We start from the raw sequence: 106,635 nt of genomic DNA, 5'->3' as shown, positions 1-106,635 counted from the left end.
TGGAGCCACCTTTAATTCGGTATTTACTTTTTTGGCTCTAAACAGAAGATATAATAAAACTGAAAATTACGACATTATTTTTGCAACACTAGTGAGTGAATTTAGATAAATATATTGATGTAATAGGGAATAGCTACGAAATTTGACATAATGGAATACGTTCTCGAATAAAGAAAGAGTATGTATTACAAACAGTACATGAAAATGCTGAATTTTTAATTAATGGGGAGCGAGTTAAGTTAGGAAAATTCCCACTAGATGCATGTAGCGACTTTTTCACATTTTATTGAAAATATTATCTCTTATTCATATTGTAGAAAAATAGCAGATATGAAATATAAAAAATAAACACTTCCCAAAAAAAGAATTGCTTTGTACGAATTGTAATTACAATTAGAGGAATTTAAATATAAATCCACCAGCACCAATGTGTTGCCACATACACTCACACATGTGGAGTGTGTGGCGTTGATGGAGTTGAAATAGGTTGGTGGCAATGGGTTTAGTGATTTTAGATGAATAGTGAAGTGTGTATTATGTTTCCTCGGACGAATGGTTCGGGGGATTTTTTTATTTTCTATACTCTGCATTCCTATTTTTTGGATGCGTATTTCAGTAGTCTCGAACAATGAACCTGTCTCCATGTCCCTCCTAGATTTGTTTTGGCATGAAACCAATTGGCAGTTTTTGTGTAAGTCATGCCATGATAGAAAGACTATGACCGAGGATAGACATCAGGCTATCAAGTACTGACAACAAAATATGTAGAAACCTTTCCAACATAACGGTAAAAGGGCTAAAGTATATTAGCTTATTCCATATCCATCTGTGAAAGCTGGCGTATCTGGTCACGTTTTCCGTAAACAACAGCGGTTACTTGAACTTTTAAATGATCCTCGTCTATCCAAAAAAATACTAGGAAATTTTTAACGGGCATTTTACGAATTCCATAGCTGTGCCACGGTTCTTCTTCAGTAAGGGCAACTCGCTGTGGAAAATCGGAGAGAGAAGAAATCGCATCTTCTAATGCATCCAATAGATTTAGTGCTGCATCCGGGGTTTTCAGTTCAGAAGCAATGTAGCGTGTGATTTTCTGCATCTGTTCTTCTGCCTGAGTGGAAATTTTTACAGCATAGGCTTCAGCCATCGTTTTATAACTCTCGTCTTAAATCGGCAAATACATCGGCTACAGGACGGGAACGGTTCGCTTTAGCATCTTCCAACCCAGCTTGCATCACGGAATCGAATTGCGCTGCATCCATTTCATCGAGAGCAATTGGTGCAGTGGGAACGGACAGAGAGAAAGGGATGCTCTTTGTCATGATGATCTGTTTGTAAAGCATATTGATGACAACAGAAGCTGGTACTCCCAATTGAGCCATGATTGCTTCAGCTTTTTCTTTTATTTCCGGTTCAACACGAGCTAGGATATTTGCGGTTTTAGCTTCCATAATCATTCCACCTTTCTTTTTTATTTATTGTATGCTTTTGTATATCGATTAGCAATACAAAACCAAAACTTCCACAAGAAGGAGTAGGGGCGGTCGTAATCTCTATTAGCCAAAATCCTAAAGAGCGACGCCCCCCATCACGTGAATTTTCGCGGAATTAAACAAGGGGGGTATCACCAGATAGGGTATAAAATCGAGAAACACCAACTGTCGTAAGGGTTTTTGCTGTTTCAGGATTTGCGAAGAGGTTAGATACCGATTTATATAAAAAACGGCTTTTTCATTGTATTCACAAGGTTTGTGCCACTATTGATTGAAAATCAACAAATGTACACTAAACGCCAATAATCACCTAGAAATCAGCTGATTAAGGCGTTTTTTATCGCTGTTTTTAATATAGTTAACGCAGAAAGGGGCGTGGGGGATGAATGAGGTAGAAAAACAGACAATTTATGACCTACGACTAAAAGGGGTTGGATAACTTTACTATATGATTCAATCCCAGAGGTGCTGTCGGAACTTATCCGTACAGCTTTTATATCACGAGAAGGTATGAAGTTTATTGTGGTAGATTTTTCAGCGATTGAGGCTCGCGTCATTGCCTGGCTTGCAGGTGAAAAATGGAGAATAGATGTATTCCAAAACGGCAGAGACATCTACTGTGCCAGTGCCTCTTAGATGTTTAATGTACCTGTTAAAAAGCATGGTGTGAACGGTCACCTTCGTCAGAAAGGAAAAATTGCTGAACTTGCTCTCGGTTACGGCGGATCTGTTGGAGCATTAAAATCAATGGGCGCTTTGGAGATGGGAATTGAAGAAGAGGAACTGCAACCGCTTGTAACGGCCTGGTGACAGTCCAATCCCAACATCACAAAACTATGGTGGGATGTTGACCGTGTAGTAAAAACTTGTGTGAAGCAAAAAACTCCCACAGCGACACATGGCATTCAATTTATCTATCAAAGTGGAATGCTCTTTATTGTTCTTCCTTCTGGTAGACGGCTCGCCTATGTAAAACATCGTATGGGCGAAGAATATGTTCGGTGGTGAGTTGGTTACTTATGAAGGGGTCGGTGGGACGAAGAAATGGGAAAGAATCGAAAGCCGTGGACCCAAATTTGTAGAGAAGAATATTGTTCAGGCAATTAGTCGTGACATTTTGTGTCATACCATGCAGACATTATAGCATTGTTCCATTGTGGCTCATGTACACGATGAAATTATCATCGTGGCAGATATGGGGATGTCACTTTCCACTATCTGTGAGCAGATGGCTAGGACACCAACATGGGTAAATGGCCTGTTACTAAGTGCTGATGGCTATGAGTGTCAGTTTTATCAAAAAGATTAAATAAATTGGGGTATTCAGATTATCGTGTGGAAATAGATTAACAGACCTTCAAATGTTAAATAACGAAAACAGGATAGCACTTATTTTATAACTAGTAAGTGCTATCCTGTTTGTTCCACAATCGCGCCCGATTGTGGAAGATCATAATTATAGTTCACTTTAAACATCTCTCTCTTATACTAACTTACCATTAGTCAAAATATTTTAGAATTTAAAATAAATTTGGATTGAATCTTTTTGCTAGTAACAGATTTGCTTGATTTGGATCAATATCGTATACTAACAAATCCTCAGTACTTGGATTAGCCACAACCAAACGTTCTCCTGAAGGTGAGATTAAAGAAGATGTACTCTGCTGATTTTCTAAAGCATAATTAACACTAGCAAAATATATATTATTCTCTAAGCTTCTACACACCATGGCATTATTGAAAAATTCAGGATTGTTTACGGCACCAGTAAACTGGGGATGAAAAACAATCCTCGCTCCCTGTCGAGCAGCCCATCGAACAGTCTCCGGATATCTCCAACCTTCATGGCAAATTACAATACCAAATTTCACATTGTTTATCTCAAATATTTTACGGCCTTCACCAGGAACGTAGCCGAAAATGTCTTCTTCAGGGTCAATCTGATTTTTTGTCTGATAGCCGAGAATTTCACCATTTTCTGCAATCACAAAGGCAACCAAATGAAATCCGTGCTGATCCTCCCATTCCATAGGTAAAATAACTGCGATTTTTAATTGTTTAGCAAAATCACAGATTTCTTTTAAAGCTTCCCTTTGAAAACTGTGATTGTAATCCTCAACTTTAAAGCCAACCCCTCGTAATCCTGGAATAATGGATTCAGGAAAACAAATTAGTTTACAATCTTTATGACTCGCTTTCCTTATCATTTGCTTAACAAGCATTATTCCATCCTTTGCAGATTTAGGAAACCTTGTTTGTCCCAACCCTATCTTCATAATTTAACCTCTCCTAACAATAGTGCTTTTTGTGTCAATGTAAAAATTATGAAACTTTTAATGCTATGGAGTTATTATACAATACATGAAACGCATTACACCTTATTGAAGTATTGCACCCGATTCTTGAAGATCGTTATAGAAAAGTGGCATTGAACTTAATAAGAATAGAAAAGGATATTAATCTATGTATTCTCCTTTCAATATGGACATTATATGAAATGACCCATATCCATTATTACTTGGACAGGCACCTGTTTTACGCATAATCATAACTAGTCATTGAACAACAACAATGAACTAATAAAAGTTGAGAGTAGACATGGAAATAAAAATGGGGAACAGAGGGATGATAAGATGACAACTGACACATTGGAAAGACGTATTGGAATGGACGAGGAAACAACGCGAGCGGTAACTTCCAAGGTTCAAAAATGGCGTAATAGCCTTGCGATTAGAATCCCAAAAGAGATGGCAAACCACAAAGCATTCAACCAAGGAACAGTAGTGGAAATTATTGAAATAGATGATGGCTTAAAAATTGTGCTAAATAAAAAACAGAATATTCACTCAATTAACTATTAAGTCAATGTAAACCGGAAAATCGTCATGAAACAATAGACTTCGGTGCAGCAGGGAAGGAAATGATTTATTGAACACCAATCCGGATAAAGGGGATTTTGTTTATTTGGACTTCAATCTCCAAGCTGGACACGAACAGGTGGGTAACCGTCCGGGTATTGTCCTTTCTCCAAAAGAGTTCAACGAAGTAACCGGCTTCACTACTATTTGTCCTATTACGAGCACAAACGTGGATGGGGTTATGAGGTAGAGATACCTAAAGGTCAAGTGTTTACGGGCGTGATTCTTACAGACCATCAAAAGAATCTCGATTGGAAAACTTGTAACTTATCTGTCCATAGTCAAGCACCTGAAGAAGTGGTAAAGGATTGTATAGCCAAAATTTCTACATTCCTTTTCCAGTAGCCTGACAAGTACAGGTTTTTTTATGCATAAAACTGCTGAGTTAGCTAATTTTATCGTGTAACAAATGCAGTTTGTCAACTTACGGTTGAAATAAAGCAATACAGTATATTGTGCATGAAAACTTCTATTCTTTCGACATTGTCCATTCGATATTTCCCAGGAAAAGATATGATTTCCTTAAATCAGATAAAATATGACAATTGAAGCATGGTATAAGGAGAAATTTGTTCAGCGGCGTTAATTGTTATCAATTAGCAATATTAGATAGAAGAAACTTCTTTTTATCGGTTATAATTACCAAGTGGGAAATATATGTATTAACACGATGCTTACAGAATTTTCATTTATTAAAATACGAGACCAAGGAGATAAAAAATGAGCATCTTAGAGATTAAAGATCTTGAAAAACATGACGAGCATATGATGGTATTTCCAGCGTTTAGTTTAGAAGTTTCCGAGTATGAAGTGGTTGCTATTCATACTAGTATGAATGCACGGACAATGCTATTAAAACAGTTTATGGGTGAAATTCCAATATCTAATGGAGAAATACTCGTGAATAAGAAAAATATAAAGCTTGCAAAAAGAGAGTTTTTCTCTGAAGTTGGATTTTTCTGTTTAGATGATAAGTTATATGAAAGGCTAAGTGTAAAGGACAACTTATCTTTTTTTCAAAGATTATATGGATCGGAACTTTCTATTGAAGAGGTATTACGCATCGTTCAGCTTGAGACGAAAAGAAATATTAGAATGAGCAAATTATCAAGTTCAGAAATTCGAAGGGCTTTATTTGGTCGTTTGCTAATTCAGAATCCTGCTTTATTTATTTTTGAAGAGCCTGATCAAAATATCGACTTAGAAACAAAACGTGTATTTTTGAAGATGGTATGGGAACTAAAGCAAAAAGGAAAGGCTGTTTTAGTGTTAACAAGTAATATGGAAAGTGCACTTTCTTTTACAAATCAGGTTTATCGCTTAGATGACACAGGCTTTCATGCTCTTGATATTAAAACGGAAGATGATGCTCCTAATGAAGAAATGCCCCGTTCACAAGTAAGTGAGAATGAAGCGGAAGAAATAACCATTCAGCCCGTTCAATTTGAAAAAATTCCAATAAAGGTGAATGACAAAATCGTTTTATTTGATCCGCCAGAAATTGATTATATTGAAAGCAGCGAAGGACAGTCTAATATTTATATAAAAGGTGAAATGTATAAAAGTGTATTTACGATGACTAAGCTAGAAAATCGATTACAGCCCTATGGATTTTTCAGATGTCATCGTTCTTATATTGTGAATTTGCAAAAGGTACGAGAGGTTGTGACATGGACAAGAAATAGTTTTACATTAGTGCTGGGCGATGCGAAGAAAACATCTATTCCGTTATCAAAAACAAAAATGGCAGAATTAAAGGCAATGTTGGGACTTAAATAAGCTCCATTCCACCTGAAATTCACTCCATTCCACCTGAAATTCACTCCATTCAGCTCTAAATTAACTCTTTTCATTGGAAATATAATGTGAGGATATGTTTTGTTCTTTACTATTAAGGCATAGCGAAAAACGAAAAACAAATCAAATCTTCACAGGAGGGTGAACATGGAGAATATTATTGAAGTATCAGGGTTAGTTAAAATGTTTTCAAATCAAGTAGCATTAAAGGATGTTTCATTTACAGTGAAAAAAGGAGAGACATTCGGATTTTTAGGGCCGAGTGGTTCTGGGAAAACAACAACTATTAAAATATTAACAGCGCAATTAGCACAAACGGACGGAGAAGCAATTGTGTTTGGCGTGCCAGCTTCAAAGCTAAGGGGAGCAGGTTACCGTAAGAAAATTGGTGTGCTAACCGATAATAGCGGTCTCTATGTTCGCCTTTCAGTTTATGATAATTTAAAGCTTTACTGTGATCTATTTGATGTTCCATATACACGTATTGATGAAGTGCTTGACATGGTGAATTTGAAGGAGGCGAAAAAGAAGGTTATTTCCAAGCTGTCAAGAGGGATGCTGCAGCGTGTAACATTAGCGAGGTCATTTCTTCATAAGCCTGACCTGCTGTTCTTGGATGAGCCGACATCAGCGCTTGATCCAGTTAATACGAAGCATATATATAAAGGATTAGACAATTTGAAAGAACAGGGAACTACGATATTTTTAACGACACATGATATGAACGAAGCGGAAACACTCTGTGACCGTGTAGCCTTTTTAAATGAAGGAAAGATTCAATTGCTTGATTCACCGAAGGCTCTTAGGAAGAAGTTTTCAGATAATACGATAACAGTAGAGTTGGCAGATGGCAGCAAGGATATTATCAATCGTGGACCTGAAGGAGCACAGGTAATGTATAATTATATGTCGGAAAATAAAGTCGTTTCCATTTATTCTAACGAACCTACTCTTGGGGATATTTTTGTAGAGGTAACAGGGAGGAAATTATCATGACATTTTCAATTAAACGTTCATTGGCAATTTTTCATAAGGATTATAAAGATGTTTGTAAAAATCTATATGTAACCGTATCAGTAATGATGCCACTTGTTTTGGCTGCCATGTGGGGAATGCAGGGAATTAAAGATATTAATATGCATTATATGTTATTTAATGGGACATTATGTATGGTGGCTGCATATGTACAATGTTGTTTAATTGCAGAAGAAAAAGAGAAGAATACGTTGCGAGGCCTTATGCTTTCACCAGCGAGTACGATGGATATTTTGGTAGGTAAGAGTCTTTTAAGTATTGTTGCGACGTTCATTATCCTAGTTGCTTGCGCGTTTTTGCAGAATTATAAACCTGAAAACTTACTTGTCATTTCAATTGCAATGGCTCTAACTACTATTTTCTATATTGGTCTTGGAACCGTGCTCGGTTTAGTTACAAAATCAATTATGGAAGCATCTGTTATTATTTTACCGTTTATTGCATTCTTTTGCTTAGGTTCATTCTTACAATCTTTAGCAAAATCGTTTCCAATTATGAAGTTTGCTGAGTATTTACCAAATGTACAGTTAATTGAAATAGCCAATCAGGTTCATCATTCAGGTGCTGGTTTAGCAGATGTATGGTTCAATCTTGTTGTTATCTTAACTTCAATCATTGTTATTTTTGCCATCGCAGTAGTGATTTTTAGAAAGCGAATGATGGATTAAAGAGAAGGGGCTGATGGTTATTCCATCAGCCCTTCGATATTACTTCTAGCATTTTCTTCTTAATCTTTTTTTATTTCCGAGGACATATGGTGACAAACTATGAAAGTAAGTTCGAATGCTTCGCTTAATCGGAAGGGATATGTCATAATAATGGGATCACGGTGCCTGTCCCCCAGTAAATTAAAGTATTACCGTATCGGGGGACAGGCCGCTTTTTTTCAAAGCCGTTTTACGAATTAAGCGTTACATGAAACTGCGAAAAGTGAATTAGTTTCGGAAAATTGTACGAACATATTGTTTTTCGCCTTTATTTTTTACTACAACCCCTAATTCACTTAAGTCGTTCAGAAGATGTGTGGCTTCTTTTTCCATTTTTTCTCGAAGTGCAAGTCGTCGCTCATATAAAAGTTTATTTACTTCATGACTATAACGTTCATCATTTAACTCCCATAAACGAAAGTCCTGCTCATATGGATCACTTTCTGCCCAGGAAATATGATGATTTAAGAATGATATCTCTACTTTTTTAGCAGAAACTTCTGTCTTAGCTCGAATCCACTCTCGATGATCTTTACTAATAATAACAAGATATTTCCCCTCCATAAAGCATTTTTCAATATTATTAATAGGTAACTTCTTGTTCTGATCGCCTTGTTCGGCATATAAAAAGCAGTTAACCTTATAAATCTTTAGTGCTTCGTAATAGGTAAGAAATGATAAGATGACTCCCGATAATATACCGATGATACTTAATACGATTGGTGTCCAAAATGGATCAATTTCTAGAATAAAAGGAATCCAATTTGATATAATAGGAATTTTAGATAGAAGGGGTAAAATCCTAGGTATCAAAAACCATCCTACTCCACCTAAAATGATAGGGAACAACACGATAAAAATGTATTCTGCAAAACTAACGCGAATGATTGGCTGCTTCATTAATCTTCTCCTCTATCATTACTGATGATTTTTTTAACCATTTTTACAAGTTCTTTAGTATAAACTTCGAGTGTTACAAAGGTATTGGATTGTAGCATTCGTTCTTCTAGTGCGCCTATGATAAAAGCTGTAGTAGCTTCTACATGAAGTGTTTGTGTGAAGACACCATGTTCCTTACCTTGTATTAATAAATTCGTAAGCATAGAACGCACTGGTTCAATCTCATCGTCTTCAAGGCGATAAAGTGGCATCCCAGCATTTGTCTGTGCATTGAATACAATTTCAATTAATGCAATCGTATTGTTAAAATGAGTATCCTGATAAGTCAAATACGCTGTAATATATGCCTCTATCTTTTCTAATGGAGTTGATGCACATTCAACATGTTTAGCAATAAAGTGATATTGCCTTTCTTGAACATATAATAATGTTTGCATCATTAAATCAAATTTATCTTTGAAATGATAAGAAATTAAACCTGCACTAATCTTTGCTCTTTTCGCAACCTTTGTTAAGCTCAAATTGTTATATCCTATTTCCTCTAAAGTATCAATACAAGCTATAATAATTTGTTCTCTTCTTGCATCAGCTATAAATGAATCAGTCAATGTAAACCCCCCTTTTGGTTGTTTGACCAAAATACTGATTGTGTGACCAATTTTAATAAAAAGATATTATGTTTGTCAACCCATTTGATTATGAAAACTGTGGATCATGGTGCCTGTCCCCCGATACGGTAAAGTTTTACCGTATCGGGGGACAGACACCTTTTTTATAGTGCGTTACTTTCATGGATGGAACGGAAATAGAATGTAATGGAGAATAGATTAATTATTAACTGTGGCTGATTTGAAGTAATCTTCAAGTTGGCCTAGTTTTCGTTGAGATTGAACTAATATTGTAAATTCTTATAGTTTCTAATAAGCTAAAGTTAACATTGTTGTAGAAAGGATTTTGTTAGACATGGAGGAAAAGATTAAGGAACTTTCACTTTTACTGCTTTATTTAACATCATGGCAAGAAAATGATCTTCCTAGAGAGATGAGGAGAAGTTGGAAGGGATATCCGTTTGATATCTTAAATGAACTAACAGACGAGGATTTGCTCCGTGGTAGCACCCGGTCAAAGTCAGTTTATTTAACTGAGGATGGAATTAAAAAGGCTGAGAAATTAATGAAAAAGTATCTAGGGGACATAGCAAATGTGTAAGTAATGGTTTGGATTTGTTCGAAAGCACAAAACAATTCTCTAAAGAGGTTTTGAATAAATTAAAATGTTATGTTTATATTTACTTGGCCCGGAAACTGATGAAATATTTTATGTTGGAAAAGGTATAGGGAATAGAGTATTTTCCCATTTAACTGACACTGAAGATACAGAAAAGAGTCGGTTCACCGCTGGATAATAAATTTAAAATAGAAGTTTTTAATGAATTATTGAATTTAATCGAGGTGGAATAGTATATGTCATTTTTATATTTAGCTTTAGCCATTGTCGGCGAACTTATTGGAACATCCTTATTGAAAGCATCTGAAGGATTTACTAGACTCTATCCCACAATTGGAGTAGCTGTCGCTTTTATTGGATCTTTTTTCTTTTTATCAATGGCTATAAAGACAATTCCTCTTAATACCGCCTATGCCCTCTGGTCTGGAATAGGGGTTGTAGCGACTACTACAATTTCTGTTTTAATTTGGAAAGAAAAGATAAACGGTGCGAGTATTGCAGGAATAACACTTATATTAATAGGCGTTGTAATATTAAACCTTTTTGGTCCAGGACATGGAGATTCAGGTCATAAAGCTGAAAATAATACTATAATAACTAGCGAAAATTTATAATGATAAACTTAGGGACAGTGAACCTGTCCCTAGGGTCCTCCCAGAATTCATATATTCAAAGAAGTTTAAATAGAACGACACATCGCAGAGAGTTAAACCTTCTTCAACAAACGGGTGTGTTAGAACTTTAAAGATTTATCGAAATTAAAAGGAGATAAAGAAATTGGCGACAAAATCAATGAAGTCATTAGAAAGATGGCGAATCGGGTAATGAGCCAATCGTCCATGAGCTTGTCATGAGATTAAGAATTGATTTCAAGTTGTGCGCTGAGAATGTTAGGAGATGTTAACGATGAAAAAAGTGATTGCTGTATTCATTTTAGGGTTGGTGGCAGGTGCGGTTTTAGGAGCACAGCAAGTCATGTCTTTAACGCCTGAAAGGGAAAGCCAAATCGTTGCCCAACTAGGGTCAAAGCAAGTCATTATTATCGTGGCTATGTTGCAAACAGCAGTTATGGCGGGTATTGCCACGATAGTAGGATCTTGGGCTTCTCCAAAGGTAGGTTTGAACAAACCGTTTATTTATAACAGAAAAAGCATTGTCGCGGCAGTGGTTATCGGACTCGTATCTGCAAGCTTCATCGTCATTCCGGAAAAGCTCGTCTTTGCCGAAGCGTTGGGAATAGGGGAAAAATTTGAATTCTCCTGGCTTTATTTTCTTGGTAGTGTATTATATGGAGGCATCATTGAAGAAATACTTCTAAGGTTTGGTTTTATGACGCTTATTATATGGATCTTTAGTAAAATGACAAAATCTGCGAATAGCAATGGAATTTATATTGCCGGTATTGTCATCGCCGCACTCCTATTCGCAGCTGGGCATCTTCCTGCGACCGCGCAAATGTTGGGGCTAAGCCCAGTGTCTGTTATCCGTACGTTACTGCTTAATTTTTTGCCGGGGATTGGGTTCGGCTATTTATATTGGAAGCACGGATTAGCATATGCGATGCTGGGACATATCTCTACGCACGTCATCAGTCAATGGATTCTTCTCCCTTTATTGTTTAATTAAATGGAAAATATGAATAGGGATTGGTCCGTCGTTCCAGTTTAGTAAATAAAATGGCCCCTGGCCCAGGAGTACTTTAAACAGGTTGTTCAATTGTATTGAACAATCTGTCTAACTTCTTATACAAATATGTTGAAAAATCAACGGAAAACGGGCGTTTTGCTTTCTCTTTAGAGTTGGAATAATTCTTGCATTAAAATAGGTGAAACTATTTTAAGGAGGAGAAAAAATGAAAGCAGCCGTTGTAGAGGAATTTAATAAACCCTTAGTTGTTCAAAACTTTCCTGACCCTGAGTGTGGTCCTAACGATGTCATTGTTCAAGTGAAGGCAAATGGTGTTTGTAGAAGCGATTGGCATGCATGGGTAGGGGACTGGGAATGGATTGGGTTAAAACCTGAGCTTCCACATATTCTAGGTCATGAGTTTGCGGGAATCATTGAGGAAGTTGGTGCAAATGTAAAGCGGTTTAAAAAAGGGGATCGTGTTGTTATTCCATTTAGTATGGGCTGTGGGAAATGTAGTTGTTGTCAGACAGGACACCAAAATGTTTGTGAAAATTTAACGATTTTTGGTTTTGCTTGTAATGGATCTTATGCACAGTATACGAGGGTACCATTAGCAGATGTCAATTTAGTTCATCTACCAGAATCTATAGATTTTACTGCAGCTGCATCACTAGGGTGTCGGTTTATGACGAGTTTTCATGCAGTTGCTGATATCTCGGGGGTAAAAGCTGGGGATTTCTTTACCATTTATGGTGCAGGTGGTGTTGGATTGGCTGCCACACAAATTGCAAATTCATTGGGTGCTAGAGTAATAGCGGTTGATATTGATGATTCGAAGTTGGATATGGCAAAATCATTAGGGGCTTTTGCAACCGTTAATTCGAAAAATGAAAATCCAATTGAGGCAATTATGGAAATAACCAAAGGTGGTAGTGATATTTCTTATGATGCATTGGGAATTGCGGAAACTTGTCGAAATGCCATTCTAAGTTTGCGTAATCGCGGGACACATGTACAGGTTGGGTTAACAAGTAAAGAAGAAGGGGGGATGATTTCTCTTCCAACGGATTTAATTGTAGCGAAAGAGTTACAAATTAAAGGTTCACTAGGAATGCAAGCTCATCGTTATCAGGCATTGCTCTCAATGGTAGAAAGTGGTCAATTACATCCTGAAAAACTAGTATCAAAAACGATCCCGCTTGAAGAAGCAAGTAGTGTGTTGGAGTCTATGGGTCAATATGGAACGGTTGGATCTATTATTATAGATCGTTTTTAACATTTATAGCTCTTGTGTGTAGCTTTTTTGATAGGAATCAATGGCTAGTTTTCGTTCATATTCGGGTATAAGAATTGATTAACGAGCTGTTTTATAGGGGCGGTCGATCGTGGATATAGTTCAGAGCGAAATGAGTAATATCTCGGGTCACGTTTACAAGCACTGTAAGGGTCTGACTCGAGATAACTCCACGTTTTCTTCATCTGAATCACGAAATTTTGCCCTTCTCAAAAAAATGATCGATTCGTTGATTTTAAAATAAGCACGCTTTTCCTTCTACTAAATTATTCAAAATGTAAGACTTAGAGATATTCCTTCTTATGATAAGGAAATGCTAATATTTTGCAAACATAATTCCATATAAGACGGGAAATCCCCGTTAAAGATGTTACAGCCAAGAACATCTTTAACGGGGATTTACTAAATCTTTTGATCTCTTGTTAACGATATTAGACACTCTCCACTTACATAAAATATGGTAAGACATTTGTTCATAATGCCTGAAATCTTCAGCAATGATAGAGGGGATTTATTTTATGAAATAATCCTGAAAATCATAAGTATTTAGAGAATAAAAACAAGGAATTATTAATGAAGGATAATGATCAAAAGGTTATTTTTTCATGCCTGTTAATTAACAAGCTTTTCATCGTATACTTTTGACAGGAGAAATATATATCAAACTGACGACAAGTTTGAGTTAAAAATGGAGGATTTTGTCTGTTTATTTAATTAATGAAGTGGAATATTAGCAATGAATACGGCAAAAGGTTGATTGAACACCGTATTTTCAGTCGTGACAAATCAAACAGGCACATTTAAGTTTTGCTTGACCTCCAAAAACAGATTTTGATGCCCCAGCGTGCTTTGGACCTATTAGCAATTTTTCTGTCGAAATGTGAAGTAAGCTTAACACTCACAGGCAGCCTCCATCACAAGGTACAAGATCTACGTTTTCACATCCAGTTTCGAGCAGTATCCCGCTAATATTAGTTCATACTTCCATTTTAAAGAGGATGTCCCTCTATGGAAGATTATGCATAATCAATATGCGCAAAAAAAAATAAAAAATGAACCGAAAAATGAACCTTTTATATAAATGGAACCAATATATTATGTAAGCAGCTTACAAAATAAATGTTGAATTAAAATGTTAAGAGAGGTGGGGAAATATTGTCAGACCGGTCAAAAGAAAAAGACTACGAGCTTTATAAGCATATACAGAAGATGAGGGACGGCTCAATTGAATCTTTTGACTTTATCTACAATGAAACTAGTAGTGATGTTTATAGATTAATTTCCATGATCGTTCATAATCACATGGATAGAGAAGATATTATGAATGAAGTTTATGTTCAGTTATGGAGTTCAATTAATAAATATAATTTGGATAAATCCTTTCGAGCATGGCTTCATGGAATAACTATTCATCAGATTAGTAACTTTAAAAGAAAAAATTGGCGTGTTTTTAGGATTTTTAAAAAACAATGTTCAATGTTAAGCAAAGATGATATTAGTTATGAGCCAGACATTGTTCACCCTGAATTAGAAAGTGAGACAATGGAATTAATTAATAGTTTATCAGATAAATTAAAAGCAGTAATTGTTTTAAGATACTATTATGATTATTCATTGCAAGAGATTGCAGATATATTAGAAGTGCCTTTAGGAACTGTAAAGTCAAGACATCACTCAGCTTTGAAACAGTTAAAAAGGCGGATAGATTTAATAAAGAAGATGGATGGAGGGAAAGAATGGATATTGAAAGGAAATTAAAAGAACGATTGTCTAACTATGCTGATCATATAGAAAGTCCTAAGCAGGCATATTTCAAAACACGAAATTTGTATATAAACAATGTTATTAAAAAAGGGGAGCAAAGATTTATGAAAAGCAAAAAGAGATTTGTGTTAAGAACCGCAACTTTATCAATAGCAGTAGCAGCATTACTTCCTATAGGAGCACTTGCAGCACCACATGTTATTGAAGCATTTAAAACCGTAACGATTCAAGAGGAAAATGTTGATATGAAATTGTCAGAATATCATCCAGATCGTTCTAACCTTACTTCTGTTCAACACACAGCATTAAACAAGGTTTATAAAGCTTTTCCAGAATTAAAAGAATTTGAAATTACAGGTATTAATACAGGGGAAGGAAGAGTCGATTATCAAACAATGAATTGGAGCTCCATTCAGTTAGAAAAAGATGGACGTAAATTTGTATTTGATATCGATAATGCAACAGGTGAATTTCATTATCTTGGCAGATATAACTGGGGTGAAAATTATAATGACATGAGCAAAGAAGATATTGTTCTTCAAGCAAAAGCAATGATTGGAAGCCTGTATTCAGATATTGATTCGTATTCTTATAAATTTAAAGATTTTTATGCTAAACTTCCAAATGAAAAAGTACAAGAAGCCGAAAAACAAGGAATTAATATTGACAGAAATAAAGAATATCTTGAATTCTCAAAAGAAGACAAGGATGTTTATTTTAGAGTGGATAATGAACAAGATGGACAATTCACAATTAATGTTTTGTATAAATAAAGGGGACAGGTCCATCGTCCCACCAGTCGGCAAAATATGAATGAAGTGGGATAAGAAATCCAGTGGACATAGGGAAGGGACATCGTTCTATTTAGTAAATAAGTCTTTTAGGGCTAATTGAAATGGGACAGTGAACCTGTCCCTATGCTCATTTTCACATTTATCATTCATATCTCGTCACAATTACTCCATCCATATTGTTACCTGAAATATCATATTCGTGATCTTCCGGTAGATTAATAGTCATGTTTTCGGAAAAGAGGTAATAACAAATAGTATATTTTTCACCTTCAACCTTAGCTGAAATCTTTTTTTTCCCCTTTAAAAAATCTAAATATTCTTCTAAAACAAAACCCTTTTCCTTCATAATCGCACTATGCGGCAAACCAACATAGCGAATATGCCATGGTTCATATTGAATACCGGTTATCTCGGTTTTATTTTTGGGATAGCGTAAAACAAACCCGTATTTCCAAGCGTTTTTTTCAATCCATTTTCCCTCTGGAGCTTTTTCCATCTTCATTTGAGTAGTCCCCACATCTAGCGATAATCCTAAATTGTGTTCGCTATAACCAGCTGGCATGGCTAGGCTAGAACCCATTTCTCGATAAAGCTCATTTTGCTCATCAAAATTACGAAAACCACTCGTGATGAAAAAATTATAATTATTATCCTTTATTGCACCAACAACCATATCTGAAAATTTACGTGCTATATACTCGGATAAATATGTTTTGTGATCAAATAAGCTATATCCTTTTACTAATTCACTGTTCGACGATAAATTAACAACATCTGATTTAATCCCTGTTGGATGAACGGGGTACTCACTGTTGACCAAAAGCAAATTTCCTTGATAGATTTGATCTTTTGAAATAGCTACTTTTTGGCTATTTTCTGAAGATGTTTTTTCGGCTATTTTATCATCCTCGTGATAATACGTTATTTGAATATTTTTTTTGTCTTGTAAAAATGGTACTTCTTTAACAGCTATCAAACCTAGACATATAATAAAAATTAATAAAATGCCCCACTTCTTCATTTCTTAGTTTCCTCCTAATTCTTCTTCGGTTAAAGAATATCTAAAACTATTTAAGAAAAGAGCGGGGTAAATCTTAAATTTTTCTTAAATCATGTATTTGAAATCAATCTAATTTAATTATTTTGTTCACTTTCCATTGGTAATCGGACTTCAAAAGTTGTCTGAATGACATTGCTTCTGGCAGTAATTGACCCATTATGCCGCTCTGCAATATTCTTTGCAATGAACAGGCCCAACCCTGTGCTTTCTTCTCTATGGGTTCGTGCCTTGTCTCCGGTATAGAACATATCAAAAAGATGTGGGAGATCATCTGGAGGAATTCTATCCCCATAATTCATAACTTGTACTACTATTTCATTTCCTACAATGGAACCGTTAATATCTACATACTGACCGTCATATCCATAGCGAATTGCATTTGTGATAAGATTTTCAAACAGTCGAGCTAGCAAATCGCCATCGCCCAAAATGGGTAAATGGGTCGGACAATTCAACCGGGCAATCAAATGATTGTTTTCGTACACAGGATACAATTCTTCATTTAGTTGGTTTAGCAGATCTGTTAAATTAAATCTTTTTTTATCCACTGGTAGCATTCCGTAATTCATTTTCGTTATCTCGAATAATTCATCAATTAGTTTTTCTAAACGTTGGGACTTAGTAAAAGCAATCATTAAAAAATGCCTAACTTGTTCTTTCGTCAAGCTTTCATCTTTAAGAATTATATCCAAGTAACCCAAAACAGAAGTCAAAGGTGTACGCAGATCATGGGCTAAGTTTACGACCAACTGATCCTTACTGCTTTCCGAAAAGTCGCCTCTTACGATAGCTTCTTTTAACTTTTCACTTGCGAGATTGATGTCATTCGCAATATCGCTAAATTCATCATTTGATTGAATTTCAACTTGATGTTGGAAATCTCCTCGAGCAAGGTAGCGAATTCCATTAGAAATCTTATTGAAATAAGTAGAATAACGTTTCGTAAGGAGAAAGAAAAACAATATTGACAGTGGAATAAATATAAGTAAAAAGAAATTAAAATCCCCAATCTTACGCATAAAGGCTCGAAGGTAGGTTAAAGCATCCCCATAATCAACCCAAGTATAATAATAATATTGAAGTATATTAAAGATTAAATAAATTATGGTACCAGACAGAATCATACTCCATCCAAATAACACGACCATTTTTGATCGAAAACTTCGTACGATTTTAACCATTGAATGTATACCCAACTCCCCACACAGTTTTAATTAATTTGTTTTTCTGTTTATCTTCTTTCAGTTTTTTTCGTAATGTACGAATATGAACCATAACAGTATTCCCACTTTCAAAATAGGCTTCACCCCATACTTGCTGAAAAATGCTTTCTACACTATAAACTTTCTTTGGATGACTGGCTAGTAAATACAAAATATCAAACTCTTTAGGGGTTAGCTCAATATATTCACCGTAAAGAGTAACCGCACGTTGTTCAGGAGAAATAACGAGTCCACCAAACTCTAGATTGGATTTATTTTCGGTCTTCGCTTGATTTAATGTCTTAAATCGCCGTAAATGGGCATTTACGCGAGCTACCAATTCAATGGGTGTGAATGGTTTAGTCATATAATCATCTGCTCCAATTACGAGCCCCTGTACTTTGTCGAAATCAGATGTTTTAGCACTTAAAAAGATGATTGGCATATTATGCTGTTCACGAATGCGGCGGGTTACTTCATATCCATTCATTTTCGGCATCATAATATCCAAAATCAGCAAATCAAAGACCTGATTTTCGACAACATGAACAGCCTCTTGACCATTCGATACTTTCATGACATGGTATCCTTCTTTTTCTAAATGAAAGGCAATTAGATCCGCAATTTCCTTCTCATCATCAGCAATTAATATCGAAATATCTTTCATATCTGCACCTCCAAATTCATTTTGGAGCGATTCATTTCCTATTCTCATCATTACGCCACTTCACAATCTGCCCCATTTGCTGCACAATCATAATACGAAGTTTATACGCAAAAGTATTGTAACACATATCAATGAAAAACGTTCTGCAGCTATGATCAAGTGAAAAATGGTTTGATTATAAGGGAATTTGAAAAAGGAATCCATTATCAAATCGTCGATAAAATTTCTAATACTCTAAGAAGACTAGCCTTTGAAGGGATTGTCCATGATGTTAAGAAGGCAGATGTTCCGAAGAAGAAAGCGAAGGAAACGATTTCTAAGAGAATAAGAAAAGGATTGATACGATCAATCGATTCTTGCGTAGAAAGATAAAAATATTTAAGCGAATCGCATTCTTATGAAAATCTTAATCATTTCTCATGGGATAAATCAGAAATATAATGGCGGTATTTAGTAAAGTAATAAAGTATAATGTTTGCCTGAAAGGAGCTGAAATTATGAGGGATAAAATTCTTGTCGTTGATGACGAACAGGAAATAGCAGATTTAATAGAAGTGTATTTGCAAAATGAAGATTACGAGGTATTAAAGTTTTATTCTGCAAAGGAAGCTCTTGACTGCATTGAAGGGACGAAAGTTGACCTTGCAATTTTAGATATTATGTTGCCGGATATTAGCGGTTTAACGATTTGCCAAAAAATAAGGGAACGGTATACCTATCCTATCATTATGCTGACTGCTAAAGATGAGGAAATCGATAAAATTAATGGTCTTACATTGGGGGCTGACGATTATATCACAAAACCCTTTCGCCCACTTGAAGTCGTAGCACGAGTGAAAGCGCAATTACGGCGGTATAAAAAGTATAATCCCAAGCATGGGGAAGATATGGAAAAAGATATCATCCTACATTCCGGTCTTGTCATGAATATCAAAACACATGAGTGTTTCTTAAACGAAAACCCGCTTACACTGACACCTACGGAATTTTCAATTTTGCGTATCCTTTTAGAGAACAAAGGCAATGTGGTAAGTGCAGAGGAGTTATTCCATAAAATTTGGAAGGATGAGTATTACAGCAAAAGCAATAATACGATCACAGTCCACATTCGTCATCTCCGAGAAAAAATGAATGACACTTTCGAAAATCCCCAATATATTAAAACAATATGGGGGGTAGGCTATAAAATTGAAAGATAAATATAAAAGAGAATTTGATTACACCCGTTTGCAAATTAAAATTTTGTTTGCCCTGATTGGAGTCATAGCCTCCTCCTTTTTTGCTCTTGTTTTAATGTACTTCCTTCATTGGAATAGCATCGGCGGGAGATGGATTACTCAGATAACAGGGGATATCCTTCGAATAGGTTTTTTCGGGGCGTTAAATATATACCAGCTATTTTTCGTCTTGTTAGTATTGCTTATTTGTGCTGGGCTTTTATTCGTCATTCGCGCATTTTTGCACTACGTTACAAAGCCACTGTCCGATGTTGAACAGAGCCTTGGTATGCTTCTCATTGACAATTCGGAGGAAATCCGCTTGCCGGAAGAACTCACTGCTATCACCCAAAGGTTAAACGACATGAAACAAACCTTGGAACGCCGAAATCTAGAAGCTCAATCAGCCGAACAACGTAAAAACGAGCTTGTGATGTACCTTGCCCACGACATTCGCACTCCCCTTACTTCTGTAATTGGATATTTAAGTTTGCTGGAAGAAGTGGAAAATATGCCGCCGGAGCAGAGAAAAAAATACACGCATATCGCACTTGACAAATCATACAGGCTGGAGAAAATGATCAATGAATTTTTTGAAATAACCCGGTATAATCTGCAACAAATCCAAATAGAAAAAACGAATATCGACCTCTATTATATGTTGGTACAATTAACCGATGAATTGCTGCCTATTTTGTCAAGCCATGGAAATACGGCCGTTTTACATGCAGATGAAGAACTAATGCTCTATGGCGATGCTGAAAAGTTGGGGAGGGTTTTTACCAATGTTCTGAAAAATGCTGCTGCATATAGCTTCCCGAATACAGAAATTCAGATCATAGCCCAAAAAAGCGGTAGTGATACTGTAACCATTACATTTCAAAATAAGGGGGATACAATACCTCCTGAAAAATGCGCTGCTATATTTGAAAAGTTTTATCGTCTTGACGAAGCCCGTACAAGTGATACCGGGGGAGCGGGACTGGGACTTGCAATTGCCAAAGAGATTATTCATTTACATGGAGGTTCCATTACTGTGGAAAGCCGTGAATATATAACTTCTTTTGTTATTACGCTTCCGTTCAATCACACCGCATCTTAGTATTTTCTTAAGAATTTATCAAGGAAGTATTAAATTTGAGCCGGTACTGATGGGTTACACTGTAGTTAATGAATTTCAAAGGTTTTTACCTATAACTACAATAAAAAACGGAGGATGTTTCATGGATATTATTACAATTTTTCAGGCTTTGCTCCGATGGGGTGTGTTTGCACTCATTGGAGGCCTTTTATTGGGACTAACCATTTTCGCTTGCTACATGATTTATAAAAAGGTGTTTCATGGACAAAGGAGTATGTCGAAAACACAGGGGATTACCCTGTTTCTTTTATGCTGCTGGCTGCTGCTAGTACTGGCACTAACCACCTTAAGCCGCGGTGCAAACTTTACCGGAAGCTTCAATATTGATTTTTTCAGTTCCTACGTCAACGCTTGGAATAAGTGGTCGAGTAGCGAATTGCAGCTTATTATCTTCAATATGCTGATGTTTACGCCGTTGGGATTTTTATTGCCACTTTTTTGGAAAAAAGCAGAAAAGTTCAAGGTGACGTTTTTCGTGTCTATTGGGTTAACTATCTGTATTGAAATCGTACAATTATTGACGGGAAAAGGGATTTTTGAACTTGATGATTTATTCCACAACTGTATTGGGAGTTTGTTTGGATATTTTTGTATAATGGCAATACTTTCCGTTATCAGGGAAAAGCGCGTTCGTTTTGTTCCGATTGGAAAAGTGTTGATATTTCCATGTGTCATTGGAATAATAATGGGCACCGTGTCTTTGGTTTATGTGCAGCAACCTTATGGAAATATGCCTATTCTTCCTGCGACAAAACAGGATATGTCAAGGATTCAAATTAACACTGACCTTTCCTTATCAGATCAACCGGCCTCGGCCTCCATTTACAGAAGTAAATATACAGACGATCAAGATTATCTAGAACGAATTAAAGCTGGACTTTCCGAATCGGAAGATGTTACTTTCTCCGGTGTTCAACGACGTGATGGCGAAAACCGTGTTTACACTGGCAAAAGTTCTAATAGTGAAGACGTTCAACTTAGCTTCTTATCTTGGACAGGACATTGGAGCTACACAACATGGCATGATGCTACTACATTGTCCGAGGAAGAAGCGAAGAACGAAGGAGACTTTTATAAAAACTGGTTGAAGGAAAATGGACTGCTCCCCGCTAACGCTGTTTTCAGTATACAAAACAACGATACGCTTCGATGGGACGCACCGGAAGTGAAGGATCTATCCATTGCCAAAACCGCATTCACATCTGGCATTATCTTAATGCAGTTTGATAACAATTTGGAACTTACTCTTATGGATTACGAAATCAACTGGAATGAATATGTAGCAACAGAAGAAATTATTTCCCCAAAAGCAGCTTTTAAACAGATTGAAGATGGAAACTTTGAACAATATGTCCCCTTCCAGCAGGGAGATACCTTAAGGGTAAAAGAATGTAAGCTTGCTTATGTTTACGATACAAAAGGATTTTATCAGCCTGTTTATCAATTTACCGGATATATCAACAATGAGGATCATTCATGGGATTGTCAGATACCTGCTTTGGGGAAATAGGAAGAGCGGGGACGGTTCTCTTGCTTCCTCTATGTCATTGGAAGCCCAAGAAGCAGGAAATTTTTTTTTAATGTCGAACTCTTAATACGAAAAGCTTAAAAACTATTCTGCTTCTTAGCACTCAAAACTGCGAATACTCAAAATTTTGCGTTAGATACTTCTAACACTTCCTTACCTTATTAATTGCTTCGAATTTTGAGCAAAACTTAAGAACCATCCCGCTGCTTCTCTGCTTTTTCACGAGTATTCAATGAGCAACATGGGATTACACCTTCGGAAGCAAAACTAAACAATTCAAAACTCAATAAGTATCACCCAATGAATGATCTTAAGATGTGATTTATAGGAGGTAAAAGAATTATGGCGGAATTAAAGGAAATTGTTTATAAGGAATTTGACGAACGTCTAATGGTTGGAGTTCATTACCACACTTCATTTTTTAAGGCCGGAAACGCATGGAAATCATATTTTGAAAGTGATAAGGCGAAATATTTAAATGAGTTATCTGAATTCGTTTATTGTGAGGATATTGATGAAAATGATGGGATCGGAATGATGTTTAATTTTCAAGATACAAATACATTTGAATTAATATTAGGAGATTTTATGAAAGTAAATACACCGGTTCCCTATGAACTATACAAAAAATATATTCCAAGTGGAACGGTAGCTTGTATTCAAATAGAGGGAAATGACATCGCAGAAATTATGGACTCGGCTTTCAAATTGATTACAGAAGCCATAAAAAAAACGGGTAGGGAAATCGATTTTGAACATTTTTATTGGTGTGAGATCTATACAAAGGAGCGATATTCTATTCCACAAAATCGTGGTGAAAAGGTAGTGCTTGATTATATTTTGCCAGTAAAATCATCATTAAGCGAATAGACCGCTTATTAATTAAATTCAATAAAAACAAAACGGCTTTTATAATATAAAATGTTGATAGCGTATGATGAAAGAACATATTAAATTAAATACTTTAGCCTGTTTCAATTATATGCGTGAATGAAAGGAACTTAAATTAAATATTTACTAGATGTAAATAGCGATATTTATTTTTCCGTTCATTCGCGCTATTCAACTCATCCTACTTTCGAGAAAATAACATCTGGGCTTCATCCTATTAATCCCCATAAATTTCTTATTGAGAAATATAGATAATTTTGCTAAAATATCTTTTGAAATAATTAACCTTTAAGACGGTCCAGAGAGGCTGAAAAGGGCTACTGATATTTTAAGTTATTATGTTATTAATATCATTGTGTTTTCATGCCCTTTTGTCTAATTTGACGAAAGGGCATTTATTTTGCATTTTAGCTGTGAAGACATAACTAATAACGTACCGCTTTTAAAGGAAGTCCAGTGAGGCTTAAAAGGTGAATGGAAAAGTTTTATTTATAAAGATACATCCATTCATTCGTAAATAAAAGAGATTTATTTCATCTAGAACATACTGGAGGATAGTAGAATGGATTATCGTAAAAAAACCGTGGTCGCATCGGTAGCGGGTTTAACATTAGAAGGCATGGACATCATGTTTATCTCATTTGCGATGTCAATGATTATTGCAGAATTTAACATTGATTTAGCAACTGGGGGACTTATTTCTACTATAACGAATGTAGGGATGTTATTAGGAGGAATTGTTTTCGGGGTTTTAGCAGATAAGTATGGAAGGGTAAAGGTCTTTACATATACTGTCATCTTATTTGCAATTGGTACAGCTTTAACAGGATTAGCCAGTAGTATTGAACAAGTATATCTATTTAGATTGATTGCCGGAATAGGTGCTGGGGGAGAATATGGTATTGGCATGGCACTTGTTGCAGAAGCTTGGCCGAAAAATAAACAAGGGCGTGCGTCTTCATATGTCAGTGTTGGTGCCCAATATGGTGTCATTTTAGCAGCATTACTAAGTGCGATCATTCTTCCTACTTTAGGATGGAGAGCATTGTTCTTTGTTGGTGTAGTACCTGTTATTTTTGCCTTTATCGTAAGGAAGAATTTAGATGAATCACCTGAGTGGCTCGCAGCTCAAAAAAATAAAAAGGCTAGTGAGAAAGAGGAAAAGGGTAAGCTGGTACAATTGTTTGAAACGCCACGAACAGCGATGACAACCATCTCTTTAATCATCATGGCAACTGTTCAAATTGCTGGTTATAACGGATTAATGATTTGGCTACCATCGATGTTGCAGAAGTCACAGGGGTTATCAGTTTCAAGCTCTGCTATTTGGACGATTAGTACAGCTGTTGGCATGATTATAGGTATGTTAACCTTTGGACGATTTTTAGATCGATTTGGAGTAAAGCGTGCCTTTGGTGTCTTCCTAATTGCCTCCGCATGTGCTGTGTTTTTATACTCTTATGCTACTGGTATTATGGGTGTACTAATAGGTGGTGCAATTGTCGGATTTTTTTCAAATGGAATGTTCGCCGGATATGGAGCTTTGATTGGTAGTCTATACCCAGTTCAAATTAGAAGTACAGCAACAAACACAATTTTTAACTTTGGACGAGCTATAGGCGGTTTTTCACCAATACTTGTCGGGTATATTCTACAAAGTTATGATATGAAATTTGCGATGCTCTACTTAGCAGGTTTATATTGTATTTCCTTTACGGTCATGCTAATGCTAAAAAAAGATGGTATAGAGAATGTCAACGAACCTATATAAAAAGTAAGTATATTTCACCGTAACTTGAAATGCATTTTGTTTTCATTGGAAGTCAAAGGCAGCTGAATATACTTTGGTCAAAAATGATCCGAGCTGAATGTAGAGTTAATAGTGAAATAACCGTACTTCTGACAAAAAAGTCATGATGTACGGTTATTTTTATCATTCGGGCTTACTGAAGACCTACTCCATTTCTTCTTGCTTCATATAATATTCCATCGCTTGATTAAGCCAGTTTTGTTCATCTTCTGTGAAAGGAGAAGTGGTTATTTTTTCAAGGTCTTGAATATCCAATTCTTCTAGATTAGTATCAGCCAGCTTTTGCATCAAATCTTCCCCAAGAAATGAAAAAGTTGCTTCTAAATAGTTCTTAACCATCCTTTGTACTTTGGGGTCCTGTACGGGTTTACCGTACAATTGTTTTACTTCTTTAGACAATTGAATAACCGTTTTATCTAAGGAGATTTTATCTTCCTCCGATTTCTTGGAGAGCTCCTCCACGACATCCGTTAACATATGGCGATGCATCCATTCTTCATGTATATGTTCAATACGCATCCCATGAATAAGGCTAAATAATAAGTTGCTATCGACTTCTCCTTCTTCTTCGACTAACTTAATTACTCTTTTAATTGATTGTATGGATTGCTCGATTTGTTCCTTTTCTTTTTCTAAAGCTTGCAAATGAAGGGACAAACTTTCATTTAAATCAACGGTAAAACTTGATTCATGTAATAAATTGGCGATTTCATCTAAACTATATCCTAGAAATTTTAGACTTAGAATTTTTTGTAAGGTGATAATATCTTGATAATAGTAAACTCGGTGCCCTGAAGAAGGTTTCTTTTCTGGTTGTAATAAACCCATTTCATCATAGTAATGCAAAGTAGGAATAGGTATTCCCGTCTTTTCTGAAAATTCTCCAATGGAAAACTTGTCATTCCTATTCATTAAGATTCCTCCCTATAAAAGTATACGTTCATTATAAATCCTCAAGTGACTTGAGGTTCAAGAGGAAATATAAAAAAATTGGATCCGTTCAAATTGCTGATGATACATAAAACCGGTTTGTCAAATCATAATGGTTAGTGAAAGCTAATTGAACGGTTTTAACACTACAGACATAACAATGAGAAGTGGACAAGAAATACTAAACATCCTATTAAATTTTGTAGTGGTTTATAATATTAATTGAATTTCTTATTAAAAGTTGGTGAAAATGAAAAATGCGGGTATTAATCGTAGATGATGAAGAAAAAATTACAAATGTCTTAGCATCTTATTTTGAAAAAAACGGAGATCATACGTATATTGCTCATACTGGTGAATCCGCAATCCAAATAATAGATCAAGGGCTTCTAGATATGATTATTTTAGACTTAATGTTACCAGATATGGCAGGAGAAGATATTTGCCAATATGTAAAAGCAAATTATGATATTCCTGTCATTATGCTTACGGCGAAAATTTCCATTGATGATAAAGTAAGAGGCTTTAAAATGGGTGCGGATGATTATGTAGTTAAACCATTCCACCCTAAGGAAATATTAGTGAGAGCCGAAAGACTATTACCTATGTCACATAAAAAGCAAGTTATCACTATAGGACGATTAGAAATTCATAAAGATGAAAGAACGGTATTAATAAATCAACAAAACATCCAGTTTACACCACATGAATTTAACATATTGCTTTTATTAGCTGAAAACCCTAAAAAGGTATTTAGTAGGGATGATATTATTCAAAAATTATTTGGATTGGATGTGGACATCAATCCCCGCATTGTGGATCAACATATTAAAAATATTCGTAAAAAGGTGGACGGGGATTATATCCAAACTGTCTTTGGATTAGGGTATAAAATAAACGAGAAGGTTAAAGAACAATGAAGTTTAATATAAAAGTGGCGTTGATTATAGCCATCTTTACCTCATGTATGCTCTTATTTATTACAGCGATATTACTTTATAAAGGTCATGAACATTTGATGATGCTTCATATAACCGATTCCGAGGAGCTCATTCACCATTTTGATTTGGCATTGAGGGAAACGGCATTGTGGTCGATAGGTTTATTGATTATTGTCATACTGATCTCCAGTTTGTTAATTGCAAAGGCGTTGACTAGACCGATTCAAGAACTCAATCACTTTGCGTTAAGACTTGTGCGTGGAGACCGTAATTTAAATATAAGCTATACCATTAATGATCCAATTGGTCAATTGGGACATTCGTTGATAAAACTAGATGAAACATTAAGTTCTTATGAATGGCGTCGTAAAGAGATGACACAAGATCTAGCACATGAAATTCGTAATCCGCTAGCTTCGATAAAAAGCTATTTAAGTGCATTTGAGGATGGCGTTTGGGAGGCTACACCAGACCGTTTGCAAGCATGCGTTGAAGAAATTGATCGGCTAATTATCCTTGTTGGAGAATTAGATACTTTAAATGATATTAATAATCCTACATTTAAGATCATCATGAAAGAGCATCCGATTGCTAGTTTAATCGAGAAATCTATCATTGCGTTGGCAAGTGAACTACTGGAAAAAGACATACATGTAAAATTGGATTTAGATAAAACCATTTATGCCAAGGTAGATGCCCTAAGATTGAATCAAATTCTGCATAATATTATCAAAAATTCCATGTATCATGTTCAAAAAGAAGGTACGATCTTCATCAAATTATTAAAAAACAATGGCTCTTATACAATTATTGTACACGATAATGGGATCGGTATGGATGAAGAGACTAGCCAAAAAATCTTTTTGCGAAATTATCGTGCGAAAAATCGATATACTGGCAGTGGTATTGGCATGACCATTACCAAAAAGCTAGTAGAAGCGCATGGCGGTAACATTTCCGTCAAAAGCGAAAAAGATATAGGGACCACATTTTATATACAAATGCCGATTTCTACATAATTTCTACACAACTATTCTGTATGCTTTATGTCGAAAGGAATGGTGAGAGTATGAAGAAAATTGCACTAGCCAGTATGATTATAAGTGTTGGCATATTAGGGGCTTGTAGCCAAGAAAAAAGCGATAATATGAAAGGCATGGATCATTCCAACATGAAGATGGGTGAAATGGACCATTCTTCTATGGATATGAAAGATATGGATCATGACAAGATGAAAGGACATATGAGTCATGATAAGGTAATAAGTTTAAATGACTCAACAGGGGAAAACGAATTGAAAGTCCCTACCTTACTTGCACGAGATCATGAGAAAGGTATCGTATACACTGTAAAAGCCCAAAAAGGGAAAACGGAAATTTTTGATGGTACTGAATCAGAAACATATGGATATAATGGAATGTTTTTAGGACCAGTGCTTCGTTTTGAAAAAGGTGACAAAGTTAAAATTAGAACGATAAATGAACTGGATGAACCAACAACTTTTCACTGGCATGGCCTGGAAGTATCTGCGGACGTGGATGGTGGACCGCATGACGTACTTAAACCAGGAGAAGAAAAGGTACTTGAATTTGAAGTGACACAAGAGGCGTCTACATTATGGTTCCATCCCCATCCTCATGGGAAAACGTCAGAACAAGTTTATAAAGGGCTTGCAGGTTTGATTTATATTGAAGATGATCATTCAAAAGGTCTTGGGTTACCAAATGATTATGGGAAGAACGATTTTCCATTGATTTTTCAAGATAAAACTTTTGATAGCAAGAAACAATTGAATTATAGCGCTGCAAAGAATGAAGATGGAACAATCGGTGATACATTATTGATTAATGGAACACTTAATCCTAAATTGACTGTAAATAAAGAGAAAGTGCGCCTTCGCTTATTAAATGGGTCTAATGCAAGGAATTACACTTTTAAATTGAATTCTGGGGATTCTTTTCTTCAAATCGCAACGGATGGTGGTTTTTTGAATGAACCAGTACCTTTGCAAGAAATTACACTGACACCTTCCGAAAGAGCAGAAATCATTGTTGATTTTTCAAGCATTAAAAAAGTCAATAACTTAGCGTTGATAAATGAAGATGGAGCAGTTCTATTGCCATTTGAGGTCACGGACCAAAATGGAGTGAACCGTAAGATTCCGGAAAAATTAAATGATTTTTCATTGGAGGATAATGTAATGCATTTGCCGGTCACCAAGAAAGTGGAACTCTTTGGAATGATGGACATGGTAACGATAAACGGAAAGAAGTTTGATCCGGAAAGAATTGATTTTACCCAAAAACAGGGAGATACGGAGGTATGGGAAATTTATAATAAACCGGATATGATGGGTGGAATGATTCATCCATTCCATATTCATGGAGCGCAGTTTAAAATAATCTCTCGTGATGGGAAAGACCCATCTAAAAATGAACGAGGATGGAAGGACAGTATTTCTGTAAAACCGGATGAAAAGGTCAAAATAGCTGTGCAATTTAAACATAAGGGTGTCTATATGTTCCATTGTCATATATTAGAACATGAAGATAATGGAATGATGGGGCAAATTAAGGTGGAGTAGATATTTACTATTATGCTCTAGTCGATAATGGAAAGTCAGCTTAAATATAACTTTTGCTAGTTCGACCCCGAGTTGGAGAAAATATCCGATATCGGGGTCTTTTTTTGTCCAAACCTTTAAGTTTACTGAGTTCTCTATTTTAAGATGTTCATCAAGAATACTTAGTTTTATAAAAAATCTATAGGTTGTTGCTAAAAATAATACTTGGATGCATAAATAAATTGCTTGACGATTATCGATTACAAATGTAAACTGTAATTACACAATATGATTACAATTGTAAACATATAGAGGAGAGGAAATTATGAATACTAAAATAGACTCTAAAATTACGGATTCCGAATGGGAAATAATGCGTGTAGTCTGGGCACAGGATAAAGTTACAAGTAGAGAAATTATAGAAGTGTTGCAACAAAAGAAGGATTGGAAACCTGCGACCACTAAAACTTTTATTGGAAGACTTGTAAAAAAAGGAATGCTTCATACAGAAACTGAAGGAAAGAGGTATATTTATACTGCTAATATAAATGAAAGTAAATTCATTAAAGGCATTCTTGATGAAATTTTAAATAATATTTGTGGGAAAGAAGTTGGTAATACAATAGTGTCCTTAATTTCAAAAGCAACGTTAAGTTTTAGTGATATAGACAAAATGGAAAGAGCACTTGAAATAAAGAAAAAAGACGCTGTTGAAGAAGTGGCTTGCACTTGTGTTCCAGGACAGTGTAAATGTAAGCATACCTGTTCATCAGGACACTGATAAATCAATAATATACGAGGAGTGACGAACATGAAAAAACAACCATAAAAATTACAGGAGGCGAGCTATGCTTATTATGTAAATGAAATTGGGACAGCATTTCAAGGTGTAGTAAAAGTAACAGTCAATTTAAAGAATGAGGTTGTCAAAGTTAAGTATGACGTAACAGTTAGACAACTCAACTGTAACTATAAAGGAAATTGTTATGAATCTAAACCGTTTAAATAGAAAAGGAGTTGAAAATGAATGGTGGAAAGAACATTTAATATAAAAGGAATGACTTGTGCATCATGTGTACAGACAGTTGAAAAGGCAATGAAGAAATTGCCTGGAGTTCAGGAAGCTAATGTAAACTTGGCAACAGAAAAGTTGAATATCATTTTTGATGAGAATGCAGTATCTGTACGAGAAATTCAAGCTGCTGTTGATAAGGCCGGGTATAAGGCATTGATAGATAGTGTGCAGAAAACATTTGTTATCACAGGAATGACTTGTGCATCGTGTGTACAATCAATCGAAAAGGCAACAAGGAAATTAGATGGTGTTATGAGCTCTAATGTAAATTTGGCTACAGGAAAAATGGTAATTGAGTATAATCCAACAGTTGTTTCTGTGTCAGACATTATAGAAGCAGTATCAAATGCAGGGTATGAGGCCCGTGAGGATATGGAAACGTCAAGTATAGCCAATGAAGAAAAGGATAAAAAACAAAAGAAAATAAAAGCGATTTGGACACGATTTTGGGGTTCAGCAATTTTCACGATACAATTGTTCTATATTGCGATGGGACATATGGTAGGCTTACCACTCCCAAAAATAATTGATCCAATGGAAAATCCTGAATGGTTTTCACTATTACAATTTATTTTCACGATACCAGTTATAATCTTTGGACGGAATTTTTTCTCGGTTGGATTTAAGACGTTATTTAAAGGACATCCCAACATGGACTCATTGGTTGCATTAGGGACAGGTGCTGCATTTGTCTATAGTTCGGGGGCAACAGTTGCAATTTGGCTAGGGCATTCCAGTTACGCAGAAAATCTATACTATGAGTCCGCAGCGGTAATCCTCACCTTAATTACATTGGGGAAATATTTGGAAGCTCGTTCTATGGGTAAAACATCAGAAGCCATTGAAAAATTAATAGGATTAGCTCCCAAGAAAGCGATTGTTGTAAGAAATGGAAAAGAAGTAGAAGTTACAGTTGATGAAGTAGTTGTTGGTGACACGATCATTGTTAAACCTGGGGAAAAAATACCGGTTGATGGTGTTGTATTAGAAGGAATAACATCTGTTGATGACTCCATGTTAACAGGTGAAAGTATTCCAGTAGAAAAGAATGTAGGCGATAATATTATCGGTGCTAGTATCAATAAGAATGGTACAGTCCAATATCGAGCAACCAAAGTAGGAAAAGATACAGCTTTATCACAAATGATCAAATTGGTAGAAGATGCACAAGGATCTAAAGCACCAATTGCTAAAATGGCTGATATGATTTCAGGTTATTTTGTGCCAATTGTTATTGTGATTGCTATTCTTTCCGGTTTGTCGTGGTATTTCGGAGGACAAACGGGACTCTTTGCTTTAACGATTACCATTTCCGTTTTAGTTATTGCCTGTCCATGTGCTCTTGGCCTGGCTACGCCAACTGCGATTATGGTTGGCACTGGTAAGGGGGCAGAAAATGGTGTATTAATTAAAAGCGGTGGAGCACTGGAAACAACCCATAAAGTTCAGACGATTGTATTTGATAAAACAGGTACAATTACAGAAGGTAAACCTATAGTTACAGATATTATCACGGTAAACGGAATTAAAGAAACAGAATTGCTACAATTAGTAGCCTCTGCAGAAAAGGGCTCTGAGCATCCATTAGCTGAAGCAATTGTTAAGGAGTCAGAAGATAGAGGGCTAGGCTTTTTGAAGTTGGACAATTTCAATGCTATTCCTGGTCATGGGGTCGAAGTGACAGTAGATGACATAACGATTTTAGCTGGAAACAAAAAATTAATGGATGATCGCAACATTTCTTTAGATAAACTAGCAAGAAACTCAGATGATTTGGCAATTCAAGGAAAAACCCCTATGTACATTGCTTTTAATAACGAAGTTGCTGGAATTATTGCAGTTGCTGATACCGTTAAGGAAAATAGCTTACAAGCCATTGAAAAACTTCATAATATGGGAATCGAGGTGGTGATGATCACTGGGGACAATAAAGGTACCGCTGAGGCTATTGCAAAACAAGTTGGTATTCATCGAGTGTTAAGTGAAGTATTGCCAGAAGATAAAGCAAATGAAGTGAAAAAAATCCAAGCAGAAGGTAAGAAAGTAGCCATGGTTGGAGATGGTATTAATGATGCACCTGCTCTTGCACAAGCCGATATTGGGATAGCTATTGGTTCTGGAACGGATGTTGCTATGGAATCCGCAGACATCGTATTAATGAGAAGTGATTTAATGGATGTACCAACAGCTGTGGAATTAAGTAAGTCTACGATTCGAAATATCAAACAAAACTTGTTCTTTGCATTCGCATATAATGTACTAGGCATACCGTTTGCTATGGGAATTATTTACCTTTTGGGTGGACCATTATTAAATCCAATGGTTGCTGGGGCTGCAATGAGCTTAAGTTCTGTTTCAGTATTAGTAAATGCTTTACGTTTAAAAAAATTTAAACCATCAAAAGTTCAGTAAAGGGTGAGAGATTAAAATGGAAGGTAAGCTGGAACTGGAATTATATACAAGACCAACATGTTCAGATTGCCAGGATGCAAAGAAATACCTAATTTCTAATAGAATCCATTATATCGATAAAGACGTAAGTAAAAATCTTAGCTTAGAGGAAGAATTAAAGAAAATATCAGGCACTCAAATCGTTCCGATGTTTGCTTTTTATAAAAAGGGGATATTCGGAAAAAGAAAATTAGTCAAGTATTTTATTGGCTTTGAAAATAATAAAAATGAAATAATTAGTATGTTAATAAAATGAATCAAATAAAACACTTTTCTTTTTATCTTACTCCTAGAAGGGAATTGAGTATACCTGAAGGAGGTGGTGAAATAGGGATTTTATAAAGGCTATATAATAATAGCGTTTTTTTAAAACAAGTTATTATACCCTACCTAGGTAAGGTAAAAATAAAAAGACTTGTGGTTGTAAGTCAATGAAAATGTGAATGTCGAGGAAGCATGTATCTAGTTTTTTGAAGTTAACGTCGATATCTACAAATAATCTCAAGGAAGGGATTTCCTTGGGAACAATATCTAATTTGCAATAAATAGTAACCTAGACAAATTGATTCTATAGCTCGCTATTAATTTGAAGTAGGCCGTTTTTTGAGCCGTTATCCTTGGGCGTATATCTGAGCTACAGCGAAGTTGCTAAAGTGCCCGATTCCCAACAGGTGGCGGAATGAGGCGGAGACTCAGCCGGTGAATGCCTGAAATATATTATGAGGAGGAATTTATATGAAGAAAGTAACACTTAATGTACAAGGGATGTCATGTGGATCTTGTGTGAATAGAATTGAGGGAAATGTAGGTAAGTTAAGTGGAGTTGAATCTGTTAAAGTCCTACTTCCTAAAGGTGAGGTTGATGTAACATTTAATGATGATACAGTTGATTTGAGTGTAATTAAAAGTGCTATTAGGGATTCGGGTTATGAGGTTATGGAAGAACCTAATGAAGAAGATAACCCTGGGTGTTCATGCTGTCATTAATTATAAAAGAGAGACCGGGGACAAAATCCCAGTAAATAAAATATAAATGCGTGGGAGCTTACACTAAAAAAAGTGCAAGTCCCAAAAGTAAATCATCCAGTTCGAATATCCTTACTCCTGTAAGTGTTTGATATGTTTCAATGGATAATGTAGCACTTGCCACCACAGGTAGTAACCACTTGAATAATTTAAATTTAGGGAAAAGCAAAGGTTGGAAAATCCCTAGTGGCACAAACATTAAAATATTAAAAATTCCAAGCAAACTACATGAAACCCTATCCACAACAAATGGATAGGGTTTACGCATTCAATCATATCCAAGTTATTTCTCTTTCATTTGTTTGAAGATATCCAGATTGGCACCTAAGACATTGACTTTATCTTCACCAAACAAACCAAAAACGCGACTTTCAGTATTATTTTTCACAATGGCTTTGATCTCATCTAAAGAAAGACCGCTAGATTGTGCCACTCGCTTCATCTGAATATGGGCAGCATCTACACTGATATGTGGATCAAGGCCAGATCCTGAGGCAGTCATTAAGTCTGCAGGAATTTGTTCGCGTTTCACCCCAGGGTTCGCATTTAAAAATTGTTCAATATCCGTTTCCATTCTTTTTCGGAGCTCAGGGTTGGATGGTGCATAATTGAATGTACCAGAACTAACGCCACTATATGCTGTTTCGCCGTTTGCATCTGGCACAAGATCTTTTTTCGTGTAGGTGTTGTAATTCACAGCTGATACACGTCCCCAAAAATACTCAGGTGCGGTGAAATCCTGACCTACTATTTCAGAGCCGACCCATTCACCATCTACATCAATGAAACTACCATTTGCTTGGTGGTTGAATAACATTTGCGCTACTGCCGTCACTGCAAACGGATAAATTAAACCGCATATAATGAGCAACATGAATGTAACTAAAATCGATTGTTTCGTGTATTGGAAAAATTCCTTCATGTCAATCTTCCTCCTATAGACCTATCATGTGTAAAACGGGCCCGATCATGATATCGATTAGTTTAATGCCAATAAAGGGAGCGATAATCCCGCCAAGTCCATAGACTAATAGGTTTCTATTTAATAGTTTTGAAACACTCATCGGTTTGTATTTAACACCTTTCATTGCAATTGGAATTAGCAATGGAATAATGATCGCGTTAAAAATCAATGCAGAGATAATAGCGCTCATCGGTGAATTTAACTGCATAATGTTTAACGCTCCTATTTCAGGTAAGCCTACCATCAACATCGCAGGAATGATGGCGAAGAATTTTGCTATATCGTTTGCGATACTGAATGTCGTTAAGGCACCACGAGTCATCAGTAATTGTTTCCCAATTTCCACAATTTCGATAACTTTTGTCGGATTCGAGTCTAAATCGACCATATTCGCTGCTTCTTTCGCTGCATTTGTCCCCGAATTCATCGCCAGCCCAACGTTTGCTTGAGCTAGGGCCGGTGCATCATTCGTACCGTCACCCGTCATAGCGACGATTTTACCTTGTCCCTGCTCTTTTTTAATCACATTGATCTTATCTTCAGGTTTGCTTTCGGCTACAAAACCATCTACACCTGCCTCTTTTGCAATTGTTGCAGCTGTTAGTGGGTTGTCTCCTGTACACATAATGGTTTTAATTCCCATTCTGCGAAGCTGTTCGAACCGCTCCTTTAATCCTGGTTTTACGACATCCTTCAGATAAATAACTCCAAGGATTTGTTCGTTTTTTGATACTACTAAAGGAGTTCCGCCTTGTGATGAAACTTCATACACAATGTTTTCCAAATCTTTTGGTAGTGAAAAGCCAGCTACGATGCTCATTTTTTTGATCGAGTCATAAGCACCTTTGCGAAATTTTGTTCCATCTTGACAATCAAGCCCGCTCATACGTGTCTGTGCTGTAAATGAAATGGGATTGCTTGTTTCGATAATCTTTTTTTCATCAGTCACATTAACATTTAATTTGCATGCAAGTGATACAATGGATTTCCCTTCAGGTGTATCGTCTGTGAGTGAGCTTATCCATGCAGCACGAATCAGTTCGTTTTTATCCACTCCTTTAATAGGGATAAATTCTGCTGCTAGGCGGTTCCCATAAGTGATGGTCCCTGTTTTGTCTAAAATCAAAGTATCGACGTCACCACATGCTTCGACAGCTTTCCCAGACATTGCGATAACATTAAACTGTGTGACTCTATCCATTCCTGCAATCCCGATGGCCGACAATAGCCCTCCAATCGTGGTCGGAATTAAACAGACAATCAATGCAATGAAGGTAGCAACCGAAATATTTAGATTCAAGTACGTAGTCATTGGGTAAAGTGTGACGACAACTAGTAAGAAGATAATGGTCAAACTGACTAATAATGTGTTCAAAGCAATTTCATTCGGTGTTTTTTTACGACGTGCCCCTTCTATAAGTGCAATCATTTTATCTAAAAATGATTCACCAGGACGTGAAGTGATTTCAATTTTTAACCAATCACTTGTGACTGTAGTGCCGCCTGTAACTGAAGAAAAATCACCGCCACTTTCCTTTACGACTGGAGCTGATTCACCAGTGATGGCTGATTCATTCACAGTGGCAATCCCTTCAATGACTTCGCCGTCGTTTGGAATGACTTCACCTGCACGAACGATGACAATATCTCCTTTTACAAGTTCATTGGCTTGCTTCGTAATTTCTGATCCATCAGGAAGGATCACGTGCGCCTCTGTCACTGTTTTTGTCTTTTTAAGTGTTAGCACTTGTGCTTTCCCACGACCTTCTGCGACAGATTCGGCAAAGTTCGCAAATAATATGGTGACAAATAGAATACTAGCGACAATGGCATTATAAAGGCGTAAATTTCCTGCATCTCCATCTCCCCATAGATTTGGAAAAATGGCTAGGATAAGTACAAGGATAAACCCGATTTCAACAACAAACATAACCGGATTTTTTACCATATAGACTGGGTTTAGTTTTTTGAAAGCCCCTAAAACTGAACTCTTCATAATTTCTCCAGTTATAAAACTCTTTTTTGATGTAGTTTCCATTATTTTATCTCCTCATCAAGAACGTATTTGTAAATGTTCTGTAATCGGACCGAGTGCTAAAGCGGGTAAAAATGTTAATGCGCCAATCATTAATACAATGGCGACAAGCATGAATGCGAACATAGCATTGTCGGTTTTCAAAGTACCTACTGATTCATTGTGCAAGACTTTTTTGGCCAACAGGGATGCAATAGCAAGTTGAATAATGATCGATAAATAGCGTCCAAAGAACATCGCTAGACCTGTCGTTATGTTCCAAAACGTAGAATTATCGGATAATCCTTCGAATCCAGAGCCATTGTTTGCTGAAGATGAAGCATATTCATAAAGCACCTGTGATAACCCATGAGCACCTGGATTTGTGATTCCATTCATTCCAGCTGTCGTCGAAACGGCAAGTGCTGAGAACCCTAAGATAATAGCGGGGTGGATTAAAATGCAAAGCGCGATTAATTTCATTTCTTTTTCTTCAATTTTCTTCCCTAAAAATTGGGGAGTACGACCGATCATTAAACAGGCAATGAAAATGGTTAACATGACATACATCATCATGTTCATCAAACCGACTCCCTTACCGCCAAATACGACGTTTAACATCATATTAAACAGTGGTACCATACCACCAATTGGTGTTAAGGTATCATGCATATTATTAACTGTTCCGGTCGTGAAGGCAGTTGTTACGGTCGTGAATAAAGCAGATTGAGCGATACCGAAACGCATTTCCTTCCCTTCCATACTCCCTAAATCCTGTGTGATACCAAGCTTGTCGATAATAGGGTTACCAGCAAGTTCAGCCAAATAACAAGTCGTTAGACCGATGAGAAACAGAAACCCCATCGCCGCAAAAATGATCAATCCTTGTTTGCCGAAAATTGTTTTCTTCTTTTTTCGTTTGACGACCATCAGACTGAATGCCACAACACAAGCGCCGGGGAGAAGCATCATGGATAATAATTCTATTATGTTTGATATGACCGTTGGGTTTTCATACGGCGTTGTGGAATTGGCACCGTTGAAACCACCACCGTTTGTACCAACATGCTTAATGGATTCAAGCGAAGCGACAGGTCCAAGTGCGATATCTTGCATTTTTCCCTCAATAGTGTGAACCGTTTCATTTGAATGAAATGTTTGAGGTGAACCTTGGAACACCAATAGTAATGCCACAATAGTAGCGATTGGAATTAAGACACGAGTCGTTACACGTACAAGGTCTACAAAAAAATTGCCAAGAGTATCTGTATTTGCCACTAGACGACGACAGAAAGCCATACAGGCCGCATAGCCCGTTGCAGCCGATGTAAACATCATGAATGTGATGACAAGCATCTGTGCCAAATAACTTAAACCGGATTCACCGCTATAATGTTGTAAATTTGTATTCGTCATAAAGGAAATAATCGTATTAAATGATAGAGTTTCTTCCATGTTACCGATGCCATTCGGGTTCAAAAACAACGACGATTGAATGCGTAATATAATATAGCCTACAAACACCATAACCGCATTTGAAAGAATCAATGCTGACACATATTGTTTTCCAGTCATATTGTTATTCTTAATGCCACTAATTTTATAGATGGCATGATCGATGCGGTTCATCACCGGATCCATCCATGTTTTTTGTTGCATTGTTACATGGTATAAATAATGACCCACTACAATGACAAGCGGTAAATAAATTCCAAGCACCAAAGCGATTTGCCACATATCCTTTACCTCCTACAGGCGTATTAATCGTTTTCTGAGTAGAGTAATGCATGACCCAAGTAACCAAAAACCAATACAATGATGATACCTAGCACAATCCACATACCCAATCCTCCTTAATTGTTTACTAGTTTATAACACCAGAATGTTAATCCATAAAGACTGGCAAAACTGATCATTAGCACGCCAATCATACATACATCCATCATGTGCCCCACCCTTTCTGCATAGTGATTAGACTCATTATAATGAGATTCGAATTAAAGTAGCGTTAGAGAAATGTGATTTGTATTAAGGTGATATTAAGGTGAAAATCTTTATGCCGCCTTAATGCGAATCAGAAGTATAATGAATTTGGGGGGTGTGAAGCAATGGAAGATAAGCGTCCAAGTTCAGAAGAGATTTTGGCGAAAATTAAACAATTAGAAAAAGGGGACGGGACTGGCAAATTAAAAATATTTCTAGGGTATGCGGCAGGAGTTGGCAAAACCTATGCAATGCTTAACACTGCCCATCAAGATCAAAAATTAGGCATAGATGTTGTCGTCGGTTATGTTGAGCCACATGCCCGGCCAGAAACAACCGCCTTACTAAATGGACTTGAAATAATACCGACTAAAAAAATTACTTATAAAGGAAAGACATTTGAAGAATTAGATATTGATGCGGTGCTTGAACGAAACCCTACGCTTGTGTTGATTGATGAATTGGCGCATACCAATGTACCATCAATGCGCCATCTAAAACGATTTGGTGATGTAGAAGAACTGCTTGCAAAAGGGATCGACGTATACACCACTGTTAATATCCAGCATATTGAAAGTCTTCATGATTTGGTGGAAGAGATTACGGGAATTCAAGTCCGTGAGCGTATACCAGATTATTTAATTGATAACGCAGCACAAATTAGACTCGTTGATGTTGAGCCGGAAGATCTCATCCAGCGTTTAAGAGAAGGGAAAATCTATCAATCTGAACAAGCAGAAAAAGCGATGGAGCATTTTTTTCAAAAGTCGAATTTAGTGGCACTTCGTGAAATAGCGTTACGTCGAACAGCAGATACCATTTACTATAAGCAGTCGCTCGAAAATGTTTCACTTTCCAACAATACACAGGTGGAAGAACATTTATTAGTTGGTATTAGTAGTTCACCTACAAATGCAAAAGTGATCCGAACTACTGCACGACTTGCTCAAGCGTTGCATGGAAAATTCACAGCATTATATGTACAAAAGTCAACAAATAAAGAGGATGAGGCGAATTCCGAGAGATTGAAACTGCACATCAAACTAACTGAGCAGCTTGGCGGTCATGTCGTAACCGTTCAGGAGGAAGATGTGGCAGTGGCACTCGCTAATTATGCACGAATAAGTGGAGTGACAAAGCTTGTTATCGGAAAAACTTCGACGAAAGCGCAATGGTGGAGGCCCAATTCCAAAATTAGTGATCGCCTCAGTAGTTATGTGCCCAATTTGCCTATGTATATTGTACCGGATAGAGAAAACGAGTCCCTACGTTTTCAAGGGATTGTACCGCAACTTAAGTTTGCTTGGATGGACTTGTTGAAAATGGTAATTATTTTTGGCATAGCTTCAGCCATTGGAATGATTTTCTTTACTTCAGGTGTAAGCGAAGCGAACATTATTACCATATATATTTTGGGTGTATTGGTGCTTGCCATGTGGTCGACGGGTTGGGTGATCAGCGTTATTAGTTCGTTGGTTGCGGTGCTGATCTTTAATTTTTTATTCACGGAACCGCGTTTTTCATTTGAAGCATACCACTGGGACTATCCCATGACGTTTTTAATTATGTTTATATCAGGGCTAATAACAAGTAGCTTGACTCGAAAAGTAAAAAAGCAAGCAGTCGAAGCTGTCCGCAAGTCCTACCGGATGGAAGTGCTGTTTGAAACCAATCGTAAATTGCAGCATGCAAGATCACTTGAAGAAATCATTTCAGAAGGCATGACGCAAATTGTTAAGCTTGTTGAAAAACCAGCAGTATTTTTCGATATGACGAACCAATTAATAAAAAATAAAATGTTTTTCAAGACCCATGTGATGACCGCTGCGGAAAATAATGCGAATGAAGCACTGTTTGATAATGTGAACGAACGAGGGGTCGTGGCGTGGGTCGCAAATAATAAGCAAGCGGCTGGTGTCACGACGGATACGTTTCCTGAAGCAAACGCGTATTATATACCGATTATTTACGGCATGAACGTGGAAGGTGTCGTCGGAATTATGCTGACAAGGGAATCTCCACTTCCTTCATTCGAACGACATATTCTAGATGCAATCATCAATGAATTTTCGTTTGCACTTGATAAATATTATTTGCAAAAAACGAATGAAGAAGTAGTCCGAGAGGCGGAACTAGAGCAAATGCGTGCCACCTTTTTGCGGTCGATTTCGCATGATTTACGAACACCGTTGACGAGTATTTCTGGAAACTCAGATATTTTACTATTGAGTGGGGAACAGATTGATGACACACAAAAAAATCAGCTATATCACGATATTAATAGTAACTCGAAGTGGCTTTTGCAAATGGTCGAGAATTTACTAGCTGTCTCAAGATTAGATGGCGGGGAACTGTCTATTGAAATGCAACCGGAGCTTGTTGAAGATATTTTGCAGGAAGCACTTTCGCATGTGATGCACAACGAAAATACACATCGCATTCATTGTCATGTCGAATCAGAGTTGTTATTTGCGATGATGGATGCCCGGCTTATTATCCAAGTCATCATTAATATCGTCAATAATGCATTGACCTATACACCTGCAGGAAGTGAGATTTCCGTGATTGCACAAGAAGTGGGGGATCACGTCCAAATACGTATCTTGGATAATGGTCCTGGGATTAGTGATTCTTTAAAAGCGCGGTTATTTGAACCATTTACTACAGGTAAAATCTACCGAAGTGACAGTCGGCGTGGTCTTGGACTCGGTCTATCCCTATGCCAAGCCATCGTAAAAGTACATGAAAGTGAACTCACAGTGGAAGATAATGTGCCAACGGGTGCGATTTTTAGTTTTACACTTAAAAAAGGAGATGTCCAAGTCAATGACTAACCGAATTTTAGTAGTAGAAGATGATTTGGCAATCGGAAACTTAATCAAAATGGCTTTGAGTACGCAACATTATGAATATGCGATTGCATTAGACGGTAAATCCGCATTACAAGAAGTAATATCGATGCAACCGGACGTAGTTATTTTAGACCTTGGTCTCCCAGATATGGATGGTATCGATGTTATCCGAAAAATCCGGAGCTGGTCGCAAATACCAATTATCATCGTGAGTGCGCGTGATGAGGAACGTGATAAAATAAATGCCCTCGATGCTGGAGCTGATGATTATGTAACAAAGCCTTTCAGTGTGGATGAACTATTGGCCCGAGTTCGTGTGGCGTTTAGAAGAATTTCAGGTTACCACCAGATTGGGAAAGAACAGTCTGAATTTATAAACGGTAACTTACGCATCGATTATTTGGCAAACACGGTATTTATGAATGACGTAGAAATACATCTAACGCCAATTGAATATAAGTTGTTAGTGGTGTTATCAAAACATGTTGGCAAAGTTCTGACACATAACTTTCTTTTGAAGGAAGTATGGCAACATGTATCACAATCAGACGTACCGAGTTTACGGGTATTTATGGCAACCTTGCGCAAAAAAATAGAGGATAATCCAGCGAAACCGAGATATATTCAGACACATATACGCGTTGGCTATCGAATGTTACGGTATGATGACGAATAAAAGGCGATCGTAAGGGAATTCTAATGTGATTAAACCAATGTATAATCTACTAACGCTATATAATTATTTCAAAGACTCAAAGTGGTGTCCTATTTCAAATTCTGTCTAAATTTTGTTACATGTTGTTTCTACGACAGCATGATCGTATGAATAATCTATCATGCTAAAATAAGTCGCTAAAAAACAGTCTAGTTTAGTGTGGACATATTTAGAAGGGGAGATGACTACTTGTTTAGATAAGGATAGCCAATTTAAAAAATTGGGAGAAGTCTGTAATATTCCTGTCTATACAAACTTTAGCACGTAATCATACCTTATTGACGTAGAGGCTTCTACAAAAACACTTTAAGGAGAGATATCTATGTCTAACAATAAAGGTTATGGTTGCGGTTACGGTTATGGCTTTGCATTAATCGTCGTGCTATTTATTTTATTAATTATTGTCGGAGTATCTTATTGTTGTTAAATTATTCAAGAGAGGAGAGCTACCCTGTAAGTTGGGTAGCTCTTTTTATTGATCAGCGTATTCATAATCTCCAGGAGGTTGTTTCAACTGGAATGTTATGGGCTGTATATATATAGGCTCAAATGTTATAGTTAGGTGAAGGAAGAGTATGCCGTTTGAAGATTATTTTAATAGGGGGATTTATGATTTATTTAAATGCATTTACATTTCCGAATGAGGATATGGAATTTGACTTTTTCTTAGAAGTAAAGAGGACGTGCTATGATTCGTTTTATCCATTTAAGGTATTATCTAGACGTGGTTTTGATAAAATGGTATGTGAGCCAGTTACGATTTTATATGGAGGAAACGGTTCAGGAAAATCTACAGCATTAAATGTGATAGCAGAAAAAACGGGAGTCAAACGTGATTCCATCTATAACAAATCAAGTTTTTACCCAGATTATGTGAAAATGTGTGGGATGCAGCTAGGGACGGATATTCCCGAGAATAGCAGAATTATTACAAGTGATGATGTATTTGATTATATGTTGAATATCCGAAACCTTAATGAGGGGATTGACCAGAAACGGGAGAAACTTTTTGAGGAATATTTAGATGCGAAATATTCTAAATTTCAACTGAAGTCCATTGAAGACTACGAACAACTGAAAAAAGTAAATACAGCCAGAAGAAAAACACAATCACGTTTTGTGAGAAGTGAACTAATGGATAATGTAAGGGAATATTCAAATGGGGAAAGTGCATTCTCCTATTTCACTGAAAAAATTGGTGAAAATGGGCTTTATATATTGGATGAGCCGGAAAACAGTCTTTCTCCACAACGTCAGATAGAATTAATGAAATTTATTGAGGACTCTGCGCGTTTTTTCGGCTGTCAGTTTATTATATCAACACATTCCCCATTTCTGCTTTCGATGCGTGGAGCCAAAATATATGACCTCGATGAAAAACCTGTTAGGACGAAGCGGTGGACAGAGTTGGAAAATGTGCGTACATATTATGAGTTTTTTAAAAGAAATGAAGAACAGTTTTGATGTGATTTGGACGGAAATAAAGTAAAATACAAAATGTAGTATTTTAATGGGAAAAATAAATGGTAATAAGGACTCTAATCCTTTCTAATGGGCGATAGCAGAAAGTGTCGTAGTTTATTTTTGATGTTAAGCGTTCAAGAAGGGGAATAGTCTTTCTAATTCCAACTAAAGAGGTGTGATGATGTCAAAAAGTAATAACTCACCATTTAAAATGGTAGTAATGATCACTTTAATCGTGGTTGCTTTATTTGTAGCATTGGTAATTCTCAACAATAGAAATTCTGATTCGAATCATGATACAACCTTCGATCAACAGCCACCAATAGAGGGACAACCTATGCAAGGTAATTCCGATGCTCCAGTAACTGTTGTTGAGTTTGGTGATTTTAAATGTCCTTCCTGTAAAATTTGGGGAGAAACTATTTATCCAAAATTAATCAGTGATTATGTAGATACTGGAAAAGTGAAGTTTTCCTATATAAATGTATTATTTCACGGTGAGGAATCCAAATTAGGATCTTTAGCGGCAGAGTCAGTATATAAAGAAAGTCCAAATAGCTATTGGAAATTTCATAAAGAACTATTTAATGCGCAACCGAATGAAAATCACGATGGATTATGGATAACAAATGAGAAAATTTTAGAAATAGCCAAAACGATTCCTGGCATTGATACACAACAGCTACAAAAGGATTTAGAGAATGAGTCTGGTTTAGCGGAAGTCAATAAAGATGCGAAATTGGTGGAAGAGTTTAAAATACAATTTACACCAAGTATTATGGTAAACGGTACGATGCTTGAAGATCCGTTTGATTATGATCAAATGAAAAGTCTTATAGAAAAAGAATTGGAAGGTAATTAAGTATGGTGAATATAAGACAATATTCCCTATATTTTGCTTGGATCGTTTCAGTTGTCGCTACCCTAGGAAGTCTTTATTTTAGTGAAATCCGTGGATTTATACCTTGTGAATTATGTTGGTATCAACGTATTTTGATGTACCCGTTAGCTTTAATACTGGGAATAGGGACATTTCAAAATGACCAAACTGTCAAAAAGTTCGTCTTACCAATGGCGATGATTGGTTGGTGCATATCACTTTTCCACTACCTTGAACAAAAAGTACCAGGATTTGCGGAAATTAAGCCTTGTGTCAATGGTGTCCCTTGTAATACTGAATATATTAACTGGCTTGGATTTATTACAATCCCATTTTTAGCATTGATTGCCTTTTCGATTATTATCGTATTCATGCTTTTTACAAAACCCTCTCAGAAGTGAAAAAGATGAAGGGAACAGTTATTTAAATATCGATCGTAAATCTAGCTTATTCTACTCATCATGCGACACCGCGAATAATCTTGTTTCCCATGTATATTTCAAAAGTAACCCTTTTTTCTAAGATATTAGAAAAGGGTTACTTTTTTTAAGTTTTCTGCTTTATAGACATCTAGGTCCCCTCATTCGAATTCAACGTTTTTAAAGAATAGTAAAAAAGTCTTTTGGAAAATGAAGCTCTCAAGCCCCAATAAATTAATTATTTAATTTTCGACAAAACGGAGGTGTTACAGGAAAGAGGAATTTAAGGTGTTAATCCCCCCCAGTTAACGTTTAATTTAACTGGGGGACTAACACCTTTTTCAAAAGTAAAAAATTAAATATTATAATTTTCAGATTTACGTACGGATATGTAATCGACTTTTTTGATGGGCGAACCCATTTAGCAATGGTCCCGAAAACAGAGACTTTTATATCATCATTCTATTTTATTTATCAACTATAAAATTTTGACTCTTTTTTTATGATTTCCTATGATGTCTTTTTTGTTAGGTTTCCTATATTATAGTGGGGTAGCTGTTAACTGCTTTAAACTAGGTATGCTGTCTTCCACAATAAATGATGCACGTGTACTGATTGGTGCACCAGGTTTGGATACATAAGGAACGACTCTAAAATCTGTTTGCCATGTATCCTGAGTCAGTTTGCAGCGTACATAACCGCGATAATTATTGTAAAATTTAATATGTGGATTTTCTTGTAAATACTGTGCTGTGTCTTTTTTTACATCAGACCCATCTCCATTAGAAGTAATAGAAGTGCCCACAAATTCCACCGCTACATTTTGAGAATTAGCGTCATGGAAGTCCACTTTAATTTCATTAGCCCAGTTGGTATGAACATCTCCAGTGATGACAATGGTATTCTTAATGTCTTTTTCCGCTAAAAAGTCAACAATCCGTTGGCGTGCTGCAGGATAACCATCCCAGGCATCCATACTCACATATTCCCCTTCAGGATCAAAGTCACCATCACGGTGAGCGAAAAAGACTTGTTGCGCTAATACTTTCCATTTAGCCTGTGACGTAGCTAATCCATCTAACAACCAACGCTCTTGTTCCTCACCTAGAAGGGTGCGGGTAGGGTTCTCTGATTCTGGTGTTGGAACTTTCCATCCATCCCCGTTTGCTTGGTCATCCCGATATTGACGTGTGTCCAAAACATTAAAATCTACTAAATTACCAAATGTTAGACGACGATACAGCTGTATATTACTTTTATTTGGTAAGGAAGTACGGCGAAGTGGCATATGTTCATAATAAGCTTGGTAAGCAACGCTTCTTCGTGTTAAGAAGTCTTTTTTGGATTGTTTATCTGGATCCTGTGGGATATCCCCTGCATAGTTATTATCCACTTCATGATCATCAAAAGTCACGATCCATGGGAAATTGGCATGGGCAGCTTGGAGATCACTATCTAGTTTATATAAAGCATAACGGTTTCGATAATCTTCAATCGTATAGATTTCTGGGGTATCCACATTTGTTGATCGAATGGTTGAACTATGCTTTCCTTCATAAATATAGTCTCCAAGGTGAACGACTAAATCCAGATCATCCTTGGCTAAATGCTGATAAGCGGTGTAAAAACCAACTGGCCAGTTTTGACAGGAAACAAAGGCAAAGTTTAAATGGTCGACTGAGCTATTATAGGCAGGGGATGTTCTGGTTCTTCCCACAGGACTGATTTCAGATCTTGCTTTAAATCGGTAATAATACCAAGTTGAAGGTTCTAATCCGTCTACTTCGACATGGACAGAATGGGCAAGCTGTGGTTTAGAAAGTTCGGTCCCTCTTTTTACAACATTTTTAAAATTAGAGTCTAGGGAAACTTCCCATTGGACTGGGAAAGGATGGTTGTCCATTCCACCTCCATTTAATGGATCTGGTGCAAGTCTTGTCCATAAAACAACCCCATCAGGCAATGGATCACCAGAGGCGACTCCCAATGTAAATGGATAAGCAAATTTCTTAGAGTTTTTGTTCTTAGCTGCAGCTACATAGTTTACTGGCAATGAGCCCACAAGCGTAGCACCAAGAGCAATCCCCAACCCTTTTCCTGTATTCTTTAAAAAACTTCTACGATTGTCGTCGAATTCTTTCATATTCAATAACCATTCCTCTCGTTCGCCCAAGCACAAAGCTCAATGAATAAGTGTTACTTGGGTGATATTTTTATTTTTGTAGTGTCATAGGGTACCGCATTTTTAGTTTAGGTGAATACTATTTAGAAAATTTGAATTTATCGTAAAGGGTTAGTAAATGGCACAAAAATGATAGGAAAGTCATGAAGCTATAAGGGACTATTTATTTAGCTGGAAACAGAAGGAATCAAAGGGGGAATATTAGTTGATTTTGACAGATTATATGAAATAGATTCAATTATGAGCCTCTAGGACTAAAATGTTCTAGAGGCTTTGGCATAAATAATGCAAATAAAATATCCCAATATTCTTTAGACTGTTATATAATAGAATTGAAAATTTTGTCGAGTTAAGTAAAGATTAAATTCATAGGTATGGCAATATTCCGAAAAATTTGTGAAATAAATGTGGAATTATTCGTGTCTACTACAATAGCACAGGAGGAGGTACTGACGGTAAACAAGAGCTTATCCTTTAGAGGAGGCAGAATTGAGGCTTTTATTTTTCATGTTTAATAGGATTTTGTGAAGGTTTTTTCGTATTTTACCAACTGACGACTATCATAAGCATATAATAGTAGATATTTAAATCAGGGATTAATTATGATACACTATGATTAGACAATAATTGACACAGAAAAGGTGTGTAATCAGGTCGCGCCTGGCTTGTTTGTGACGCCTAAGAAGGAGCGCCTGCATCCTTTCTGCAGATCTTAAGATAAAAGGAAGGTTAAAATGAGTAGCATACAAACTAAAACAGACGTTATCTTAATTGGTGCCGGTATTATGAGTGCGACTTTAGGTACACTTCTGAAAGAGTTAGCACCGGACTGGGAAATTAAAGTGTTTGAGAAGCTTGACAAAGCAGGAGAGGAAAGCTCTAACGAATGGAACAATGCAGGAACAGGACATTCTGCATTATGCGAATTGAACTACACTCCTGAAAAACCAGATGGCTCCATCAATATTACTAAAGCTATTAATGTCAACGAACAATTTCAAGTTTCAAGACAATTTTGGTCTTATCTTGTAAACCGCAAGCTAATTAATAATCCACAAGAGTTTATTATGCCATTGCCCCATATGAGCTTAGTGCACGGTGAACAAAATGTAAAATTCCTAAAAAAACGTTTTGAAGCGCTTTCAAAAATCCCTTTGTTCAAAGGAATGGAGTTTTCTGATGACCCTGAAAAATTGAAAGAATGGATTCCGCTTATTATGAATGGACGTACTTCGAATGAACCTACGGCGGCAACCAAAATTGAATCTGGAACTGACGTTAACTTTGGAGCATTAACACGTATTTTGTTTGACCATTTGAAGAATAAAAACGTCGAAGTCAATTATGGACATAAAGTGACTGGTGTTAAACGTACTAGTGATGGTTCATGGGAATTAAAAGTGCGTAACGCTAGTGGTAACGTTGAAAGCCATATTGCAAAATTTCTCTTTATCGGTGGTGGTGGAGGAAGTTTACCATTACTACAAAAGACTGGTATTCCTGAAAGTAAACGTATCGGAGGTTTCCCGGTAAGCGGACTATTCTTAGTATGTAATAATCCAGAGGTTGTAGCACAACATCATGCGAAAGTATACGGAAAAGCTGCAGTTGGTGCTCCTCCAATGTCTGTGCCACATCTTGATACAAGATTTATTGACAACAAAAAATCATTACTATTTGGACCATTTGCAGGCTTTTCACCAAAATTCTTAAAATCTGGTTCAAATATGGATTTAATATGTTCTGTAAAGCCTAATAATGTCTTCACTATGTTAGCGGCAGGTGCAAAAAACATGCCTTTAACAAAATATTTGATCCAGCAACTTATGTTATCTAAAGAACAACGTATCGAAGAGTTAAAAGCATTTGTTCCGAACGCTAAAAGCGAAGATTGGGAGATTGTTGTAGCGGGTCAACGTGTTCAGGTTATCAAAGATACTGAAGCTGGAGGAAAAGGAACACTTCAATTTGGTACTGAAGTTGTTAGTTCTGCTGATGGATCGGTTGCTGCATTACTTGGTGCTTCACCAGGTGCTTCTACAGCTGTTCACGTTATGCTTCAAGTAATCAATAAATGTTTCCCAGAACAATTAAAAGAATGGGAACCAAAAATCAAAGAGATGATTCCTTCTTATGGGATGAAATTAGTAGAAAATCCAGAACTGTTCAACGAAATACAAGCTTCGACATCAAAAGCACTTCAACTAAACGACGGTATGCCGTCACAATTAGAAGGCCAAGGTGTATCATAAGTAGGTTGGGAAACACGGGGGAGAATTTTCCTCGTGTTTCTTTTTTACCATTGTGAAAAGAATATAAAAGCCTGGGGATAGTCCTTATTAGTTCGATATTCGAAGTGATGAATTAGAATGGCTTATTAACTTCTGTGTATTAATAATTCGATATTCAATGAAAAATTCCTGCTCCTCGTGTTTGCCAATTTCCAAAAAAAATTTGTGGCAAACGAGGGTGATTCGTGCGTTGCCCTATTTTAAAATTTGCTACGAATAATTGTAGGAATTAGGTTTAGATAGTGGAAATAAATTTTGAACCTCAAACTTGCTTTTTCTCCAATTAAGCGATACTCATTCCCTTTCCTTTTTCAAATGACAGGTATTAGAAAAAAGTTTTAAAAAAAACAAACCCAATCATACATTGATCTGCAAGTGGGTTTGTTTACTCTTAGACGTATTAAATAGATTCGCGAAATTCTTAGGCCTAGATTAATTAAATGCTTTTGAAAATAAGTTTTTAAGGATTCATAATGACTTCTTTTCCTTCTTTACGCATTTTTGCATATTCAGCTGTAGCGGTATAAAGTACGTCTGATGATGAATTAAGTGCAGTTTCACAAGAGTCCTGTAACACACCGATGATGAAGCCGACACCAACGACTTGCATTGCAATATCATCTGGGATTCCAAATAAGCTACTTGCTAAAGGAATGAGTAGGAGAGATCCCCCGGCAACACCTGAAGTACCTGCGGCTGATACAGCTGATACGACACTAAGAATAAGTGCAGTGCCAATATCTACTTGAATGTTAAGTGTGTTAACGGCTGCAAGGGTTAAGACAGAAATCGTAACAGCTGCACCGGCCATATTGATCGTCGCACCTAATGGGATCGATACTGAATACGTATTCTTATCTAATTTTAAATTTTCACATAATCTCATATTTACTGGTATATTGGCAGCTGAGCTTCGAGTAAAGAATGCTGTGATCGCGCTGTCCTTAATACATCTAAAAACAAGTGGATACGGATTTTTACGAATATTTATGAATACGATCAGTGGATTAATCACAAAGGCGATAAAAATCATGCATCCTAGTAGAACCATAAGTAATTTTCCATAGTCAACCAAGGCAGAGAGTCCATTTGAAACAATTGCTTCAAAAACGAGCCCCATGATGCCTATTGGAGCTAAATTTATAACCCATTTCACTAATAAAGATACGGCATTTGAAAAGTTACCCAGCATCGTTTTGGTGGTTTCAGCAGCATTTCTTAATGCAACACCCAGAACTATTGCCCAGGTTAGAATACCGATGTAGTTAGCATTCATTAGAGCATTGATCGGGTTGTCAACAATGTTAAATAGTAATGTCTGAAGTACTTCTAAAATTCCACTCGGAGGAGTCACGTCTTTGGCACCTGGTACAAGTGATATGGTAACAGGAAATAAAAAGCTGGCAATGACTGCGACAAGTCCTGCTAGGAAGGTGCTTATAGCATATAAGGCAATAATAGATTTCATATTTGTTTTATGACCACTCCGATGTTTGGCAACAGCATACATAACTAAGAATAAGACTAAGACTGGTGCGATGGCCTTTAATGCACCTACAAATAGAGAACCGAAAATCGTGACCCAGTTGGTGTATTCAGGAATCGTTACAGCCAAAATAACACCAAGAATAATCCCCACAATTATTCGTTTTACTAGGCTTATTTGGTTCCACCGCAGAATTAAACTTTTCATTTATAAAACCATTCCTTTCTCTTTACTTAAAAAATAGTGTAACCAGAATTCAACGGAAAAGGTATGTGGCAACTAATTTGCTTGAAAGAGACCATTTGTCTCGCTTCCAGAAAAATTCATGTTGATACCTAAAACCGGACAAGGGAATGGGGATTGTTGCCGCTTAGCAACCAACCTCCCCCTGTTACTAGTATAGAGGTCTAACAACTTTATATGGTAGTACTTACACTCATTAGGTTCGATTTAACATCATACACTATAGATTCATTTCAAATAGCAAAGATGCTTAAACTAATGAAATCCATTAGTTAATTTTAGCACGATTTTTATCAATTGCGGAATAAATTATGATGTAAGCATTGGGACGGTTCTGTTATCCACCATATATAGACAGTTATGGAAATGGTAGTGTGTTTGCATATTCTATCTATTTTCCTGACCTGCTATAAAGAAATGAGGGGATTTTTAGAACTAAATAATCGGTATAATACGAAAAGGGCTGTCCAACTTACAGGACAGCCCCTTTCGTATTGATCAATTTATGACCAATAGCTTCCGACAATAACCAATAAAATAAATAGTACGACGATTAATGTGAATCCGTACCCAGAACCAGCTTGATTACCCAAAGTCCTCTCCCTCCTTTAAATGTTTTGTTAGAAGCTTCTAAGTTAATACCATATGATGGCGAGTAAAAGTTGTATAGACAAGTATATTCCGCAATTCCTCTAAATTTGAAGTACATAGTGAGCGAACTATTTCATTAGACCTAGTATAAAATGGATTGCTTTAGCAAATTCAATGAGGGTGTTTACTTCCTAATTATTAAGAAAGGCAACATTCCTCTGACTAGGGATGACGTTCTTTGTAAAAGGATATAGTATATATCGACCCTAAGATATGATTATTGATTCAATCTTTATGAAAGCAATTTATTATTATATAATCTATGTTTATAGGCGATTAGGAAATTTAATTTTTTATTTCTTTTGCTAATAAAGCAAATGAACCCAATCAATACTAATCACAAAAAGCAAAGGAGAATGACTTGATGATTAATAAAATAGGGAAAATTACGGTATATGTAGAGAATCAAGAAGAGGCAAAAGATTTTTGGATCAATAAAATCGGTTTTGTTTTAAAATTTGAGCAACCTATGGGACCCGATATGACTTGGATTGAAGTGGGGCCGAGCGAAGATGAGTTCACTACCTTAGTCCTTTATTCAAAGTCTGCAATGGAACAACATCAACCCTCTAAGGTGGCGCATCCATCTATTCTTTTCAGCACAACTGATATAGATGCTGCTTATGAGAAAATGAAACAGAATGATGTAGAGGTTGGGGAAATGTTAAGAATGCCATATGGAACGATGTATACATTTAAAGATCCAGATGGAAATGAATATTTATTAAGGGAAGATAATTAAGCGATTGGAAAAACGGGGACGTTTTTCCAATGACTTTTCATATTTAAGGAATTTTTAAATGACTAAATGACATTAGTTTTCAACGGATGTTACTTTCAGACACGCTACCTTTGAACAACGGGGGACCGTGTCTTTTTATATATTATTATGACTTAATTCCTGTTTAAAGGAGCGATTAATCAATAATTTGTTGAAATAGCTCGTTTAACTAGTATAATTATAATAGTTCTATTTTCCTATCGCATAAAATCTATAGACTAATATCGGTCTTTAAAAATATACTGTACTTAAAATAGAGGGGTATCTATGTGGATCTTATTTTTTTTCTTAGGTTTAATGACAGGAATATCAATCTGGGCGATTTATGCTAACTTTATAAAAAGCAGATGGAATACAAAGCTAGAGGAAATAATCTATCGGTTGGTTGAAGAATCAAAGGATGTTATTTATCACTATGAAGTTAGACCGGAATGTAAATTTACATATATTAGTCCATCCTTAGAAAAGTTCCTAGGAAAAGGAGTAATAAAAGAATCACTGGAAAATTCAGACACACCCTTAAAAAGGATTCATCCAGATGACTATAGAAACTTGAGTAAAAAAGTAAGAGGGGAACTTGATTTTAGTCATCCTATTATCCAGAGATGGAAAGATAATGAAGGGATCTATAGGTGGTTTGAGGAATATGCTACCCCTATTTATAGAAATGGACAATTTGTTGCTGTTCAAGGAATTATCAGGAATATAGATGAAAAAGTAAAGTTACAAAAAGAACTGGAATATAGAATTTATCATGATGCGTTAACAGGAATTTATAATAGAGAGTATTTTGAATTAATTAGTGCCAAATTTAATGAACAAACGAATTCATCAGTAGCGATCATATTGTGTGATTTAGATGAACTAAAATACACCAATGATCATTTTGGACATAAGAAAGGGGACGAATTGATTATAGCTGCAGCTGGGCTACTTAATAAATTTAACTGTAAAGAGGTTAGTGTCTCAAGAATAGGTGGAGATGAGTTTGTGTTATTAGCAACAGGAAAAGCTGAAAAAGAGATTGATCAATTGGTAAATGGTATTGTAAAAGAGATGGATGAATATAGCAATCAAAATAACAATCTAATGATCAAAATGTCTGTTGGGTTTGCCTATTCCCCAACATCAATTGGACTTTTGCCTAAGTTGTTTGCACAAGCTGATCAGAACATGTATAAGAATAAAGCAAGTAGAAAGGAAATGAATTAAAAAAGCATTGTTTAAGTTTTTCGATTGAAAACAAAACGTAAAAATTGAATTGATATCCTAATTGGAAAGGAAGAAGCAAAGCCACTTCCACCCTTGTTTACCTTTTTATTTTATCCTAATAGGAGGGAGGGGTTATGCCGTCTTCCTGATTTCCGAGTGTTTTCTAAAATGTTGCTAGCTTCCCATAATTAGAAACTAGCAGCATTTGGTTTATTCCTTCACAAACACTTCAATTGGCTCCGCTACTACATTCCATTCCGTATTCAACATAGTAAATGTATGTTTCACAAATACTTGAGCTTTACCCGGCTTTAATGCTTCAATGGTGTTGCCATTTATCTTTACAACACCAGAATTTTGAACGGTGAACAGTTCGGTTTGAATGTTTTCCTTCTTATCTACTCGATAATCTACAAATGCTTTTGCTCGTATTACAGATGTTTTTCCTACTTTTAAGTTGACCTTTTTGATCGGTGTTTCAAGATTAATAGGCGAATGGGTTAACCATTGTGTATAATCTGTAATTGGGCCGATTAGTCCTTGTTGCAATTTATCGCTAAACGCTTCTTCATTTCTAAAGGTCCAATGCATATTCAACATTCCTCGCTGACGCATATAAGTGTTAAATTCTTCATATACACTGCTATAGCTTGCATTCAGTGTGACATTTTGGCTTGTTCCATAATCAAGCATTTTTTTAGCACTTTTTAATTTACCATCAACAGTTGGAGGGGTATCTGCAGAGAATAAGTATCCAACTGGTAGTTCAGGTTTTAATTTGTTTAATTTTGTCATGCTACCTAAATCAAAGCTTTGAAGGACCACTTGTTTTTCCATATTCTCTTCTTCGATTTCTTTAATGACTTGCTCCTCAATTCCTGTATCTTTCAACTCAATAAGTAAAACGACGTCTTTTTCTTTAAACTCTTGTAAAAACTCCTTGAAGGTTGGGACTTTTTCTCCTTTGAATTGTGGACCAAATTTTATTCCTGCATCCAGCGAGCGAATTTCTTCCAGTGTTAAATCACTTACTTGGCCTGTTCCATCTGTCGTACGATTTACTGTATGATCATGCATAATCACGATATGGCCATCCTTTGTGATTTGTAAGTCTGTCTCAATCAAATCTGCACCAAGTTCATATGCTAAGCGATATCCAGCCATTGTATTTTCTGGAGCTAATGAAGGAACTCCACGATGAGCTGCTACAATCGGTCTTTGAATAATTGTATTTTCCGGATATACTTTAAGAGCTTGTGATGAATATTCTGGAGCATCTGAAATGATCCCGTCTACACCGAGATGAATCATTTCATGGGCGGAATTCTCAGAATTTGCACCAATCCCCCATACTGAAATAGTCCGACTATGCAAATAATGAATGATGTCCTGTGTTAAGATTTTTTGTGGAATAATCGCGACTTTCCCACCATGTTTATGAATGTCTTCAGCAAACTTCGCTAAGTCATTTTTATTCAGGGAGTTTTTCGTGTATAATAGCCCACCGCGTGCAGTTGGGTATTTTGTTCTTAATTCTTTTAAAATGGAAGGATTGCTTGATACGAAATGAACATCATTTGTTTGACTTTTATTTAATTGTTTAAGAATATCTTCCGCTATACCCGCTTGTTCGACCTTCAAGATTGGGATTTTTCTATTTTTCATTGACTTTAATACGTCACTTAATAATTCATTATCGGTCATTAGCTGTCCTTTTTCATTTTTTTGAACTGGTAGTAGGATAGATGAGACTTGTTCTGTCGTATTTTTGTCAGAATGACCAGCTATTAATGTTGGTGGATTGATTATATTGGTTTCAGGTTCTGCTGGGATAAACGCACTGCCTTTGTCTATAGGAGGAAGCTCCCCTGTAGTTGTCGTCACTTTTACATTGTCAAATTGGACATTAGTCCCATTTGCTTGGAACCCAACATCGCCTTTCATCCATTGATTGGCAAGATCTGTATCAATTACTAATTTGTCATTGATAAACTGTTGTACACGATTTTTACTCACGACCACTTTCATCTTGTATGTTTTATTATATTCAAATTTTTCATGGTAAAAATTAGTTTCAGGTACAACCCATTTGTTATTTTCATTTCTTATCGCAAATTCAATGCCATTCAGAGCGGTTGTCCCTCTGCGAACTGCGAACTGATAATAAGGGTAGTTGTCAGATTGGACTCGGTACATAAGGGAAGCCCAACGCGTATCTTCAACGGCCGACAAAAATGTCATATCGGCTTCAAATACATAATCTTGAGGATGATCCCCAAGCGGAATCACGACTCTAGCAGGTTTGGAAGATGAAAGAGACGAGAGTACCAATTTCCCATCCTTCGTTTCTGCCGTACCTTCGATTAATTTCCAACCAGCAGGAAGTTGCCCATTTGCCGTCTGATCGAAATTTTCGTTCACCAATGTGCTTCCAGATTGATTGGCATAGGCTATTGAATCTAAACTAAATAGGGAAGGTACCGTACTAAAAGCAATAGTAGATGCGATTAACACTCCCGCCATCGATTTTTTTCCTAACATTTCACGCCCAACTCCTTCTGATTTATATAAATAAGTTCGTTCATCTAGATTTTAGCAATGTAGGATGATTTTGACTGTTAAGATTTGGAGTGCAGGACAAAAGTATTGGAATGTAGGAGAAATAACCTAAAAAAAGTGAGTTTATTGTCAATTTTTTTGAAATGATGTTCAGTTGAGGACTAAGGAAATAGTGCGGTTAACTTAAAAAAGTCAGTTTGAAATGGTATCTTAACAGTAAGTTAATAGAATTCGACAAAAATATTACATTTTCACTGTGATGAATGGTAGATATACAGTAATCAGGAAAAAGGGGGAGTGCAAATGTGATGGGAAGTAGCGCAAAAAAATAGGGGAAATAAACATAAAATCAGGGAAATATGCAAATACCCCCGAAACTAGTGCAAATCATCATGGGAAATACGCAAAATACTTGGGAAATGATCAAATCCGGGAAGCTGCGAAACGCGTCAGGAAAAAACAAGACGATCAGAGATGAAGTGCCAATAAATAGTTATCATAATATTAGTTTTTTACTAAATAAAAAGGAGAGATACGCATGGATCTTCAATTAAAAGGAAAGAACATTTTGATTACCGGTGGTTCTAAAGGAATTGGAAAGGCAATTGCTCGCGCCTTTCTTTCGGAAGGAGCGAATGTTTCAATCGCGGCTCGCAACAATGATTTTTTAATGAAGGCGAAAGAAGAGTTAGGTAGGGATGTTTCGACTTTTCAAGCGGATGTCACAAACGCTAGTGACCGATTAAAGTTGATTGAAACGTTTATTAAAGAAAAAGGAACAATAGATGTTCTAGTTAATAATGCAGGCGGAAGTAATGGGGGAAAAGCGGCAGAAACAGAGATGAAGTTATTTTATGAGGCATTAGAGCTAAATTACGTTTCTGCTGTTCATTTAAGTAAGTTGGCGGTGGAACATATGAAGAAAGCTCAAAGTGGAGCAATTATAAATATTACATCTATTTTTGGTAGAGAGAGCGGTGGCAAAGTGACATATAATAATGCCAAATCTGCTTTGATCAGTTTTACAAAATCTTTAGCAGATGAAGTTATTTCTTATGGAATCCGTGTGAACAGTATTGCTCCAGGAAGCATCCTTCATGACACGGGAAACTGGAAAAGAAGACTCGAGGAAAACCCTGAAAAAATCAAAGCATTTGTTGAAAATGAGATTCCAGCTGGACGATTTGGCACTCCCGAAGAAATTGCAAATGTTGCCGCTTTTCTTGCATCTGATAAAGCGTCATGGATTGTTGGAGCGAGTATAAATGTCGATGGGGGACAGTCAAGAATGAATTTTTAAATAAAAATCTCCATCTTAATTTGGGGATTAAAGGAACACCTATGTTAAAAAGTGAAACACACTTTTGATGATGGCCCAATTGTAATATGAATCGTTTGTACTTATAAAAAATGATTGAATTTATTCCTGTTTTTCTGAAACTTTCTATTTTCTAAATCGTAGTCATAATAAGAAAGTGTGTCGATGCTTCAAATTGTTGATGGATCAACATTTAAAGAGGGGGGAGTAAGTTGAAAAGGGTTTTATGGTTCGTAGGAAGTTTTACTCTTGTCTTTGTCATTGTACAAGTGCTATCCGGAGTGCTGCTCACGATGTTTTATACACCCAATATCCCTTTTGAAGGGGGCTCAACTTCCCATCTCAACTCGAATTTGGAAGCACGAGTATTATTTCTCCTTTGATAATCTCCTTATTTGCATTGGGAACTACTTTTTGTGTGACAAAGCGAATAAGTAAAAAGAGGATGAAATAATAGGAGTTTGGATGAATATAAACGGGCGATTAGAAGATACTGGGGGAATGCAAATGGATCCAACTGAGATTGATAAAATGAGAGAAAAGCAAATTTATATAATGAATGGTTTGGTCATTTCATGTTTAACTATTTTTTTCTTAATCGTTCATTTTTTTAATGTGACGCAAGCCCGTTTCTTCTTCGTTCTTGGCGTTCTTTTATTAATTCAGGTCATTATTGGTTTTATAAAAAAGGATTCAACAAGGTCTCTGATTCCTATTTTGGAAAAGGTAGCGATTTACGAAAAGAAAAAAATGGGAAGTGAGTGGTACAAACAGCGCAAAGTGACGTATGTTTGGAATCTAATATTAAGTAGTTTAATGTTAATGCAATCATTCTGGAACCTCGGTTCGACTCATAATGTTTTTCAAATTAAGTTTATGTTCGTCTTCATCTTCACCATTGGAATGTTAACTTTGGTTAATATTAGTTTAATTATTCATATTCGAAAGGTCGATGGTTCCAATTCTGAATTGGAAATGAAAGGGTATACTTTTAAATCTAATATTGTGGCAGTTACGATAGGGGGGATCTTTGCATTAATAGTGATAGCTATGATGATTTTTAATTGATTTAAACGCAGATGCCTGACTTCTAATCAGCTATTATTAGGAGTCAGGCATCTTTTTTAGTTGTTTATATATTTTTCAAAAACTGAGCCGAAATCCTTTTCATGGTATTGTTCACGAGCGGATTTTAACCAAGAGAACCCGAATTCTGTTAATTGTTTATATTGATCTGCTATTTGTGCTTCTTCAATTTTGGAGTTTTGTAGAACCGCTACAGCTTTATCTAAACTTTGAGTCGCCATATTATACATAATACTATTCTCATGAATTTCTTCTGAGATATAAACCAATGCTTTGTATAGATCATTTAATTTATCCAATTGTCTTTTATCCACATCGATACTGTATGATTGATTTCCTAATGTAAATTTAATTTCTATATCCAAGTCGACGCGACCAGCTGTTTCAAGGAGAACATTTGAAATTTTATATTGTGTATATGGATAGCGCTTTAATATCCGTTTGGAGGAAACAGCATTTTCACCATCTACATGGATAAAGGCGATGTTAGTAAAGCAATATTCATCTGCTTTTGTCTTAATTAAAAAGTAAATTTTTTCATTATCCTCATGTCGAATATAATCATCCGCATCTGTTTTATCATAATCCTCAGGGCCAATGATTTTCCCAATATCCGATAATCCTAAAGCGTCAGAAGCAAATTTTTTTAACATCTGAAAAACGCCCCTTTCTTTTAGCAGCTAGTTTATTCTGAATAATTGTAACATTAAATCGAGTGAAATCTAGTCAGAATATATAATAAATAGAAAAGTAGTATTTTTTTCTATAAATTGATTTTCAAAAATAAAACGTAAGTCTCATTTTTATAGATACATGACTGATACTAATTCATTAGTAATTTTCTCAATTTGCTATTAGTTCCACTCTTTTGTTATCCACTTTTGGACCCTCTCCAGGGAATGAAACTGCTAATATTTACGGAAAAGGATTGAAGGAAACGCATCAAGCCTGATACTCCATAAAAATAGGTATGTAGATACAGGAAGGGATGATTAAGCGCCCTTATATCCTTTTCGAAGTATCTCTTGTACCCCATGGACGGTTACATATGCATCTGGGTCAATATCCTGAATAATCTTCTTTAATTGAACAATTTCCTGTTTGTTAATGACGATATATAATAATTCTTTGTTCGCTTTTGTATATCCGCCTTTTCCATCCAACACAGTAATGCCTCGTGCCATTCGATTGGTTATTTCATTTAATACTTCATTAGGATAGTTAGAGATAATAAAAACGGCTGTTCGTTCATTTGCACCTTCTACCACTACATCAATTACTTTAGCGCCAACATAGACGGAAATTAACGTGTACATCGCTTTTTCCTGGCCAATAATGAAAACAGAGCCTAGTATGACAATAATATCAATCACTAACATTCCTTTTCCGATACTCCATCCTATCAATTGATTCGCTAACCGTGCTAAAATGGCGGATCCACCTGATGTACCACCAGCTCGAAAAATAAGTCCAATCCCAATTCCAATAGTTAAACCTGCAAATAAAGCGGCTAATAATGTGTCACCGTTCAGTTCTTTGTTAAAATCCACTGTATAATGCAAAAAGATTGAGGAAAAAACAATCGAAATAATGGTATACCAAATTACACGTCTATCAAATAGTTTATAACCGATTGCTAATAAAGTGGCATTAATGACAAAGTTGACAATACCAGGTGACCATTCAAATAAATAATAGGTAACGATAGTAACACCTATCACACCACCTTCGGACAAACGGTTAGGAATGGCAAAGTAATTTACACCGATAGCAAAAATAAATGAACCAATAATGATGAGAAGCACATCTTTTGTTGTTCTATTCATCTGTTTTCACCCCCTTAAAAATGTTATTCCCTTCTATTGGTATTTCCCAATTGAATTATACAGAGGATGACAAATCGTAGCAAGCAGAATAATGAATGGGCAGGGAAGGAGGCAGGTCAAGTCACACCAAATATCAGAACCTAGCTTTTTATTCATTTATTCTTTTGTTAAGATAAAAAATAGTACATGTAGAAAGGATAGGGTTAAGAGATGACCAAACATACAGCTAAGGCAAAATTGATAGAATACTTTTATATTGTCTTTGGTTCGACCCTTGTCGGTTTATCCTATAATATCTTCCTTTTACCCGCTAGGCTTGCTGCTGGCGGTGTATCTGGTATTAGTACGATCCTTTATGACCTCTATAAGTTTAATCCGGCTTATGTTCAATGGTTGTTAAATATTCCGATTTTTATAGTTGGCTTCGTACTTCTAGGAAAAGATTTCAGTTTAAAGACATTAGTAGGGGTTATTTTTGTTCCGTTTACGATTTGGATTAGTGAGGATCTTCCTTTTCAGATCGATAATCCTTTATTAGCTGCTATATATGGAGGAATTGTTTTAGGAGTAGGGCTTGGAATTGTTTACCGCGGAAAAGGTTCTACGGGAGGATTAGCAACAGTAGGGCAAATTGTGAAAAAATATACGGGATTATCCAGTGGTTATTCACAGCTAATCGTTGATGGACTTGTGGTCGTATGGTCTGCTTTTGTGTTTAATTTGGAACTGGCATTATATGCTATGATGGCCATTTATGTAACAAGTAAGGTTATTGACTTTGTTCAACTGCAATCATCCTCATCTAAACTTGTGCTCATTATTACCGATCGGGAAGAACGGATACAAGCCATTATTAAAGATGAAATAGACCGAGGTCTTACAAAGGTTCGCTCGATTGGAGGTTTTTCAAATAAAGAAAAAACAATGATCCTATGTGTGGTTGAACAGCAAGAGGCGATTTATTTAAAAAAAGTACTACAAGAGGAGGAACCAACTTCCTTTGTAGTATTCCTCAATGCCTCTGAAATTTTAGGACGTGGATTCTCCATATCCAAATTTTATGATAAGGGAGGAATTCAGTGAAATACGAAATTGTTCTATTTGATGTAGATGATACGTTATTTGATTTTACTATCTCCGAAAAAAAAGCTTTGCATAAAGCTTTTTGTGAGTTTGATTTACCAACAGGACTATCAGATTATCACGGTAGCTATAACGAGATTAGTCAAGTTTTATGGCGTGATTTGGAACAGGGAAATATGACGATATTAGAGTTAGGAGTGGAAAGGTTTAGAAGATTATTTTGCCAATATGGGATGGAAATCGACGCGGAAAAATTTAATCATGTATATCTTGGATACTTAGGAAAGGAAGCGCCTCTTATTGAAGGAGCCGAGAAGTTATGTCAGCAGTTAAATCCTTTACGTCTAGCCGTTATTACAAACGGATTTAAGGAAATCCAGATATCGAGAATTGAGAGTTCACCGTTACGTAATACGTTTGAGTATATTTTTACTTCCGAAGAAGCTGGTTTCCAAAAGCCAGAAAAGGAGATTTTTGATTATGTTTTTTCTAAAATGCAGATTACAGATAAAAATAAAGTCTTGATTGTAGGCGATTCATTAACCTCCGATATTCAAGGAGGGATCCACTACGGTATCGACACATGTTGGTTTAATCGCTATTCTAAAGAAAATCATACAAGTAACCAGCCAACCTATGAAATTAGTGAGCTAGGAGACCTTGTTAAAATGATAGGATCATGAAGTGAATTTGTTGTTTTTTGTTTTTAATTATGGCATTTATTAACTTTGAAATATCGATTCTCGACCATTCACATCATACAACACGTAGTTAAATGGAAATTGTGGTATTACATAAGCCTGAATGACACCATTTCTTTCCTGGTTACATATGGATAAATGGATAGATTTTTCATGAGGAGGATGGTTTATGTACGGGGATTATTATTATAGCCAACCGGTCCCAATGTCTAGACAAAGAATAACGAAGCAGCAGGCTAAAGACATCGCCCTTAAAAATATCCCAGGCAGAGTTCTACATGTTGATATGGATTTGGAAAATGGCGTTCTCGTTTATGAAGTCTTCATATTGACAGCTAAAAATAGAATTTTTGAAGTGGAGATTCATGCAAAAACAGGACGTATTATTAAAATGGAAGAAGAAACAGATTTTGATTAGTTTTCACGTTTCATAAAAAAACCGACACCTGACCCGAGTAGAACAGGTGTCTTTTGCGTGTAGTGAAGAGGGAATTTAGCAGTTTTCAAATGGGTTCAAAACATGATTTCAGATATTTAATAAACCTTTTCGACGCAGGTGCAAGTGTTTTAAAAGAAGGGGCGGCAACACCAACTGTGCGGTAATGTTCCCGTTCTAAATTCAGAATCTTTACGTTAGCTGGTAGACGATATAATGCCATTTCAGGGAGAATGCTCATTCCCATTCCATGTTGAACCATGGAGAAGATCGCTTGGTCATCTTCCAATTCAAATTTGATATTAGGTGTCACGTTGTTTTCTTTTAAAATCCGTCTTAAATCATTATCGCTCCCTTTTTTCGCCATGATGAGTTGCTCCTGTTTAATATTTTCAAAACTAATGTAATCTTGTTGAGCGAGAGGATGATCCTCAGAAAGAAGACATAGCATTCTATCTTTTTTCAAGGGAATAACATCGAAGTGACGAGAAGTCGGTAGGGAAACGAAACCAAAATCAACATGACCATTTGAGATCCAATACTCAATTTCATCATAATCTCCTTCTTGTAATTTAATTTCAATGGAAGGATAATTTTCGCTAAAATGTTTCAAAACTTCAGGTAGCCATTGGACAGATACACTGGAAAAAGTCCCAATCCGAACGGTCCCGATTTCCAGACCATTGATATTCGCTATTTCTTGAAGCATTTCCTCGTTCCATCTTAAAATTTCACGTATATACCCCAATAAATATTCTCCATTACTAGTCAAACTAATCCCTGAACGTCCTCTAGTAAGGATTGAAAAACCCCATTCTGATTCCATACTCGCAATCGCATGACTGACAGCAGATTGTGATAACCCGAGTGTTTCCCCAGCTTTTGTAAGGCTTTCTAATTCGACCACTTTATTAAAAATTTCATACTTAGCAAGTGACACTTTTTTCACTCCTTATACATGAATTTTATTCATATAAATACTTAAAAACATTCACTTTTCTTATTTGAATTTTACAATTATACTATTCAATAATCAATACGTGAGAGTAAGGTGAATAAAATGAAAGGGAATCAAGGATTGAAAAATGTTAAAGAAGGGGTGAGGATAACCACTCAAACAAAAGCTAACCTTATGATGTTGATGGTCACAATGCTCTGGGGATCTTCTTACATTTTTATGAAAATGGGGCTTCATTCTATTGAAGGGTTTAACCTAGTGGCATTGCGTTTTCTTATCGCCTCTTTCTTAGCTGGAGCGATATTTTACAAACGATTTAAACATTTGGATGTTAAAACGATGAAACATGGATTTTTATTAGGGCTGCTTTTATTCTCAGCAATGTCGGTTGTGACGATTGGAATTGAATTTACATCTATTTCAAATGCAGGCTTTTTATTTAGTCTTACCGTCGTTTTTGTGCCCTTATTATTAGCCATCTTTTTTAGAAAAAAGCCGGAACAAAAAGTGATTTGGGGTGTAGGACTTGCCATAGTTGGAATCGCTCTGTTAACGTTAAACACAGAATTAAAGATCAATTCCGGAGATTTCCTAATCATATTAGGAGCCTTGTTTTATGCGATTCATATCATTGTGACGGATAAGGTAGCAAAACATTCTGATGCTATTATTCTTGGAGTTTTACAACTTGGAGTTGCAGGGACATTTGGATTAGTATTTTCATTGCTTTTTGAGCACCCACATTTTCCAAATACTACGGAATCATGGATTGCTATTTTAGCCCTGAGTATATTATGTAGTGCAGTTGGATTTATTGGCCAAACTATGGCGCAAAAACATACAACTCCGACACATACAGGTCTCATCTTTTCATTAGAACCCGTTTTTGCGGCCTTATTTGCATTTATTTTCATGGGTGAAGTACTTTCTGCCAGAGGTTATTTAGGGGCATTATTAGTTTTACTAGGTGTTTTTACTGCTAAATTTGACTTTAAAAAGTACATATCCCGAAAAGAGTTCAGCAACCCCATTGATGGAACCAATGTCTAGTTGTTTCGGGATAGGAAAGAGGATGTATTGAAGGCTCATTCCTTCATATACATCCCCATTAAAATGATACATAGCTTGGTTTATAAAATCTTTTATACTTTCTGATCAGCATCCTACGATTTATCATCGACTTCCTCTGATTTATGCTCTACTTTTCAAGTATATGCTCGACTTCTTCTGATTTACGATCGCTTTTTCGATTATATCAGCGACTTCCCCAGAATTATGGTCACTTTTTCGATTATATCAGCGACTTCCCCAGAATTATGGTCACTTTTTCAATTATATGATCGACTTTCCATTTCCCCTTCATTTCTCTTTCTTATACAATAGTAGTAGTAATTATATGAAGGATGATGATTGTGGACGTTACCATGAAAAAGGTGGTGGAGGCTAGTTATTTAACGGCTGACTCTGCTGCACATTACCGTACGATTTTACGATATTTTTATCATCAACATGAAAGAATGAGAGATTTTATTACACCAGAGGAAATTTTTAATTATATGCGTTCAATCCCGGCTTTTTATGATTATCAGGAGGAGCAGCTTCATATGCAGCTTGCTCAACTTGTCAAATGGAATAATTTAATTGCTCGTCAAGATATGACAAATGCCAAAACAGTTGAAGAGTATAAGAAAAAGCGCTTTCGCTATCAGTCTACCCCTTATACGATTGAAATTGAAAGAATGCTTGTGGTCCTTGAACAAAAGGTTGGGGATACTTTCCAAGGATCATTGGAGCGATCTCAATTTGATCGATTGTTACAAGCATTAACGAATTTACAAAAAGAAATCGATGAGGGTCTTACGAAGGAATCGGAGGAATATATGCGAATATGGGAGGATGTATTTCGCTATTTCCAAACGATTCGAACAAGTACAGCTGATTATATCGCCTATATTAATAGTGAACAAACGGATCAGAGGATGCAAACGGAGGCGTTTCTAGTATACAAAAATCAGTTTACGACTTACTTAAGAGACTTTATTGTTTCCCTTCAAAAGACATCTTTACAAATCGTAGAGCGCTTGCACGAATTAACTTCATTGAAGCTTGAAACATTTTTTCAAAAGTTAGTCGAACATAGGGGGTCTATTCCAAGAATTGAAAATGTCGGTTCCTCCGCGGAGGATTGGCTGCAAGAATACCATGAATATTGGAATTCCCTTAAGCAATGGTTCTTAGGTAGTGATACGCAGAAGAGTGAATTAGATGTCCTGCAATGGCAGACAAATGAAATGATTAGACGGATGACAAGATATGTTCAGCGAATTGGGGAGAGACAACATCATTTTCGCAGTAGAAGGAATGATTATCTTCATTTAGCGAAATGGTTTAGCCATTGTTCATCATTAGATGAGGCTCATCATCTTTCTTCTGTTGTGTTTGGCGCTATGACGATTCAGCATCTTCAACTAGAGGCAGGAACAACGGATAATTTACATGCAGACACATGGGAGGAGGACCCTGTTTTGTTAACGATCAAGCCACGAACGAATCGCTATCGTGAAAAAACAAAACCGGGTGCGATGATCTCCAATACAGAAAAAAAACGAAAACAAAGAGAAGAATATTTACAAGAACGCAAGAAAGAGAAAGCTCTTATCCAACAGTATATGACAGAAGGTGTTATTCAACTATCGACTCTACCAAAAGTGGACCCTTTCATTCGCAAGGTGTTGCTTAGTTGGATCGGAAAATCAATGGCTAGTAAGGATCAAAAGGTGAAAACGGATTATGGATTGGTTGTAAAGGTAACTATCAGTAAGGAGAAAATCATTTCACTCGAATCAGATGATGGAATATTGAAAATGCCTGAAGTACGGTTTGAATTTGAGGGTCTAGAGGTGAAGTAGATGAAAATCGAACAAACGTTAGAGTTTGATGAAAAAGCGATTCAAGGAATGGATTTATTATTTCATCAATATTGGATATTACGAGCGGAACATCCAGAGTGGTATCAGCTTATTCGAGAGCGAGAAAAGGTCTTGCGACGTTACATTAATGATAAGTTTGGATTACGGCTTATTGTGCATCAACATTTTATCAAGCTTGAAAAAATCCCTGTTCAACCGGAAAGATGGATGGGAATCCAACATTTCCAGGAGCCAATGGATTATGCGATTTTTTGTTGTGCTCTATCATTTTTAGAAGGTAAATCGGTGGACGAGCAATTTTTATTATCTGAACTATGTCAAGAGATTCAAGCGGACTTCCCTGGAGAGTTTGAGTTAGACTGGACACTTTATATTCATCGTAAATCTCTTATTCGAGCTGTAAAAATATTAATCGACTTCCAATTGATTCGGACGATTGATGGGGATATTGGACGATTTGATCATAATGAAGAACAAGAAGTCCTTTATGAAGCGACCATTTACAGCCGTTATTTCATGAGGGTCTACCCAGATGATTTTACGAGTTTTAAACATTGGAGTGAGTTGTTAAAAGAGGACTGGAAACTAAATCAAGAAGATGAACGTAGAAAACGGGTCTACCGTAAACTATTCTTCTCTCCAGGATTGCATCGGATTGATAAACAGGACCCCGACTTTGCTTATATTCGAAATTACCGAAACCGTCTATCAGAGGATATAGAAAATCATAGCGATTATAAGCTTCATGTATATAAAAATACGGCATTCTTATCAGTCTCAGAACCGAAACAATACCAACAAGTGTATCCCACATCTAAAGCATCGAGTGATATTATTCTTCAATTCGCAAAATATTTACATGAGCATTTAGATCAGTTTAAACCGAAGGAAAATGGTGAGATTGTAATGACGGAAGGGGAAATGGATGGAGCCGTCGAAACCCTCCGCAAGCAATTCGAGAAGGGTTGGTCGAAATATTTTCGAGAAAAATCTACGAATGCCATTCGGATGGAATTAATAGAAGCTATGAAAGATTGGATGATGGTAGAAGTAGATGAAGAAAGTTCTTTCATTAAATTGAAACCACTGTTAGGGGTGCTAACAGGGACATTTCCAGAAGATTATAAAGGAGAGGAAAATTGATGTCGGATACAAAATGGATGATGAATCGGGCGGGGCTTGTGAACTTCTGGTATTACGATGAAGAAATCTTTCATTTCCGGGATGGCAAGCTATTATTAAGAGGTTCAAATGGTTCAGGAAAATCTGTTACGATGCAAAGTTTTCTACCGGTTTTGTTAGATGGGAAGAAATCACCTGATCGGTTAGACCCTTTTGGTTCTAAAGCGAGAAAAATGGAAGATTACTTGCTAGGTGAGAAAGAAGTAGTGAATCGGGATGAACGAACAGGCTATTTATTTATCGAATATAAAAAACAAGGAACGAACCAGTATATTACAACTGGAATAGGCATGCAGGCAAAGCGAAATAAGGGAATTAAATCTTGGTATTTTCTTTTAACAGATCAGCGTAGAATAGGGCAGGATTTTTACCTTGCTCAAAAGCATGCTGGAGAAAAGATCCCATTATCCGCGAAAGAATTGGAGAATCGAATTGCTCAAGGGGGATATGTTGTCCATACTCAGAGAGAGTATATGGAACTTGTTAATAAATATGTCTTTGGCTTTCATTCTATTGAGGCATATGAAGATTTGATCAAACTATTGATTCAGTTAAGAAGTCCGAAGCTTTCGAAGGATTTTAAGCCTACTGTTATTTACGAAATATTAGAATCTGCCTTGCCGCCATTGACAGATGATGAATTACGTCACCTATCTGATACGATTGAGAATATGGATCAGGCACAACAGCAATTGGAGCAGCTTGAAAGAGAGGCAGATTCCATCCAAAGATTGGAATCTGTCTATAATACGTATAATCAATACATATTAGCGGAACGAGCAAATCAGTGGCAGCGTGCTGAGAATAGAAGTGTAGCAGCGGCCAAGAAAGTGGGAGAGTTAACGAAGCATTATGAAGAATTTGATTTGGAGATTGATCAATTATCTACAAATCAGCAAAGATTTCAACAGCAAAAGGATGTAGCAGAACAAGAAAGAAACTCCTTACAGAAACATGAAGTTTGGTCATTAGAAGAGGAAAAGGCAAAGAAAGAAGAGGAAGCAATATCACTATTTCATGAAATTAAGAAATTGGAAAGCAAGTGGGAAGATCAGAATAAAAAACTTCATGACTACTGGAAAAGGAAAGAAAAGTCAGAGTTAGAGCTTGCTAAACAAGAACAAAAAGCAAATGAGTTACTGGACGAGTTATCCTTGGATGCAGATGAGGCCGCTTTTGATCAACATCACGTCAATTTGGATGATTATGAACGACAAGCTAGAGCGGAGGATTTTGATTTTACCGTATGGTTGAAGGAAGCAAATGAACATCAAACCCTTTTAAACTCGTTAGAAAAGCATGCAGAAGAGATTGAACGATTAGGGGTGGAACATTCTCGACTCCAACGTCAATCATCTGAAAAGAAACAGGAGTTAGATGAACGTCAAAAGGAAGTAGATCATTTGCAAGAATGGTTCGATGATCAACATCAACAGCTTGAGAGCGTCGTTTTTCGTTGGATGGAAGAGCATCCAGAACTTGTCTACTCTCCCCATCTACAACAGGAAATAGCAAGATCCTTACAAGGACTTTACGAAAAAAATCGTTTTGATGAGGTTCGGGATAAGCTGTATGTGGCTATCCATGAATACGAAGCAGAAGTGAAGAAGGATAAGGCTATTATTCAAGAGAAAATAAAAGGGAAGCAAGTAGAAATGAATGAAGTAGAGGAGGAACTGCATCGAATTAAAACACAAAAATTATTAGAACCTGAGAGAGAAAAAGGAACGGAACTCCATCGTGAAACATTAAATGAAAAGGGTCAAGCCTATTTGCCATTCTATGCTGCAGTTGAGTTTCGAGAGCATGTTACGGAAGAGCAAAGGGAACGAATAGAATCTGCTTTGAAAAAGACCGGGATCCTCGACAGTTTGATCACGGATCAGTCCTTATCACCGAAAGAGGATGCGGTCATCATTCCAGAGCCTACCCTTTTAGGACATACACTAGCTGACTACTTAATGCCCGATTTAGATGGAGGGAGTCCAATAACAAAGGAAAGGGTAGATGAAGTACTTAGAAGTATTCCCCTTGAAAAAGAGGGAAGTGGTTTTCATGTGGATATCGATGGAACCTATTCAATTGGTTGTCTAGTCGGTCATGCTCCAAATGAAGGATCGTCCAAATTCATCGGTCGTACTTCGCGAAAACGTCATCAACGAGAGCTCATTCAGCTTTGGACTGAAAAGCTTCTGAAACTTCAAGATCAACTAGATGAATTAAAAAAGAACTTACACACACTGGAGGAAAATCTACAGTTAGTGGAAATGTGGAAAAAAGAGCTTCCTAGCGATCGCGAATTAATCGAGCTACATGAACAAATTTTAAAGAAAAAACAAGAAGTAAGAAACATCCAAGAACAATTGCGTGAAATTGATGACAACTGGAAGCATGTACATGAAAAATGGACGACCGCAAAAAAACTACTTCGAGAACAAGGGATTCATTTGAACATTGAATTAACATTAGAGAAGATTCAGGAGGCATGTTCGGCTGTTAGAAGTTATCTCAATTTTTTACATCAATTTACACGTGTTTCCCTACAGGTTTCCTTTACCAAAAAGGAACTGGCTTCCATCGCTCATCGAATAACAGAAATAGAAGAAGAACTGGATATGATAAAGGGAGAGCAAAATAGTAAAAATGCTCAGTTACATCAAACAAAGGTTCTGATTCAATCGATTGAACAGCAGTTGCAATTAAAAGGCATTGATGAGGTAAGACAGCGTATTCAAGAGGTTCAGCATTTATTGAAAGAAGCAGAGGAACAATTGAACATGATATTATCCACTCTTCCTAAAAAAAGAGCGGAACAAGACAGATGTTTGGAAAAGCTGACAGAGGCCCAGCAGGAATATAGATTTTGGAGAAATATGACACATGAATGGAAACAAGTCGTTGAAGAGGAAATCAATAGAGGCTTTTTGGAAGTGAAGGATGTAGATGCTTCTGCCATTTTACAACAATATGAAAAGGTATTCTCAAAATATGATCGCTCAAAACTATTGGAACAATTAACAAAAGTATTTTTCAATGAACAAGTCCATTTAACAGAATACAGAATGTTTGAATTTACTGAAGAAGTCGATACTCCTGAATGGTTTCAAGAAAAATTCGGGGAATATTATGAGCCATTTATGAATGAATGGCATTCTTTAAAAAGCAGACGTTTGATTAAATTAGATTATAGAGGGCAGCGGGTTAGTCCTTATTATGTTTCATCGATCCTTAAGAAGGAGTTAGCGGACCAACAAGGCTGGCTTGATGAGCAAGACCGAAAGCTTTACGAGGATATTATTGTCAATACTGTTGGGATCATTCTACGTAATCGAATTAAGCGGGCACAAAAATGGGTGAAAGAGATGGATAAAATTATGGCAGACCGTGATAATTCATCAGGCTTAATTTTTTCCATTGCTTGGAAGCCATTAACAGCAGAGTCCGAGCAAGAATTAGATACGAAAGATCTCGTACAACTTTTACAACGGAACAGCAAGTTTTTAAGTGAAGATGATTTAAATCGAATTACAAAGCATTTCCAATCTCGCATCGCTAAAGCGAAAGAGCTTATTCAACTACGGAATGAAGGAACCACTCTTCATCAAGTGTTAAAAGAGGTGTTAGACTATCGGAAATGGTTCACCTTTGTCCTTTCTTTTAGTCGAGTGAATGAGCCAAAACGCGAGTTAACGAATAATGCCTTTTTTAAATTTAGTGGAGGAGAAAAGGCGATGGCCATGTATATTCCATTATTTACAGCTGCCTATTCACGTTATAAGGAAGCTGGTAAAATGGCTCCGTACATTATTTCTTTAGATGAAGCATTTGCAGGGGTGGATGAAAATAATATTCGCGATATGTTTGAGGTCGTAGAACAGCTTGGATTTAATTATATTATGAATTCACAAGCACTTTGGGGTGATTATGATACAGTTTCAAGTTTATCCATTGCTGAATTAGTGCGGCCCAAAAATGCCGATTTTGTGACGGTCATTCGTTATGAGTGGGACGGATTGCAGAAATCATTAGTTGTTGATGAGAATCAATTGGAGAAGGGCTTTGTTAGGAATGAATCATAATGTTCAAGTGTTCAAAGAAGAACCAGGGTTTATCAAGTTGTTTTTATTGTTTAAAGAAAAATATCGTTCTCTCGGTCGAATCGGTGGTAATGTTAGCCTTGAAACCTTTAATCAAGTGGAATTGGAATCGATTGCTGGTTTTCTTGGTCAACCATATGAGAAACTGGTTCGAAAAGGAAATCTTTCCTTACTAGATTTTGAGAAGGAGTTATCTAACACAGGTTTTTCAAACTTTACGCTTTTACACCTATTAGAAACGGTTTTACAGGAACCCATAATTTCTAAGAAAGAAGAGATGGAGCAGGAGAAGAAGTTAGAAGAAAATTTTATAGAATCCCTTCGTAAAGCGATTCCCAATGCTTGGCCGTGGCTTCAGTATATTCAAGGAAAAACACCTGATACAAGGTGGATATGGTCGCTATTTAAAAAAGAAAAAGAAGAATTACGAGAACAAATCATAATGGTATGGGAGGCATTTTCCTCCCTACCGAAAGAGAATCAGTTTGAGCGGCTTCCTTTTTTTTCGCAAAGAATGACAGGGAATCCGCATTATTTTGATTCACATGAAACAGCGGGAAAATTATTGCTTCATTGTATGTATGTTGATCAATTGGTAAAAGGTAATACAGATGCCGTCATGCCAAAGGGAGTAGAGGAATTAAATGATTTACTTGCGGAATATGGCATTATGAGGGATGATCTATGGAATTTTGTTACATGTCAAGGGTTACTTGCATCCAACGAACAAAATGAAATACATCCTGTATGGCAAGCAGCTGTTCAAACCAACACGGTCATGAATATCCCCATGAAGGTGCTGGTCAAAGTGGATCGTGTATGGCCTAACATAGGAAATAATGTGTGGGTTGTTGAAAATTCTAGTGTATGTTCAACGATAATGGATGCTGTTCCAAATGCAGCAGTTATTTGCACACACGGTCAGCTCCGTTCAGCTAGTTGGCGGTTGTTAGATATGCTTGCTGAGTCAGGGTGCACCCTTTATTATTCTGGTGACTTAGATCCAGAAGGAGTTGTGATCGCCCAAAAATTGATGGATCGATATGGGGATCAACTGATCTTATGGAGAATGGACAAAGAAACCTATGAATTCAGTTTATCAGATGAAGATATCACATCGCGTTTAACGAAACTTGATCATATAACAGCACCAGTTTGGAAAGAACTTATTCATTTAATGAAACAAGTCAAAAAGGCTGGATACCAAGAAGCAATCGGTCTAAAGCTGATTAATGACATCCATTCTAATCTCAAGAATTAAGGTTAATTACCGTTGGAATAGAAGCAATTGGTAAATCACCGATTGCTTCTATTCTCACTTGAAACATTACCTTAAAAGTGCAACGATGCTTTAAAAAAAACAACATAATGTTTTAATGGAAATCATCACGAAAAGTCTTTCCCTTTTTACAAACGAGAACAAACACGTGTGATCCAGCTAGCTATATCATGAAACACTTCTTCTCGGTTTGTTTCATTTAATATTTCATGACGTGCTCCCTCATAAAGCTTAAGCGAAACATCTTCCATCCCTGCCTTTTTGTATTGTTGATACACTTGTCTGACCCCTTTTCCGCTTTTACCAACAGGGTCTTGATCTCCAGCTATTAAAAGTAAGGGAAGTTGCTTTGGAATTTTGTTGATCTCCTCTTGACGATGAATGGTCAAGAGCCCAGTAAATAAATCAGCGAAAAAACCCGCTGTGAAAATATTTCCACATGCAGGATCCGCTATATATAAATCTACTTGTTCTTCATCTCGTGTTAACCAATCAAAATCGGTTCGATTTGGTTTAAATTGTTTATTAAAGTGACCAAATGAGAGTTTATCTAACAGGGGACTTGCCGTTCTCCGTCCTTTTTTTCGACCTTCTCTTTCAGCGATAAACAGCCCCATTTTACCAAGAAATCCTGGATCCCCACCGGTGCCACTAAAAATGGCGCCCACAAGCTGATGTCCAAAAAGCTGTACATATCGTCTCGCGATAAATGAACCCATACTATGTCCAAAAAGAACGATGGGAGTCGAAGGGTAGTCATTTTGAATCAAATCCGTCAATTGCTTCACATCACGAACGACTTGTTCAAATCCATCATCATCAGTAAAATAACCAATCTCTTCTTTTTTCTTAGCTGTCTTTCCGTGTCCCCTGTGATCGTGACCAAAAACAATGAAACCTCTGTCTACCAAATAGCGGGCAAAGTCCTCATACCGCAACACATGCTCTGCCATTCCATGAGAAATTTGTACAATCCCATGTATTTCCTGAATAGAAGGATTCGACCATTTACAGCAGAAGATATCCGTGCCATCCATTGTTTGAAGTGAAAAATCTTCTCTTATCATATTGTAAACACCTCATCTAAATCAGATATTATGTATTTATAAATATAGATGGTTAGTATGGGAGGGTTTAGGGGGGATTGCTCTTTGAGAAAATAAAATTCATCCTAAAGAAAATAATAGTATAATTGTTTAACAGTCGCAACAATTCCTTTCTGGAATCAGAAAAAAGGGGGTGTTTTCCACCCCTTTTTCTGAAAAGAGTTTATTGGTTATGGTGTGATAATATTTGGAAATGTTAGGCAGTCTTGAACAATTAAATCCTCGTCTGGAACAAATCCTGCACCTAAAGCAAGGGTAATTAAAGGAGCACCTGCCAAATCTAATAAAGTAATGGCGTAAATATCCAAAAGCCCAGCAGGAGTTTCTACTAAAGTTAGAGTAAAGGTAACATCACGATTGGCTACAGAAGGATCTACGAAATTCACGATTCCTGTTCCTGTAACAGTCATTGTAGTTATTCCTGTCACTGGAATTGTTGTACATGTCGGCATATTAATTTCAGTGGCTGTAAATGTAAAGCCTTGATCTGCTGTACCAGTAGGTCCAATACCGAGATCATTAACAACCCATTCCACACTACTTCCAGTTAAATTACAATTATCACAAATTTCTGCATTTAATCTTGTTGTAAATCCACCGGACAGTAAAGCAAGACCTTCAAACAGACTAGCTGCGAATGTGATACCAATACCTGTTGGAGTAGTTAGTGGGTCTGTATCAACAAATGCTTGACAATCACAGTTTGGACGAGGGAAGACGTCTGGTCCACATTGTACTGGCCATTCAAATGGTGGACAAACTCCTCCACCTGGAATTGGAATATCATTAGGACGAGGGAAACAGAATTTGGCGAGGACTTCTAATTTCACATCTGCTTCAACTTGAATTTCAAAACAAATATCAAGGGCAATTTGAAGTCCTAAGTCCGGCACACCAGTTTCAATAAAGTTTGTTTCACAATCTAGATCGATAATTCGACAAAACACATTTTGACTTGTAAATGGCTCCGGAGCACAAACAACTAATCGACGAGATTCACTGATCGTTGGACGGAATTGGCAAAGGATAGTTCCTTCACTATCAAGGATTGTGACTAATGGTCTAATGGTGAAAATAACTTTCACGATCGCCAAGTCAGTCAGTACACCGTTAACAGGAATTTCTCTTCTTTCAATTCTAGAAGAAACTGTGCATGATACATTTCCGTTTGGATCTGGTAGGGGATCGAGAGGGAAGAATCCTGATACTTCAGGTACTTCGCATGTTACATCAAGTGGTGTTCTACCTTCGGAAACGGCTAATGCGACAGCAGCAGCACAGTCATCTGGTAAAACAATGCCCGTGTCCGTTGTAATTGCATCGAATACCCAATCATAGACTTTTGGAACCCGTATACATTCTTCAGTCAAATTATTAGGAGTCAATTGGGAACCACTAATTTGTTTCAAGATGATCATCCTTCCTAACATAATAGTAACAGTAATATTGTATTGAATAATCACCTATATGGTTCTAAAAAAACAGCCTATTTTACAAGGCTTTGTTTTAAGCTTTTATGAAAAAAAAGAGGGGAACCATGATAGCTTGGGCTTTTTTAACAATGAAAATTGTGAGGGGATTAAGTAATACGTAAATTAACTCGACATATAAATATATTAATTCCATAATTTAGAGGAGGAATGACCATCATGATTGCTGTTTATTTTGATGGAGACGAAATTGCGACAATTCCATATTCATCTATCACTGGTTTTTGTTTATTCTGTGAACAACAAGGGATGAAAACAAAGTGGAATAAAACAGAGGGAAAAATTGAACTTTATTATCTCAAGGAAAACGGTATTGCGCTTTATACAACAAACAATGATCAGATCAGCTATGACATATTCCATGGTTTACAACAATCCCTTGATCAACATGGGATACACTCAACAATTGATCATGAGGAGAGGCCCATAACGAAAACAAAGCTCATCATCAAATTGGATGTATCTAGAAAAGCGAATACCAAGAATCCCTACTTGTATATCAGTCACCACCCAACAATTGATGAACAATTATTAAATATCTTAATTTCAGAATTAAATGAAGCCAAAATATTATTTACATTAAAAAAGCGTATGAATTCGTCCCCATCTTCCAATCACAGTTTAAATCTCCAATACAGACTCTCACATGACCAAGAAATAGATCCATTTAAAGAACAACTTTCTATGTGTTTAGCCAAGGTCATTCTACGTTACGTTAGCCAAAGAAATACATTCTTTTCTTTTCTCCCAAGAAATATGGTCATCAATTGTCTAAAAGGCATAATCAAGTCAGAAGACTTCTTAGAGCAGGAAAAAATGAAAAAGGTGGAACTGGTAGAAGAGGTAAAACAGATTCAGCCTCAAACTAATGAATCATCAAATATAGAAAGAGAAACCAACAGCATTATAAACGCTGAGGTATTTTTTGATTACACAATTTTCCCGCCTCAATCTGATAGTGAAACAAAGGAATATTTAATTAATGGAAATCTTTATATAAAAAATACAGGAAATGAGGTATTAATAGACCCAGTAATTTGTATCAAAATGACCCCTCCCCAGGGAGCTTCTCTTCACGGACAAATTATTCCCCCAAAATTGATTCCTGGACTGGCTGTGAAAAGCAATGAAGGTGAAAAAGGATGGAAATATGTCTACGAGGATTGGAGGAAAAGAGTAAAAACAAAAGGTGAATTTTGGATAACCCCCATCCAAACATACAAAATCCCACCTAAAGAAATAGCAGTATTCAAAGATTTTAAAATAAATATCAATCAGCCAAAGGAAAGAACAACCATTATTGTCCAAGGGTATGTTTATTTTCAAGAAAAAAAGAAACAATTTAGTGCAAACAATCAAATTTCTATTTCATTTTAAAAACGACAACCCAAAATGGCTAGGGAGGAGGTTATGATGAAAGAACGTCCATTATCAAATGACGATCATTATAAATATAGGATGTTGCAACAAAATATCATTTATTTAAAGGCAGAACTTGCTAAATATAAATTAAAAGTAAGGGATTACCAAGAAGATTATCATTATAGTCAATTAGAAACACTAAAAAATGAAAATAAAAGATTACTGGAGGAAAATAATAAGTATAAAAGTGAAGGGAAGAAATATAGAACGAATAATCTCTTATTACAAGAAGACCTTATGAAGAAGAATCATCTTCTCAAGGGGGTTCAAAATGAATATGAAAGACTGAAGAATACTTTAGGTGAGATGGAACGTATTCAACAGGAAAAGTCAGTAGAAAAGGAGGAGTTAAAAAAAGAAGTCGATTTGCTTCAAAATGAGAAGATTGAAGCGGAAAATAATATTCGAACCCAACAAGAAAAATTTTATCAATTACAATCTGATTACGAAGAATTGCATAGTAAGTTAAAAAATAAGGAGGTTGTTGAGCAAAAACTGAAAGTGCAAATTAACCAATTAGAAGAGAAAATATTAGATCTTAAAAACGCTCTTCAGTATTTGGAAAAGGAAAATGCAAAATTGTTAAATAAAAATAAACGGTTAGATCAAGAGTCTGAGAAATACCAACATGATGTTACAAGTTTACAGAGGCAAATTAGTTTTTTTAAAAATCAGCTTGAAGAGAATCAAAAAATACAAACAAAAAGGGATGAAAAAATTCAAGAATTGCAAAAAAAAATAAGTCACCTTAAGGCTGAAAACAAGCAATATGCGGAGGAAGCAGAGAAGTCAAACAAGGAAATCATGCATCAACAAAGTTTAGTCCAACAACTCCAGAGTCAAATTCCTTCATTAAAAAAGGAACTTACTCAATATAGTGATAAATTAGCAACCAATAAGGCGGAGCTTCAAAAATCCTACGATGCTCATAAAAGGATTGTGGCAGAAAATAAACAATTGATTGAAGAGAGAAATATACTTAAAGAATATCAAGCTGAATTGTTCCTCAAAGTAAATGATTTAAAACAGGAACTCCTCTTATTAAACAAGGAAGAAATGGTCAATTTACCATCTAAAGATAATAGAAAATTAGTGGGAGCAGACAAACTTCATCGACAAGTGGTAGCATTACAATTGCAAATTAAAGAATACGGGGCCAAACTTTCCACAAGTATTTCTATTATCACCCAACTAGAGGAACATATAGATGAACTTACGGATGAAATAAAATTCTTAAAAAATAAGTTGTCACTCTCTACGTGATCCTCATTGTCTATTACGTGGAAAGCGACTTTTTTGTTTTTTTCTGAGCTTTTTGTGATGAGAAATGCATGAAGGTATATAGCTCAAAACGACCAAGGTAGTGAAAAAGTGTTCCCCTAAGGTGTGTTCAACATATAGATATAAAATATATAGATAAACTTTAGTCCATTAAACACAAGAATGAACCCAGAAAGGTGGTTTTATTATTTATGAAAGGTGTTATATTGGCGGGTGGTAAGGGGGACCGTTTAAAGCCGTTAACGCAAATTATGAATAAACATCTCTTGCCAGTTGGGCCGTATCCAATGATTTATTGGCCAATTTTAAAATTAAAGGAAGCTGGGATCCATGAAATCCTAATTATCACTAATGGAGATTATCTAAGTTTTTTCGAAAAATTATTAGGATTTGGGGAAGGGTTAAATGTAAAGATTCAATATAGGATTCAGGAAAATATTGGTGGTGGAATTGCTGACGCTCTTATGTGGGCCGCTGATTATATCAATCAAGAAAAGTTTATTGTATTACTTGGAGATAATATTTTTGAAGATTCATTGACTCCCTATATTGAATCATTTAATGCACAGGAAAAGGGCGCAAGAGTATTATTGAAAAAAGTAGAATACCCATCTCGATATGGGGTCCCTCATATAGATAAAGTACAAAATAGAATTATTTCAATAACTGAAAAACCGAATAATCCTCATTCAAATTATTGTGTTACAGGGATATATATGTATGATCAGGAAGTTTTCCAATATATTAGTAAAGTTATCCCTTCGAAACGTAAAGAATTAGAGATCACAGACGTTCATAATTTATATATCAAACATAGTCAGCTTGATTTTGACATACTGAAGGGATGGTGGATTGATGCAGGGACTCATGAATCTCTTTATATAGCCAATCAAATGTATTTTCAAAAAACAAGTAAGGGAGGGGGAAAATGGGAAGACATCTCCTAATTACCGGTGGAGCGGGATTCATTGGTTCTCACTTCATATCCCATATGTTGACCAATTCAAAGGACCATATCACGAATATCGACTCATTAACCTATGCCGGAAATAAACGAAATACGGCAAAGTTTGAAAAATCATATCGTTATCGCTTTATTCAATGTGATATCAGTAAAGAAAATGAATTGTCCCTAGTATTTGATCAAAAATATGATGCAATTATTAATTTTGCTGCAGAATCCCATGTGGATCGCAGTATTCATGATGCTTTTCCATTTATTGATACTAATATAAAAGGAACATTTAACTTGCTGCAAGCAGTTTTAGAAGGAAAAGCAAAGAAAATGATTCAAATTTCAACAGACGAAGTATATGGTTCACTTTCTCCTACAGATCCCCCATTTACTGAAAAAACACCGCTTGCTCCGAATAACCCATACTCAGCAAGTAAGGCAAGTTCTGACTTGTTGATAAGGTCCTATTACAAAACACATCAACTTTCACTTATCATTACACGCTGTAGTAATAATTATGGACCTATGCAACATTCAGAAAAATTTATCCCCAAAATTATTTATAATGCATTGAATAATAAAAATATTCCTTTATTTGGCGATGGCCTTAATATTCGGGATTGGATATATGTTGAAGATCATTGTCGAGCTATCCACATGGTACTTGAGAAAGGGGTTCCTGGGGAAATTTATAATATAGGCGGGGCAGAAGAAAAAACGAATTTGGAAGTTATTCAGATCATTTTGGGCCTGTTAGGAAAGGAAATGAAACTTGTACAAAAGGTAGATGATAGAAAAGGTCATGATCGAAGATATGCAATGGATTCATCCAAAATTTTGAAAGAATTGGGGTGGAGGCAAGAGATCTCATTTCTTGAAGGGATTCAGAAAACAATAGAGTGGTATAAAACAAATGGTGTATAGGTAGGTGGCATCGATGGATATTTTAATTACAGGTGCAAATGGTCAATTAGGGAAAGAATTAAAACGACAATTAAGTCATGCACATAATGTGGTAAGCCTAGATAAAGAGCAATTAGATGTTACGAATCAGGTACAGGTGGATGAAAAAATAACTCAAATCAATCCTCAAATTATTATTCATTCAGCAGCCTTTACAAATGTGGATCAATGTGAAATAGACAGAAAAAAGGCATTTAGTGTGAATAGTCTTGGAGCGAGCCATATTGCACAAGCGGCTAATAAGACTCATTCTCGAATGTTTTACATTAGCACCGATTATGTATTTGATGGACGTAACAAAACACCATATCCAGAAGAATATCCCCCCAATCCCCAATCTGTATACGGCTTAAGTAAGTGGCTAGGTGAACAGTTAGTTTTAGGTTGCAAAAAAGTAACGATTATTCGTACCTCATGGCTATACGGTCATGACGGGGAAAACTTTGTGAAAACAATGCTAGAAATGGGAAAAAAAAATAAAGAAATCAGGGTTGTAAATGATCAAATAGGTTCGCCAACTTATGTTAATGATTTAACAACCACTTTGATTCAATTATTCGGAAAGAAAGATGGTATTTACCATGTTAGTAATTCAGGGGCATGCACATGGTACTTGTTTGCAAAGGCAATTTTTAATGAGGCAGGTTTCAATCCCCATCTAATCTATCCAGTAACGACCGAGGAGTATGGGGCTATTGCTTCAAGACCACATTATTCAGTCTTAGGACATCAGGCGTTGATTAGAGAAAGAGTGAAGATTCCTCGGCATTGGCATCATGCATTAAAGGCTTTTATTAGAAAGGAGATCAATTCATGATTTTAGGAGTAAAGGTTAAGAAACTCATCAAACATTGTGATGATCGTGGTTTTTTTTCAGAACTTATCCGAGATGATGAACCCGCACTTTTATCAAAATTTGGTCAGGCTTCTTGGTCCATGAGCTACCCTGGTGTGATCAAAGCCTTTCATTATCATGAAAAGCAAGACGATTTATGGTTTTTCCCTTCTGGTAACGCTCAAGTAGTATTACATGATCTACGGGAGAATTCATTAACAAAAGGAGACACAGATGTGTATTATATGGGAGAAGAAAATCCAATCATGCTGTTTATTCCAAAGGGGGTCGCACATGGGTATAGGGTTCTTGGACAAAAGCCTGCCACCATTATTTATTTTACAACGGAATCCTATAAACCTGATAACCCAGATGAAAAACGAATCCCTTGGGATGATCCTTCCATTTCATTCGATTGGGAGACTAAGAACCGATAAAAAACATACAAAAACAACATTAAATTAGATGTTACTGACTCTCAATTGTTTGTGAGGATCTTTTAAACCAAGATTTTTACTTAGAAGGTGAATATGTATGTCGACTTTGATTTCAGTTATTTTAACATCCTATAATAAACCTCAACTAATTAGTCAAGCAATAGAAAGTGTAATCAAACAAAGTTATTCAAATTGGGAGCTTTTTATTATGGATGATCATTCAAATCAAGAAACAGTTCGTGTTATTCAAAAGTATTTAGATGATCCGAGAATTTCCTACTTTAATAGTCATATTCAAGACAGTGAAAGGCATAAAACAACTCGATATGCCACTTTAATAAATAAAGCGATTCCAATGACAAGTGGTCAATATATCACCTATCTTACTGATGACAATTTTTTCTTACCGGAACGATTTGCGACGATGATCGATGTATTTAAAAAAAATTCCAAAATAGAAATCGTTTATTCTCAACAATTAGTGAGGATGACGAATCAGTTTGGTGAAATTGAGAATGAAACTCTTCGAAAAACGTATGGAGTATTAAATAATGCTGTCGGATTGGTCGATCATTGCTCCATTATGCATACAAGAAAAATAGCTAATGATATTTTTAGGAAATATGGAACCTATTGGGATGATCATCCTACTTACTGGTTTAATGGTGATGCGGCTTTTTGGAGAAGACTAACGGAATTCCAACCATTTTATCCTATTCAACAACCTTTAGACATTGCAATAAAAGATCCCCAATCATTCCAAAGGCTTTATCATCACTTGCCAAAAGATCTACCGAACGGGGTTCTCGTAAAAAGTCCAAAATCTGAAATTTATTTAATGGATAATGATCAAAGGCGGAAAATTTCTCATAAGGTATTTGAACGACTAAAATATGAACATGATTTAATTGTAACCATTCCGGATCCAATTCTTTTCAAATATAAAGAGGGAATTCCTATCGATATCCATGTATTTGAAAATTTAGCCATGATGCCTACCCAACGACTGGTCAAATCTGATCATTCACCAAATATCTATTTTTTGCAGAATCATCAAAAACACCTCATTCCAAATGAAAGAGCCTTTAGAGATTATAAATTTAAACAGAAAAATATTGTGATCGTGGACGATCAACTTCTCTCTTATGTCCCAGAGGGAAAGGAAATGAAGGAATTATACAAAGATCCATCAATTTTACCAGATGGTATCCTATTCAAGTGTGAATCATTTTTTTTAAGTTCAAATCATTTCCTTCATCCAATTGATAAAGAAGTGGCCATGAAGTTAAATTTACCAATATCCGATCCAGTCATAGTTGATGATAGATTTATAAAAAGGTTTCCCAGAGGAGTTCCATATAAATGGGAGATTCGTGTCTGAAATGTCAAGGTGTGTCATATTCAATTGAGAGTATGGCAATTGGAAAATGAAAACATGAAATGAGGCTGTGATTAAAGTAAATAAAATTGTTCTGGAGGAAGAGATATGGATCATCAATAAAAAAGGCATTTCAAAAGGGAACATAATGACGTTCACGACTGAATGGCCTTTCACGAGCGACCACCTTTCTAATTTCATTTAAATGAGTCATGGACCACTTGGTAAAAAATTTTTTTTCGCTTTGATGGATCATCTTTTTTTGCCATATCCTATCGATTTTAAAACTACTGCTCCCGTAATGATGGATAAATACGTCATTAGCTACTAATAATCTTGTACCATAGATTAATGCTCTAATACAGAAATCAGTGTCTTCATAATACCCTGGGGAAAATCGTTCATCAAGTCCACCAATCTTATCTATCAAATCTCTCTTAAAGATCATACAAACCCCACTTAAATTATCAACTTCATAGCTTTTCATTTCATTCTTTTGTGACCATTCATTTGCAAATTCATGCATTTGGTCCATAGTTTTATAAGATAATTGAGGAATAGATTGATGTGGCAATATAAAATTTGACCGTGGGCCAATAATACCGCATGAATAATGATTATTTAGAGACCATATCAACCTTTTCAACCAGTCTTTTGTCACAACCGTATCATTATTAAGTAGGACGATATTTTCCCCTCTTGCGATTCTAAGCCCTTGATTGCAACCTCCAGGGAATCCTTTATTCTCTTTATTTGATATGATTCTAGCTCTAGGTACCGTTTGAAGAAACTCGAGTGTTCCATCTGTTGAACCGTTATCTATTAAGACTAATTCAAAGTTTTCTTTCGTATGTTGAAATATACTTGTAATGCATTCCTTCGTAAAAGAAAGCCCATTTCTAGTAATTATAATAATAGAGGTAAGTGGAGACTGTTCAGTTAAGTCATGCGCATTCATCGTCATCATGACCACCCTTTCGTAATTTAAACTATGATCTGATCATGGGGGATGGCAATATTCCAGTTTGAAGAACGACCATTCAATCCGATTGATTAAAAATGAATCTTGAACTTTCGAAAATACCAGTCTGCCGTATATTTCCGCTTTTGAAAATAGGATTCTCTTTGTTTTGTTATTCCTGTGTTTAATAACTGTTTTTCAATCTTTTCAGGATCTCCATGAACAACTAGTTTCTTGCATTTTTGGATCTGTGAAGTGGAAAAGTGTAAAAAGGCCGTCCTTAAAAAATTATAATAAAAATCTTCATATATCGCTTCATAGGGGTGTGACTCTCTAAAACGATGCAATATTTTTACATTGGGCTGAACATGGCAAGAGTGCCCAAATAACCACAACTTAATGGAAAGTTCTACATCTTCATAGCCCCATTTATTAAAACCAGTCTCAAACCCGCCGACAGCAAAAAAAGTTGTCTTTTTTATAGCAAAACAACCACCAGGTAATACAGCTGTTTCAAAGCATTCATTTTGTTTACCATTCCATATCGTTCTTAAATTTGATGTTAATGTTTGACCATACCCAATAAAGTTCGCATCATTTATTGATCCAATAGCTGGAGTGATTGCATCTGTTTTACCAGTGATCATTGGTTCCAACAAATGATCTATCCACCAATCTTCAAATTCTAAATGTGCATCACAAAAAAAAAGAAAATCACCTAAAGCGTTCTTCGCTCCTAAATTTCTTGCATTTGCTGGACCAATTCCTGATGTATGAATAAGATTCACCTGAAATTTAGGATCTGTTCGCAGAAAGTCGCAACAGTTATCAGTTGAACCATCATTTATTACGATGGTTTCAAACGAATAGTTACTTTTTGTTGAATATAATGAATGAAGTGTTGTTCGTACGTTATCACCTTCATTTTTAGCTGGAATAATAATTGAAATGAGGGGACTGGTGTTTTCCATTTTACGCTTCTCCTTTCTAAAAATGATGTTTAATGTCAAAAAGGGGCATACACTCGTTTTGTCCATTGAATAGAAGATTTGCGGGAAAGTATTATAAAAATAATATATGAAGTTAAAGAATGGATATGTCATTCACCTTCATAAATAAAGGCCATGAAAATCACTTTTACAATAGGAACAATACTTGACTCAGTCATTTTCACACTAAACCATAACCCATCATATATGTATAAAAAGCGACGTTTAAATTAATCTTTAGAAAAAAACTTTTCTTAAGGAAGTTTCACTATATTTGACTGGTTAGACCGTTGATAAATGAACATTTATAGTGGGAGGAGATAGATATGAGAAATAATAAAATACAATCTGATCATGAAAAAAAGGATGGCAGATTTGTAATTTATATCGAGAATTATGAAAGTAAACTTTTCGCCTCCAAAAATCAAATACAACAATTAAAAAAGAGTTTAAATGATTATAAAATCGAAAAAAAAAAAATAAATAACCAAATTGAAGAAATCTCCAATATGACAGAAATGATTCAAGTAAAGGAGCCTCGATCTCATACCACCTCCATCCATTCGATTGATAATGAAGAAAGATTAGAATTGGAACAGTCATTGACTGAAATTCACAACCAAATAAAAATTTTATTAAAAAATAATGGGAAACTGAAGCAGGATATTAAAAAGAAAGATGAAATGATAAAAAAATTAAGGATACAGAAATATGCATATCAACAAGAGGCTATGGATAATGGCGATTTAGTTCAAATCTTTGTACAAAATACGAATTATCTTTCATTAGCCCTTGAACAAAGTAAAGATGTCATCAAGAATCACTTAATAGAAAATGAAAAGCAAACAAATAAATTAACTGAATTTTACGAAGAAAGACAGTTGCAATTAATGGAGGAGTTGGCGAATTTAGATCAGTTGCTAACTAAGCACAATGAGAAAGAAATAATCTTGAAAGAGAGTGTAAAGGAAAAAGATCAACAGATTAATCGATTGCAACAGAAATTAGAAGAATATGAAAAGAACATAGAAGATCAAAAACAAGAACTTATTTTAAGGGATCAAAAAATTCAACAATTGGATCAAAATTGGGCGGAGTCAAAAGATTTAAAGTCTAAGAAAGAATGTCAAGAGATGTATATGATAAAGAAAGGGAGTTGGCTTCGTATGGTCTGGAGCTTTTGGAGTAAGGAGAATGAAAATCAGTATATAGAAAAAATCGACCAATTGAATCATACCATCAGTGAATTGAAAGAAGGGTTATCATACTATAAGGATTTATTGGAGAACATGAATAGTCATTATAAGCGGTACGAAAAAAACGAAATAAAGAATTCTATTCAGGTAAAGGAACTTAATGAATATTTGCAAAATTTTAAAGGCAAAGAAGAGGATTATTTAAGAAAATTTAAACAATTAGAGAATGAGCTTCTTGAATATAAAGAAAGAAATAATGACTATAAGAATCAATTAGCCGAGATGAACGAAACAATCAATGAACTCGAAAAGAAAGAAAAAGAGTACAAATCTCAACTAGAGAAAATGAAAATAAATGAAATAGAACAAGCGCAACAAATGAATCACACGATCCGAAGTTTTCAGGAGAAAGGAAGGCAGTATTCGGATCGATTTAATCCCACAACAACCAATCAGACGCTAGCTAAACCAAAGGGTAAGAAAAGATTTAATAAACAAAAACAGGGGGAAATGCAACAAACGAAACAGAGATATGAGATATTAAAGCGATATTATCCCCAACTACAATCACAAAAATCTATTTTTAATCCTTTTAAAAATTCATGATCCTTAAGAAGAGTTACCAGACCATAAGAAGAATGAAAACCCCTTCCTGGAAAAATGATTATGTGAAATTAATTAAGGAGTGAATTAAATGACACCACAAGAGATCAATGATATGTATAGAAAAGTAAAAAGTGTTTCTGCCGGAAAAAAAGAGAACGAAAGAACAAAAGCGGAGCTAAAAATGAAGCAGCCCACAGTGAAACAAGTAAGTCAAAAAAAACAAAAGGTGTATGTTTCGGGTTCCCCAAAACCAAGCTATAGAAGCTGTTGTGGCCGAGCGAAATAACAGCATCATAAACGGAGTCGTATATATAAAAAAGTCAGTAATGAACAGTATGATCGAGCATTGCAAACAAGAAATGCCATATGAAGCCTGTGGGTTACTTTCAGGAAGGAACGGGAAAAACGAAACACTTTGGAAGATGAAAAATATAGTGAAAACTCCAACATCATTTGCAATGGATGTAAATCAAATGGCTTTAACCTTCAATATGATGAAGCAGAAAGTAGAACAATTAACAGGAATTTATCATTCTCATCCCACCGCAGCTCCTTATCCATCAAAAAATGATATCGAAAATACCCATTATCCTAAAGCAGCCTATTTTATTGTTTCCTTTGCATTTGGAACATCTAATGTGAAATGTTATCGCATTAAAAATATGAAAGTTACTTCTTTACGAATTTTCCTTCTGGACTAATAAAGTTAGAAGTGAAGGGACTAGTGGATTTTGGAAGTCATTAGACTTATTCGATCATCCCAAAATTCTTGTTCAAGAAAGCCTCCATAATTATCCTTTGTTTAAATCTGGAAAATAATAATTTCTCCTCCATTAAAAAGCTATAAATTTGTTAAGCAAACTTCCTAGGAGTTTATGATGACCCCTAGGAAGTTTGTTTTGCATATGATGCTACTAATACATATACAATATACATAATCTTTAGTATAATCATAGAAATCATTTTGAAGGGAAAAAAGAATATGTGGGCAAACAGGAATGTGTGGATTATTTTGTCTGGGGAGTTAATCGCAGGGCTCGGTTTATGGATGGGGATTATCGGAAATCTTGAATTTATGCAAGAGAAGGTTCCTTCTGATTTTATGAAATCCATCATTCTATCTATTGGGCTTCTTGCTGGGATTTTGGTTGGACCACTAGCAGGGAAGATAGCGGATCAAAGTAGGAAAAAGACCGTGATGATTTACTCTGGTCTTGGAAGAATGCTTAGTGTTGTCTTTATGTTTATAGCTATCTATACTGGCTCTGTTATTTGGCTAGTTGTATTTGTCATTAGTATTCAAATTGCGGCTTCCTTCTATTTTCCAGCACTTCAGTCAGCAATTCCTTTAATCGTAGAGGGAAAAGATTTATTACGAATGAATGGGGTTCATATGAATGTGGCGACCATTACTCGAATTATCGGAACCTCTTTAGCAGGAATTATGCTAGTTGCGATGTCATTATATATGCTTTATTTATTCTCATTTATTGCCTATTTCTTATTATTTATTTTTACGATGTTTTTAAAAATGGATGAAGAACCAGAATTGAAAGATAAGAAACAAGAAAAAGAGGAAGCAAAAGGGAGTTTTAAAGAAGTGTTCCCTGTAATTAAAGGACTTCCGATCGTATTTATGACACTGGTTTTATCATTAGTTCCGATGTTATTTCTTGGTGGCTTTAACTTATTAGTTATAAAAATAAGCGAATTTCATGATGATTCCTTGATCAAAGGGATGATTTATTCAGTTGAAGGAATTTCATTTATGCTTGGAGCTTTTTTGGTCAAAAAAATGAGTAACTACTGGTCACCATATAGTATTATGTTTTTCTTTTCCATCATCGTCGGTTTAGCACAAATATCCTTGTTTTTTGTCGCTTCAAAAATTGTGGTGCTAGCTGCATTTGGTATTGTTGGATTTTCCGTAGGATGTTTCTTTCCGACTGCTGCAACCATTTTTCAGACTAGAATACCAAAAGAGTTTCATGGGCGTTTCTTCTCATTCCGTAATATGTTAGATCGAGTTATGTTTCAAGTCGTTCTTCTTGGAACGGGATTTTTGTTGGATCTAGTGGGGATGCAGTTTATGGTGGTAATATTTGGGTTGATCTCAGTGGGATTAACCACCCTTTTCTATCTACAATATAGACGACAACGTTCCCAGGAAAGTAATGAAAAGACAACTTCGTTTAAGGAGAATTTAATGCAATGATCTTGACGAATGGCGCAATTCTTTGAGAATCTAGGAAAATTCCCCTGAGAAATTAACATCAGCTATCTGATTTCTATGCTAATCTTTCTTTTGTGCATTTTAAATAATTGATTCACACAATGTAAACAGAATCGTTCTCGTGATGATCAAAAGGGATATCCCCAATGCACTTAAGCATTGGGGATATCCCTTATTTAAAACTCACTGAATGAAGTTGAACTTTATAGAAGCTTTTTCACTTCTTCATATTCTTCTTCCGTAAATACACGGGAGCGTGTAATGAAATGTTTGTCTTCTACACTATCAAGTGAGAAGGTTGCACCTCCACCCTCTGCTACATCAATGATTAATTGGGTATGTTTCCAATAATCGTATTGGCTTTTATGCATGTAGAATGGAGTGTCACCGATTGAACCGAGATAAATATCTGAATCTCCTAAAAGAAAATCTCCTTCACTGTAACACATTGGGGCAGATCCATCGCAGCAACCGCCAGACTGATAAAACATAATGGCACCGTGAATGTTTTTAATAGATTGTATTAATTTTAGTGCCTCATCTGTTGCAACAACGCGTTCCACCATTCGGATCAATCCTTTCGATTTAGAAGAATCCTTGAGGCTTTTTATCGTAACTTACTAATAAACATTTTGTTTGTTGATAGTGATCTAACATCATTGCATGATTTTCACGGCCGATACCAGACATTTTATATCCGCCAAATGCTGCGCCTGCTGGATATTGATGGTAAGTATTAGTCCAAACACGACCAGCTTGGATACCACGGCCTGCACGGTAAGCAATATCACCGCTACGTGACCATACACCTGCACCTAAGCCGTAAAGTGTATCATTGGCAATTTTCATCGCTTCATCGAAGTCTTTGAATGTTGTAACCGCAAGAACAGGTCCGAAAATTTCCTCTTGGAAAATACGCATTTTATTATGACCTTTGAATACAGTTGGTTTGATGTAGTTCCCATTTGCAAGTTTCCCTTCAAGATGGTTTTCTTCACCACCAATTAAGCATTCAGCACCTTCTTCTTTCCCAAGTTTGATATAAGAAAGGATTTTTTCTTTTTGTTGATTAGAAGCTTGCGCACCCATCATCACTTCTGTATCTAGTGGATTTCCAATTTTTATCGCTTGTACGCGTTCTAATGCACGTTCCATAAATTTGTCATAGATTGATTCTTGGATTAATGCACGAGAAGGACAAGTACAAATTTCACCGGAATTTAAAGCGAACATGACAAAGCCTTCGATTGCTTTATCTAAGAAATCATCATCTTGGTCCATCACATCTTCAAAGAATACGTTTGGTGATTTACCACCAAGTTCAAGAGTGACAGGGATAATATTTTCAGTTGCATATTGCATAATTTGACGGCCAACTGCAGTTGAACCAGTGAATGCGACTTTTGAAATACGTGGGTTCGTAGCAAGTGGTTTTCCGACTTCAATACCGAAACCATTCACTACATTAAGAACACCTGCAGGAAGCAAGTCTTGAATTAACTCTACTAATACCATGATAGAAGCTGGAGTTTGTTCAGCTGGTTTTAAAACAATACAGTTACCTGCTGCTAGAGCCGGGGCAATTTTCCATACTGCCATTAAAATTGGGAAGTTCCATGGAATAATTTGTCCGACAACACCAAGTGGTTCTTGGAAATGATAAGCTACTGTATCATTGTCTAATTGAGTTGTACGTCCTTCTTGAGCACGAATAGCACTAGCGAAATAACGGAAATGATCGATTGCTAACGGAATATCCGCATTTAATGTTTCACGGACAGCTTTCCCATTATCCCAAGTTTCAGCAACAGCGATTTTTTCTAAATTTTCTTCTAAACGATCTGCAATTTTATTTAAAATACGAGCACGCTCAGCTGGGGAAGTTTTGCCCCAGGCATCTTTAGCTGCATGTGCTGCATCTAATGCTAATTCAATATCCTCTGCTGTGGAACGAGCAGCTTTTGTAAAAACTTCACCGGTAACTGGAGATTTGTTTTCAAAGTATTGGCCTTTTACAGGAGCAACCCATTTGCCACCAATGAAATTGTCGTATTTTTCTTTGAAGTCAATTATAGCCCCTGGGGTATTCGGATTTGCATAAATCATATTAATCTCTCCCTTATAATGATAGTGAAATTTCACCTGATGAATGCGCTTACGCTTCTATTTAATAGGTAGCTGTAATCATCTAGGTTTTGTTTCTATATTCATAATGTTCCTCCTTACGAAAAATTTCAAGAGATATGCATGATTCCGGAAAATACTAAATTATTATATTATTTACTTATTTACCGTTTGAATGTGTTTAAACTCTTATCTATCAAGGGCTCTACGAGTTCCTGAACCATTAATTCATTGATTTATCGGTTATAATTCCCACTGTAGAAAAAATATTGTTGGAGAAGAAAGAGATTTGAATGAACATAAAATATATTTAGAAACTATCCCATTTCTTTCATTTGAAAACGTTACCTGCTACCATTACTTATGAGAGTTATATTCGTTAAAGGAAAATTGAAAAATATTAATAAAGATTTTTATGATCCGACTATGAATAAATGAAGACGACATACAATATAAGAAAGGGAGGAGAATGATGGCACACTGCACAAATTGTCATATTAAATGGAGTGTGAAAGAAATATGGTCTCTCGGATTTTCAAAGAATGGGAAAAATTGTCCGAACTGTGGGCATAAGCAATATATTTCATCTGAAACCCAACGAATTTTCACTTTGGGATATGTAAGTCTCTTGTTCATCATCATTTTTCCTTTCTTCATCAAATTAAGCAATGAAGATGAATTTTTTTGGTAGACATTAAAAAATTTCATAAGACCACAATTAAATTCTAGAGGAGCTATCAATATGTCCAATTCTTGGAAACGTCCTAAATTAATTATTCCAAAGACAAAGGGTGAATGGGTTTGGGACATCGTGGGTTTTTTCTTTTATTTTGGATCGATTATTTTTCTAATATCTGTTTGGAATATTCTCCCTGAAAAAGTTCCCGCTCATTATAATGCTGCTGGAGAGGTGGATCGCTGGGGATCAAAATGGGAACTCATCATATTACCTAGTGTAGGGCTATGTACACTTCTTTTCATGCAAGTGTTTGAGAAATTTCCTGAAGTACATAATTATCCGAAAAGATTCAATGAATCGAATGCTGAACAGTTTTATTTGCACAGTCGGAAAATGCTGAATCAGTTGAAAAATATTTGTTTAATCATTTTTGCGCTTATTTTATTTGAATCGGTTACTATTGCTTTAGGATGGAGTGGTGGCTTTGGAATATGGTTCATACCGATTGTCATTTTAGGTACCGGAATTCCAATCATATTGGGGATTGTCAAGCAGAGAAAAATTAAATAAAAGATTTTCATAATGCAAGAGAATGTGGAAAAATTTCGGGAGGTATCGACTAATCACGAAAAAATGAAAAATAACTCCATGCGACTTTCAATGTGATTTAATACTTCAGAATGAAAAAAAGTAAATAGGTGATGGGCCCATGTTTTTAGCTTGGAATGAAATTAGAAAAAATAAATTTAGGTATATTTTAATTTCCGGTGTGCTGATGCTTATTGCCTACCTAGTCTTTTTCTTGTCGGGGCTTGCCAATGGTCTTGAGAATATGAACCGTGACGCTATAGATAAATGGAAGGCTACGGGAATTATTTTGACTAAGGAATCGGATAAAAGTTTACCACAATCATCTATGTATTTAGATGAAGCAAAAAAATTAAAAGGTGTGGAGAATGCGATAATTGGTCAGCTTAACACCATTGCAAGAAATGAAAAGGTGAAGGCGAATGTTTCGATTTTTGGGATCGAGAGGGATAGTTTCCTTCAACCAAAGATCATCGAGGGGGAAATGTACTCTAAGGTGTATGAGGTAGTGGCTAGCGAATCTTTGAAGAATGATGGCTTCTCATTAGGAGATCAACTTCAACTTTCTGCTACAGATAAAGTTTTAACCATTGTTGGTTTTACGAGTCAATCGCGATTTAATGCTTCTCCGGTTGTCTATACAAGACTTGACACCTTACAACAGGTGAAATATGGGGGAGCTTATTCTGAAAATCAAGACAGAATTAACGGAATCGTGATACGTACATCGGATTTATCCTCTGTTAAGACTTCCCCTGAACTTGAAGTGGTCGAGATTGAATCCTTTATTGAGCATTTACCAGGATATACAGAACAAGGATTAACGTTACAAATTATGATTTATTTTTTATTTGTTATATCTGCCGTCATTGTAGCTATTTTCCTTTATGTTTTAACCGTTCAAAAGAAGAGTATGTTTGGTGTGATGAAGGCTCAAGGGATTTCTAATCGTTTTCTTGCTCAGTCTGTTGTTGTGCAAACCTTTTTAGTAACTGCAATTGGGGTGGTTTTAGGGTTTGTGTTGACGGTCGTAACGGGGATGTTTTTACCTAATGCGGTGCCAGTGTCGTTCGATTATATCACAATGATTTTATATGGTGTTATCCTAATAGCTGTTGCGATATTGGGTGCAATTTTTTCAGTCGTTTCGATTGTGAAAATAGATCCATTGAAAGCGATAGGGGGATAAAAATGGCCGTTTTACAATTAGTGAATGTGAAGAAAGTATATGGAAAAGGTCATAACCAAGTAAATGCCTTAAAGGAAACAAATTTTACTGCAAATAAAGGAGAACTGATTGCGATTATCGGGCCATCAGGGTCAGGAAAAAGTACTTTTTTAACAATTGCAGGTGGATTACAAACTCCCACTGAAGGGGATGTGATCATTAATGGGCAAAGTTTAATTTCATTAAATGAAAAAAAACGCTCAAAAATTCGCTTGCAAGAAGTTGGATTTATTTTGCAGGCATCCAATCTTGTCCCTTTCTTAACTGTAGATATGCAAATGAAGTTATTGGATAAAGTAAAGAAAGGAAATATGTCAAAGAATAAATTAAACAAGCTCTATGAAGACTTAGGAATTACCCGCTTGAGAAATAAATATCCTGCTGATTTATCGGGTGGAGAACGTCAAAGGGTTGCCATTACCAAAGCCTTGTATAGTAATCCATCTGTCATTCTTGCGGATGAACCGACTGCCTCACTAGATTCTGAACGTGCTTTTGAAGTAATGGAACTGTTAAAAAATGAAACAAAAAATAAAGAGACAACGACTATTGTCGTGACACATGATACAAGATTAATTCAATATTTCGATCGTGTTTATAAAATGACAGATGGCGTATTAAAATTAGAGAAAGAATTAGTTGAAATGATGTAATGAAGGGGTCCGTGTATAAGTTCCTCTTTTGACCATTTTTTGCGAATGCATTCTGTCTATTATTGGGCATACTACAAATGGTGATGAAGATGCCGTGTAGGAATCAAATTATTAGAATTGCTCTCAAAGAATTATCATTTAAGTATGTTTTAAAATATCCAGGCACACTGACAGAGGGTGGTGCCTGGATATTTTATTGTTGTTTAGGATATTCAGCACAGCGCCTATCGTCTAGCGAATTTCTCCGTTTTCTCCCTCCGATAAGTCAACATCAGCTCGTAGACTACCTCGCAGTGTTTCCTTTATCTCAGTCGAAAAATACAAAATCCGTACGCCGATGAACTAGGCACTTCCACTTTTACTTATTGTAAATTTTATGTTTATTTTGTAAAAAAATACATCCTTATGAATATTTTAATAGTACAATGAAGTTAGAAACGTTCACTTTGAATAAAAGGGAGTCTGTTATAAATTCTAATAGAGGGGAAATGCGGATGAACGGTTTATCCAAGCAAGAGAAAAGCTGGACTATGTATGATTGGGCCAACTCTGCCTATTCACTTATTATCACAACAGCTGTCTTTCCATTGTATTTTAAAGCGGTTGCTTCTGACGCTGGCTTAACTGGTCCAACATCTACTGCCTATTGGGGTTATGCAAACTCAATTGCGACATTCATCATTTCGATTTTAGCTCCTCTACTTGGGACGATTGCTGATTTTAAAGGTTTTAAGAAGAAGTTTTTTGCTTTTTTCTTTGGACTAGGTGTAGTATTTACAACGATTCTCGCTGTTGTGCCAACAGATCAGTGGTTGTTTTTGCTATTTTGCTATGTGTTCACAGTTATAGGTTTTGCAGGGGCAAATATTTTCTATGATGCCTTTCTTGTTGATGTTACGAATGATGAACGTATGAATAGGGTTTCTTCGAGGGGATTTGCGATTGGCTATATCGGAAGTACTATTCCATTTGTGATCAGTGTTGCGCTTATTCTGTTAGCCCAAAATTCCACGATTCCAATCACAGTCGAAACGGCTAGTAAAGCTGCATTTGCGATCACAGCTCTTTGGTGGGGGTTATTTACAATCCCTCTTCTGAAAAATGTACAACAGAATTATTATGTGGAACGTGTAAATAATCCTGTTGTTTATAGTTTTGAGAAGATTTTTAATACTTTGAAAAGTATTCGATCCTATAAACCGATCTTCTTGTTTCTTCTTGCTTACTTTTTCTATATCGATGGGGTTCATACCGTCATTACGATGTCAACCGCCTACGGGTCAGATCTTGGAATTAGCTCTTCAAACCTTCTAATCATTTTATTTGTTACGCAAATCGTTGCGGCACCTTTTGCAATTTTATACGGAAAACTGGCTGATATTTTTAAGGGGAAAATCATGTTATTTGTGGGAATCGGAATGTATATCATTATTTGTTCTTATGCTTATTTTTTAGAAACGACACTCGATTTTTGGATCCTTGCGATGCTTGTGGCTTCTTCCCAAGGAGGTATACAGGCATTGAGTAGAGCGTATTTTGCCAAACTTGTTCCGAAAGAATCAGTCAATGAATTTTTCGGATTTTACAATATCTTTTATAAGTTTGCGACCATTCTCGGCCCCATGTTAGTCGGTGTAACAGCACAAATAACGGGAAATACAAATAGTGGTGTGTTTAGTTTAATCATTTTATTTTTTATCGGTGGCATCATTCTTTGGAAAGTTCCTGAGAAAAAAAGAGTAGATCCATCCTCGGGCATTTCGATCAATTGAAATTGGATTTGGTTTTATCCAATCTTAACGGGCAGTAAAACCTCCACCTCAAAATGATTTGGAAACAAAGAAGATAGGTGGAGGATCACTGCTTCTTTTAGGCAGCTTTTTTAAGATGATTTTACATAGGCTGGATTTCCCTTACGCTTTTCCTAGTATTCTATGTTTGCCTACAATGTACTTGGGCAAGAATGAAATATGAGGTATAGTAAAAAAGATAGTGAACGCTAGCGCTTATTGAGTTTTCTAGAATAGCTGTTCATATAGAGGACCGGGAGAGGAGAGTTCAGCTTATGAAAAAGATTGGTCGGAACGATTTATGCCCTTGTGGGAGTGGGAAGAAGTACAAAAAATGTTGTGGAAAGAGTAATGTAGTTTCAATGGATCGATTAGTCGAAAATGAATTGAAGGAGATTCAACTAGATATTTTTCAATATTCCCGGAAATACTCCGTGGAAATAGATGAGTACGTTGAGGAACTATGTGATGATTTTGATGTTCCTTATGAAGCGTTAGATATTTTTCACTTTTTCGTTTCAACTTGGTATATTACATATGTCAAACTATCGGGACAAACCATTTTAGAGGAGTTTATAGATGGTCATTTACACACATTTACTAGACAGAGAATAAAAGAAATAGTGAAATCATGGGCAGTTTCTAATATTACTCCTTCGATTTCAATGATCCTTGAGCAAGACAATCAATTGACTTTAACTTTACAGGATATTTTTACAAATGAGGTCAAGAAGGTTAAAGAGCTAGGTGAAAGTCGCGATGTAGAAGTGGGTGGACTTGTACTTGGTACCATTTTACCAGCAGGAGAAAAAAACGTATTTCTCACAAGCTTTATTGATTTACCATCCGGACAAACTGATGGAATGCAGTCATATCTGCTTAAGCTTTATGAAGATAGTGGGAAAGAGAATCCTAAAGATTTTACTTCTGAATTTTTCCCTGAAATCCTTTCGCTATTTATGTTTGGAATTCCTGAACAATCGATGGAAAATTTAACATGGAATTTACCAGAACATAAGAAAGTTGCCGATGAGTTTATGGATTATATGTCTGATGTCAAAAATAGTGAGATAGTGACTGATTTAGGGCTACTTATATGGCATCGATTCTGTGAAAAGCGAAATCCAAAAATTAAAAAAGTTGATTTATATGTAGCTGTGCTTGTTTATTTTGTAAGTCGAATGTCTGAATTCTCCTGGGGGATTACGCAAAAAAGATTGGCAGAGGAATTTAATGTGTCGGCAAGTAGTATTTCAGCAAAATATAATGAAATGGAAGAAATCTTTTATGAAGAAATAAACCGTCTAAAGGATGAAAATTTGTCGTCATTTTATGATGAAGAAGATATTGATTCGAGTGCCCCTTTTAATACAAGAATGACCATGGAACGTGAGCTTCGTAAGTTAGAGCGTAAAATGGAGAATATGAATTTTGAATCATTGGATGAAGTAAATGAATTCATGAATCAACAAATCAACCATCCTAAAACGGCATCGGAACCTTTATCAAATAAAGAAAAAGCACAAGAATTATTATTTGATGCTTATGAAACGACGGGCCCTAAACGATTTCAATTAGCCAAAAAAGCATTGAAACTATATCCAAATAGTCCGGATGCTTATCTTATTTTAGCAGAAGAATATGAATGGGAGCCTTTGAAACAACTTAAACTGTATCGTAAAGGTATTGAAGCTGGAGAAAAAGATTTAGGACACGATTTTTTCAAAAAGAATAAAGGCCATTTTTGGGGAATTGTTAGTACCAGACCTTATATGCGGGTGAAATATGAGTATGGTGTTCTTTTAATGGACTTACAAAAATATGAAGAAGCGATTAAACAACTTGAAGATCTTTTAGCGTTAAACCCATCAGATAATCAGGGAGTTCGCTATGAATTATTCCTTGCTTATGTGGAATGTGGATTACTGAATAAGGCAAAATCATTATTAATGCAATATCCTGAGGTCACAGCAAATGGGGCATATAACGAAGCACTCCTTGGGTATTTGGAGAATGGGTTGTCAAATAAAGTAAAAATACAAATGGGAAAAGCAAAGGAAAAAAATCCGTATGTAATTGATTTTTTAATTGGTAAAAAGAAGCTTCCGCTATCTGCTCCGGCAGCTTATCAGATTGGTGAAACATCTGAAGCGATCATTTATGCCATAGATCATCACCATATTTGGAATAAGCATCCAGAAGCAATAGAATGGCTTAAGCGCATATAATGAATATCCATAATTAATAAGAAAAGGATGAATATATAGAGGAAACACTTGCAGGGGGGATTTTAGTGGATATTTTATTAGAAAAAGTATTTGTAGGGAAACCAAAAACGGTTGGGAAAAAAGAGGCAAAGGAACCGATGGATCGTGAATGGACAAGTGGAATTTTTAAAGAACCCGTCCAAGGGCCAATTTGGGTTGGAAAAACAAATGTAGCGGGGGATGGGCAAGCCGACTTAAAGCATCATGGAGGGCCGGAAAAAGCTGTGTTTGCTTACCCAACTTCCCATTATATCTATTGGCAAAAAGAGTTAGGGTCTGTTGGTATGATGGCAGGTGGAATGGGAGAAAATTTCTCAATGGGAAATATTACAGAAGAGATGATTTCGATTGGTGACACATTTCAAATTGGTGAGGCGATCGTCCAAGTTTCACAGCCAAGACAACCATGTTGGAAGCCTGCACGCCGATTTAAAATAAAAAATTTAGCATTATTACTGCAAAATACCGGAAGAACGGGTTGGTATTTTCGTGTATTAAAAGAAGGATTCGTTGAAGAAGGGCAAAAGTTCATTTTGTTAGACCGCCCATTTGCAGAGTGGACGGTTGCTAAATGTAATGAGATTATGCATGTGGATAAACGGAATTTGGAAAAGGCTCAAGAACTTGCGAATATCGACTTACTTGCAATTAATTGGAGAACGACTTTAAGAAATCGTGTGGAAAAAGGAGAGTCTCAAGATATTCGTAATCGAGTGCTCGGACCAAATGAATAATCTATTAAAAAAGAGACGGCCTAAAATCATTCATAAGAATGGACGAGGCAGTCTCTTTTTTTGAACATCTATTATTCTAACAAAATGTATCGGTTGACTTTGGATTTTTTAAACCGAAAAGTGGACGGATAAATAAAGCAACATAAGTTCCAAGCAAGGCCATGATGGCCCAAACCCAGCCATGAAGACTGAAAGAAGCAATTCCACTAAAATAGGCTCCAATATTACATCCGAAAGCAAGACGGGAACCGTATCCCATCAAAAGCCCGCCAACGATAGAAGCTGCTGCAATTCCTGGTTTTATTTTCTTTGGCTTAAAGGTACCTTGAGCGGCTGCTGAAATAAACGCCCCTAAAATAATGCCGAAATTCATGACACTAGTAGAATCAGCTAGGACAGTTTGAGTAAGAGCATCCCCACTAGCACCGGAGAAAAATCTCCAACTTGCTACATCAACACCCATAGCCATGAGGATCTTTCCACCCCAAAGAGCAAATGCTGAAGTAATCCCCCAAGGAGTTCCTCTCACCGTTAACACGAATGCATTTAAAATAGCTAAAACAATAGCAGCGGTAAATAATGGCCAAGCCCCGCGGATGACTTTTTTCCATCCAGTCGTTGTGGCAAGTGGCTTCATCATTGGTGGATTCTTTCTTTGGGCAATTTGAATCGTTATCCAATAAATGATGGCGAAAAGAATTAATTGTACGATTAATGCCCCTGAATAACCAAGTCCTGTAGATTCAGCTAAAGAAAATGGTTGAAATGAAGGGGTATCCTCCATCCAAAAAGTAAAATGATAAGCCCCAAGGACAGACCCGGCGATAAAGGCTGGAAGGGTTAATAACATGGAAGAAGCTCCACCGCCAACTTGATATAGTGTTCCAGAAGCACATCCATTTCCTAGTTGCATTCCGATTCCAAAAATAAAGGAACCAAATAGTAAACTTACGCCAACAGGTGAGATATATCCTGCAGGTGTTATCCCAGTAAAGCTGATACCTGACCCGAGGATGAGAGCAAATAAAATGGATGCAATTGCAAGCATGAGCATATGTGCTTGTAAACCTTGGACATTGCCAACAGACACAAGCCGACGGAAAGCTGAAGTAAATCCAAACCGTGCATATAAAAGTGTGATACCTAATGCTAGACCGATGATAAATAGTACACCTTGTGTCCAATTTGCAACAGAAACAATGGATAAAAGTAGAATGATAGCAATGATAATTCCTGCTGACACAAGAGTTTTTTGCATGGGATTGAGACGTGATACAAAGGTCGTTGATTTATGATCCCATTTAGATTGTGTAGTAATCGAAGGTTGAGTCATTTTTACACCTCTTATCCTATATAAATAGTTGGAATTTATTTTTTATCATCATACCGCATCTAAATAGCAAAGTAAACAGTCAACAGATTCCATTCTTGCAAATATCTATGACAATAGGTCTTTAAGTTTTTATAAGGTCTGTTCTATAATAGATTTTGTATGAATCTTTTTTCATAGTTATATAATCATATAAAGGGAAACTTCATTCAGTTGGAGTATACTGCCTGTTAAGGTGGGGGAAAACATCATAGAAATGGGGCCGAAAGAGTGAAAATAAAAACAAAACTGATGATGATCATGACGATCTTAATTATTACGATTATAGGTCTTGGGTCATTTTCTATGTCTATTATTAATTCGACAATAGACCAAAATCACCAATTAAAAAATAAAATGGAGATTCAAAAGGGAGTAACATCTATCCAATATCGTTTAGCTGGTCTATCAAATGATGAAAGGGGGCTTATTATAACTGGAAAAAGTGAGTATGCTGATGGAATGAGAACAAAGGCGAAGGATGTTCAAAACAAGTTAGAAAAATTACAAACGCTTGCAGATGAGAAAAAATATAAGAGGGAGATCATCGCCTTAGAGAAAAGTTTTTTTGAATTTTGGGAAATCAATCAACAAGTGATGACGATTGTCGATACGAATCCAAAAAAGGCTGAAGATCTTCATTTTGGAGAAGAAAGAACTTTAAGAAAAGAAGTATTAGATCCTAAAGTCAATAAGATCGTTGGTATGTTAAATACAGATGTGAACAAGTTAAAAACTGAGATCGAAAATAAAGGGACATGGAGTCAAGTGGCACTTCTTGTCGTTGTCATCATTTCTACACTAATAGGGATCATTTTAACTTTCTCGCTTTTACGATCTATTCTTCGACCATTAAGTATCATGAATCAGCAATTAGAGGAGATTGCAAAAGGTGAGGCTGATCTGACCAACCGAGTTCGGGTGAATGGGAAAAATGAGTTTGGACAGTTAGCTCATTCATTTAATTCATTTGTGGAATCACTTAGTGGGATCATAAAACAAATTGGTCATTCGTCTGAATTAGTGACTACCTCTGCAGAAGAACTTTCAGCAAGTACAGAACAATCAAAATCAGCATCCGTACAAATTTCTGAATCCATGCAAACGATCGCAAATCAGAATAATGATCAAAATCATTCCATGGGGAGTAGTTTAAATTCAGTACAGGAATCTTTACAAGGCTTGCTGGCTGTTGCTGCTAGCGCAAATGCGGCCGCAGAAGTAGCCACTACGATGAAAGATCGAGCAGAAAATGGGGCAGAATCTGTAAAAAAAGTGTTAGGGCAAATGGAATCAATTGATAAGTCTGTTCACCTTGCGGGTGAGGGTGTTGAATCATTTGTAACAGCTACGACGGAAATTAAAGAAATTTCAACGCTTATAACTGAAATTTCAGACCAAACCAATCTACTCGCCTTGAATGCTGCGATTGAGGCAGCGAGAGCAGGGGAACATGGAAAAGGATTTGCTGTTGTCGCAGAAGAAGTGAGGAAATTAGCCGATCAAACAAATGTTTCGGCGGGAAAAATTGAAACCCTCGTCCGAACCATTCATAATGAATCAACTGAAACCGTAAGAAATATTGAACTTGTTCGTAAAAATGTTCATACAGGGATGATTTCATCAGAGCGAACCGTGGAAAATTTTTATGATATACTTGATTTCATTGAACAAGTGACATCGCAAATACAAGAGGTGGCTGCAACAACACACCAAATGACAGCAGACTTTGAAAAAGTAGAACACTCCATAAAGGAAATTACCGTGGGAACGAAAAAAACAACGTCGCATTCAGAAATGATTGCAGCCGCAACCGAGGAGCAATTAGCCTCAATCGAGGAAATTTCCTTCGCCATCACTTCATTATCAAAACTAGCAGAAGAACTACAAATGATGGTATCTCGATTCAAAGTTTAAAGCCGAAAAAGAGACTTGATTCATAAAGAATCAAGTCTCTTTTTTACCCAATTTGAGGATTCCTAGTTTCTGGATGGTGCCTGTCACCCCTTTATTTATACTGGGATCTCCATTTTTTCTTTTTTCTTCTTTTTCTTACTTGTTCCTTTCGTTGTGAATAATCGGTATACGGCTGGGATGAGTAGTAATGTGATCAAGGTAGCGAACATGAGACCGGATATGATGACAGTTGCCATTGGTGCTTGGTAATTACTAGCTGTACCGGATGCTAATGCTAATGGGAGCATACCACCAGCCGTTGTTAAAGTAGTCATAAAAATAGGACGAATCCGATTATTTCCTGCTTCAACAAGGGCATCTTCCACTGTGTATCCTTGATTTCGAAGCTGGTTTGTACGGTCAATGAGCAAGATGGCATTATTTAATACAATTCCGATGAGCATGATGATTCCCATTCCAGACATGATGCTTAGTTCCATTTGAGTAATAAATAAGCCAAGAATGACCCCCACAATCGTCATTGGAATGACTGACATGACAATCAGTGGATGACCAAGATGATTAAATTGGACAGCCATGACGAAGTACACTAAAAAGAGTGCAATCGCTAAGATTAGAATCATTTCTTTAATCAATTCTTGTTGCTGCTCTAAATCTCCAGCAATTGAAACGGTATATCCTGTAGGGCTATCGTACTTTTCAATTAATTTTTGAACCTCTCGATTAATCGTACCAAGGTCTTTTCCTTCTATATCAGCTGAAATGGACATAAATCGTTCTCCATCAACGTGGGAAATTTCATTAGGAGTTTCCACTTTTTTCAGTTCTACAAAATCTGAAAGTTTTTTCTCCCCATTTGCCGTTGGAATCTTGATATCTAGTAGATCGGTTTTCGTCTCTGTTGATTCCTTCCATTTCGTAGCAATTGGAACTTCTTCATCCTCAAAAGTCATGTTTCCTATTGGCATTTGTAAAAATGCTTGTTCCAAAAATTGTTTAATTTGTAGTTGAGACAATCCAGCTTTCTTAAGCTCCCCTTGCTTTAATTGAATCACTTGTTCTTCAGAAGTCCGTTCCATCGAATTCTTCACTCCAACGATGCCTTCAATTTCTTGAAGTTTCTTTTCAACATCGCCTGAGATCTCTTGTAATTTCTCGAAACTTTCTCCTTTTATATTGACTTGAACAGGGGAACCGCCACCACCTGACATTATATTCTGGACTCCCTCGACCGGGTAATTTTTGTCCAAGTTGCGTAAAGATTTGAGAATCTCTTCATTTACTTCTTTTTGTTCTCTTTTAATATCTTCGCCTTTTGTCATATTAATGAGGGTAAAAAACATATCGCCATTGTTAATCACATAGTTGGATTCAACGTCTTCGATTGAAGAGAGTTTTTCATCAATGGTTTTGGCGATTTTTCTTTTTTCCTCCATAGATACCCCTGTCTCTAAATCCACCATTAATTCCGAGTAACGGTTATACATATCTGGCATAATCGCCATAGGTATTTTCGTTACGAGTAGTAATGAACCGACAAACATGAGAAAAAAGAGGGTAATGATCGCAAAACTATGGCGTTTCTTCTTAATTGTCCATGATACTAATTGATTATAAGATCGTTGTAAAAATTTTCTTTTCTCTCTCTTCTTTTGTTTTCGCAGTTTTAATATTTTTTCAGAAAGAGAAGGGATTAATGTAAAGGCAATGATCACTGAGCTGATGAGTGTAATCGCTACAACAGCTGATAGCATCATGGTGAATTTTCCTGCATCACCACCCATTAAGCCGATTGGTAAAAAGACGACAATCGTTGTTAACATTGAGGCAATGACCGCAGCAGCAACTTCTTTCGTTCCTTCCAACACAGCACTAAGTGACGCCATTCCTTGTTCTTTCTTTTTATAAATCGATTCAAGTATAACGATGGAGGCATCGACCATCATCCCAATTCCCAATCCAAGACCAATTAACGTTAACATATTAAAGCTATAGCCAAACACCCACATGGTAGCAAATGTAAGGAATACAGATGTTGGAATCGAAAGTCCAATAATAAAAGTCGCCCTAATATTACGTAAGAAAAGGAGGAGTACTACAATCGCAATAAGCCCACCGATTAAAATATTACTTGTTACACCATCAATAGAATCTTGGACATAGTCAGCTTGAGCAACTAATTCATTTAATGTAAAATCTTTCACGAGATTTTCATCCCGGATTTTTTGAATTTCTGTACGGATTGCCTCAGCCATCTGAATTTGTGTAAACTCCGAAGTACGGCCTACTTGAATGAAAATAAAATCCTGTGTCCCATTTTTCCATACATAAGAGGAGTTTTCTTTCGGTTGTAAGGATACATTAGCCACTTCCTTCAACTCAATGGAACCATTTGCAGAAGGAATACGAATATTTTTTATATCCTCAATGTTTTCCAGTTTTGTATCCCAGCGGAGAGTGGGAGATTCTTTCTCTTTATTTAATTCCCCAAGTGTACTTTCACTATTGATCTCGCCAATCGCATGAATTACTTGAGAAATATCTAGTCCGTTTTTGATAATTTTATCACGATCAAACTCAATAATCACTTCGTTTTCGACAACTCCAGATAGGGAAACTTCCCTTACTTCTGGTAATTGTTCTAATCGAGGCTTTAAGATGTTCTTCGCAAATGAAGTCATTTCACTCATGTCTCCATCTGACACATCTAGGAAAAATTCGTAGCTTTGACTTCCACCAAATTGTGCAGCGAAGGCATCTGTTATGGCAGAATTTTCGGATTTGGTAGCGTTGACAATGGCTTCTACTTCTTTGATTAATTCTTCTCCACGCCCGCGTTCAAATGTCATTTGTAAAGAAGTTTGCCCAATATTTGTCGTGGAATGGATCGATTCAACCCCATCTAAAGCTTTTACTTTTTGTTCTATCGGGTTTGTAATCGTTCTTTCTACTTCAATAGCAGACATTTCACCTGCACTAATTTCTACAAATGCTCCGTCTAATCCTACATCTGGTAATAATTCTTTGTCCAGTTTAAGGGTAGCAATACTTCCAAACACCATGATTAATACAACCATTAATCCAATAAGAATTTTTCTCTGAACAATAAATTTTAAAAGATTCACTACCATTCTCCTTTATTAAAATAGTGTGATTTATCAGAAAAACATGCACTCTAAAGTATACATGTTCAAATGAGGGACCTTCAACCATTTTTATGTAATTATTACAAAATCTTTAAGTAATATGATCGTAGATTAATGGGCAAAAAGACCTTTATTTCAAGAAAGTTGGAAAATCATGAGTAGAAATTCAAAATCAAAAAAGGCTAGACCCGGATTGATTGAAGATTAAGAGGAAATATTTCACACATCCCATATTCATTGTATCTTCATGTTAAAAAATATATGACGTGCAAAAGTTGTAGTTTTATCTAGGTCTGTAGACGTAGAATAAAGGGCGTAAGGGAGTAGCATCAAAAGAAAAAAATAGGACCTCCTCTTGAATGAGGAAAGCCTATCGTAGAAATATCTCGACAAATGATTTTCATTTATACAGTATAAAATGGGGAATGGCCACTTCGCCAATAAGAATGGGCAATTTGGAGTCTTATGGGTACTTGCACGACCGTTTTTTGAACCCGTTCGTGGATTCCTAAGCATGAATTTAATAGATTTGTCTATTTCCCAGATAAAGTCCATATAATTGTGTAAAAAGAAAAGGGTCAAATTCTCCCTTCATGGTTACAATGTTTAATGCAAAATAGAAAACATTGGAAATCA

The 106,635-nt window shown here is 36.1% G+C and carries 92 protein-coding genes; 64 read left to right on the top strand and 28 right to left on the bottom strand.

The features are described from left to right. Positions 1 to 811: 811 nt before the first annotated feature. On the bottom strand, positions 812 to 1,147 hold the full coding sequence (locus tag J2S13_RS04510; RefSeq protein WP_307256514.1) for a type II toxin-antitoxin system RelE/ParE family toxin: 336 nt from the start codon (positions 1,145 to 1,147) through the stop codon (positions 812 to 814). Positions 1,148 to 1,151: 4 nt separating this feature from the next. Further along, a complete protein-coding gene (locus J2S13_RS04505) occupies positions 1,152 to 1,451 on the bottom strand; it encodes a type II toxin-antitoxin system RelB/DinJ family antitoxin (protein WP_307256513.1) in 300 nt (99 codons plus the stop codon). Between the two features lie 552 nt (positions 1,452 to 2,003). On the opposite strand from J2S13_RS04505, the gene J2S13_RS04500 reads away from it, so the two are divergent. The 3 genes from J2S13_RS04500 to J2S13_RS04490 all read left to right on the top strand — a co-directional run bounded on the left by J2S13_RS04500 (position 2,004) and on the right by J2S13_RS04490 (position 2,637). Next, complete coding sequence (locus J2S13_RS04500) at positions 2,004 to 2,129, top strand: hypothetical protein (RefSeq protein ID WP_307256512.1); 126 nt, start codon at positions 2,004 to 2,006, stop codon at positions 2,127 to 2,129. Beyond that, positions 2,130 to 2,303, top strand: coding sequence for a hypothetical protein (locus tag J2S13_RS04495; protein WP_307256511.1), 174 nt, complete (start codon positions 2,130 to 2,132; stop codon positions 2,301 to 2,303). It begins immediately after the preceding gene. A 184-nt stretch (positions 2,304 to 2,487) separates the two neighbouring features. After that, complete coding sequence (locus J2S13_RS04490; RefSeq protein ID WP_307256510.1) at positions 2,488 to 2,637, top strand: hypothetical protein; 150 nt, start codon at positions 2,488 to 2,490, stop codon at positions 2,635 to 2,637. A 376-nt stretch (positions 2,638 to 3,013) separates the two neighbouring features. Here J2S13_RS04490 and J2S13_RS04485 read toward each other — a convergent pair whose 3' ends face one another. Then, positions 3,014 to 3,769, bottom strand: coding sequence for a carbon-nitrogen hydrolase family protein (locus tag J2S13_RS04485; RefSeq protein ID WP_307256509.1), 756 nt, complete (start codon positions 3,767 to 3,769; stop codon positions 3,014 to 3,016). 357 nt (positions 3,770 to 4,126) lie between these two features. Here J2S13_RS04485 and J2S13_RS04480 point away from each other — a divergent pair, with 357 nt between their 5' ends. The 5 genes from J2S13_RS04480 (at position 4,127) to J2S13_RS04460 (ending at position 7,911) form a co-directional block, all read left to right on the top strand. Further along, a complete protein-coding gene (locus J2S13_RS04480; protein ID WP_307256508.1) occupies positions 4,127 to 4,354 on the top strand; it encodes an AbrB/MazE/SpoVT family DNA-binding domain-containing protein in 228 nt (75 codons plus the stop codon). Positions 4,355 to 4,490: 136 nt separating this feature from the next. Next, positions 4,491 to 4,601 (top strand): type II toxin-antitoxin system PemK/MazF family toxin, encoded by a 111-nt coding sequence (locus tag J2S13_RS16865; RefSeq protein ID WP_370873951.1) that lies wholly within the window; start codon positions 4,491 to 4,493, stop codon positions 4,599 to 4,601. A 530-nt stretch (positions 4,602 to 5,131) separates the two neighbouring features. Next, positions 5,132 to 6,190, top strand: coding sequence for a LytTR family transcriptional regulator DNA-binding domain-containing protein (locus J2S13_RS04470; RefSeq protein WP_307256507.1), 1,059 nt, complete (start codon positions 5,132 to 5,134; stop codon positions 6,188 to 6,190). 165 nt (positions 6,191 to 6,355) lie between these two features. Continuing rightward, the gene (locus tag J2S13_RS04465) at positions 6,356 to 7,204 is read left to right on the top strand and encodes an ABC transporter ATP-binding protein (protein WP_307256506.1); all 849 of its coding nucleotides are present in this window, start codon (positions 6,356 to 6,358) and stop codon (positions 7,202 to 7,204) included. Beyond that, positions 7,201 to 7,911, top strand: a complete 711-nt coding sequence (locus tag J2S13_RS04460; protein WP_307256505.1) for an ABC transporter permease — start codon at positions 7,201 to 7,203, stop codon at positions 7,909 to 7,911. Before J2S13_RS04465 ends, J2S13_RS04460 begins: the two co-directional genes overlap by 4 nt. 267 nt (positions 7,912 to 8,178) lie before the next feature. Here J2S13_RS04460 and J2S13_RS04455 read toward each other — a convergent pair whose 3' ends face one another. Together J2S13_RS04455 and J2S13_RS04450 are read right to left on the bottom strand one after the other, a co-directional pair. Beyond that, on the bottom strand, positions 8,179 to 8,850 hold the full coding sequence (locus J2S13_RS04455; RefSeq protein ID WP_307256504.1) for a YqeB family protein: 672 nt from the start codon (positions 8,848 to 8,850) through the stop codon (positions 8,179 to 8,181). Next, on the bottom strand, positions 8,850 to 9,458 hold the full coding sequence (locus J2S13_RS04450) for a TetR/AcrR family transcriptional regulator (RefSeq protein ID WP_307256503.1): 609 nt from the start codon (positions 9,456 to 9,458) through the stop codon (positions 8,850 to 8,852). Before J2S13_RS04450 ends, J2S13_RS04455 begins: the two co-directional genes overlap by 1 nt. Before the next feature lie 355 nt (positions 9,459 to 9,813). Between J2S13_RS04450 and J2S13_RS04445 the strand changes: the two genes are divergently transcribed. The 6 genes from J2S13_RS04445 to J2S13_RS04420 all read left to right on the top strand — a co-directional run bounded on the left by J2S13_RS04445 (position 9,814) and on the right by J2S13_RS04420 (position 15,537). Next, positions 9,814 to 10,059, top strand: coding sequence for a DUF6429 family protein (locus tag J2S13_RS04445; RefSeq protein WP_307256502.1), 246 nt, complete (start codon positions 9,814 to 9,816; stop codon positions 10,057 to 10,059). Positions 10,060 to 10,313: 254 nt separating this feature from the next. Next, positions 10,314 to 10,691 (top strand): DMT family transporter, encoded by a 378-nt coding sequence (locus J2S13_RS04440; protein WP_307256501.1) that lies wholly within the window; start codon positions 10,314 to 10,316, stop codon positions 10,689 to 10,691. A 292-nt stretch (positions 10,692 to 10,983) separates the two neighbouring features. Continuing rightward, on the top strand, positions 10,984 to 11,703 hold the full coding sequence (locus J2S13_RS04435) for a CPBP family intramembrane glutamic endopeptidase (protein ID WP_307256499.1): 720 nt from the start codon (positions 10,984 to 10,986) through the stop codon (positions 11,701 to 11,703). A 226-nt stretch (positions 11,704 to 11,929) separates the two neighbouring features. Continuing rightward, positions 11,930 to 12,982: a zinc-dependent alcohol dehydrogenase family protein gene (locus J2S13_RS04430; protein WP_307256498.1), complete on the top strand. Its 1,053-nt coding sequence runs from the start codon at positions 11,930 to 11,932 to the stop codon at positions 12,980 to 12,982. A gap of 1,173 nt (positions 12,983 to 14,155) precedes the next feature. After that, on the top strand, positions 14,156 to 14,758 hold the full coding sequence (locus J2S13_RS04425) for a sigma-70 family RNA polymerase sigma factor (protein ID WP_307256497.1): 603 nt from the start codon (positions 14,156 to 14,158) through the stop codon (positions 14,756 to 14,758). Continuing rightward, positions 14,737 to 15,537 (top strand): hypothetical protein, encoded by an 801-nt coding sequence (locus J2S13_RS04420; RefSeq protein WP_307256496.1) that lies wholly within the window; start codon positions 14,737 to 14,739, stop codon positions 15,535 to 15,537. Before J2S13_RS04425 ends, J2S13_RS04420 begins: the two co-directional genes overlap by 22 nt. A gap of 163 nt (positions 15,538 to 15,700) precedes the next feature. Here the strand turns inward: J2S13_RS04420 and vanY are convergent, their stop codons facing one another. The 3 genes from vanY to vanR (J2S13_RS04405) all read right to left on the bottom strand — a co-directional run bounded on the left by vanY (position 15,701) and on the right by vanR (J2S13_RS04405) (position 18,487). Continuing rightward, a complete protein-coding gene (gene vanY / locus J2S13_RS04415; protein WP_307256495.1) occupies positions 15,701 to 16,579 on the bottom strand; it encodes a VanY-A/VanY-F/VanY-M family D-Ala-D-Ala carboxypeptidase in 879 nt (292 codons plus the stop codon). A 113-nt stretch (positions 16,580 to 16,692) separates the two neighbouring features. Beyond that, the gene (locus J2S13_RS04410) at positions 16,693 to 17,799 is read right to left on the bottom strand and encodes a sensor histidine kinase (RefSeq protein ID WP_307256494.1); all 1,107 of its coding nucleotides are present in this window, start codon (positions 17,797 to 17,799) and stop codon (positions 16,693 to 16,695) included. Beyond that, positions 17,792 to 18,487, bottom strand: a complete 696-nt coding sequence (gene vanR / locus J2S13_RS04405; RefSeq protein WP_307256520.1) for a vancomycin resistance response regulator transcription factor, VanR-F/VanR-M family — start codon at positions 18,485 to 18,487, stop codon at positions 17,792 to 17,794. The genes J2S13_RS04410 and vanR (J2S13_RS04405) overlap by 8 nt, the downstream gene beginning before the upstream one ends. A 171-nt stretch (positions 18,488 to 18,658) precedes the next feature. Between vanR (J2S13_RS04405) and J2S13_RS04400 the strand changes: the two genes are divergently transcribed. The 6 genes from J2S13_RS04400 to J2S13_RS04375 all read left to right on the top strand — a co-directional run bounded on the left by J2S13_RS04400 (position 18,659) and on the right by J2S13_RS04375 (position 25,035). Then, the gene (locus J2S13_RS04400; RefSeq protein WP_307256493.1) at positions 18,659 to 18,859 is read left to right on the top strand and encodes a hypothetical protein; all 201 of its coding nucleotides are present in this window, start codon (positions 18,659 to 18,661) and stop codon (positions 18,857 to 18,859) included. A 125-nt stretch (positions 18,860 to 18,984) separates the two neighbouring features. Continuing rightward, the gene (gene vanR / locus J2S13_RS04395; protein ID WP_307256492.1) at positions 18,985 to 19,686 is read left to right on the top strand and encodes a VanR-ABDEGLN family response regulator transcription factor; all 702 of its coding nucleotides are present in this window, start codon (positions 18,985 to 18,987) and stop codon (positions 19,684 to 19,686) included. Beyond that, a complete protein-coding gene (locus J2S13_RS04390; protein ID WP_307256519.1) occupies positions 19,670 to 20,806 on the top strand; it encodes a sensor histidine kinase in 1,137 nt (378 codons plus the stop codon). Before vanR (J2S13_RS04395) ends, J2S13_RS04390 begins: the two co-directional genes overlap by 17 nt. Positions 20,807 to 20,927: 121 nt before the next feature. After that, positions 20,928 to 22,355 (top strand): VanZ family protein, encoded by a 1,428-nt coding sequence (locus J2S13_RS04385; protein ID WP_307256491.1) that lies wholly within the window; start codon positions 20,928 to 20,930, stop codon positions 22,353 to 22,355. Positions 22,356 to 22,715: 360 nt separating this feature from the next. Continuing rightward, positions 22,716 to 23,243, top strand: coding sequence for a hypothetical protein (locus tag J2S13_RS04380; RefSeq protein WP_307256490.1), 528 nt, complete (start codon positions 22,716 to 22,718; stop codon positions 23,241 to 23,243). A gap of 583 nt (positions 23,244 to 23,826) precedes the next feature. After that, a complete protein-coding gene (locus tag J2S13_RS04375; protein WP_307256489.1) occupies positions 23,827 to 25,035 on the top strand; it encodes an MFS transporter in 1,209 nt (402 codons plus the stop codon). A gap of 183 nt (positions 25,036 to 25,218) precedes the next feature. Here J2S13_RS04375 and J2S13_RS04370 read toward each other — a convergent pair whose 3' ends face one another. Beyond that, complete coding sequence (locus J2S13_RS04370) at positions 25,219 to 25,986, bottom strand: MerR family transcriptional regulator (protein WP_307256488.1); 768 nt, start codon at positions 25,984 to 25,986, stop codon at positions 25,219 to 25,221. 275 nt (positions 25,987 to 26,261) lie between these two features. On the opposite strand from J2S13_RS04370, the gene J2S13_RS04365 reads away from it, so the two are divergent. The 7 genes from J2S13_RS04365 to J2S13_RS04335 all read left to right on the top strand — a co-directional run bounded on the left by J2S13_RS04365 (position 26,262) and on the right by J2S13_RS04335 (position 34,021). Further along, positions 26,262 to 26,924 (top strand): response regulator transcription factor, encoded by a 663-nt coding sequence (locus J2S13_RS04365; RefSeq protein ID WP_307256487.1) that lies wholly within the window; start codon positions 26,262 to 26,264, stop codon positions 26,922 to 26,924. Then, positions 26,921 to 27,964 (top strand): sensor histidine kinase, encoded by a 1,044-nt coding sequence (locus J2S13_RS04360; protein WP_307256486.1) that lies wholly within the window; start codon positions 26,921 to 26,923, stop codon positions 27,962 to 27,964. Before J2S13_RS04365 ends, J2S13_RS04360 begins: the two co-directional genes overlap by 4 nt. 50 nt (positions 27,965 to 28,014) lie before the next feature. Then, a complete protein-coding gene (locus J2S13_RS04355; RefSeq protein WP_307256485.1) occupies positions 28,015 to 29,529 on the top strand; it encodes a multicopper oxidase family protein in 1,515 nt (504 codons plus the stop codon). A 304-nt stretch (positions 29,530 to 29,833) separates the two neighbouring features. Further along, entirely contained in the window at positions 29,834 to 30,289 is a 456-nt protein-coding gene (locus J2S13_RS04350; RefSeq protein WP_307256484.1) for a CopY/TcrY family copper transport repressor, read from the top strand. A gap of 246 nt (positions 30,290 to 30,535) precedes the next feature. Further along, positions 30,536 to 32,995 (top strand): heavy metal translocating P-type ATPase, encoded by a 2,460-nt coding sequence (locus J2S13_RS04345; protein ID WP_307256483.1) that lies wholly within the window; start codon positions 30,536 to 30,538, stop codon positions 32,993 to 32,995. A 16-nt stretch (positions 32,996 to 33,011) separates the two neighbouring features. Beyond that, a complete protein-coding gene (locus tag J2S13_RS04340) occupies positions 33,012 to 33,290 on the top strand; it encodes a glutaredoxin family protein (RefSeq protein ID WP_307256482.1) in 279 nt (92 codons plus the stop codon). Positions 33,291 to 33,769: 479 nt separating this feature from the next. Beyond that, positions 33,770 to 34,021: a copper ion binding protein gene (locus J2S13_RS04335; protein ID WP_307256481.1), complete on the top strand. Its 252-nt coding sequence runs from the start codon at positions 33,770 to 33,772 to the stop codon at positions 34,019 to 34,021. A gap of 58 nt (positions 34,022 to 34,079) precedes the next feature. Here the strand turns inward: J2S13_RS04335 and J2S13_RS04330 are convergent, their stop codons facing one another. From J2S13_RS04330 to kdpA, 4 genes are read right to left on the bottom strand one after another with little or no spacing between them, the layout of a single operon-like run. Next, a complete protein-coding gene (locus J2S13_RS04330; protein ID WP_307256480.1) occupies positions 34,080 to 34,328 on the bottom strand; it encodes a VanZ family protein in 249 nt (82 codons plus the stop codon). A gap of 15 nt (positions 34,329 to 34,343) precedes the next feature. Further along, positions 34,344 to 34,982, bottom strand: a complete 639-nt coding sequence (gene kdpC / locus J2S13_RS04325; RefSeq protein ID WP_307256479.1) for a K(+)-transporting ATPase subunit C — start codon at positions 34,980 to 34,982, stop codon at positions 34,344 to 34,346. 13 nt (positions 34,983 to 34,995) lie between these two features. Continuing rightward, positions 34,996 to 37,062, bottom strand: coding sequence for a potassium-transporting ATPase subunit KdpB (gene kdpB / locus J2S13_RS04320; protein ID WP_307256478.1), 2,067 nt, complete (start codon positions 37,060 to 37,062; stop codon positions 34,996 to 34,998). A gap of 15 nt (positions 37,063 to 37,077) precedes the next feature. Beyond that, on the bottom strand, positions 37,078 to 38,775 hold the full coding sequence (gene kdpA, locus J2S13_RS04315) for a potassium-transporting ATPase subunit KdpA (protein ID WP_307256477.1): 1,698 nt from the start codon (positions 38,773 to 38,775) through the stop codon (positions 37,078 to 37,080). Between the two features lie 371 nt (positions 38,776 to 39,146). Between kdpA and J2S13_RS04310 the strand changes: the two genes are divergently transcribed. From J2S13_RS04310 to J2S13_RS04285, 6 genes are all read left to right on the top strand, one after another. Continuing rightward, complete coding sequence (locus J2S13_RS04310) at positions 39,147 to 41,855, top strand: ATP-binding protein (RefSeq protein WP_307256476.1); 2,709 nt, start codon at positions 39,147 to 39,149, stop codon at positions 41,853 to 41,855. Further along, the gene (locus tag J2S13_RS04305) at positions 41,848 to 42,549 is read left to right on the top strand and encodes a response regulator (protein ID WP_307256518.1); all 702 of its coding nucleotides are present in this window, start codon (positions 41,848 to 41,850) and stop codon (positions 42,547 to 42,549) included. The genes J2S13_RS04310 and J2S13_RS04305 overlap by 8 nt, the downstream gene beginning before the upstream one ends. A 361-nt stretch (positions 42,550 to 42,910) precedes the next feature. Beyond that, complete coding sequence (locus J2S13_RS04300; protein WP_307256475.1) at positions 42,911 to 43,015, top strand: YjcZ family sporulation protein; 105 nt, start codon at positions 42,911 to 42,913, stop codon at positions 43,013 to 43,015. Between the two features lie 182 nt (positions 43,016 to 43,197). After that, entirely contained in the window at positions 43,198 to 44,052 is an 855-nt protein-coding gene (locus tag J2S13_RS04295; protein WP_307256474.1) for an AAA family ATPase, read from the top strand. Between the two features lie 181 nt (positions 44,053 to 44,233). After that, a complete protein-coding gene (locus tag J2S13_RS04290) occupies positions 44,234 to 44,914 on the top strand; it encodes a DsbA family protein (protein WP_307256473.1) in 681 nt (226 codons plus the stop codon). A 2-nt stretch (positions 44,915 to 44,916) separates the two neighbouring features. Beyond that, a complete protein-coding gene (locus tag J2S13_RS04285; protein ID WP_307256472.1) occupies positions 44,917 to 45,333 on the top strand; it encodes a disulfide oxidoreductase in 417 nt (138 codons plus the stop codon). Positions 45,334 to 45,892: 559 nt separating this feature from the next. On the opposite strand, the gene J2S13_RS04280 is transcribed toward J2S13_RS04285, so the two are convergent. Next, complete coding sequence (locus tag J2S13_RS04280; protein WP_307256517.1) at positions 45,893 to 47,494, bottom strand: alkaline phosphatase D family protein; 1,602 nt, start codon at positions 47,492 to 47,494, stop codon at positions 45,893 to 45,895. Positions 47,495 to 48,267: 773 nt separating this feature from the next. Between J2S13_RS04280 and J2S13_RS04275 the strand changes: the two genes are divergently transcribed. Then, on the top strand, positions 48,268 to 49,785 hold the full coding sequence (locus J2S13_RS04275; protein WP_307256471.1) for a malate:quinone oxidoreductase: 1,518 nt from the start codon (positions 48,268 to 48,270) through the stop codon (positions 49,783 to 49,785). A gap of 499 nt (positions 49,786 to 50,284) precedes the next feature. On the opposite strand, the gene sstT is transcribed toward J2S13_RS04275, so the two are convergent. Together sstT and J2S13_RS04265 are read right to left on the bottom strand one after the other, a co-directional pair. Beyond that, positions 50,285 to 51,517: a serine/threonine transporter SstT gene (sstT, locus tag J2S13_RS04270; RefSeq protein WP_307256470.1), complete on the bottom strand. Its 1,233-nt coding sequence runs from the start codon at positions 51,515 to 51,517 to the stop codon at positions 50,285 to 50,287. A gap of 539 nt (positions 51,518 to 52,056) precedes the next feature. Beyond that, positions 52,057 to 52,146 carry a YjcZ family sporulation protein gene (locus tag J2S13_RS04265; RefSeq protein ID WP_307256469.1) on the bottom strand — a complete coding sequence of 30 codons (90 nt, stop codon included), beginning with the start codon at positions 52,144 to 52,146 and terminating at the stop codon, positions 52,057 to 52,059. Between the two features lie 422 nt (positions 52,147 to 52,568). On the opposite strand from J2S13_RS04265, the gene J2S13_RS04260 reads away from it, so the two are divergent. Together J2S13_RS04260 and J2S13_RS04255 are read left to right on the top strand one after the other, a co-directional pair. Beyond that, the gene (locus J2S13_RS04260) at positions 52,569 to 52,946 is read left to right on the top strand and encodes a VOC family protein (RefSeq protein ID WP_307256468.1); all 378 of its coding nucleotides are present in this window, start codon (positions 52,569 to 52,571) and stop codon (positions 52,944 to 52,946) included. A 306-nt stretch (positions 52,947 to 53,252) separates the two neighbouring features. Beyond that, entirely contained in the window at positions 53,253 to 54,197 is a 945-nt protein-coding gene (locus J2S13_RS04255; protein WP_307256467.1) for a GGDEF domain-containing protein, read from the top strand. Between the two features lie 210 nt (positions 54,198 to 54,407). Here J2S13_RS04255 and J2S13_RS04250 read toward each other — a convergent pair whose 3' ends face one another. After that, a complete protein-coding gene (locus tag J2S13_RS04250) occupies positions 54,408 to 56,738 on the bottom strand; it encodes a glycerophosphodiester phosphodiesterase family protein (RefSeq protein WP_307256466.1) in 2,331 nt (776 codons plus the stop codon). Positions 56,739 to 57,294: 556 nt separating this feature from the next. On the opposite strand from J2S13_RS04250, the gene J2S13_RS04245 reads away from it, so the two are divergent. Together J2S13_RS04245 and J2S13_RS04240 are read left to right on the top strand one after the other, a co-directional pair. Continuing rightward, positions 57,295 to 58,056, top strand: coding sequence for an SDR family NAD(P)-dependent oxidoreductase (locus J2S13_RS04245; RefSeq protein ID WP_307256465.1), 762 nt, complete (start codon positions 57,295 to 57,297; stop codon positions 58,054 to 58,056). Between the two features lie 483 nt (positions 58,057 to 58,539). Then, positions 58,540 to 59,142 carry a hypothetical protein gene (locus J2S13_RS04240; RefSeq protein WP_307256464.1) on the top strand — a complete coding sequence of 201 codons (603 nt, stop codon included), beginning with the start codon at positions 58,540 to 58,542 and terminating at the stop codon, positions 59,140 to 59,142. 56 nt (positions 59,143 to 59,198) lie between these two features. Here the strand turns inward: J2S13_RS04240 and J2S13_RS04235 are convergent, their stop codons facing one another. Together J2S13_RS04235 and J2S13_RS04230 are read right to left on the bottom strand one after the other, a co-directional pair. Then, on the bottom strand, positions 59,199 to 59,813 hold the full coding sequence (locus J2S13_RS04235; protein WP_307256463.1) for a PH domain-containing protein: 615 nt from the start codon (positions 59,811 to 59,813) through the stop codon (positions 59,199 to 59,201). Between the two features lie 339 nt (positions 59,814 to 60,152). Next, positions 60,153 to 60,986 carry a YitT family protein gene (locus J2S13_RS04230; protein WP_307256462.1) on the bottom strand — a complete coding sequence of 278 codons (834 nt, stop codon included), beginning with the start codon at positions 60,984 to 60,986 and terminating at the stop codon, positions 60,153 to 60,155. 210 nt (positions 60,987 to 61,196) lie between these two features. Between J2S13_RS04230 and J2S13_RS04225 the strand changes: the two genes are divergently transcribed. The 3 genes from J2S13_RS04225 (at position 61,197) to J2S13_RS04215 (ending at position 63,188) form a co-directional block, all read left to right on the top strand. Continuing rightward, positions 61,197 to 62,069, top strand: a complete 873-nt coding sequence (locus J2S13_RS04225) for a YitT family protein (protein WP_307256461.1) — start codon at positions 61,197 to 61,199, stop codon at positions 62,067 to 62,069. Then, on the top strand, positions 62,066 to 62,752 hold the full coding sequence (locus J2S13_RS04220) for a YjjG family noncanonical pyrimidine nucleotidase (protein ID WP_307256460.1): 687 nt from the start codon (positions 62,066 to 62,068) through the stop codon (positions 62,750 to 62,752). Before J2S13_RS04225 ends, J2S13_RS04220 begins: the two co-directional genes overlap by 4 nt. Positions 62,753 to 62,939: 187 nt before the next feature. Then, on the top strand, positions 62,940 to 63,188 hold the full coding sequence (locus J2S13_RS04215) for a PepSY domain-containing protein (RefSeq protein ID WP_307256459.1): 249 nt from the start codon (positions 62,940 to 62,942) through the stop codon (positions 63,186 to 63,188). A gap of 85 nt (positions 63,189 to 63,273) precedes the next feature. Here J2S13_RS04215 and J2S13_RS04210 read toward each other — a convergent pair whose 3' ends face one another. Beyond that, positions 63,274 to 64,146, bottom strand: a complete 873-nt coding sequence (locus tag J2S13_RS04210) for a LysR family transcriptional regulator (RefSeq protein WP_307256458.1) — start codon at positions 64,144 to 64,146, stop codon at positions 63,274 to 63,276. 165 nt (positions 64,147 to 64,311) lie between these two features. Between J2S13_RS04210 and J2S13_RS04205 the strand changes: the two genes are divergently transcribed. The 5 genes from J2S13_RS04205 (at position 64,312) to J2S13_RS04185 (ending at position 73,634) form a co-directional block, all read left to right on the top strand. Further along, on the top strand, positions 64,312 to 65,214 hold the full coding sequence (locus tag J2S13_RS04205; protein WP_307256516.1) for a DMT family transporter: 903 nt from the start codon (positions 64,312 to 64,314) through the stop codon (positions 65,212 to 65,214). Between the two features lie 362 nt (positions 65,215 to 65,576). Beyond that, the gene (locus J2S13_RS04200) at positions 65,577 to 67,073 is read left to right on the top strand and encodes a TIGR02677 family protein (protein WP_307256457.1); all 1,497 of its coding nucleotides are present in this window, start codon (positions 65,577 to 65,579) and stop codon (positions 67,071 to 67,073) included. Further along, entirely contained in the window at positions 67,074 to 68,237 is a 1,164-nt protein-coding gene (locus tag J2S13_RS04195; RefSeq protein WP_307256456.1) for a TIGR02678 family protein, read from the top strand. Then, entirely contained in the window at positions 68,237 to 72,355 is a 4,119-nt protein-coding gene (locus J2S13_RS04190; protein WP_307256455.1) for a TIGR02680 family protein, read from the top strand. The genes J2S13_RS04195 and J2S13_RS04190 overlap by 1 nt, the downstream gene beginning before the upstream one ends. After that, a complete protein-coding gene (locus J2S13_RS04185; protein ID WP_307256515.1) occupies positions 72,345 to 73,634 on the top strand; it encodes a TIGR02679 family protein in 1,290 nt (429 codons plus the stop codon). Before J2S13_RS04190 ends, J2S13_RS04185 begins: the two co-directional genes overlap by 11 nt. 146 nt (positions 73,635 to 73,780) lie before the next feature. Here J2S13_RS04185 and J2S13_RS04180 read toward each other — a convergent pair whose 3' ends face one another. Further along, positions 73,781 to 74,719, bottom strand: a complete 939-nt coding sequence (locus J2S13_RS04180; RefSeq protein WP_307256454.1) for an alpha/beta hydrolase — start codon at positions 74,717 to 74,719, stop codon at positions 73,781 to 73,783. 209 nt (positions 74,720 to 74,928) lie between these two features. Next, positions 74,929 to 76,167, bottom strand: a complete 1,239-nt coding sequence (locus J2S13_RS04175) for a BMQ_0737 family morphogenetic spore coat protein (RefSeq protein WP_307256453.1) — start codon at positions 76,165 to 76,167, stop codon at positions 74,929 to 74,931. Between the two features lie 240 nt (positions 76,168 to 76,407). Here J2S13_RS04175 and J2S13_RS04170 point away from each other — a divergent pair, with 240 nt between their 5' ends. The 7 genes from J2S13_RS04170 to J2S13_RS04140 all read left to right on the top strand — a co-directional run bounded on the left by J2S13_RS04170 (position 76,408) and on the right by J2S13_RS04140 (position 83,522). Further along, positions 76,408 to 77,625 (top strand): hypothetical protein, encoded by a 1,218-nt coding sequence (locus J2S13_RS04170; protein ID WP_307256452.1) that lies wholly within the window; start codon positions 76,408 to 76,410, stop codon positions 77,623 to 77,625. Between the two features lie 36 nt (positions 77,626 to 77,661). After that, a complete protein-coding gene (locus J2S13_RS04165) occupies positions 77,662 to 78,933 on the top strand; it encodes a coiled-coil domain-containing protein (RefSeq protein WP_307256451.1) in 1,272 nt (423 codons plus the stop codon). A 209-nt stretch (positions 78,934 to 79,142) separates the two neighbouring features. After that, positions 79,143 to 79,898: a sugar phosphate nucleotidyltransferase gene (locus J2S13_RS04160; protein WP_307256450.1), complete on the top strand. Its 756-nt coding sequence runs from the start codon at positions 79,143 to 79,145 to the stop codon at positions 79,896 to 79,898. Beyond that, positions 79,880 to 80,830, top strand: a complete 951-nt coding sequence (rfbB, locus tag J2S13_RS04155; protein WP_307256449.1) for a dTDP-glucose 4,6-dehydratase — start codon at positions 79,880 to 79,882, stop codon at positions 80,828 to 80,830. Before J2S13_RS04160 ends, rfbB begins: the two co-directional genes overlap by 19 nt. Before the next feature lie 13 nt (positions 80,831 to 80,843). Next, a complete protein-coding gene (gene rfbD, locus J2S13_RS04150; protein WP_307256448.1) occupies positions 80,844 to 81,686 on the top strand; it encodes a dTDP-4-dehydrorhamnose reductase in 843 nt (280 codons plus the stop codon). Next, entirely contained in the window at positions 81,683 to 82,141 is a 459-nt protein-coding gene (locus J2S13_RS04145; protein WP_307256447.1) for a dTDP-4-dehydrorhamnose 3,5-epimerase family protein, read from the top strand. Before rfbD ends, J2S13_RS04145 begins: the two co-directional genes overlap by 4 nt. A 97-nt stretch (positions 82,142 to 82,238) precedes the next feature. Further along, on the top strand, positions 82,239 to 83,522 hold the full coding sequence (locus tag J2S13_RS04140; protein WP_307256446.1) for a glycosyltransferase family A protein: 1,284 nt from the start codon (positions 82,239 to 82,241) through the stop codon (positions 83,520 to 83,522). A 130-nt stretch (positions 83,523 to 83,652) separates the two neighbouring features. On the opposite strand, the gene J2S13_RS04135 is transcribed toward J2S13_RS04140, so the two are convergent. Continuing rightward, entirely contained in the window at positions 83,653 to 84,483 is an 831-nt protein-coding gene (locus J2S13_RS04135) for a glycosyltransferase family 2 protein (RefSeq protein ID WP_307256445.1), read from the bottom strand. A gap of 89 nt (positions 84,484 to 84,572) precedes the next feature. Beyond that, positions 84,573 to 85,451: a glycosyltransferase family 2 protein gene (locus tag J2S13_RS04130; protein ID WP_307256444.1), complete on the bottom strand. Its 879-nt coding sequence runs from the start codon at positions 85,449 to 85,451 to the stop codon at positions 84,573 to 84,575. A 344-nt stretch (positions 85,452 to 85,795) separates the two neighbouring features. On the opposite strand from J2S13_RS04130, the gene J2S13_RS04125 reads away from it, so the two are divergent. The 4 genes from J2S13_RS04125 to J2S13_RS04110 all read left to right on the top strand — a co-directional run bounded on the left by J2S13_RS04125 (position 85,796) and on the right by J2S13_RS04110 (position 89,486). Beyond that, positions 85,796 to 87,271, top strand: a complete 1,476-nt coding sequence (locus J2S13_RS04125; protein WP_307256443.1) for a coiled-coil domain-containing protein — start codon at positions 85,796 to 85,798, stop codon at positions 87,269 to 87,271. An 88-nt stretch (positions 87,272 to 87,359) separates the two neighbouring features. Then, a complete protein-coding gene (locus J2S13_RS04120; protein ID WP_307256442.1) occupies positions 87,360 to 87,557 on the top strand; it encodes a hypothetical protein in 198 nt (65 codons plus the stop codon). After that, complete coding sequence (locus tag J2S13_RS04115; protein WP_307256441.1) at positions 87,502 to 87,972, top strand: M67 family metallopeptidase; 471 nt, start codon at positions 87,502 to 87,504, stop codon at positions 87,970 to 87,972. Before J2S13_RS04120 ends, J2S13_RS04115 begins: the two co-directional genes overlap by 56 nt. A 281-nt stretch (positions 87,973 to 88,253) precedes the next feature. Next, positions 88,254 to 89,486 carry an MFS transporter gene (locus J2S13_RS04110; protein WP_307256440.1) on the top strand — a complete coding sequence of 411 codons (1,233 nt, stop codon included), beginning with the start codon at positions 88,254 to 88,256 and terminating at the stop codon, positions 89,484 to 89,486. A gap of 221 nt (positions 89,487 to 89,707) precedes the next feature. On the opposite strand, the gene J2S13_RS04105 is transcribed toward J2S13_RS04110, so the two are convergent. Then, positions 89,708 to 90,070 (bottom strand): DUF779 domain-containing protein, encoded by a 363-nt coding sequence (locus tag J2S13_RS04105; RefSeq protein WP_307256439.1) that lies wholly within the window; start codon positions 90,068 to 90,070, stop codon positions 89,708 to 89,710. Between the two features lie 19 nt (positions 90,071 to 90,089). Then, entirely contained in the window at positions 90,090 to 91,610 is a 1,521-nt protein-coding gene (gene exaC, locus J2S13_RS04100) for an acetaldehyde dehydrogenase ExaC (protein WP_307256438.1), read from the bottom strand. A gap of 760 nt (positions 91,611 to 92,370) precedes the next feature. Here exaC and J2S13_RS04095 point away from each other — a divergent pair. The 6 genes from J2S13_RS04095 to J2S13_RS04070 all read left to right on the top strand — a co-directional run bounded on the left by J2S13_RS04095 (position 92,371) and on the right by J2S13_RS04070 (position 99,567). Further along, the gene (locus J2S13_RS04095) at positions 92,371 to 92,877 is read left to right on the top strand and encodes a DUF1648 domain-containing protein (protein ID WP_307256437.1); all 507 of its coding nucleotides are present in this window, start codon (positions 92,371 to 92,373) and stop codon (positions 92,875 to 92,877) included. Between the two features lie 139 nt (positions 92,878 to 93,016). Further along, the gene (locus J2S13_RS04090) at positions 93,017 to 94,084 is read left to right on the top strand and encodes an ABC transporter permease (RefSeq protein ID WP_307256436.1); all 1,068 of its coding nucleotides are present in this window, start codon (positions 93,017 to 93,019) and stop codon (positions 94,082 to 94,084) included. 2 nt (positions 94,085 to 94,086) lie between these two features. Further along, positions 94,087 to 94,776 carry an ABC transporter ATP-binding protein gene (locus tag J2S13_RS04085; protein ID WP_307256435.1) on the top strand — a complete coding sequence of 230 codons (690 nt, stop codon included), beginning with the start codon at positions 94,087 to 94,089 and terminating at the stop codon, positions 94,774 to 94,776. 494 nt (positions 94,777 to 95,270) lie between these two features. Further along, complete coding sequence (locus tag J2S13_RS04080; protein WP_307256434.1) at positions 95,271 to 96,548, top strand: MFS transporter; 1,278 nt, start codon at positions 95,271 to 95,273, stop codon at positions 96,546 to 96,548. 293 nt (positions 96,549 to 96,841) lie between these two features. Continuing rightward, positions 96,842 to 98,794, top strand: coding sequence for an SEC-C metal-binding domain-containing protein (locus J2S13_RS04075; RefSeq protein ID WP_307256433.1), 1,953 nt, complete (start codon positions 96,842 to 96,844; stop codon positions 98,792 to 98,794). Between the two features lie 65 nt (positions 98,795 to 98,859). After that, on the top strand, positions 98,860 to 99,567 hold the full coding sequence (locus tag J2S13_RS04070; RefSeq protein WP_307256432.1) for an MOSC domain-containing protein: 708 nt from the start codon (positions 98,860 to 98,862) through the stop codon (positions 99,565 to 99,567). A gap of 76 nt (positions 99,568 to 99,643) precedes the next feature. On the opposite strand, the gene J2S13_RS04065 is transcribed toward J2S13_RS04070, so the two are convergent. Further along, positions 99,644 to 100,900 carry a YeeE/YedE family protein gene (locus J2S13_RS04065; protein ID WP_307256431.1) on the bottom strand — a complete coding sequence of 419 codons (1,257 nt, stop codon included), beginning with the start codon at positions 100,898 to 100,900 and terminating at the stop codon, positions 99,644 to 99,646. 267 nt (positions 100,901 to 101,167) lie between these two features. On the opposite strand from J2S13_RS04065, the gene J2S13_RS04060 reads away from it, so the two are divergent. Beyond that, positions 101,168 to 102,853: a methyl-accepting chemotaxis protein gene (locus J2S13_RS04060; protein WP_307256430.1), complete on the top strand. Its 1,686-nt coding sequence runs from the start codon at positions 101,168 to 101,170 to the stop codon at positions 102,851 to 102,853. Positions 102,854 to 102,948: 95 nt separating this feature from the next. Here the strand turns inward: J2S13_RS04060 and J2S13_RS04055 are convergent, their stop codons facing one another. Then, the gene (locus J2S13_RS04055) at positions 102,949 to 105,978 is read right to left on the bottom strand and encodes an efflux RND transporter permease subunit (RefSeq protein ID WP_307256429.1); all 3,030 of its coding nucleotides are present in this window, start codon (positions 105,976 to 105,978) and stop codon (positions 102,949 to 102,951) included. Between the last annotated feature and the right edge of the window lie 657 nt (positions 105,979 to 106,635).

Origin of the sequence: Oikeobacillus pervagus (assembly GCF_030813365.1) — a bacterium.
In the GTDB taxonomy this organism is placed as follows: domain Bacteria; phylum Bacillota; class Bacilli; order Bacillales; family DSM-23947; genus Oikeobacillus; species Oikeobacillus pervagus.
The sequence above is the reverse complement of the archived record's forward strand: the minus strand, read 5'-3'. Positions and strand labels throughout refer to the sequence as shown.

Coding starts and splice junctions, on each gene's coding strand:
- J2S13_RS04480 (WP_307256508.1), top strand. CDS start 4,127: ATGACAACTGACACATTGGAAAGACGTATTGGAATGGACGAGGAAACA.
- J2S13_RS04380 (WP_307256490.1), top strand. CDS start 22,716: ATGGCGGAATTAAAGGAAATTGTTTATAAGGAATTTGACGAACGTCTA.
- J2S13_RS04065 (WP_307256431.1), bottom strand. CDS start 100,900: ATGACTCAACCTTCGATTACTACACAATCTAAATGGGATCATAAATCA.
- J2S13_RS04245 (WP_307256465.1), top strand. CDS start 57,295: ATGGATCTTCAATTAAAAGGAAAGAACATTTTGATTACCGGTGGTTCT.
- rfbD (WP_307256448.1), top strand. CDS start 80,844: ATGGATATTTTAATTACAGGTGCAAATGGTCAATTAGGGAAAGAATTA.
- J2S13_RS04135 (WP_307256445.1), bottom strand. CDS start 84,483: ATGACGATGAATGCGCATGACTTAACTGAACAGTCTCCACTTACCTCT.
- J2S13_RS04485 (WP_307256509.1), bottom strand. CDS start 3,769: ATGAAGATAGGGTTGGGACAAACAAGGTTTCCTAAATCTGCAAAGGAT.
- J2S13_RS04295 (WP_307256474.1), top strand. CDS start 43,198: ATGATTTATTTAAATGCATTTACATTTCCGAATGAGGATATGGAATTT.
- J2S13_RS04505 (WP_307256513.1), bottom strand. CDS start 1,451: ATGGAAGCTAAAACCGCAAATATCCTAGCTCGTGTTGAACCGGAAATA.
- J2S13_RS04430 (WP_307256498.1), top strand. CDS start 11,930: ATGAAAGCAGCCGTTGTAGAGGAATTTAATAAACCCTTAGTTGTTCAA.
- J2S13_RS04090 (WP_307256436.1), top strand. CDS start 93,017: ATGTTTTTAGCTTGGAATGAAATTAGAAAAAATAAATTTAGGTATATT.
- J2S13_RS04225 (WP_307256461.1), top strand. CDS start 61,197: ATGACCAAACATACAGCTAAGGCAAAATTGATAGAATACTTTTATATT.
- J2S13_RS04470 (WP_307256507.1), top strand. CDS start 5,132: ATGAGCATCTTAGAGATTAAAGATCTTGAAAAACATGACGAGCATATG.
- J2S13_RS04110 (WP_307256440.1), top strand. CDS start 88,254: ATGTGGGCAAACAGGAATGTGTGGATTATTTTGTCTGGGGAGTTAATC.
- J2S13_RS04330 (WP_307256480.1), bottom strand. CDS start 34,328: ATGCGTAAACCCTATCCATTTGTTGTGGATAGGGTTTCATGTAGTTTG.
- J2S13_RS04280 (WP_307256517.1), bottom strand. CDS start 47,494: ATGAAAGAATTCGACGACAATCGTAGAAGTTTTTTAAAGAATACAGGA.
- J2S13_RS04490 (WP_307256510.1), top strand. CDS start 2,488: ATGTTCGGTGGTGAGTTGGTTACTTATGAAGGGGTCGGTGGGACGAAG.
- J2S13_RS04180 (WP_307256454.1), bottom strand. CDS start 74,719: ATGATAAGAGAAGATTTTTCACTTCAAACAATGGATGGCACGGATATC.
- J2S13_RS04360 (WP_307256486.1), top strand. CDS start 26,921: ATGAAGTTTAATATAAAAGTGGCGTTGATTATAGCCATCTTTACCTCA.
- J2S13_RS04095 (WP_307256437.1), top strand. CDS start 92,371: ATGTCCAATTCTTGGAAACGTCCTAAATTAATTATTCCAAAGACAAAG.
- J2S13_RS04275 (WP_307256471.1), top strand. CDS start 48,268: ATGAGTAGCATACAAACTAAAACAGACGTTATCTTAATTGGTGCCGGT.
- J2S13_RS04140 (WP_307256446.1), top strand. CDS start 82,239: ATGTCGACTTTGATTTCAGTTATTTTAACATCCTATAATAAACCTCAA.
- J2S13_RS04240 (WP_307256464.1), top strand. CDS start 58,540: ATGAATATAAACGGGCGATTAGAAGATACTGGGGGAATGCAAATGGAT.
- J2S13_RS04370 (WP_307256488.1), bottom strand. CDS start 25,986: ATGAATAGGAATGACAAGTTTTCCATTGGAGAATTTTCAGAAAAGACG.
- J2S13_RS04160 (WP_307256450.1), top strand. CDS start 79,143: ATGAAAGGTGTTATATTGGCGGGTGGTAAGGGGGACCGTTTAAAGCCG.
- J2S13_RS04300 (WP_307256475.1), top strand. CDS start 42,911: ATGTCTAACAATAAAGGTTATGGTTGCGGTTACGGTTATGGCTTTGCA.
- vanR (WP_307256492.1), top strand. CDS start 18,985: ATGAGGGATAAAATTCTTGTCGTTGATGACGAACAGGAAATAGCAGAT.
- J2S13_RS04185 (WP_307256515.1), top strand. CDS start 72,345: ATGAATCATAATGTTCAAGTGTTCAAAGAAGAACCAGGGTTTATCAAG.
- J2S13_RS04500 (WP_307256512.1), top strand. CDS start 2,004: ATGAAGTTTATTGTGGTAGATTTTTCAGCGATTGAGGCTCGCGTCATT.
- J2S13_RS04195 (WP_307256456.1), top strand. CDS start 67,074: ATGAAAATCGAACAAACGTTAGAGTTTGATGAAAAAGCGATTCAAGGA.
- vanY (WP_307256495.1), bottom strand. CDS start 16,579: ATGAAGAAGTGGGGCATTTTATTAATTTTTATTATATGTCTAGGTTTG.
- J2S13_RS04190 (WP_307256455.1), top strand. CDS start 68,237: ATGTCGGATACAAAATGGATGATGAATCGGGCGGGGCTTGTGAACTTC.
- J2S13_RS04285 (WP_307256472.1), top strand. CDS start 44,917: ATGGTGAATATAAGACAATATTCCCTATATTTTGCTTGGATCGTTTCA.
- J2S13_RS04305 (WP_307256518.1), top strand. CDS start 41,848: ATGACTAACCGAATTTTAGTAGTAGAAGATGATTTGGCAATCGGAAAC.
- J2S13_RS04460 (WP_307256505.1), top strand. CDS start 7,201: ATGACATTTTCAATTAAACGTTCATTGGCAATTTTTCATAAGGATTAT.
- J2S13_RS04250 (WP_307256466.1), bottom strand. CDS start 56,738: ATGTTAGGAAAAAAATCGATGGCGGGAGTGTTAATCGCATCTACTATT.
- J2S13_RS04105 (WP_307256439.1), bottom strand. CDS start 90,070: ATGGTGGAACGCGTTGTTGCAACAGATGAGGCACTAAAATTAATACAA.
- rfbB (WP_307256449.1), top strand. CDS start 79,880: ATGGGAAGACATCTCCTAATTACCGGTGGAGCGGGATTCATTGGTTCT.
- J2S13_RS04495 (WP_307256511.1), top strand. CDS start 2,130: ATGTTTAATGTACCTGTTAAAAAGCATGGTGTGAACGGTCACCTTCGT.
- J2S13_RS04310 (WP_307256476.1), top strand. CDS start 39,147: ATGGAAGATAAGCGTCCAAGTTCAGAAGAGATTTTGGCGAAAATTAAA.
- kdpA (WP_307256477.1), bottom strand. CDS start 38,775: ATGTGGCAAATCGCTTTGGTGCTTGGAATTTATTTACCGCTTGTCATT.
- J2S13_RS04230 (WP_307256462.1), bottom strand. CDS start 60,986: ATGAATAGAACAACAAAAGATGTGCTTCTCATCATTATTGGTTCATTT.
- J2S13_RS04165 (WP_307256451.1), top strand. CDS start 77,662: ATGAAAGAACGTCCATTATCAAATGACGATCATTATAAATATAGGATG.
- J2S13_RS04255 (WP_307256467.1), top strand. CDS start 53,253: ATGTGGATCTTATTTTTTTTCTTAGGTTTAATGACAGGAATATCAATC.
- J2S13_RS04080 (WP_307256434.1), top strand. CDS start 95,271: ATGAACGGTTTATCCAAGCAAGAGAAAAGCTGGACTATGTATGATTGG.
- J2S13_RS04215 (WP_307256459.1), top strand. CDS start 62,940: ATGTACGGGGATTATTATTATAGCCAACCGGTCCCAATGTCTAGACAA.
- J2S13_RS04075 (WP_307256433.1), top strand. CDS start 96,842: ATGAAAAAGATTGGTCGGAACGATTTATGCCCTTGTGGGAGTGGGAAG.
- J2S13_RS04355 (WP_307256485.1), top strand. CDS start 28,015: ATGAAGAAAATTGCACTAGCCAGTATGATTATAAGTGTTGGCATATTA.
- vanR (WP_307256520.1), bottom strand. CDS start 18,487: ATGAAAGATATTTCGATATTAATTGCTGATGATGAGAAGGAAATTGCG.
- J2S13_RS04455 (WP_307256504.1), bottom strand. CDS start 8,850: ATGAAGCAGCCAATCATTCGCGTTAGTTTTGCAGAATACATTTTTATC.
- J2S13_RS04345 (WP_307256483.1), top strand. CDS start 30,536: ATGGTGGAAAGAACATTTAATATAAAAGGAATGACTTGTGCATCATGT.
- exaC (WP_307256438.1), bottom strand. CDS start 91,610: ATGATTTATGCAAATCCGAATACCCCAGGGGCTATAATTGACTTCAAA.
- J2S13_RS04115 (WP_307256441.1), top strand. CDS start 87,502: ATGTTTCGGGTTCCCCAAAACCAAGCTATAGAAGCTGTTGTGGCCGAG.
- J2S13_RS04260 (WP_307256468.1), top strand. CDS start 52,569: ATGATTAATAAAATAGGGAAAATTACGGTATATGTAGAGAATCAAGAA.
- J2S13_RS04235 (WP_307256463.1), bottom strand. CDS start 59,813: ATGTTAAAAAAATTTGCTTCTGACGCTTTAGGATTATCGGATATTGGG.
- kdpB (WP_307256478.1), bottom strand. CDS start 37,062: ATGGAAACTACATCAAAAAAGAGTTTTATAACTGGAGAAATTATGAAG.
- J2S13_RS04130 (WP_307256444.1), bottom strand. CDS start 85,451: ATGGAAAACACCAGTCCCCTCATTTCAATTATTATTCCAGCTAAAAAT.
- J2S13_RS04085 (WP_307256435.1), top strand. CDS start 94,087: ATGGCCGTTTTACAATTAGTGAATGTGAAGAAAGTATATGGAAAAGGT.
- sstT (WP_307256470.1), bottom strand. CDS start 51,517: ATGAAAAGTTTAATTCTGCGGTGGAACCAAATAAGCCTAGTAAAACGA.
- J2S13_RS04350 (WP_307256484.1), top strand. CDS start 29,834: ATGAATACTAAAATAGACTCTAAAATTACGGATTCCGAATGGGAAATA.
- J2S13_RS04125 (WP_307256443.1), top strand. CDS start 85,796: ATGAGAAATAATAAAATACAATCTGATCATGAAAAAAAGGATGGCAGA.
- J2S13_RS04435 (WP_307256499.1), top strand. CDS start 10,984: ATGAAAAAAGTGATTGCTGTATTCATTTTAGGGTTGGTGGCAGGTGCG.
- J2S13_RS04440 (WP_307256501.1), top strand. CDS start 10,314: ATGTCATTTTTATATTTAGCTTTAGCCATTGTCGGCGAACTTATTGGA.
- J2S13_RS04410 (WP_307256494.1), bottom strand. CDS start 17,799: ATGGTTAAAATCGTACGAAGTTTTCGATCAAAAATGGTCGTGTTATTT.
- J2S13_RS04510 (WP_307256514.1), bottom strand. CDS start 1,147: ATGGCTGAAGCCTATGCTGTAAAAATTTCCACTCAGGCAGAAGAACAG.
- kdpC (WP_307256479.1), bottom strand. CDS start 34,982: ATGAAGGAATTTTTCCAATACACGAAACAATCGATTTTAGTTACATTC.
- J2S13_RS04420 (WP_307256496.1), top strand. CDS start 14,737: ATGGATATTGAAAGGAAATTAAAAGAACGATTGTCTAACTATGCTGAT.
- J2S13_RS04120 (WP_307256442.1), top strand. CDS start 87,360: ATGACACCACAAGAGATCAATGATATGTATAGAAAAGTAAAAAGTGTT.
- J2S13_RS04335 (WP_307256481.1), top strand. CDS start 33,770: ATGAAGAAAGTAACACTTAATGTACAAGGGATGTCATGTGGATCTTGT.
- J2S13_RS04290 (WP_307256473.1), top strand. CDS start 44,234: ATGTCAAAAAGTAATAACTCACCATTTAAAATGGTAGTAATGATCACT.
- J2S13_RS04375 (WP_307256489.1), top strand. CDS start 23,827: ATGGATTATCGTAAAAAAACCGTGGTCGCATCGGTAGCGGGTTTAACA.
- J2S13_RS04465 (WP_307256506.1), top strand. CDS start 6,356: ATGGAGAATATTATTGAAGTATCAGGGTTAGTTAAAATGTTTTCAAAT.
- J2S13_RS04365 (WP_307256487.1), top strand. CDS start 26,262: ATGCGGGTATTAATCGTAGATGATGAAGAAAAAATTACAAATGTCTTA.
- J2S13_RS04145 (WP_307256447.1), top strand. CDS start 81,683: ATGATTTTAGGAGTAAAGGTTAAGAAACTCATCAAACATTGTGATGAT.
- J2S13_RS04385 (WP_307256491.1), top strand. CDS start 20,928: ATGGATATTATTACAATTTTTCAGGCTTTGCTCCGATGGGGTGTGTTT.
- J2S13_RS04445 (WP_307256502.1), top strand. CDS start 9,814: ATGGAGGAAAAGATTAAGGAACTTTCACTTTTACTGCTTTATTTAACA.
- J2S13_RS04170 (WP_307256452.1), top strand. CDS start 76,408: ATGATTGCTGTTTATTTTGATGGAGACGAAATTGCGACAATTCCATAT.
- J2S13_RS04340 (WP_307256482.1), top strand. CDS start 33,012: ATGGAAGGTAAGCTGGAACTGGAATTATATACAAGACCAACATGTTCA.